This window comes from Pseudoduganella rivuli (assembly GCF_009674485.1).
GTDB classification, from domain to species: domain Bacteria; phylum Pseudomonadota; class Gammaproteobacteria; order Burkholderiales; family Burkholderiaceae_D; genus Rugamonas; species Rugamonas rivuli_B.
The window spans coordinates 1-115,343 of sequence record NZ_WKJJ01000021.1 but is presented as its reverse complement, the minus strand read 5'-3'; the positions used below and the strand labels follow the sequence as shown (position 1 = coordinate 115,343).

Genomic DNA, 115,343 nt, shown 5'->3' with positions numbered 1-115,343 from the left:
ATACTTGTCGTAACGGGCCGCCAGGTTACCTTCCAGGCTCTTCACGATAGGAATGTTCATCTCGGTGAACACGCCGGTCACCTTGCGGCTGCCGCTCACGCCTGGCACTTCGCCTGCGCCGCCCACTTCATCGCCGGAAGCCAGCGTTGGGGACGACACCTGGTCCAGTTTCTCTTTACGGTGCGAGAAACCAGCCGAGAAGCCCACGCCGCCTGCTGGCAGCTGGAAGATTTCTTTCGATGCCTTGAAGTCGAACTCGGTCGAGGTCGACGTACCACCGTTTTCGAAGCCGGTGATTTGCGCGCCCAGCAGCTTGGCCAGCGACGTGGCATCTTGCGAACCGAAGACGTTGATCTCGCCGGACGAAACCAGCGGGGTCAGCTTGGCGTACGAGAACTTGCCTGGACCGAACGAGATTTCCACCTGGTTCTTGCCGTAGGTAATGCCGGTGTCGTAATCCCAGCCTGCGATCTCGCCTTTGGCGCCGATCACGAAGCGGGTGTTTTTGGTATCGGTCAGGTCGGTACGGCCGCCGCCTGCAACGGTACGCCAGGTGCCGGAGATATTACCGGTCGGGGTGACGGCCATGTCGGACGCCAGCACGGTGTCGGCAGCCAGCACGGTGCCGTTAGGCATCTTGTAGCCCTTAGGCAGCGTCATGCCTTTTGGCAGCGTGATGGATTTTGGATAGAAGCGGCCCGTCGACGGGTACACCATGCTCTTGGTGTACGGCGCTGGCGAGTAAGTCGACTTCGAATGATCCTTGGTGTAGGCGGCTTCCGCGTACAGCTGGTGGTTGTCGTCGATGTTGAAGACAGCGCGGCTGACGAAGTTGTCATGCTTGGCTTCAGGGATCAGGTCGATGAATTTGACGTAGTCGGTACCGCAGCCGGTGACGCTGTTGGTGACCAGGGCGAATTCTTCATTTTTGCAGTCAACGTAGCGGTACGGGTTCACGCCCGTGTACTTGTTGCCCAAGGTATCGGTGAAGTTCAGGTTAGGCACGCCGTTACGTGGCGACGCCTTATTGATGCCCAGGTCGGGACGGTTGGCCGTGTTGGCGAACGCACGGTCCTTGGCGCGCAGGACGTCATCTTCCTCGTGGTTGTAGCTGAACAGGACGTTGAAGCGTTCCTTGTTCAGGTCACCGAAGCCGCCGGTGATGTTGTAGCTCTTCACCTGGCCGCCGCCCTGGTCCACCTTGGTGGCGTAGACGGTGGCTTCCAGACCCTTGTAGTCTTTTTTCAGGATGAAGTTGATCACGCCGGCCACAGCGTCAGCGCCGTACACGGCGGATGCGCCGTCACGCAGCACTTCGATGCGCTCGATGGCGGACAGTGGGATGGAATTCAGGTCGACTGGCTGGTTGCCGACAGCGTAGTTGGCCACGCGGCGGCCGTTCAGCAGCACCAGCGTGTATTTCGAACCCAGGGCGCGCAGGTTGGCGGTGGAAGCCACGCCGGAGGCGCCCACGTTGCCCGCGGCAACGGTACCGCCGAAGTTACCAGGGATCAGGTTCACCAGATCCTGTGCGCTGGTCGCGCCGGTACGGACGATATCTTCCTGGCGGATCACGGTCACAGGCAGTACGGTCTCGGAAGCGAGACGCTTGATCGACGAGCCCGTGATTTCCACGCGCTGGATCGCTTCACCCGCGTTTTGTGCCATTGCCGGGGTTGCCAGCATACCGGCAGCCACCAGCGTGCCCGAGAAGCTCAGGCGCACAGCACGCGATAAAACGGTTTCTTTCATCATTATCGTTATTCCTTGCTTTTATTTCTGGTTAATTACTTCCACCGTCTGAACAGAACCTGACTGGTCATCCCATGACCGCTGGCAGACACATCTATTCACCTCCCGTGGAGCAAGCCGTAGTGCGGTGCACGACGGCTTACTGCGTCTCCCGGCCAAACAGCCATTTTGTAACCGCAGCTGGGAAGGCGCTATGGAAACATGGGCAATGAAATGAAGTCAACGCAGGGGTGCGGCATTACAACAGAATGCCTGTTAAACAAGGTAAATAGTCGAAGAAACAAACCAATACAGAGATTTAAGTCAGAAAAAAGCAGAAATTCTGAACTTAATTCTGACATTTCATATTGTGAATTAGTACATTGATCAATAAAAAGAGTCAATAGCATCTTGATTCTTGCTTTTTTTATTGACACCAATTTACAAAATTATGATGTTTTTGTGACTACATTGACAAAATTTATGTAACCAAAAATGTTAATCAGGGTTTCACTTACAAATCTTTGATTTATCAGCAATAAATTGCACTTTGTTGGATACGCGAAACCAGTAGCTGCGAATTACCGTGTAACAAGTGGTGGATGTTATGATTGATCGTGTATGTTGCGTAGTAACAACGATCTGATACAGCAATAGGGGACTTAATAGCAAAAATGTAGTTCAAATGAGACGAAACCTGTCTTTCTGATACGTATAGGGGAAAGTACTTATTCCGACCGCCACACTCGTGCCGACAGGAAAAATTGCAAGCTTCACGCACCGCTGCAACTTCTTTATTTGGCGCAATATTCAGCACGCTTGGCCGGCACCCGCAACACCTGGTCGACGTAGTAAGCCAGTGCAGCCTCCGTGTACTTCGGATCCGGATGCATGGCAACGAACGCCGCGCCCTGCTGCATCCAGGTTGCCACGCAGCTTGCTGTGGCCTGGTTGCTGTCGGCGCACGCGGTGAATGCATCGAACGCCTGGCGGTAGCTGGAGAATGCGGCGTGGTCCATCGGCAAGCCGTGACCGGGCACCAGCGTCTGGAAATCCAGCTGGTCGATGTCGGCCAGCGCCCGGCGCCAGCCTTCCGCGCAGCCCGTATCGAAAAAGGGCAGCGGTATCACCACCAGGTCGCCAACAAATACGGTCTTGCTGGCCGGGTCGTGCACCCAGACATCGCCTTCGGTCGCCGCATGGCTGGCCAGGTGCAGTTGCAGCGTGCGCCCGCCCAGTTTGACCGGCATGGCTGCCCTGACCGGCTGGTCGGGAATCAGGTTGGCCGGATCGTTGATGGCGGCCAGGTACAGCCGCGTATCGGCCTTCTGCGGTTCCGGCACGGCCGGGTCGTCCAGCCGGGCCCTGGCCTGGTCGACATTCCGGGCGAGGAAGCCTTTCAGCGCACCCTCAACGGCCGTGCTGGCGTAGAGCCTGGCGCCCGGGTAGGCGGCGCGGATGCGCGCATTGCCCGTCGCGTGATCGAGGTGCCAATGCGTGTTGATGATGGCGGTAATCGGCTTGTTCTTCGCCTTCGCTACCGCGATGATCTTGTCCGTGTGTTCGGGATGGCGGCCGGTATCGATGACCAGCATGTCTTTGGGGCCTTCGAACATGATCGAATTCCCGTCCGGTTGCACGCCGGCTGGCACCTTGCCTTCAATAAAAGTGTAGGGGGCGGGCGCAGCCGCCGATCCCGCCAATCCCGCCACCAGCGCCGCTACGGCGATTGTTGCCATGACTGTCTCCTGGTTCAATAAAAAAAGCCGGTCAGCGAACTAACCGGCCTTTCAGGTCCTGAAATTAGACGATCAGAACTTGTAGGTCAGGCTGGGCCTTGAAGTAACGGCCGATCGTACCCGAAGCGTCCATCGGGTTGTAGCTCATGCCGCCGTAGGTCAGTGGATCCAGCTGCGCCACTTTGTCGAACAGGTTGGAGATCGAACCCGACAGCTGGGACGACTTGTTGATATTCTAGCGGGCCGACAGGTCCAGCGTGATGAACGACGCCAGGCGGCAGCCAAACGCTGCCAGGGTGCAGTCTGCGTGTTGGCGTAGCGGGTCGATGCGCCCGCGCCGAACGGGTTTTGCGGGTGGGGGGCTCCGATCGTTGTGATCGTGCCCGACAATGTCACGGTGGTTGGCGATACCACGGTCGGGGTTGTGTTGGTTGCGTTACTTTTTGGCCACAGGTGTGACGCGCGGGGCGCCATTACTGCATGATGGCGCCTCGGCAAAAGAAGGGGACTGGTAAGGGGATGGCTGCATATATTATCCGGCGCTTGTGGCAAATGGCGCCGACCATGCTGGGCGTGGTGTTGCTGGTGTTTATCCTGTTTAACTGGGTGGGCGGCGATCCCGCGTATATCCTGGCGGGCAAGATGGCCGATGCGGACGCCATCGCCAATATCCGCCGCCAGCTGGGCGTGGACCAGCCTTATTACATTCAGCTCGGCATCTTCCTGCGGCAAGTCGTCACCTTCGATTTCGGCTACAGCTGGGCCACGGGCGAAGCCGTGTCGTCCGTCATTGGCGCGCGGCTTGGGCCTTCGCTGACCGTGCTGCTGCCGTTGACGGTGCTGGAAACCCTGCTGGGCATTGCGCTGGCGCTGGCCGTGGCGTTCGTACGCGGCAGCCTGACGGAGCGCGCAGTCATGGTGGTGTGCACGGTGGCGATGTCGCTCAGCATCCTGGTCTACATCATCGTGTTCCAGTATGGGCTGGCGTACCGGCTGGGCCTGTTCCCGGTGCAGGGCTGGGGTAATGGCCTGGCCGAGAACCTGTTGCGCTATGCGGCGCTGCCCGTGCTGATCGGGCTGGCGGTGTCGATTGCGCCGACCTTGCGGCTGTACCGCAGCTTCGTGCTCGATGAAGTGCAGCAGGATTATGTGCGCACGGCGCGCGCCAAGGGTTTGCCGGAGCGGCGCGTGATGTGGGTGCACGTGCTGCGCAACGCCGCCATTCCCATCCTGACCCACGTGATGGCGGGCTTGCCGGCGCTGCTGATCGGTGCATTTCTGCTGGAGCGGTTTTTCGGCATCCCCGGCATCGGGCGTGAAGTGATCCTGGCGGTGGAACGCAGCGATTTCCCTGTCATCAAGGCGGTGACGGTGTGCGTGGCGGCGGCCACCATGGTCTTCAACCTGTTGGCGGATTTGCTGTACCAGGCGCTCGATCCGCGCGTGCGGCTGCAATGAGGGGGCTGCCGATGAATGCCTTATGGAGCATGGCGTGGCGCCGCCTGCGCGCGGACAAGGTGGCGATGGCGGCGCTGGCTGTCGTGGCGGGCTTTGTGGCAGTGGCGGCGCTGTCCGCCGCGGGTTTGCTGGCGGCCGGATGGGAAGACGAGGTGGCGGTCAGCTATGCGCCGCCATGGTTTGTTGCCGGCAGTGCGCCGGCGTCCGTGCAGGCGCCGCTACCCGCCGCCACCGTGCCGCCCAATGAATTCGATCCGCTGGCGGACGATATCGCGGCCTTGCGCAATGCGCGCGGTACGGCGGACGGCGACGGTGGCGCGCGCAAGGCCACGTTGCTGTTCGGCGCCGACAAGTGGGGCCACGACATTGTCGGCAAGACCGTCAAAGGGGCGCAAACCTCGGTGGTGGTGGGGCTGGCGGCAGCCATGCTGGCGGTCGCGCTGGGCACCGTGTGCGGCGCGCTGTCCGGCTTTTATGGCGGCGTGGTCGACGATGTCTTCAACTGGTTTTACAGCATATTCACGGCCATTCCGTCGGTGTTGATGATCCTTGCCGTGGCGGCGGTCTTGCAGGAAAAAGGCGTCGCCACCATCGTGCTGATCCTGGGCCTGACCGGGTGGACCGGGCCGTATCGCCTGATGCGCGCCGAATACCTGAAGCACAAGGCGCGCGATTACGTACTGGCGGCGCAAGCCATCGGCGCGTCCAACTGGCGGCGCATGTTCGTGCACATCTTCCCCAACGTCAGCCACGTGGCGCTGGTGCAGCTGGCGATCCTGGCGGTGGGTTTCATCAAGGCGGAAGTGATCCTGTCGTTCCTGGGTTTCGGCGTGCCGGTCGGCGCCGTCAGTTGGGGTTCGATGCTCAATGAAGCGCAGCAGGAACTGTTGCTGGGCAAGTGGTGGCAACTGGCGGCGGCCAGCGGCGCCATGGCCTTGCTGGTGACGGCGTTGTCGCTGCTGACGGATGCCATGCGCGATGCGCTCGATCCAAGAATGAGGCTGCAATGAGCGAGATATCGAAGGACCCGGCGCCGTTGCTGGAAGTGCGCGATTTAAAAGTGTCGTTCCGCGCCGGGCGGAATCCGCCGGTGCCGGCCGTCAAAGGCGTGTCGTTTGCCGTGCCGCGCAACCGCACGGTCGCGCTGGTGGGCGAGTCGGGCAGCGGCAAGTCCGTCACGGCGCTGGCGGCGATGGGCCTGCTGCCGCCGGAGTCCGCGCTGATCGGGGCCGGCGGCCGCATCCTGTTTGATGGCGCCGACGTGCTGACGCTGGGGGCAAGAGAGCGGCGCGCGCTGTGCGGCAAGGACATCGCGATGATTTTCCAGGAACCGATGTCGTCGCTCAATCCCGTGCTGACGGTGGGGACCCAGATCGCCGAAGTACTGGCGCGGCATTTGGGGATGAAGGGCAGGGCGGCGCGCGAACGCACGCTGGCGCTGCTGGACGAAGTGGGTATTCCCGAGCCAGGGCGCGGCATCGATGCGTATCCGCACCAGTTGTCCGGCGGCCAGCAACAGCGGGTGATGATTGCGATGGCGATCGCCTGCGCGCCGCGCCTGCTGATCGCGGACGAGCCCACGACGGCGCTCGACGTCACCGTGCAAAAACAAATCATGGCGTTGATCGCGCGCCTGCAAAAGGCGCACGGCATGGCGGTGCTGTTCATTACACACGACCTGGCGCTGGTGTCGGAGATTGCCGACGACATCATCGTCATGCGCGACGGCGAAGTGCGGGAAGCGGGACCGGCGCGCGACGTGCTGTCGCAGCCGCGCGACCCGTACACGCGGGCACTGCTGCAATGCCGGCCGCCGCTCGATGCCCGCCCGCTGCGCCTGCCCGTGATTGCGGAGGTGATGGCGGGCAAGGCGCCCGAGACGGCGCAGCGTCCTGCGCGCGTCATGGATGGCGACATCGTGCTGGCGGCCGAACGCGTCAGCAAGAGTTTTTATGTGGCGGAAGGCTGGTTCAAGCGGCGCGAGTTCCGCGCCGTCAGCGACGTGTCGTTTACGCTGGCGCGCGGCGCCACGCTGGGTGTGGTGGGCGAATCCGGCTGCGGCAAGAGCACCCTGGGTTTGACGTTGCTGCGGCTGCACCAGGCCAGCGGCGGCCGCGTGCTGGTCGACGGGCGCGACGTGCTGGCCTTGTCCGCCCGGGAGTTTCAGCCGTACCGCCGGCGCATGCAGATCGTGTTCCAGAATCCGTATGCGTCGCTGAATCCCCGCTTTACCGTGGCGCAGATTTTATTGGAACCGATGCAATTGCACGGTATCGGCGCCGATGACAGCGAGCGCATCCGGATGGCGCAAGCCTTGCTGGACAAGGTCGGGTTGCCGCGTACCGCGCTGCAGCGCTGGCCACACGAATTTTCCGGCGGCCAGCGGCAGCGCATCGCCATTGCCCGCTGCCTGGCGCTGCGGCCGGAAATCCTGATCTGCGACGAATCCGTATCGGCGCTGGACGTGTCGGTGCAGGCGCAAGTGCTGAACCTGTTGCTGGATTTACAGCAGGAATACGGGCTGTCTTACATCTTTATTTCACATGACTTGTCCGTGGTGCGCTACATGGCGGACCAGGTGATGGTGATGCGCCAGGGCGAAGTGGTGGAGCAGGGCGGCGTGGACGCGGTGTACGGCAATCCGCGGCACCCGTACACGCAGGCGCTGCTGGCGGCGGTTCCCCGTGGCGTCCCTGCCGGAACGCGGGATTTCATATAACATGGCGGAATCATGGCGAGCTTACTGACACTGTTGCGGGAATATGGCGTATTGATCGTGTTCGCCGTCGTCCTCATCGAACAGATGGGTTTACCGATCCCCGCCTTTCCCCTGCTGATCGTGGCGGGCGCACTGGTGGCCGGCAATGAGTTGCACTGGGCCGCCGTGCTGGGCGCCTCCCTGCTGGCCTGTTCCGTCAGCGATTTCTTCTGGTTCCGCGCGGGCCGCCGCTACGGCAAGCGCATCCTCAAGCTGTTGTGCCGCATTTCCCTGTCGCCCGATTACTGCGTCAGCCAGACGGAAGACAATTTCCGCCGCTGGGGCCCGAAATCGCTGCTGGTCGCCAAGTTCGTCCCCGGCTTCAATACCATCGCACCGCCGATGTCGGGTGCGATGGGCACCAGCTATATGCGCTTCCTGGGCTTTTCCGTGCCGGGCGGCTTGCTGTGGAGCGGCAGCGGCATCCTCATCGGTATCTACTTCAGCGCCAGTATCGAACAGGTGCTCGACACGCTGTCCACCATGGGCAGCACGGCGCTGGCCGTGCTGGGCACGTTGCTGGCGCTGTTCGTGCTCTACAAATACGTCGAACGCAAGCGCTTCCAGCAAGCCGTGCAAATGGAGCGCATCACGGTCGACGAACTGAAGCAACTGCTGCTCGACGGCCATGAACCCATTTTGGTCGACGCCCGCAGTGCCACCGCGCAATCGCTGGAACCGGCCGTGCCGGGCGCCGTGCTGGTCAATGGCGACCTGTCCAATGTCTTGCAGGCGCTGCCGAAAGACCGCCACATCATCGTTTATTGCAGTTGCCCCAACGATGTGACGGCCGCGCACGTGGCCAAGCAAATGTTTGCGCAGGGCTATGAATATGCGCGCCCGCTGCATGGCGGCCTCGATGCGTGGAACAACGCTTTTGCCCATGAATTGCGCCGTCCCCGCGACGGCGAAGCACCCGCGCATCCCCCCACGGCCGTCCCGCACGGCTGAACCCCGTCTTCCCCTGCCACCCGTAGTCAGCCGCACGCCGGAGCGTGCGGCTTCAACTCGTCCTGTCTATACCAATCACCCCTAAAATCGGTAGTCATACTACGTATTGATTATCGCAAAAGGTAACTTTTTTCACTTGTGCGATGTAAATTTGTACTAAAACTACAAAGAATGCTTGCGTGGGAAGTAAGAAAAACGTAAGCTTAAGCGTCACCTTTTTCCAGTACGATCATGACTTTCGAGCCTACTTCCTCCTTGCATGCTTCATTCCCGGGCGGTCCGCGCCTGTTGGCGGATGTCGGCGGTACGAATGCGCGCTTCGCGCTGGAAACGGCTCCGGGCCACATCGCGCACATCCACGTGCTGGCATGCGCCGCGTACGCCACTTTGGCGGACGCGCTGCGCGCTTACCTGGCGCTGCCGGATGTGGCGGCCGTGTCCGGTAGCGGCATCCGCCATGGCGCGATTGCCATTGCCAATCCCGTCAATGGCGATCTGGTGCGCATGACCAACCACCACTGGCAATTCTCGATCGAAGCGCTGCGGACGGAATGCGGCTTTGACGTGCTGGAAGTGGTCAACGATTTCACGGCGCTGGCCAGTTCGCTGCCGTTCCTGTCCGATACGCAAAAGCGCAAGGTTGGCGGCGGCGATGCGCAACCCGGCGCGCCGCTGGGCTTGATCGGCGCGGGAACCGGCCTGGGCGTGTCCGGCCTGATTCCCGGCAAGGATGGGCGCTGGACGCCGTTGCTCAGCGAGGGCGGCCATGTCAGCTTTTCGCCGGTCAATCCGCAGGAAGTGGCCATCCTCGAACATGCGTGGACGGAGTTCGAGCACGTGTCGGCCGAGCGGTTCATGTCCGGTGTCGGTATCGAGCTGATTTACCGTGGGTTGTGCGCCCACCGCGGCGTGCAGGCGGAATCCATCGCCGTGCCGGAAATCGTCAGCCGCGCGCTGGCCGACGAATGTGAACTGTGCACGGAAACCGTGGAAACCTTCTGTCGCATGCTGGGCACCGTGGCGGGCAACCTGGGCGTCACGCTGGGCGCGCTGGGCGGTATATATATAGGCGGCGGTATCGTGCCGCGCCTGGGCGAGCGCTTCGACGGTTCCGGCTTCCGCGCCCGCTTCGAACAAAAAGGGCGCTTTTCCGGCTACCTGTCCCGTATCCCGACCTACGTCATCACGGCGGAGTATCCAGCCTTTGTCGGCGTGGCCGCCATCCTGGCGGAGAAGCTTGCCTCAAAGTAAATTCAATACGGGAGTGTCGCCCGTCAGCCGTTTTATCAGGTACAATTGTGACTGTTGGATGAAACGGCTTTCCAGACACGCAACTCCGTCGCGGTAAAATCTGCCGGTTTTCGCCCGAAAACAAACATCTCCACTTGTAGTGCTCCTGCCCAGCGCGCTTAGTCCCGGGCTTTTCTTCTTGCATTTGTTTGCAACCAATATGGAAATAGCTGAGGCGAAGCAAGTCCTCGAAACCGCTTTGCTATGCGCGCAAGAGCCTTTGTCGGTGCATAGCCTGAAAAAGCTCTTTGTCGAAGTCGATAGCCAGGAGCGGCCGCAGGATGACGGCTTCAGCTCCGAGCAAATCAAAAGCATGCTGGCGGAGTTGCAGCAGGAGTGGATGGGCCGTGGCGTTGAGCTGGTGAGCCTGTCGAGCGGGTGGCGGTTCCAGAGCCGCCCGGAAATGAAGCAGTACCTGGATCGTCTGAATCCGGAAAAACCGCCGAAATACACGCGCGCCACCTTGGAAACGCTGGCGATCATCGCGTACCGGCAGCCTGTCACCCGGGGCGATATCGAAGAAATCCGCGGTGTGACCGTGAATTCGCAGACGATCAAGATGCTGGAAGACCGGGGCTGGATCGATGTGGTCGGCCACCGCGACGTGGTGGGACGCCCGGCGCTGCTGGGCACGACGAAGCAGTTTCTCGATGACCTGGGATTGAATACGCTGTCCCAGCTGCCTCCGTTGCAGCAAATTAGCGAACCGCAGGGTGGGCCGCCGGATATGGCGGCGCTGGAAGCAGCCCTGCAACAGAATTTTGAAAAGGCGGCACATGCCGCCTCACATGCTGGTACTGGCGGTGCAATGGCTGACGAGGTGGTGGCAACACCATCCGGCCAGGATGACAGCCAGGTTGTTCGCCTCGATGAGGCGCCGGCTCGCGCCGCAATGCTGGAAGCACCGGTTGACGCTGAGCCCAACCAAGAAATGAATAATGAACAACACTGATACCCAAGAGACTGTCGCCGGCGCCCCTGCCGCTGACGTGGCCGCCAAACCCAAGCGCCGCACCAAAGCTCAAATCGAAGCTGATAACGCTGCCGCGCTGGCGGCGGGCGAACAGCCCAAACCCAAACGCAAGAGCAAGGCTGCGGCCGCCGCCGAGTCTGGCGAAGCCGCCGCACCGGTGGTGGAAGCCGCCGGCGACGCTGCGCCGGCCAAGAAGCCGCGCGCCCGGACAGTGAAGAAAACCGTGGAGGCGGAAACGCCGGCCGCCGTGCAGGAAGCTGCGGCGCCAGCCGTGGAAGCCGCGCCGGCCGCCAAGGCGCCGCGTACCCGCAAAGCCAAGCCGGCCGCCGACGCTGCCGTCGTGGTGGAAGCGGCACATGCGCCTGCGGACGCGCCGGCGGAAGCCCCGGCCGCCGCAGCGGAAGACAAGCCGGCCCGCGACGGCCAGCGCCGTCCGCGCGGCCCGCGCCAGATGCGCGAACAGCGCGCCACCCGCGAAGTGCTGCATCCGAAACCGATCGCCGTGGCCGCCGCAGCCGTGGCGGAAGGCGCCACCAGCCTGCCGCCGGAAGGCGAAGCTGCCGCCGAAGGGCAGGAGCGCGGCCAGGGCCAGCGCCACAACAAGCGCGGCAAGGGTAAAGGCAAGGGCGCCAATGTCAGCAACGCGGGCAAGCCGCAGGGTACGCCGGGCGCCTTTGGCAACAAGATGAAGCGCAAGGGCAATGACGCCGACGCCGTGTTCTCGTACGTGACGTCGGAAGCCTTCGACAGCGACGAGGCGGGCAAGGGCCGCCAGCCGCAGAAAAACGTGCGCCGCGACCTGACGGCCGACGACGATGCGCCGAAGCTGCACAAGGTGCTGGCGGAAGCGGGCCTGGGTTCGCGCCGCGACATGGAAGAGCTGATCATTGCCGGCCGCGTGTCGGTCAATGGCGAGCCGGCCCACATCGGCCAGCGCATCCTGCCGACCGACGCCGTGCGCATCAACGGTAAGCTGATCCAGCGTAAAGTCAGCAAGCGCCCGCCGCGCGTGCTGGTGTACCACAAGCCGGCCGGCGAAATCGTCAGCCACGACGATCCGGATGGCCGTCCATCGGTGTTCGATCGCCTGCCGACCATGAAAGCCGGCAAATGGCTGGCCATCGGCCGCCTGGACTTCAACACCGAAGGCTTGCTGCTGTTCACCACGTCCGGCGACCTGGCCAACCGGCTGATGCACCCGCGCTATGGCATCGACCGTGAATACGCGGTGCGCACCCTGGGTACGCTGGAAGAAGGCATGCGCCAGAAATTGCTGTCCGGCGTCGAGCTGGAAGACGGCCTGGCGCAATTCTCGAAAATTGCCGATGGCGGCGGCGAAGGCATCAACAAGTGGTACCGCGTGGTGATCGGCGAGGGCCGTAACCGCGAAGTGCGCCGCATGTTCGAAGCCATCGGCCTGACCGTGTCGCGCCTGATCCGTACCCGCTATGGCGCCATGACGTTGCCGAGCGACTTGAAGCGCGGCCGCTGGGAAGAGCTGGAAGAAAACGCCGTGCGCGACCTGATGGCGGTGTATGGCGTCGAGAAAAAGCAGGGCGGCGAAGGCCAGCAAAAACGCGCGGGCGGTCCTGGTGTGCAGGGCGGCCAGCCGGTGCCGGCGCAGGGCCAGGGTCAAGGGCGCCAGCGCCGCGAGCGTGGTGACCGCGAGCGCGAGCCGAACGGCAACCGCATGGATGTCAGTAACAAGAATGCCGATCCATTCCCGCAGCAGCCGCGCGGCCAGCGCCGTGGCGGCGGCCAGCAGGGCGCCTACTTTGGCGCCGGTGGTGGCGGCTTGCCGGAATTCGGCCGTCCGAGCGGGCGCCCGCAAGGCGGCGGCCAGGGTGGTGGTCAAGGCGGTCAGGGCGGCCAGGGTCAAGGCAAGGGCAAGGGCAGCCGTCCGCGCCAACCGGATCCGCTGCAAACCACGTTCGGCTTTGCCGGCGCCGGTGCTGGACAGCAACGCCGTGGCGGCCAGCCGCGCGGCGGCGCCATGGACCATGGCATGCCGCGCCGTCGCAAAGGCTGAGTTTTAACGGGCGTTAAGCCCGCTGAACAGCCCGTATTTCGCGCCATTATGGCCGTAATTGAAGTGTTGTAAGCCGCGCCATTCCGGATTGCGGCATTGCAGCGCAATCAAGTTACGGTTATAATGGCCACCCAATGGAAAAGTTATTCGCAGAATGTGCAGTTACTGCGCGGTTGCCGAAGCTGCTTTCATCTGGGTTGGAAATACAAAAGATGGGCAATTGCCCATTTTTTTTTTGGTGAACGTTTTTAGCGGCCCAACGCACAGTCGGATCGGGCCGCAATCTGGAGAATTTCCTTGCAATTGCCGGAGTTAATTGAAACGACCGTTACCGGTCTGGGCTATGAGCTGGTTGATTTCGAACGGGCCGAGCGTGGATTGCTGCGCGTGTATATCGATTTCACGGCGGAAGATGCGGCGGAAAAAGGTCCGATCACTGTCGAAGATTGCGCGAAGGTCAGCCATCAGCTGAGCCACGTGCTGACGGTGGAAAACGTCAACTATGAACGGCTTGAAATTTCCTCGCCAGGCCTGGACCGGCCACTGCGCAAACTGTCCGACTTTGTCCGCTTTGCTGGATGCGAAGTCATCGTCAAGTTGAAGATTGCGTTGCCGGGCACTTCCAACCGGAAGTCGTACCAGGGCATTTTGCACGAGCCGAACGGCGACACGCTGGCGTTGGAGTTTGAAGGTAAAGAAGGGCCGGCGTTACTGGAGTTTACGCTGGCCGATATGGATAAGGCACGCTTGGTGCCGCAGGTGGATTTTAGGAGTCGCAAAGCATGAGTCGCGAAGTTTTGTTATTGGTTGACGCGCTTGCGCGTGAAAAGAACGTCGATAAAGACGTGGTCTTTGGCGCGCTGGAATTCGCGCTGGCGCAAGCCACGAAAAAGCGCTACGAGGGCGAAGTCGATATCCGCGTCTCGATCGATCGCGACAGCGGCGAATTCGAATCCTTCCGCCGCTGGCACGTGGTGCCGGACGAAGCCGGCCTGCAACTGCCTGACCAGGAAGTGCTGCTGTTCGAAGCAAAAGAACAGATCCCCGACATCGAAGTCGACGAATACATTGAAGAGCCGATCGAATCCGTGGAATTCGGCCGCCGCTTCGCGCAAGACACCAAGCAAGTGGTGCTGCAGCGCGTGCGCGACGCCGAGCGCGAACAGATCCTGGCCGACTTCCTGGAGCGCGGCGACGCGCTGGTGACCGGCACCATCAAGCGCATGGAGCGCGGTGACGCCATCGTTGAATCGGGCAAGATCGAAGCGCGCCTGCCGCGCGACCAGATGATCCCGAAGGAAAACCTGCGTATCGGCGACCGTGTACGCGCCTTCATCCTGCGTGTGGACCGCAATATGCGTGGCCCGCAGGTGATCCTGTCGCGCACCGCGCCGGACTTCATCATGAAGCTGTTCGAACTGGAAGTGCCGGAAATCGAACAGGGCATGCTGGAAATTAAATCGGCTGCACGTGACGCCGGCGTTCGCGCCAAGATCGCCGTGCACACCAACGACAAGCGTATCGACCCGATCGGCACCTGCGTCGGCATGCGCGGTTCGCGCGTGCAGGCCGTGACCGGTGAACTGGGCGGCGAGCGCGTCGACATCGTGCTGTGGTCCGAAGATCCGGCCCAGTTCGTGATTGGCGCCCTGGCGCCGGCGAACGTGTCGTCGATCATGGTTGACGAAGAAAAGCACGCGATGGACGTGGTGGTCGACGAAGAAAACCTGGCGATCGCGATCGGCCGTTCCGGCCAGAACGTGCGCCTGGCTTCCGAGCTGACCGGCTGGAAAATCAATATCATGACGGCTGAGGAATCGGCCGACAAAGCTGCCCAGGAAACCGCCGCTACCCGCGCGCTGTTCATGGAAAAGCTGGACGTCGACCAGGAAGTGGCCGACATCCTGGTGGAAGAAGGTTTCGCCAGCCTGGAGGAAATCGCGTACGTGCCGATCTCCGAAATGCTGGAAATCGAAGCGTTCGACGAAGACACCGTCAACGAACTGCGCACCCGCGCCCGCGACGCACTGGTGACGGAAGCCATCGCTTCGGAAGAAGGCCTGGAAGGCATGGAAGAAGCGTTGGTCGGCCTGGAAGGCATGGACCGCATCACCGCGGGCAAACTGGGCCTGGCCGGCATTAAGACGGTTGAAGCATTTTCCGCACTGGCTTACGACGAATTTGGCGCCATCCTGGCCCTGTCCGCCGACCGTGCCCGTGCATTGATAGCCAATGAATTTGAAGATGTGACCGACGACGAGATGAAGTTGGTTGACTCGAAGTACGACGACCGCGCCAAAGGCTTGCAAGCCAAGGCATGGGCGTTGGCCGAATCCGTAAAGGCTTAATTTGAGTATCTTTATCATCTCCGCGACACATAGAAAAGAGGACTGAATGGCGAGTAACAACGTAGCCCAATTTGCCACCGAACTGAAGATGCCTGCAGATTTGCTGCTGACGCAGCTGCGTTCTGCTGGCGTCGAAAAGAGTTCGACGTCAGATCCATTGTCGAAAGATGATAAGGACAAGTTGCTGGAACACCTGCGCCGTACCCACGGCGCAGCGGCTGAAACTGAAAAGAAAAAGATCACGCTGACCCGCAAGGAAACCACCGAGATCAAGCAAGCCGACTCTTCCGGCAAATCCCGCACCATCCAGGTTGCGGTGAAAAAAGTGCGCACCTTCGTGCAGCGCGACGACCCGGCGCCAACGCCGGCGCCCGCCGCCGCACCGACGATCGACGCCGCCGAACAGGCGCGCCGCGAAGAAGACGCGCGCCGTCAGCAAGAGCTGATCGCACGCCAGGAAGCGGAACTGAAAGAAAAGCAGGAACGCCTGGCCAAACTGGAATCGGAAAAAGCTGCGCAAGCGCAAGCCGCCGCCGAAGCCGAAGCCAAGCGCGTTGCCGACGAGCAGGCGCGCAAGGCTGCGGAAGCCAAAGCCGTTGCGGACAAGCAGGCTGCCGCCGCTGCCGCGAAGCCAGCTGAAAAGCAGGCTGACGCCGCTGCCGACGCGAAGAAAGCCGCTGCCGACGCTGCTGCCGAAGCCAAGAAAGCCGCTGCCGAAGCGGAAGCCAAGAAAGCCAATGAGCAGGCCGTCAAGGAAGCCGCCGAACGTGCTGCCGCCACCGAGCGCGCACGCCAGGCCGTGGCCGACGAAGTGGCCCAGATCAAGGCCATGATGAGCCAGCCGCGCCGTGTCATCAAAGCGCCGGAGCCGACCGCCGCACCAGTGGCGGCCAAGCCGAAGCTGGCCGAAGGCACGCTGCACAAGCCGGCCGACAAGAAACCGGCAGCCGGCGGCACCGCTGCCGCGCCTGCCGCTGCGGGCGACAAGGACAAGAAGGGCGACAAGAAATCCATCAAGTCGGCCAATGTGTCGTCGACCTGGCAGGATGACGCCAAGAAGCGCGGTGCACCGAGCGGCCAGAAAGGCCGTGGCGGCGCGAACGCCAATGCGGGTGGCCGTGACGGCTGGCGCAGTGGTGGCCGTGGCGGCCGCCGTGGCAATTCGCACGCGGATGACCGCGAATCGAACTTCCAGGCGCCGACCGAAGCCATCGTCAAGGACGTGCACGTGCCGGAAACGGTCACCGTGGCCGAACTGGCGCACAAGATGTCCGTGAAAGCGTCGGAAGTCATCAAACAGCTGATGAAGCTGGGCCAGATGTGCACCATCAACCAGGTGCTGGACCAGGAAACCGCGATGATCGTGGTGGAAGAGATGGGCCACAAAGCCTTCGCTGCCGCCGTCGACGATCCGGAAGCGATCCTGGCCGACCAGGGCGAGCACGCCCACTTCGACGCCACCCCGCGCGCACCGGTGGTGACCGTGATGGGTCACGTCGACCACGGTAAAACGTCGCTGCTGGACTACATCCGCCGCGCCAAAGTGGCATCGGGCGAAGCGGGCGGCATTACGCAGCACATCGGCGCATACCACGTCGAAACGCCGCGCGGCATCATTACCTTCTTGGATACCCCGGGCCACGAAGCGTTCACGGCAATGCGTGCACGCGGTGCGAAAGCCACCGACATCGTGATTCTGGTGGTGGCCGCCGACGACGGCGTGATGCCGCAGACGAAGGAAGCGATTTCGCACGCCAAGGCTGCAGGCGTACCGCTGGTGGTGGCGATCAACAAGATCGACAAACCGGGCGGCAACCTGGAGCGCGTGACGCAGGAACTGATCGCCGAAGGCGTGGTGCCTGAAGAATACGGTGGCGATTCGCCATTCGTCCCGGTGTCGGCGAAAACCGGCCAGGGTATCGATTCGCTGCTGGAAAACGTGCTGCTGCAAGCCGAGGTTCTGGAACTGAAAGCACCGGTCGAAGCGCCTGCGCGCGGCCTGGTGGTGGAAGCCCGCCTGGACAAAGGCCGTGGTCCTGTGGCCACCATCCTGGTGCAGTCCGGTACCCTGAAGCGCGGCGACGTCGTGCTGGCTGGTTCGTCGTATGGCCGTGTTCGCGCCATGCTGGACGAAAACGGCAAGTCGATCTCCGAAGCAGGTCCTTCGATCCCGGTGGAAATCCAGGGTCTGACGGAAGTGCCGGCCGCCGGTGAAGAAGCCATGGTGATGGCGGACGAGCGCAAAGCACGCGAAATCGGCCTGTTCCGCCAGGGTAAATTCCGCGACGTGAAGCTGGCAAAACAGCAAGCGGCGAAACTGGAAAACATGTTCGACCAGATGGCCGAAGGCGAAGTGAAGAACCTGCCGCTGATCGTCAAGACCGACGTGCAGGGTTCGCAGGAAGCGCTGGTCAGCTCGTTGCAGAAACTGTCGACTTCCGAAGTGCGCGTCCAGATCGTTCACGCAGCGGTCGGCGGCATCACGGAATCGGACGTCAACCTGGCGACCGCGTCGAAAGCGGTCATCATCGGCTTCAACGCCCGTGCCGATGCACAGGCGCGCAAGGTTGCCGAGACCAACGGCGTGGACATCCGCTACTACAACATCATCTACGACGCGATCGAAGAGGTGAAGGCAGCACTGTCCGGCATGCTGGCGCCAGAGAAACGCGAAACCGTCACCGGCCAGGTCGAAGTGCGCCAGGTTATCCTGGTGTCGAAAGTCGGCGCGATTGCCGGCTGCCTGGTCACCGATGGTGTGGTCAAGCGTACCTCGTCGGTCCGCCTGCTGCGCAACAACATCGTGGTGTGGACTGGCGAAATCGACTCGCTCAAGCGCTTCAAGGACGACGCGAAAGAAGTCCGCGCCGGTCTGGAATGCGGTCTGTCGCTGAAGAACTACAACGACATCCAGGTTGGCGACACCTTGGAAGTGTTCGAAGTGCAGGAAATCGCCCGTACGCTGTAATAGCGGAAGGCAGCAATACTGGCGGGTGCTTCCCCCCCTGCGCGCGGCGCGGGGAAGGAAGCACCCGTTTTTTCATATTGGTTTAATCATGGCAAAACATAGCAAAAACATCCCACAGCGTGGCGTGCGCGTGGCGGACCAGATCCAGAAGGATTTGTCCGAACTGATCGCCTTCGAACTGAAAGACCCGCGCGTGGGCATGATCACGTTGTCGGAAGTCCAGCTGACGCCCGATTATGCGCATGCGAAGATTTTCTTCACGACCTTGAAGGACGATAAAGAGTCCATCAAGAATACGCTGGCCGGCCTGACCGCCGCCGCCGGCTACCTGCGCAACCAGCTGGGCAAGCGCCTGCACATCCACACGCTGCCGCAACTGCACTTCGTGCACGACACGTCGACCATGCGCGGCATGGAAATGTCGGCGCTGATCGACAAGGCCAACGCCACCCGCGCCGCCGATTACGAAGAAGATGGCGGCGAAGGCAAAGAATGAATCAAGCGAAGGTAAAGCGCGTCCGCGACATCGTCGACGGCGTGCTGCTGCTGGACAAGCCGGTCGGCCTGTCCAGCAATGATGCGCTGATCAAAGCCAAGCGCGTACTCAATGCAAAGAAGGCGGGCCACACCGGCACGCTGGACCCGTTCGCGACGGGGCTGCTGCCGCTGTGCTTTGGCGAAGCCACCAAGTTTTCGCAGGATTTGCTGGAAGCGGACAAGACGTACCTGACCACCGTGCACCTGGGCCAGCGCACCGACACCGGCGACACGGAAGGGCAGGTCATCGAGACGCGCGACGTCGACGTGACGCCCGAACAGATCGAAGCCGTGCTGGCGCGATTCCGCGGCCCGATCAAGCAGGTGCCGCCGATGTATTCGGCATTGAAACGCGACGGCAAGCCGCTGTACGAATATGCGCGCGAAGGCATCACGCTGGAACGCGAAGCGCGCGACGTGACGATTCATCAACTGGAATTCGTGTCGTATGAAGCGCCGTTCCTGAAGCTGTCCGTCACGTGCAGCAAAGGCACGTATATCCGTGTGCTGGGCGAAGACATTGGCGCCGCGCTGGGATGCGGTGCGCATTTGAATGCGCTGCGCCGGATCCAGGTCGGCGACCTGGTGATGCAGGACGTGGTGACGCTGGAGCAGCTGGCCGCGCATGCCGAACCGCTGTCGCTGTTGTCGCCGGTCGATGCATTGCTGTCGTCGTTCCCGCCCGTGCAATTGACGGCGGAGCTGGCCAAGCGCTTCCTACAAGGGCAGCGGCTGCCGCTGGGCAAAGAGCCGGAAGCCGTGGTGCCGGCCGACCATATCGGCCGCGTGCGCGTGTATCACGCTGACAAGCTGCTGGGTACGGCCCAGTTGCAAAAGTTCGCGATCCTGGCGCCGGAACGCCTGATTGCCACCGCCACGAATTAAAAAGCCGGCAACTGCGGGGTAAAACCCCGCATTCAGACGGTTTTGCCGTCAATCTGCCCCTATCCGTTCAGAATGTCGCCCACTGTGTGCTATACTAGTGGGTTCCAGTCTCGCACATCCTGTGCGCACCGCAGTTTCTCTGTACTTACAACGACTATGTCTAATACTAAACGCGCTATCCGCAATATCGCCATCATCGCCCACGTTGACCACGGCAAGACCACCCTGGTCGACCAGCTGCTGCGTCAGTCCGGCACCTTCCGTGAAAACCAGCAAGTCGACACCCGCGTGATGGACTCGAACGACCTCGAGAAAGAGCGCGGTATTACGATTCTGTCGAAGAACTGCGCAGTGGAATACGAAGGCACCCACATCAACATCGTCGACACCCCGGGCCACGCCGACTTCGGCGGCGAAGTGGAGCGCGTGCTGTCGATGGTTGACTCGGTGCTGCTGCTGATCGATGCGCAGGAAGGCCCGATGCCACAGACCCGTTTCGTTACCCGTAAAGCGCTGGCCCTGGGCCTGAAGCCGATCGTGGTGGTGAACAAGATCGACCGTCCGGGCGCGCGCGCCGACTGGGCGATCAACCAGACCTTCGAACTGTTCGACAAGCTGGGCGCCAATGATGAACAGCTGGACTTCCCGATCGTGTACGCATCGGGCCTGAACGGCTACGCCGGCCTGGACGAATCCGTGCGCGGCGGCGACATGAAGCCACTGTTCGACGCCATCCTGCAACACGTTCCAGTCCGTGACGACAATCCGGATGGTCCGCTGCAGATGCAAATCACGTCGCTGGACTACTCGTCGTACGTCGGCAAGATCGGTATCGGCCGCGTGTCGCGTGGCCGCGTGAAGGCAGGCCAGGACGTGGTGTTCATGAACGGTCCTGATTCGACCCCGCAAAAAGGCCGCATCAACCAGGTGCTGAACTTCAAGGGCCTGGAGCGCGTGCTGGTGGACGAAGCCGTTGCCGGCGACATTATCCTGATCAACGGTATCGAAGATATCGGCATCGGTTCGACCGTGTGCGCACCGGAAGCCCCGGAAGCGCTGCCGATGCTGACCGTCGACGAGCCGACCCTGACCATGAACTTCATGGTCAACAACTCGCCACTGGCCGGCCGCGAAGGCAAGTTCGTGACCTCGCGCCAGCTGCGTGACCGCCTGGACAAGGAACTGAAAGCCAACGTGGCGCTGCGCGTTGCACCGACCGACGACGACACCGTGTTCGAAGTGTCGGGCCGCGGCGAACTGCACCTGACCATCCTGATTGAAAACATGCGCCGCGAAGGCTTCGAGCTGGCCGTATCGCGTCCGCGCGTGGTGTTCAAGATGGTCGACGGCGTGCGCCACGAGCCGTACGAGCAACTGAGCGTTGACGTGGAAGAAGTCAACCAGGGCGGCGTCATGGAAGAACTGGGCCGCCGCCGTGGCGACCTGCAAAACATGGAATCGGACGGCAAAGGCCGTGTGCGTCTGGAATACCGTATTCCTGCGCGTGGCCTGATCGGCTTCCAGGGTGAATTCATGACCCTGACCCGCGGCACCGGCCTGATGAGCCACGTGTTCGATGCCTACGCACCAGTCGACAACAGCAAGGGCGGCGAACTGGGCGGCCGTCGCAACGGCGTGCTGATTTCGCAGGACGACGGCGCCGCCGTTGCCTACGCGATCTGGAAACTGCAGGATCGCGGCCGTATGTTCGTGGTCCACAACGACCCGGTCTACGAAGGCATGATCATCGGTATCCACTCGCGCGACAACGACCTGGTGGTCAACCCGATCAAGGGCAAACAGCTGACCAACGTGCGTTCGTCGGGTACCGACGAAGCGGTGCGCCTGGTGCCGCCAATCCAGATGTCGCTGGAATACGCCGTGGAATTCATCGACGACGACGAACTGGTGGAAATCACCCCGAAATCGATCCGTCTGCGCAAGCGTTTCCTGAAAGAGCACGAGCGTAAGAAGGCCCAGCGCGAAGGCGCATAATCGCCCGGATCGTATCTCCGTAGGGCGGTTTCCGCCCAGGCGGAAGCCGCCATGCGTGCGTCGCCGCTGGCGCATACCGTACCGGCAAGCATGCAATGGCGGCTTTCGCTGCGCGAAAACCGCCCTACGCATTCCAAGCCCGTTGCCTCGAAAGAGACAACGGGCTTTTTTCCATTCCGGAGTCCCATCGCCGGGCGAATTGTGGTCTACTTAACGGGCACCCCCACTACCGGAGATTCGCAATGAGCAACCCGGCGTTTGGCCTGTTCGGACAGGCCGTGGAATACTGGACCGATGCCTGGCAGCGGTCCATTTTGATGATGGATGTGCTGTACCAGCGCGGCAATGAGCGCAACGCGCGTGAACACGAAACCGCGCCGCATGTCCTCACATTTGAATTCGATACCCTGATCGACGGCCGCACCCTGGAGCGGCCCTGCAATTACAGCCTGATGCGCATCGTGCCGCCGCCCGGCGTGGTCATCGATGAAACCAAGCGCCCGTTCATCGTGTTCGACCCCCGCGCCGGCCACGGCCCCGGCATTGCCGGCATGAAGCAGGACAGTGAAATCGGCGTGGTGCTGAAGGCCGGCAATCCCTGTTATTTCGTCGGCTTCCTGCCAGACCCGGAACCGGGCCAGACCATCGAAGACGTGTGTCGCGCCGAAGCGCGCTTTATCGAACACGTGGCGACCCTGCATCCGCAGGCGGAAGGCAAGCCGGCGCTGATCGCCAATTGCCAGGCCGGCTGGCAAATCATGATGACGGCGGCACTGCGCCCCGGCATCACGGGGCCGCTGTTGCTGGCCGGCGCGCCGCTGTCGTACTGGGCCGGTGTGCGCGGCAAGAATCCGCTGCGCTACCTCGGTGGCCTGTACGGCGGCACCTGGCTGACGTCGCTGGCGGGCGACCTGGGTAATGGCCACTTCGACGGCGCCCACCTGGTGTCCAATTTCGAGAGCATGAACCCGGCCAACACGTACTGGAAAAAAGCCTACAACGTGTACGCCAACGTCGACACGGAAGCGGAACGGTTCCTGGAGTTCGAGCGCTGGTGGGGCAACCCGGTGCTGCTCAACGCCCACGAAATGCAATTCATTGCCGACAACCTGTTCGTCGGCAACCGGCTGTCGAATGGCACCATCCACGACAGCGAAGGCCGCCGCATCGACTTGCGCAACATCAGCGCGCCCATCATCGTGTTTTGCTCGTGGGGTGACGACATCACGCCGCCGCAACAGGCGCTGGGCTGGCTGCTGGACTTGTACGAAGACGACGCCGCGCTGGTGGCGGCGGGACAAACCGTGATTTATTCGACGCACCAGTCGATCGGCCACCTGGGCATCTTCGTGTCGGCTTCCGTGGCCAACAAGGAACACGAGGAATTCACCCGTTCGATGGATTTGATCGACGTGCTGCCGCCCGGCCTGTATGAAGCCGTGTTCGTGGAAAAGAGCGACGACATGGCCAACCCGGACCTGGCCGATGGCCGCTACGTCATGCGCTTCGAACGGCGTGACGTGCGTTCGCTGGCGGCAATGGGCGGCAATGACGATGAAGACGAACGCCGTTTCGCCACCGTGGCGCGGCTGTCGGAAGTCACGCAGGGCCTGTACCGCACCTATGCCAGCCCGTACGTGAAAGCCATGGCCAGCGAACCGGTGGCCGAATGGCTGCGTTTCATGCATCCGTACCGGCTGCGCTATGAAACCTTCTCCGATAAAAATCCGCTGATGAACGGCATTCCCGCGCTGGCGGAAAAAGTGCGCGCCGAACGCCAGCCAGTGTCCGACGACAATCCTTTCGTGAAAATGCAGGAGCAGGTCTCGAACGGCATCGTCGCGATGCTGGACCAGTACCAGCACGTGCGCGACCAGTGGGTGGAAAACTTCTTCATGAACGTGTACGGCCAGCCGCTGCTGCAAACGCTGGTGGGTTTGCGCGCGGACTCGGGGAGTGTGCGGCGCCGCATCGGCCGCGATATCGCGCGTGAATCCGTGCTGGCCGCGCGCCGCACGGAACTGGCAGGGCAGATGTCGGCCGGCGGCGAGCCGCACGGCGTGATCCGCTCGCTGCTGTACGTGGCGCGCAGTCCGGAAATGCGCGCCGCCGACGAGCGCGCGTTTGCAGCGCTGCGCGAGGTGCGCCAGCGCATCCCCGCCAGCCGCCGCGTGTCGCTGGCCCGCTTCAAGGAAATCGTCCACGAGCAGAACATGATTTTGCAGCTGGATGAAGTCCGCGCCATGGTGGAAATGCCGAAGCTGATGCCGGCGGAGGCGGAAGAGCGCCAGCGCGTCTGGAACAGCATCCGCTCCATCATGACGGCCGCCGGCGAACTCAAAGGCGAAGCGGCGCGCCGCCTGGCCTACGTGGGCGAACTGCTGAACAGCCCGGCCACGGCGATCGCCATCGCGCCGCCCACGGCGCCCGACGCGGCGTTGCCGCACGTGACGCTGGAACTGAAAGCCGACCCGCTGGGCCCGATTCCCACGTCGGCTGCCGGTCTCGATCCGGACCCGGCGCCGTTCGTGCCGCCACAAGCGGCATCGCGGGCATCGGGCAAGCCGGGAGGCAAAGGCCGTGGCAAATCACCGAAGTAAAACCGGTAGGGCGGGTTTTACAAACCCGCCATTGCATGCGGACCGGCGCCGCATGCATGGCGGCTTCCGCTAACGCGGAAACCGCCCTACGGGGTTGCCGCCCACGGCATATCCGATCGAACATCTGCCTGTATAATACGCAGCCCGATTTTCGCCCCTCAACGCTTGCCAACATGACCATCCTGTCCGACCTCGCCGCCGCCGTTCCCGCCGCCAAACAAGTGAACGGCCGCCGCCTGTCCGTGGCGCCCATGATGGACTGGACTGACAGGCACTGCCGCGTGTTCCACCGCGAAATCACCAAGCACACGTGGCTGTACACGGAAATGGTCACCACCGGTGCGCTGGTCTATGGCGACGTCGAGCGCCACCTGCGCTTCAATGAGGAAGAACATCCCGTCGCCCTGCAACTGGGCGGCAGCGACCCGGCCGATCTCGCCACCAGCGCCAAGTTGGGCCAGCAGTGGGGCTACGATGAAATCAACCTCAATTGCGGCTGCCCGTCCGAGCGGGTGCAGAAAGGCGCGTTTGGCGCCTGCCTGATGGCGGAACCGCAACTGGTGGCCGATTGCGTGAAAGCCATGCGCGACGCGGTCACCATCGACGTGACCGTCAAGCACCGCATCGGCATCGACAAGACGGAAAGTTATGATTTCGTGCGTGACTTCGTCGGCACGGTGGCGGAAGCCGGCTGCCGCACGTTTATCGTGCATGCCAGGAATGCGATCTTGAAAGGCTTGTCGCCGAAGGAAAACCGGGAGATTCCGCCCCTGAAATATGACTTCGCATACAAACTGAAACAGGACTTTCCCGACTTCGAAATCCTGATTAACGGCGGAATTAAAACCGAAGCGGAAATCGACGAGCATTTGCAATATGTCGATGGCGTGATGCTGGGCCGCGAGGCATATCACAATCCATATATGATGGCCCGCTTCGACCAGCGTTATTACGGTTCCGATGCGCCCGTGAAGACCCGCGCCGACGTGCTGGCCGCCATGGTGCCGTATATTCAGGCGCAACTGGCGAAAGAAGGGGAGCGCGGTCTCAAGATGAACACCATCACGCGCCACATGCTGGGCCTGATGCAAGGCTTGCCGGGTGCAAAGCAGTTCCGCCAGACGCTGTCGGACTCGAAAAAGCTCGCCACCGGCGACGCCAATTTGTTACTGGAAGCCGCCGCGCGGTTGCCGGGATTCGCGTGAGATTGTCACAAGGACTGAATTAAATATCGGCGCAACAGGCGCCGATATTTCTTCTGTAACTTACCGCATTTTTTGCCGGTAAATCGCTAAATTCCCATGCAATGTTTGCGTTATCTTGCTTTCTCCGCAGAAAGTTGGGTTGCATATTTTTGAGGCAGTTTTTGCTTGCCCCAAGGAAAATTTTGCCACTATAATTTCAAATATACACACATAGTCACACTCTCCGCTGTGTATCCGCTGTGTATCTAGTGCGCTGAAAAACCACACATTGTCACAACCAAGAAGCGCAAGTTTTGCATTCGCAGTCATTGTTTGTTACTGTCGTATCTTGCGCGACAGCAACGGGACTTGGTGGATGACAATCATGCAAGATAGCTGCATTCCTGGGTATTTCTAATCAATCGTGTCACTTACAAAGAAGCCGAAATGAATTTTGCAAAAATGAAAGTGGGAACGCGCCTGGGCCTCGGGTTCGCGTTGGTGCTGGTATTCCTGATCGCGGTGACGCTGGTCGGGATTATTCGCATGGCACAGATTCAGGACCGTCTGGACCACGTCGTCAGCTTTAACAATGTAGTGACACGCCAGGTGATCGACATGCGCAACAATGTCGTCAGCCGCGGCGACCGCCTGCGCGTATTGACCCTGATGAGCGACTCCGGTGACATGGAACCGGAAATGAAGAAAATTAAGGAAGAAGCGGAAAAGTACGCTGCTTCCCAGAAGAAGCTGCAAGAACTGTTTGGCAAGGAAGGCACCAAGGAAGAGAAGGCCCTGCTGGCGCAAATCGTCGAACTGGAAGGCACCGCGATGCCGGCCATCGCCAAGGCTTCCGACCTGTGGATGAGCGACAAGGCTGAAGCCGCCACCAAGGTCATGATCAAGGAAATCCGTCCAGTCCAGAAAAAATGGATCGAGGCGCTGGACCAGCTGGCTGCGCTCGAAGACAAGCTCAACGAACAAGTGAAGAAGGATGCGGCTGAAGGCTTCGCCGGCGCGCGCACCTTCATGATCATCCTGGGCGGCCTGGCCACCCTGCTGGGCGTGGCCGCGGCACTGATCATCACCCGCGGCCTGCTGAAACAGCTGGGCGGCGAACCGGATTACACGGCCGCCATCGCCGGCCGCATCGCCGACGGCGACCTGTCGGTATCGATCGAAACCAACAGCACCGACAAGGACAGCCTGCTGGTGGAAATGAAAGACATGCGTAACAGCCTGGTGGGCATCGTCGGCCAGGTGCGCACCGGCACGGAAACCATCGGCACCGCGTCGCGTGAAATCGCCGCCGGCAATATCGACCTGTCGTCCCGTACTGAAATGCAGGCATCGGCGCTGGAGAAGACCGCGTCGGCCATGGAAGAACTGACGTCGACCGTGAAACAGAATGCCGACAACGCCCGCCAGGCCAACCAGCTGGCAGCCAATGCATCGGATGTGGCGCGCAAGGGCGGCGACGTAGTGTCGCAAGTTGTAGACACCATGAGCTCGATTAACGAGTCGGCCAACAAGATTGTGGATATCATCGGCGTTATCGACGGTATCGCATTCCAGACCAATATCCTGGCGCTGAATGCCGCGGTGGAAGCAGCCCGTGCAGGCGAACAGGGCCGTGGCTTCGCGGTGGTGGCATCGGAAGTGCGTTCGCTGGCACAGCGTTCCGCCGCCGCAGCCAAGGAAATCAAGACGCTGATCGGCGACTCGGTTGAGAAGGTGGAGCGCGGTTCGAAACTGGTGGGCCAGGCCGGCGTGACGATGGATGAAGTGGTTGATTCCGTGCGCCGCGTGACCGACATCATGGGCGAGATCGCCAGCGCAAGCCAGGAGCAGAGCGCCGGTATCGAGCAGGTGAACCAGTCGATCATCGAGATGGACAGCATGACCCAGCAAAATGCCGCGCTGGTGGAAGAAGCGGCAGCCGCTGCGCAAAGCTTGCAAGACCAGGCGTCGGAACTGGCGCGCGTGGTCAGCATCTTCAAGCTGGCGGAAGGCGAAGAGCGCAAGCTGGCATTGCCGGCCTCGACCGCAGTAGTGGCCAAGGCCAAACCACCGGTGGCGCGTCCGCCGGTGAAGAAAGTTGCCGCACCAGCCGCCAAGCCGGCTGCAAAAAAAGTCGCAGCAGCCACGACGGCTGCCGATGAATGGGAAGAGTTTTAAATAGCAGCACGGATGGCTGCTAGAGGCGCGGCCATCCATTCAAACCAAGAGAGAATTGTTGAACATGACCAAGTATTCGATCAGTTTCATCGCAGCAGCCGTTTTGAGCACGTCCGTTTTTGCAGCAGAAGTACCCGCCGTTTTCGATGCAAAGAACTGCAAGGCTGACTACCCCAAAGCCTCGCTGTTGAATGAAGAGCAGGGCGCAGTATCGATGTCGTTCCTGGTGTCTCCATCCGGCGAAGTGCTGGATTCGAAAGTCGACAAATCGAGTGGCTTCAAGAACCTGGACAAGGCAGCAGTAAAAGCGATCAGTGCTTGCAAATTCAAGCCGGGCACCAAGGATGGTGCAGTGGCGCAAACCTGGACCAAGGTCGACTACGTCTGGAAACTGTAATCCAGCGTACTCATCATCCAGCAGATCACACACGGGGAAATCAGATGTTCATGAATAAGCGTTGGTTAAGTGTTATCGCTACAATGCTCGCGACGAGCGCGGCGTTTGCTGCAGAAGTTCCTGCGAGCTTTGATGCCAAGAATTGCAAGGCCGAATATCCGAAAGCCTCGCTGATGAACGAAGAGCAGGGCACCGTCACCATGTCGTTCCAGGTGTCCGCCACGGGCGATGTGCTGGAGTCCAAAGTCGACAAGTCCAGTGGTTTCAAGAACCTGGACAAGGCCGCCATCAAGGCCATCAGCGCGTGCAAGTTCAAGCCGGGCACCAAGGACGGCAAGCCGGACACGACCTGGACCAAGGTCGACTACGCGTGGAAACTGGATTGATTTATTGCGACCGGCGTGCCTGCGCCGCTGCAACCGAACCGGCCCTCGTGGCCGGTTTTTTTTCGCCTGATTTACCGGGTGTAACAGCCCGTAAGAAATGCAGCAATCCGCCCTGGAATTTTCTATAGTGATAGATCCAAACCGGAGTCCTGACATGAAAACCCCGATCCAATCCCTCAGCGTCCTGGCTGCCGTTGCCGCAGCCGTTACCTTGTCCGGTTGCGCCGTTCCCGCCCGCCAGGGCTATGCGCGTGCCCAGCCAGTCAATCCCTATGAATGGCATACGGTGTCGGTGACGCCGGTTGCGCCGGGCAGCCGCACGATGCAAGGCGACAGCCGGCCGGTGGAATATACGACGGAAGAGTTCAGGCCGGCGCCAGCGCCGGCGCGCGTGGAATATACGACGGAAGCCTATCCCGTGTATGCGCCAGCGCCTGTCTATGCACCGGCGCCCGCGTATTACTATCCGCCGGTGACGATCGGGCTGGACTTCGTGTTCGGTAACTGGGGCCACCGCTATCGCGGCCGCCGTCATTGAAGGCAGGCGGGCTGAAGCGGAATTAATGCACGAAGAAGAACGATGCGTTGTGCAGCACTTCGGCTGAGCACAGCAGCCAGGTGGAAACGCCGGCCAACCCGACCAGCAGCGATCCGACAGTGATGGGGTTTATGCGAGTCATGGTGCGCTCCTGCAATTTGACGATGGTATGACATCATCTTAGGTGCGCACCCCGCTGACCGGGATCAGCGAAAAGTCATGGCGGTTGTAGGACTTTGCCTCGTTAAAACTTATCTTTCTTCCACGTGATGTGATCCGATGCCGGCGCGGTATCCAGCGCATTGGACACGGTCAGCCAGTGCACCAGCTTTTCCGGGTGCTTGATGGTGATGCCATTGCCTTCGATCAAGCCCACCAGTTCCAGTTGCTTGGCGTCGAGCTTGCCCTTCGAGACGGTCGGCGCACGCATCACCATGCGGTCATACGACTTGCGTACCTTGTTTTCCCATTTGTGCAGGCTGGAATCATCGAAGCGGTTGCCTTCGAAATAAATCGTCAGCGTGCCATCGGGATTGCCAAAGCCGACAATGCCGGACCCCATGCGGATCGTGGCGTTGGCCGCGAAATTGAACTCGGGGGAAGGGACGAAAATGCCGGCGCGGCCATCGATATCGGGGTGGCCGATGGGCGTTTCTTTGCTGTAGGTGGACAGCTGGGCCAGGATCTTCTCTTCGGCCGTCAGGGGTTTGTCATCGGACATGGTCAGCTCGAAAAATGATTACGCGATTGGGCATTGTATCGTCTATTCAATGCCTTAGGGCAATGCAAGACTGCGCAGTCACCATAATGTACAAAAAAAATGCCGTCCAGTGGACGGCATTCCGTGCGTTGCTTGTTGGGATGCATCTTTTGTTGGTTGCATCGCCCGGCAAAGCCATCGTAGTCCCTGCAGGCCACGTGGCGGGGCTCCCTGCCAGGAGCGTTATTCGGTACTTGGTATTAAAAAATTGCAACTAAAATTTCTTCTTGGTATGTAAAAAATCATACCACCAGCGCGCATGAAAGACAGCAAAAAACCGCGCAAACCACGTATTCATGCGCTTTGCGTTGTATTTCCGCACGCAGCGTCAGCCAGCCTTCGCCGGCGAAAAAGGTAATCTTTTCTATATTTAAATTGGCAAGTACGTGTATGATTCGGGGAATGTATTTATGGCAACACCCCGATGAGCAACGATTTAATCCCACCTCAGGCTGTGCGCCGGCTGGCCTTCCTGGACGGTGGCGGCGAGTGCGGCGAACGGCTGCGCGCATGCGACTGGCGCGCTTCCCGCATGGGGCCGCCAGAGCAATGGCCGCTAAGCCTGCAAATGGTGTTACGCACCATCCTCGCATCCAAATTCCCCATGGCGATCCATTGGGGCAGGGATTTGCTCACCTTTTATAACGACGCATTCGCCCATGTGTTGGGCAGCAAGCACCCGGGCCACCTGGGGCGCCCCGTGTTCGAGCTGTGGCGGGAAATGTGGGACCAGCTGGGGCCGATTTTCGAGCACGTCTTCACGGGTGAAACCTATTACGTGGAAAACGCCAGCTATGCGCCGGAGCGGGGCCATACGCAACGCGAAACGTACTTCACCCATTGCCACAGCCCGATCTGGGGCGACAGCGGCCAGGTCGAAGGCGTATTGCTGGTACTGACGGAATCCACGCGGGAGGTGCTGGCGGAGCGGGCTTTCGTTGCGCTGAACCGGCGCCAGGCTTTCCAGCTGGACATGGCGGACCGCTTGCGCGCGCAGGGCTCCGCGGAGGAAATCACCGCCGTGTCGACCGAATTGCTGGGCAAGTACCTGCGCGTGTCACGCGTGTATTACACGGAAATCCACCCGGCCAGCCACATGGCGTTCCTGCAGGGGATGTGGACCTCGCCCGAATACGGCGCACTGCCGCCGTTGCCGGCCAGCGTGCGGCTGGACGACCTGAGCCCGGAAATCATGGCGATCCTGGAAGCGGGCAAGCCCTTTGTGGTCGATGACATCAATACGGACCGCCGCACGGCGGCCAATGCCGCCGCTTACCAGGCGCTGGGGATTGCCGCCATTGTCGTGGTGCCGCTGATGCAGCAGGGCAGGGTGACGTGCGCGCTGCACCTGACCATGGCGTCGCCGCGCCTGTGGACGCGCGACGATATTTCGATGACGCAGGACGTGGTGCAGCGCACGTGGGAAGCGGCCGAGCGGGTGCGCGCCGTGGCGGCGCTGCACGCCGAGCATGACGCCAGCAAGCGCGCCCAGGCCGCGCTGCGCGACGCGGACAGCCGCAAGGATGAATTCCTCGCCATGCTGGCGCACGAACTGCGCAATCCGCTGGCGCCGATCGGCACGGCGGCGGAACTGCTGCGCCGCTTCCAGTTCGACGAAGCGACGGTCAAGCGCACCAGTGAAGTGATCTCCCGCCAGGTGCGCCACATGACGGGGCTGATCGACGACTTGCTGGACGTGTCGCGCGTGACGCGCGGCATGGTGGCTCTGAAAAAGGAAACGCTGGACTTCCGCCACGTGGTGTCGCACGCGGTGGAGCAGGTGCGGCCGCTGATGGAGGCGCGCCATCACCGTTTCAATGTGCATTTGCCGCCGGAGCCGGTCTACGTCTATGGCGACAACAAGCGGCTGGTGCAGGTGCTGGCCAACCTGCTCAACAATGCGGCCAAGTACACACCGGAAGACGGCTTTGTCGAATTGCGCGTCGGCGTGCGCGGCGAAAACCTGACGGTGACGGTGCGCGACAACGGTGTCGGCATGCGGCCGGAATTGCTGGCGCGCGCCTTTGAATTGTTTGCGCAGGACGAGCGCACGCTGGACCGGTCGCAGGGCGGCATGGGTCTCGGCCTGGCGCTGGTGCAGCGGCTGGCGGAAGCGCACCAGGGCAGCGTGGCGGCGCACAGCGACGGCATCGGCAAGGGCAGCACGTTCATCCTGCGCCTGCCGATGGCGCAGCCGGACCCCGGTAGCGATGTGCGCCCGAAACATGCCGGCGCCGAGCCGCCGGCCCGCAGCCTGAACCTGCTGGTAGTGGATGACAATGTCGATGCCGCCAGCACGCTGGGCATGGTGCTGGCCGACGCCGGCCACACGGTGCGGGTGGAAAACCATCCCTATGCCGGCATGGATGCGGCGCGCGCCATGCATCCGGACGTGTGCCTGCTCGACATCGGCTTGCCGGACATCGATGGCAACGAGCTGGCGCGCCGCCTGCGCGCGCGGCCGGAAACCGTCAACGCGGTGCTGGTGGCCATCACGGGCTATGGCCAGGAACGGGATCGCCAGGAAGCGTATTCGGCGGGTTTCGATTATCACTTCGTCAAGCCGGTCGACATGGAGCGGCTGTTTGCCGTGCTGGCGCGGGTGACGCCTCAGCCGCGTCCTTGATAAAAAAATCGCTGCAGCGGTTTGCACCGGTGCAGCGAGCAGCCCCATCAACTTGGCTTAAATCAATGGGTTCATTGTAGGCAATTCCTGTGGCCGCGCCGTCGATTCCATCAATCTTTTTCATTCACCGTGTTACGCTAGACACAAATTGCATAACAGGAGTCATGAATGTGGTGTCGGATTGGCATTGCATCAGCGGTATTTGCAGCATTGTGGTCGGTTTTACCCGCATGGGCAGGCAACGAGCCGCCCGCCACCGCGGTCGCGTCGGCGCCTGCGCGTTTCCGGCTGTGTTCGATGGATGTCGATTACCCGCCGTATGCGCGGGTCGATGGCACCGGTCACTTGCAATACCTGATGCAGCAAGCGGCGCGGGGGATGGGCCTGGAACTGGAGCGCCGTGTGGCCCCCAGGCGCCGCTGCGTGGAAGAGTTGAAGAACGGGCTGGTCGATGGCATGGTGGGCGCCTATTCCGCCGAGCGTGCCGAGTATGCCGTGTTCCCCATGGCGGGCGCCGGCCCGGATGAAAGGAAGGCGCTGGCCACGCCGCGCTATTTCCTGTACCGCCGCAAGGGGACGCAGGTCGACTGGGATGGGCAGCGTTTTTCAGGCATCGGCGATGGCCGCATCGGCGTCGAATCGGGCTTCGTGTTTATCACCGAGCGCTTGCAGCAGCTGGGTATTTCCTATGATGACGGCAGCAAGGCGCTGGAATCGAATGTCGCCAAACTGATGGCGGGCCGGCTCGATGGCGTGATCGCCATGGAAATCGAGGCGGACCAGCTGATCGCGTCGCGCTACGAGGGCAAGATCGAACGGGCGGGCAAGGCGTTTGAGCAGACGCCTCTGTACCTGATGCTGTCGCGCCAGTTTCACTCGCAATATGGCCGGTTCTCGGACCGCTACTGGCAGGCGCTGTACGAATACCGCAGCACGGCGGACTACCGCCAGTATCAGCAGGCGCGGCCTTAGCCAGTTTGTCAGGTCCAGTCCCAGACGATCACCTGCCACGGTGACCCTTCGTTGATTTCCCGGAATCCGACGCCCGCGTGCGCATTCATCGACCGTACGTTCTTGCGCGATACGTCGGTGGCGACGAAGTCGAAGTGCTCCCGCATTTCATCGCGCAGCTTGTGGTACAGCCCGCGGAATACACCCTGTCCCCGGTAACCGTCCGCCACGCACACCTGGCCCATGACGAAATATGTCGTTCCCGGCGCGCGCCACGCGTCGACCGCGCCGAACATGTCGCCGATCTCGGGGAAGTGTTCCTTCGCCTCCGGCAGCAGCACCAGCGTATAGCCGACCACCTTGTCGCCATCCCTGGCGATCACGTGCCGGTGCGGACCGCACACGGATTCCAGCAACGGCACCGTATAGACCAGCGACACAAAACCCTGCTCGTCCTGCCCCGGCGCCGCGCCGGGCAGGTTGCTGCGCTGGAGGGCGAGGATTTGTTCGAGGTCGGAGCGGGATTGGGCGGTGGTGTATATGAGTTGAGTTTCCATGATTTTCATCATATCGCATTGCTATCTGTCGCAATGCGCTGCGTGATGTGTTCATCGAGGATGAATTCCCCTAACTCATTTGAGGTGTACGCCAATGGCGTATATACTAGATCATGGAATTCATCGAAACTCCAACATTTACGCGGCTGGTCAATGAGTTGCTGACGGACGATGAATATGCCGGGCTTCAAAGCATCTTGATTGAAAATCCGGACCGGGGTGACATCATCCGCGGTGGTGGCGGTATCCGGAAACTGCGGTATGCATTGGCTGGGCGTGGCAAGAGTGGTGGTGTGCGCGCCATCTATTATTGGATCAGGGAAGATCACCAGATTTTTATGTTGCTGATCTATTCAAAATCGAAGAAGGATGACCTTACCGACAGGGAGCTTGCCATCCTGCGTGAGCTTGTGAAGGAGTTGTGAATGGACCAAACATTGTTTGAAGATCTGGTGCAGAGCCTGAAAGAGGCCAAGGCGATTGCGCGTGGTGAAGCGCCGGCGTCGCGCCGTTTTAATGCTGCGGCGCCGGACGTGAAGGCAGTAAGAGAGCAGATCGGTTTGTCTCAGATCGAGTTTGCCGGTTTGATGCAAGTGAGTGTGAAAACGCTGCAAAACTGGGAGCAGCATCGTCGGAATCCCACGGGGCCGGCAGCTGCATTGCTAAAGATCGTGTCCGCAGCACCGGACGTTGCGCTTAAAGCGCTACATGCGCGCTAATCTGTAAGCTCACCCCTGCTTCAGGGCATCAATCACGCTGGCGACTTTGGTGGTAATGACATCCACCGCCGGCCCGTTGGCGCCGTGCGGCAGGATGACGTCGGCGTGGCGTTTGGTCGGCTCGATGAATTGCTTGTACATCGGGCGCACGGTTTCCATGTATTGCCCGATCACGCTGTCCATGCTGCGGCCCCGTTCGGAAATATCGCGTTGCAGGCGGCGGATGAAGCGCACGTCCGATGCCGTGTCGACGAAGATCTTCAGCGACATCATGTCGCGCAGGGCGGGATCGAACAGGGCAAACAAGCCTTCGATGACAATCACCGGCGCGGGTTTGACGTGAATCGTGTCGGTCGAGCGGTTGTCGATGGTGAAGTCGTACACCGGCATCTCGATGGCCTGGCCGCTGCGCAGCGTGTGGACCTGTTCGATCAGCAGTGGCCAGTCAAAGGCGTCCGGGTGATCGTAATTGGCCTTGCGGCGCACGTCGGGCGCGAGGTGGGTCTGGTCCGCGTAATAGTCGTCCTGCATGACGACGGATACCACGTCGGCGCCAAAGGCGGCCAGCACTTGCTGCGTCACCGTGGATTTGCCACTGCCGCTGCCACCGGCGACACCGATCACGAAGGGGAATGAGGAAGTATTAGTCATAGTGGCATGAACCCGACAGTTCCGCTAAGCATGAAGTGTACGGGAAAATGAAAAGCCCAGCGCGAGGCTGGGCTTTAAAATTTTGGGGTGACTGATGGGGCTCGAACCCACGACAACAGGAATCGCAAGCCAAGCCTCAATCCTCAAAAAAAGCCTATTAATCAGTATCTTAACATAAAAACTTTCCAACGGGATAGGGGGATTTGCCATGCTAAAATGCGGTCTGTAGCGGGGCCGTTGGAAAATTTTCTCTTTATGCAAGGGAGGTGTTGTGGGCGTTTTTGATCTGTACTCGAAGAGGCAGCGGCGATTGAAAGGGGGTATTCCGGAGATCTATGCTTATGACGAAATTCCGCAACCATTACGCGTCCAGATTATCCATGTAATGCAGGATGCGCTAGGAACCCCCATTGACTATATTAAATTCCGCCGGGTCAGGGATGCCATCGATTTTATTGTTTCTACTTTACGTCGTGAATATGGCCTCTTCGAACTACTGCCGAAGAAAGGGCATCGGTCGCGTGATATTCCCACTGAGTTGTATGATTTTATATTAGACGAGACAAATCACGAGCGGGTGTTAGATGCAATTGAGATCTCCTTCCGGATAATCGATAAATTCACCCGGGAGGTTTATTATAAAAATGATAATTCGGCGAGTGAGAAAGCGGATGAAGCTTTAAACGAATTAAACGTCCGGTTCCGTGAGCATGCGATAGGATATCAATTTGAAGCTGGGTTAATAGTTCGGGTAGATTCGCAGTTGTTGCATTCTGAAGTCGTTCGTCCTGCTTTAGCCATCTTGCATGATGAGGCTTATGCCGGTGCCGAAGAGGAGTATCACGCTGCCTATGAGCACTATCGGCACGGGCATATGAAGGATGCCCTCATTTCCGCATTAAAAGCTTTGGAAAGCACCATAAAGGTTATTGCTAAAAAGCGGAATTGGGCTCTTCCGGAAAACGCTACAGCAACACCATTGGTAGGTCTTATGTTTGAGAAAAAATTGATCCCGGAATTTTGGGCGAAGCACTTCTCCGGCCTTCGCTCAATGCTTGAAAGTGGAGTTCCAACGGTAAGAAATAAGATGGGGGGGGCACGGTCAGGGTGCTGAAGTCACAGAGGTGCCTTCCCATATGGTTGCGTATGCATTGCATCAGACTGCTGCTGCGATTGTGTACTTGGCAAAAGCTGAAGTGGAGCTTGCTTAGTTTTGCCTTTCCTGCTCGACCATTTTGTATTACTCGGTTGCCTTTGCTAGTTTTTCTAAGCGCCGATCATACTGCCGTATGTTGATCCCCCATTCCGGAGCAAGGGACGCAAGGCATGAAAGATTCTTCAATACGAACACAGAGTTGTTCATGGACGCTATGCACACCAGCAGCCTTTATGCAAATACAGCCGCTGGACCTGTGGTGGGCCGACGGGTTGAATTTCCTGGTGCGGCCGCTGGCAGCGTATTAAGTGCTGCTGCTTTACAGCTTGGCCAGGCTATGTACGTGGTGGTCTTAAATCCAGCGTCAGCGGCTGGGATGCCGTTGTACTCCTGTACGATGCGGAAGACCGTGCCATCCTGTCCGGCGTATTGGCGTTCTAGTTCGTCGGCCGTGTGTCCGACAAGCGGGTGAAGTGTCAACGCCGGTTGAAAACTGACCCACCGGAGTGAATACAAGCTGGCTCTTAATCCGTTGATGATTTCGCGAAGCAGAAGTATGATCAAATTCCAGAAGTTCAGATGACATGGGCAGTCTTTTTAAACTGTACTGGTGTAGCGGCTCCTAACCAATTTATAAAGCTGTTGGCAGTCGTGAAGTTGTTTTACGAGACTTATGTGAAGTCGAAGCTGAGCTAGATAAGCTATTTAGCCATTGAACTCGTAAAATGGGTGACCGATATGCCATCTGTTATGCCATTTTCGCTTTCGGGTAAATACGTCAATCAGGTGGCTGAAAATATACGGTTTTCCCAATCATCCATTTAACCTAGTCACGCTAAGGGTGCGTCGATTTCTGCCGTGCGTTAGGGCTTATGACATCATCAAAATATTTGCAGCGTATCGTCGAAAGCTCAGTTAATGATATAAGGCTGATTGGCGAGTTTGCGCAGGAGATTCATCAGAATCTTGCTGAGAAATTACGTCCCATCCCAGAAACACAATCGTTCACGGCAGCTGAGATTGCGCAACTGAATTCCATCGGCGAGGCAGTCCTTTCTACCGCTACGAAAGCTAAAAGGAGAATTACTCGAAAGCCAGAAAAGGTCTTCGAACTCGATGTGTCCGACCGCGTTGCGGCGTTGATGTTGAAGTTTGCCATACCTGTGAAACAGCAGAGCTTTATGGCTGAAATGTCGTTGGTGTACGTAATTTCTAGACTGGAAGCCTTTCTGAAAGACTACGCGAGAGAGATGCTGCTTGCGCGTCCTGAAATGCTGCGGAGTAGTAACCAAATGTCCTGTGAAGAAGTTCTTTCCTACCGGTCAATGGCAGCGGTAAGGGAAGCACTTGCGAATCGGGAGGCAGATGGATTGGGACGTGGGAGCATAGATGATATCGCCGTATATTTTGAGAAAAAGGCGAATATTTCTTTATCGAACTTCGATGCATGGGAGGCTATTAGAGAGCACGTATATCGCCGTAACCTTGTCGTGCACAACCGAGGTTTCGTAAACGAGTTATACCGAAAGAAGACTAAAAGCACCAGTGCGAACGGCCAGCACCTAAGCACAACGATGGATTATGTCGTTGCGGCGGTTGAAAACATCAAAGGATTCATTCATTATGTGCACACCATTTCTCTGCGGCGTCTTCGACTCAATGAGTGTTAACAGATTTTTTGAAACCGGCATGAAGTGGCGAGGGTGGTTGGTCGCGCAAAGAATAATTTGCAAACCATCTTGAAATGACTTGACACGGCATCTGCTATTTGTCCATTGCGGTCCGAAGAACGTTCGTTGATGTCCGTATGCACAACCAGTCTGCCGGGATGTCCCGTGCCCCTACAGTCGATTCGGCGCTTCCGATTTCGAGGCGCAGTTTCGGCTGTAGGGCTCTAAGCGTCAATTCTATGCTCACCACTCTCTGTAAGGAATTCCGCAAGAAACGATTGTGTCACAGACCTTGCTGTTCGCGAGATAGGCGGTTAAAGACTCTAACGCCAACTCTGTATGCGGAGTTGGCCCTAGTAAGACCGAAGAGAACATATTCTGCATCTGTCCAATCGGACATTTGATGTAGGGAATTAACATGGATTTTCCTTCTCGGAAATTGCAAGGACTTAAGTCCGAGTACATTGGCGATATAAGGCGCCACTCCCGCTCTTCGGAAAATGCCTCATGTTTAACTAAGGCCATCACCTGATAAATTGTTGTTGCATGCTTCAAAAATACTGGTGTATAAGAATATTTATCAATAGTGTAACGGCCTCTTAAATCGGTGTGCTCGGTTCGGGCAGTTTCCCAGAGTTTTTCTAATAGATCAGAAAGTAACTGTTCCTGTTCTTTTTTTTGGTATAAACATCTCCCTAATCTAAATCCTGGACTTGTGGCGAGTCTTGAAAGTAATTCCCGACTAAAACCGATACTAACTCCTTTCCCATGAGGAGTGTAGCTTCGCCATTGACTCAAAATGCTCATTTGCTCAGATAGCGAAAAAATGAAAAGGTGGCCGCGCGTGTAATTGCGAACGTTGCTTAGCCATTTCCCGAATTGCCACATCAGCGCTTTTTTATCGCTATCTTGCTCGAACGCTAAAATGGGTTCGAGAAGGTGTTCAATAGCCTCGCAAGCTTGCAACATTTCTCGACTGTCATTCATGTAGTGCACATCACTAATCCATAGCTCTTTGTTTGAAATTATGCCGAGTAAGGATGAAAAACTCGTGTAATGGTAAAGGCAATCCTTTGGGGTATTCGTGAAATAACTGTCAAGCAAACGCATATCATTATCTCCATAAACCTGTGAGGTGTAACAGATAGTAGCAGCAAGAAACATATTTTGAGAATTTTCAACGCCGGAAGGTGGTATCCCGTCTCGATCAGCAGCATAGCGGGGGATACACAGCAGTTCGTTGATTGCCCGGCAAGTCCGGGCTTTTTTATTCAAGGGCCGACAGCGGGCCGCCAGAGCTATTGCGCGGCGCTGCTGGCCTGTGCGCAGACGTCTGCGCAAACAAATGCAATAGGACCGCTGGATGCTTGTCTCTGCGTCACGTCCCTGTAGCTTTCCTGCTTGTCGTACGTAGGTGCGTGACGGTAGAGGGTGCTGCCCGAAACACCTGCGCGCCCGGGTGAGGACCAACACTCAAGCAACGCCACGTATCAAGGAGTACGAATATGATGCATACACGTCGTTCACGTACAACTTCGGGAGGAGCTTGTTCTGCCATTCGTCGCTGCTTAAGAAGTTGAACCGGGCGCCCTCATGAGCGCATGCAACGGCGTGCTGGCCCGAGACTATGCTGGCGGCCGGCGCGTTGCTGGTTTGACGCGCCGCCGCGAATACGAGCGGCGCATGTGCTTGGGTGAACTCAATGCTTAGCCGGCTGGCCGATTGCGTTTAGCCCCCATAGGTACGGTGGCTAACTTGTGCGTCGATCGGGATAGTGTGTTCTGCATGGGCGCCATGCACGGTGGGCGTGAAGCTGGTCAATGGCACATCGACTACATCACTGCGCAGGCAACGCTAACAGTCGCGGTGGCGCGGACGCAGGTCAAAGTCGTCATCCAGTCCGAAATCAAGCATCGCGACCGTCTCAAAAAATCTATGTGAAAGGAGAAGAAATTTAAAGGCAAGTACTCGTACTTGTCACGGCTGATGGAGCTGGTCGAGCCTCGGATCCTTTGGATTGAGCAGTATCGTTTTGTTTTGACGAGGTTCGAGCGTAAGGTCAAGCAGGCGGGGCGAAGGTCGATTACACGCAATCTTGGCTTTGCATGACCCGCCCACCGGCAGAGGAATCGGCGACGAGCGAGGTCGCTGGAAATACGGGCGGCTGTCCCGATACTAATCCACACTGAAAATCTGCGCTAATTTAATTCCAGTCTACATCGCCTTCGGAAGTGCGCGGGAACGCTGCGTCAATTTTTTCGTGTATTAACTTTTCATCTCGGAAAATCCTGGAGGCTTCTAACCACTTCCCATCCTGGTATTTCATTCTTAAGCATTGCATGAAACTTCCGTTTCGCGCTGTGTAGAACACATTTAGTCTGATGGGCTTGTTTATGGAAACTGGTATTTTTACTTTCGGTGGAACTGCTTGCACATGTTCGGGAATAGATGATTCGATCTCATATGTGTTTTTCCCGCTTAGTATTTCGGAAAAAATTAGTGGCACTGGTCTATCGAATTCGTCGAGGTTTGCCAGCCGAGCGCTAATCTCAGTTAAAGGAAACTTGCCGTGATGGGTAAAAATCAGCATATCGATGTTTTCGGATGTTGACATGGAAAACTTAAGCTCACAGAAGCTATCTCCGCCAGTAGCGTATCCAATCAAATCGTTCGTTTTGTTCTCTAGCTTTTCGACCAAGTCGTTAATGCCGGTTCTGACATCCGTAATCCCCTTTTCGGTCTTGATCTGTTTTTTAACTCGATTCCATTGACTAAACGCCCATCCGATAGCAAAGAAATTTAGTAATCCATCTTTTAATATCTCCTTGTAAGTGGCGGCGCTTGATGAGTTCCAAAGGGTCCAAATGGTACTCAATATAAGAGGAAGGGCATACTCATTTAGTAATTGGATTAGGATTTGTATCCACAGAGGTTGCTTATGAAGGGAAGTTAGAATTTTCTTCATACGGTTTTCTCAAGATTTATGGGAGGCGAAGTCTTTCCGGAATTGCCTTCAACGGCGGCAGCAGAAGCTAAGGGAAATGAGTTTCCACCGCGCTGGAGGTTTCATTTGGCGCGTAACGAGGATGCTTCGCAGCCGAAGCGCAACCGCAACGCCATTGACCTTAAGCAAAAAAAAAGGCCGCACAAGGCGGCCATCTCTTCGCTACGTTTGGAAAATTTCCCAATGCGTTGGAAAATTTCACTTTGCGGAACAGATCAATCTCGCTAACTAATTGACCTGATTTGAAATTTTGGGGTGACTGATGGGGCTCGAACCCACGACAACAGGAATCACAATCCTGGACTCTACCAACTGAGCTACAGCCACCGCTGTTTTACTGCTTTACTGCTACTGTCTGTGCTGTGTTCTGCAAGACAGGACCGAATTATATAGGCGGATCCGGAACTTGCAAAGGGTAATCGCCACTTTTTTGTGAAAATTGCTTATTTGATTAAATTTTCAGCGGCTCCACGACAACATCGAGTTGCAGCAGCGAACGGAAGGCCGGCGCCAGCGCATCGACGCCGCCGGTGGTGTAACCGTGCAGCATGGGCGGGTGGCCGACACTGCCCGGGCGCTGCAAACCGCCGCCTTCCAGCAGCCGCGCCAGCTGGCGCGCCACCGCGTCGCCGGTGTCGATCAGTTTCACGTCATGGCCGCCGGCAGCAAGCACGGCGCGCTCGATGGCGGGCAGCACGAACGGGTAATGGGTGCAGCCCAAGACCAGCGTGTCGGCCCCTTGTTCCAGCAGCGGGGCGATGAAGCCGGTCAGCAGCGCATCGGTGGCGGCGCTATCCAATTCTCCCTGTTCGATCAGGTCGACCAGGCCGGGACACGGTTGCAGCAGGAATTGCGCACCGGTGCTTGCCGCGATCTGGTCGCGCAGTTGCAGCAGCTTTTCGCCTTGCAGCGTGCGCACGGTGGCCAGCACGCCGACCTTGCCGTTGCGCGTGGCGGCGGCGCCGGGCTTCAGGCCCGGTTCCACGCCGACCACCGGCAATTCAGGGTAGTGCGCGCGCACCGCCTTGATCGCGGCCACTGTCGCGGTATTGCAGGCGACTACCAGCGCCTTGACGCCTTTGCCCGTCAGATACGCGGCAATCGCCAGCGCGCGCTCCACCACGAACGCTTCCGTCTTGCCGCCATAGGGCGCGTGGCCGGAGTCGGCCAGGTAAATCAAGTGTTCCTGCGGCAGCTGGGCGCGGATATGGCGCAGCACGGACAAGCCGCCGACGCCGGAGTCGAAGACGCCGATCGGGGCGTCGGCCGGGGTGGGGAAAGGGGGATGAGAAGTCATTCCAGCAGTATATACGGCGCAAATAAATAAGGCGGATCGCAATGATCCGCCTCGGGCAGCAGGGTCTGACGTCAGCTTACTTGGCGACGACCGCCACGTTCAGCTGCTCGATCTTGGCCTGCCACTCTTTAGGACCGGTGTTGTGCACCGACGTGCCTTCCGAATCCACCGCCACGGTGACCGGCATGTCGACCACGTCGAACTCGTAGATCGCTTCCATGCCCAGGTCTTCGAAGCCGACCACCTTGGCCTGCTTGATCGCCTTCGACACCAGGTAAGCGGAGCCGCCGACCGCCATCAGGTATGCCGATTTATGCTTCTTGATCGACTCGATGGCGGCAGGGCCGCGTTCCGCTTTGCCGATCATGGAAATCAGGCCGGTTTTTTCCAGCATCATGTCGGTGAACTTGTCCATGCGGGTCGCGGTGGTCGGGCCGGCCGGGCCAACGACTTCGTCGCGCACCGGATCGACCGGGCCCACGTAGTAGATGACGCGGTTGGTGAAGTCCACCGGCAGCGATTCGCCCTTGGCCAGCATGTCCTGGATGCGCTTGTGCGCGGCGTCGCGGCCGGTCAGCATTTTGCCGTTCAGCAGCAGGGTCTGGCCGGGCTTCCACGATGCCACTTCTTCGCGGGTCAGCGTGTTGAGGTCGACGCGCTTGGATTTTTCGGTATCCGGCGCCCACGACACATCCGGCCAGTCGGACAGCTTCGGTGGTTCGATGTACGCAGGACCGGAACCATCCAGCACGAAGTGCGCGTGGCGGGTCGCGGCGCAGTTCGGGATCATGGCGACCGGCTTCGACGCCGCGTGGGTCGGGTACATGTTGATCTTCACGTCCAGCACGGTCGTCAGGCCGCCCAGGCCCTGCGCGCCGATGCCCAGTGCATTGATCTTGTCGCACAGTTCGATACGCAGTTCTTCGGTCTTGTTGCGGGGACCGCGCTGCTTCAGCTCGTACATGTCGATGTCTTCCATCAGCGACTCTTTGGCCATCAGCATGGCTTTTTCAGCGGAGCCGCCGATACCGATACCCAGCATGCCAGGCGGGCACCAGCCGGCGCCCATCAGCGGTACGGTTTTCAGGACCCAGTCCACCAGCGAGTCCGATGGGTTCAGCATGACGAACTTGGTCTTGTTCTCGGAGCCGCCGCCTTTGGCCGCGACGCTCACGTCGACCGTGTCGCCTTCCACCAGTTCCATGTGCACCACGGCCGGCGTGTTGTCCTTGGTGTTCTTGCGCTCGAAGTGCGGGTCGGCCACGATCGACGCGCGCAGCTTGTTGTCCGCGAAGTTGTAGGCGCGGCGCACGCCTTCGTTGATCGCGTCGGTGACGGTGCCGGTGAAGCCTTCAAAGCGCACACCCATGCCGATCTTCAGGAAGACGTTGACGATGCCGGTATCCTGGCAAATCGGACGCTTGCCTTCCGCGCACATGCGCGAGTTGGTCAGGATCTGTGCGATCGCATCCTTGGCGGCAGGGCTTTGCTCTACTTCGTAAGCGCGCGCCAGGTGCTGGATGTAGTCGGCCGGGTGGTAATAGCTGATGTACTGCAGCGCGGCGGCTACGGATTCGATCAGATCGTCTTGCTTGATGATGGTCATGGTGAACTCGCTAGAGATGGAAAAAATACGCGGTCAGTGGTGCTTTATTGTTATTGCCTGAGTTTTGGTCATCAGGTGATCCGTGTACGCGATCGCGATCGTGGACAACAGGAATACGATGTGAATGCCGGTCTGCGCGATGATGACAGGGGGCTCGTACGAGCCGGCATTGATAAACGTCTTTAACAGGTGGATCGACGAAATGCCGACGATCGCCATCGCCAGCTTGGTCTTCAGCACGGACGCATTCACGTGCGACAGCCACTCCGGCTGGTCCGGATGGCCTTCCAGCCGCATGCGCGACACGAAGGTTTCATAGCCGCCCACGATCACCATGATCAACAGGTTCGAGATCATGACCACGTCGATCAGCCCCAATACCACCAGCATGATGGTGGTCTCATTCAATTTGTCCGGCATCTTCGCGCCGGGCACCGCGACCGCCTGGAATATGTGCTGCAGCGCGGACTCGCTGCCCAGCGCCGCGCCAATCAAGTCCTTCAGTTCAACCCAGAAGTGGAAAACGTAGACGCACTGTGCAAGGATCAGCCCCAGGTACAACGGCAACTGCAGCCAGCGGGACATGAAGATGAACGCCGGTAGTGGCGCCAGTTTGATCGGTTGTTGGTTGGGACTACCAGGATCACGATCAGCCATTAAAACACGCTCCTTGCTGCAAAAAATCAATGCCGACATTCTACATGTGATTTTCCTGCTGCACCGCAACGCGGAGTTGCCGTAAAATTGTAGAAATGCTTATTTGAATACCAGCTTAATACCAGTTGGCTGGCTGCAGCTTGCCACTCGTAAGGCATCAGTAAGCGACTACATTTAAGGTGTAGTCAAACAATCATCACACGGAGACCAAGCATGACCTCGCAGACTACCGATCACCAAGGCCCACAAGAATCCCGCCTTTTCAACCCACCGGCATCGTTCGTGGCCAACGCCAGGATTTCCGGCATGGATGCGTATAACGCGCTGTGTGCCGAAGCCGAGCAGGATTTCGAAGGCTTCTGGGCCCGCCTGGCCCGCGAAAACGTCGACTGGAAAGTGCCGTTCACGCGCACGCTGAACGAAGACAACGCCCCGTTCTACAAATGGTTCGAAGACGGCAAGCTGAACGCGTCTTACAATTGCCTGGACCGCAACCTGCAAAACGGTAACGCCGACAAGACCGCCATCATCTTCGAAGCGGACGACGGCGCGGTGACCAGGGTCACTTACCAGCAACTGCATGAAAAAGTCTGCAAATTCGCCAACGGCCTGAAATCGCGCGGCATCAAGAAGGGCGACCGCGTGATTATTTACATGTCGATGTCGGTCGAAGGCGTGGCAGCGATGCAGGCTTGCGCGCGGATCGGCGCGACGCACTCGGTGGTGTTTGGCGGCTTCTCCGCCAAGTCGCTGCAGGAGCGCATCATCGACGCGGGCGCGGTGGCCGTCATCACCGGTGACGAGCAACTGCGCGGCGGCAAATTCCTGCCGCTGAAATCCATCGTCGACGACGCGCTGGCGCTGGGCGGCTGTGACAGCATCAAGGACGTGATCGTCTACAAGCGCACCGGCAACCCGATCGCCTTCAAGGAAGGGCGTGACATCTGGTTGAACGACCTGGTCGACCACCAGAGCGCCGAATGCGAACCGGAATGGGTGGAAGCGGAGCACCCGCTGTTCATCCTGTACACGTCCGGTTCCACCGGCACCCCGAAAGGCGTGCAGCACTCGACGGGCGGCTACCTGCTGTGGGCCAATCTGACGATGAAGTGGACCTTCGACATCAAGCCGGCCGACGTGTTCTGGTGCACCGCCGATATAGGCTGGGTCACGGGCCACACCTACATCGCCTACGGTCCGCTGTCGGTGGGCGCGACCCAGATTGTGTTCGAAGGCATTCCGACCTTCCCGCATGCGGGCCGCTTCTGGGAAACCATCGCCAAGCATAAAGTATCGATCTTCTACACGGCGCCGACCGCGATCCGTTCGCTGATCAAGGCATCGGACGCGGATGAGAAAGTGCATCCGAAGAGTTTCGACCTGTCGTCCTTGCGCCTGCTGGGTTCCGTCGGCGAGCCGATCAATCCGGAAGCATGGATGTGGTACTACAAGAACGTGGGCAAAGAACAGTGCCCGATCATCGACACCTTCTGGCAAACCGAAACGGGCGGCCACATGATCACGCCGCTGCCGGGCGCCACGCCAATGACGCCGGGTTCGTGCACGTTGCCGCTGCCTGGCATCATGACCGCCATCGTCGACGAAGCGGGTCACGACGTGCCGAACGGCCAGGGCGGCATCCTGGTGGTGAAACGTCCATGGCCATCGATGATCCGCACCATCTGGAACAACCCGGACCGCTTCAAGTCCAGCTACTTCCCGGATGAATTCGGCGGCAAATACTACCTGGCCGGCGACGGTGCGATCCGTCACAAGGACACCGGTTACTTCACGATTACCGGCCGGATCGACGACGTGCTGAACGTGTCGGGCCACCGCATGGGCACGATGGAAATCGAATCGGCGCTGGTGGCCAATCCGCTGGTGGCGGAAGCGGCCGTGGTGGGCAAGCCGGATGAAACCACGGGTGAGTCGATCTGCGCGTTCGTCGTGCTGAAACAAGCCCGTCCGACTGGCGACGATGCGAAAAAGCTGGCGCTGGAATTGCGCAACTGGGTGGCCAAGGAAATCGGCCCGATCGCGAAACCGAAGGAAATCCGCTTTGGCGACAACCTGCCGAAGACCCGTTCCGGCAAGATCATGCGCCGTTTGCTGCGCGTGCTGGCCAAGGGCGAGGCGATCACGCAAGACGTGTCGACCCTGGAAAATCCGGCGATTCTGGAGCAGTTGAAAGAAGCGTCGTAACCCCACTGGCATTGGCGGCGCCTAGCCGCCTTCCGTACACAAGCCCGGCCTGCGTCGGGCTTTTTTTTCGTCTGCGCACGAGCCGCTCTTGCAAGACGCAAGGCGGAATCCCCGTCAACCGCAACGGTCTGGCGGTTTGCGGCGGCATGTGCTCCGGCAGTGGGAGAATCGGCGTGCGGGTATGTCGATCAACGGGAGCTTGCCGGCAGCTCATCCAGTGTCCGCCCGCAATTCGCCGGTTTATTTACGAAAAAAGGGAGACTAGCAATGCCACTCCGTACAGATTGCAATGGCGTTACAGTGATGCTGGATGATTGGCCCGGTGGATCGTATAAAGCGATCGTCATCAATCGGGCCTACCGGAACAGCCAGTTTGCCGTGGTGGATATCCTGGGCACCCGGTCCGTCGTGTTCCAATGCTACTGGTGCAAGAAACTGATCGGCTCCGCAGGCGTGGAGGGGGACCATGTAGTCAAGCAGGAGCTGGGAAAAAGCGCTTCGTCTGAGCTGGCCGCTCTGTTTACAGAAGCGGAAACCGACCGTGCGGGCGAAGACCACTGGAACTTGGTGTTGTCCTGCTCGGAATGCAACGGTGGTTCCAGGAATAAGCACAAAATGATGCTGCGCAGTTCCTTTGCCAAGGATCGGGACAAACAGGGGCCGAAAGATCCACCCCCGTCGGGCGGCGGCAGCGCAATGGATGTGTCGACCTGAAGAACGTTTTCAACTGCCGCCGATCCGCCTGAGTCGCTCCAGCACTTCCCCCATCCGCCCCATCCCCTCCCGGATGGCCAGCCCATCGAAACAAGAAAACCCCAGCACCAGCCCCGGCGGGGCGGGGTGCTGCACGCGGTAAAACGACAGTGGCCGCGCCATGATGCCCTGTTGCCCCAGCGCGGCGGCGACCGCGCTGTCATCGGTTCCCGCCGGCAGCAATGCCGTGGCGTCCAGCCCGGTACTGACTGGCAGTACGTCCAGCATCCCGTCGCAGCGCGCTTTGCATGCGCGCTGGAATTCCTGCGCCCGGCTGCCGTACAGCAGGCGCATCTGCCGCAAGTGGCGGGCGAAGTGGCCGTCTTCGATGAAGGCCGACAGCACCGCCTGCTGGAACACCGGCACATGGCGGCAAGTCATCGACAGCGCGGAGGCGAAGGCATCGGTCCATCCATCCGGCACCACGAGATATGCCAGCCGCAGCGATGGAAACAGCAGCTTGCTGAACGATCCCATGTACAGTACCCGTCCGTTGCGGTCCAGGCTTTTCAGGGCGGGCAGCGGCATGCCGTCGAAGCGGAATTCGCCGTCGTAATCGTCTTCGATGATGGTGGCGTCGCAGGCGTCGGCCCACTCCAGCAAGGCCAGCCGGCGTTCGAGCGGCAACGTGCCGCTGAGTGGCGCCTGGTGCGTGGCCGTCACATAGGCCAGCCTGATGCCGGGTGCCACGGGCAAGGGCGGATCGGTGCGCAAGCCTTGCACGTCGACCGGCACGCCCTGCACCGATGCCCCCGCCTGCCGGAAGATGCGCTGCGCGCCGGGGTAGCCGGGATCTTCCAGCAGCACCGTATCGCCGGGATCGAGCAGCAGACGGGCGCACAGGTCGAGCGCCTGTTGCGAGCTGGAGAAAATGATGACCTGTTCCGCGTCGCAGGCAATGCGCTGGGAAAAGCGCAAATGTTCCGCGATGGCGTGGCGCAGCGGCGCATAGCCGGCGGCGTCGCTGTTGCCCATTTCGTGCACCAGCCTGGTCCGGCTGTAGCGGGTGGACAGCCGCCGCCACGTCGGCAGCGGGAATGCCGTCACGTCCGGCTGATTGGCGCGGAACGGTACCACCACGCCGTTATCCCGCAACGGAAAGGGACTGGCGGCAAGCAATCGGCCCTGTTGTGACAAGCGGGGCAGGGTGGCGCCGGCAGGAGCGGGCGCCGCCGGCTTCAATGGTGGCTTATTCGGCAATTTGGGCGACACCGTGGTGCCGCTCCCCGTCGCCCCCGCCAGGTAACCCTCGGCAATCAATTGTTCGTAGACCGCCAGCACCGTGCCACGGGAGATCTTGTGCTGGCGCGCAAAATCGCGGGTAGAGGGCAAGCGCTGCCCCGCGGCCAGCCGCCCCGACAGGATGGCTTCCCGCAATTCGCTGTACAACCAGCGTTGCAGCGTACTGCCCGGCGGACGCGCCCCCAGGGCGAATTCCAGTTCTTCCGCAAGTTTCACGACAAAGTGGCCTAATCAATTCTTCGCTAAATGGGTATATGCATCGTACCACGTCAGCTCTACGATACGTTCATCAACCACTGCACTGCGAAAGGAAATGAAATGAGCCAGCGATTCGACCCAAGCAAACTGATCCCTGAAGGCTACAAGGCCATGTATGGCGTGCATCTGAAAGTGCAGAATTCCGGCCTGAACGTGGGATTGCTGGAACTGGTGCGCCTGCGGGTATCGCAGATCAACGGTTGTGCGGCCTGCGTCGCCATGCACGTGCCGCTGGGGCGCGAACATGGCCTGAGCGAGCATCAGGTCAACCTGGCCGCCGTGTGGCGCGATGCGCCGGTCTTCAGCCCGCGCGAACGGGCGGCGCTGGCCTGGGCCGAAGCCGTGACGGTGCTGACGGGCCAGGACGTGCCGGACGCCGCCTATGCGCAAGTCAGCGCGGAGTTCACCGAGCAGGAAATCGCGCACCTGACCCTGGCGATCGGCGAAATCAACCTGTGGAACCGCCTGAACATCGCGTCCCGCACGCCACCGGCGCTGTCCTGAACGGGAACCGGCATGAGTACGTTGGAATTACTGTTGATCGAAGCCAGCCCGCGCAAGGCCAACGCCACCAGCAGCCAGCTGGGGCGGCGCCTGGCGGGCGCGCTGCAGGAGCAGTGCGGCAGCACCGTCGTGCTGACGGAGCGCCACCTGGGCGCGCAGCCTTTGCCGCCAATGTCGGCCGAATATGCGGAATCGCTGCTGCTGCCCTATGACGAAGCGCTGGACCGTTACGGCGAGCATTTGGAATTGTCCGATGAACTGGTCGCGGAACTGGAGCGGGCGGATATCGTCGTGATCGCATCGCCGGTGCACAACTTCACGGTCCCGGCCGCGCTGAAATTGTGGATCGACCTGGTGGTGCGCAATGGCGTGACGTTCAGAAACACGCCGGAAGGCAAAGTGGGCCTGCTGCGCGACCGGCCGGTGCTGGTGGCGGTGACGTCGGGCGGCGCCATGTTCCGCGATCCACCCAAGCAGCCGGACTTCTTCCGCCCGTACCTGAGCGCGGCGCTGGGCGTGGTGGGATTGCGCAACATCAGCTATGTGCAGGCTACGGGACTGGCGTTTGTCGACGAGCCGCTGGCGCAGGCCGCCAGCGCGGCCGATGCGTGGATCGCCGCGTCGCTGCAGGGCTTCCTGCAAAGCGTTTGAGATGGCCCCAACCGAACTCCGCCACGCCGACTCGGAAGCCGACCTGCGCGCGTGCTTCGACGTGATGCGCCAGTTGCGGCCCCGCCTGCAATCGGCGGACCACATGCTGGCGGCGCTGGCGCCGCAGCGCGCCCAGGGTTACCGCCTGCTGGCGTGCTGGCAGGGTAGCCGTCCGCTGGCGCTGGCCGGCTACCGCAAGCTGGACAACCTGATACACGGCAGTTTCCTGTACGTGGACGACCTGGTCACCGACAGCGGCGAGCGCGGCCGGCGCTACGGTGAACAGTTGCTGGCCGCGCTGCGGGAGATCGGCAAGGCACTCGGCTGCGGACAACTGGTGCTCGATACCGCCCTCAGCAACGAGGACGCGCAGCGGTTTTACCGGAGAGTAGGCATGGAGGCATGTGCGCTGCACTTCCGGCAGACGATGTGACAAAGTACGTATATCTACCTCCGATCTCGCGCTATATTGATCGGTGTCAAATAGTAAATGCTTCCATTATTACCATAAAGCATGCTAGTTGGCCCCGAGAAAATCCAAGACGCATCCAGGACGAAGGAGGTTATATGGCCCTGAAAAGCTATGGTGTGCTGAAAGGCCGCCCGGTCAATCGCCAGACCGGTTCCGGCAGCAATCCCCACTACCAGGTGCATGTGGTCGACAACACCACCGACTACCGCATCGCCGTCAACGTGAAATCCCAGCTGGCCCCATCGGACGTGGAATACCTGGTGGTGTCGCACTTCCAGCATCCGGTGCTGAACCAGTTGAAGGAACTCCAGCCGGGCTGGAAAAACCTGCCGCGCGAACCGGGCGGCATGGCGCTCGACTTCATCCGCAGCAACCTGTTCGACCCGCGCGAACTGGTGCCGCTGCCCGCCAACGTGGTCGGCCCCGACAACGACCTCAATGAAAAGATCGACCAGTACATCCAGCGCGCGATGGCCGATGAAGACGCCGCGCTGTATGCGTTTGGCGAACGCTGGGGGCCGGAACCGGGCCTGAAGGATAAAATCTTCGGTTTCCTGCCGGGGAACGGCGTGCATGACATCCACATGAACCAGGCCAATTCCGGCGATTTCAAAAAGGATGACGGCGTCTACCAGGATGGCGCACTGCTGCTGCATTTCCCCGCGCAAGACCAGTGGGTCGGCATCTTCCTGAAGTTCCAGTCGCAGGGCTGGCACAGCGACGACCAGACCGGCCATGTCATCAAGGTGCCGACCAGCGGCCCGCCGTCGGACGACAACATCCCGGACCACCCGTTCCCGCCGGGCGGCCAGCCATCGCCGAACATGCCTGACGGGGCCGTGCGCATCGTGGCCGCGCTGGTGAATGACACCAAGGCCAAAGAAGTGGAAACCGTGACCTTGCTGAATGTGACGTCGCGCACCGTGGACCTGACCAACTGGCGCCTGCTGGACCGCGACAAGAACGTCATGCAGCTGACCGGTTCGATTGCCGCCGGCGACACGCTGCGGGTGACCCTGAAGCCGCCGGTGATGTTGCCGAACAAGGGCGGGCTGATCACCTTGCTCAATGCCGACGGCTTGCGCGTCGACGGCGTCAACTACACCAAAGAGCAGGCCAGCAATCCCGGCTTCTCCGTGAAGTTCTAAGAAGAACTGACCAAGCGGAGGATGGCATGCGAGTGAAACAGAACAGCAGTGGCCTGCACGTGCATGCCATTCCGGGCAGCCACGTGGTGGTGTTCGGCTTCGACTGGCCGGAAGAACGGGCGGACGAGTTGCAGGGATTCGCCCTGCACCGCACCGACCACCGTACCGGCCGGGCGCAATGGGTGGAAGCGCAAAAGCGCTACCAGTCCACCGACCCCGGCACGGCAACGGGCGAACGGGTGTCGACGCGCCAGCACCCGGTGCAGGCCTTTCTGTGGGCCGACTACACCGTCAATCCCGGCCAGCGCTACACGTACCGCGTGGTGGCGCTGGGCGGCACGCCGGCCGCGCTGAGCGAGCTGGCCGACGTGACGCTGGATGTCGACACCATCGCGAAAACCAACAGCGGCCACCGGGTCCACTTCAACCGCGGCGCCATCGCCGCGCAGGAATATGCGCGCCGCTTCAAGAACAAGGCGCCGGAAGACGTGCCGAACCACGCGGCGTTCGACTGGCTCAGCCGCGGCTTGCTGGAATCGCTGCTGGCCTTTATCGGCGACGCGCGGGCCGGCGATGCGCTCCACGTCGCGATCTACGAAGCGCGCTACGCCAGGGTGCTGACGGCGCTGGCCGAGGCGCGCCAGCGCGGCGTGGCGGTGGACATCGTCTACGACGCCAAGGAAAACGGCAGAGGCGACGAAGAACCCTTCCCGCGCAACGACAACATCGACATGCTGGGCGGGGCGGGCTTGCTGGCGGGGGCGTTTGCGCGCACCAGTAACCCCAGCTATATCTCGCACAACAAGTTCATCGTGCTGTCGCGCGCGGGCAGCCCCGCCGCCGTGTGGACGGGTTCCACCAACTGGTCGGAAAACGGCTTCTTTGGCCAGCTCAATACCGGCCACGAAATCTGGCAACCGGCGGTGGCGGCGGCCTTTCTCGACTACTGGAGACTGTTGGCGGACGATCCCGCCGCGACGCAATTGCGGGAAGAAATCGCGGACGCCAATCCGCTGCCGGCCACCTGGGATGACACGCCGCCCGGCAACTGCGCATCGGTGTTCAGCCCGCGCGCCAGCCGCGAGGCGCTGGACCGTTATATCGGCGGCATCGCCGATGCCGACGCGGTGTTTGTCACGCTGGCTTTTTCCATCGATGACGCCCTCGGCGCCGCGCTGCAGGAAGAGTCGCCCGGCCTGCGCTACGTGCTGATGGATGGCATCAAGGGCACCAAGGCGCAGGTGGCGGCGCTGACGCAAACCGTCAGGGATATCCGCGCCACCGAAGCGGCCCGCGTGGCGGTGGGCGCCTACCTGCGCGGCAACGCGCTCGACCAGTTCCTGCTGGAGCGGCGCAACCCGATGGCGTCGCACGTGCAGTTCGTGCACACCAAGTTCATGCTGATCGACCCGCTGGGCGCGACACCGGTGGTGATCACGGGTTCGGCCAATTTCAGCGATGCGTCCAGCAAGAAGAACGATGAAAATATGGTGGTGATCGCGGGCGATGACGAGGTCGCGGATATTTACCTGGGCGAGTTCATGCGCTCGTACACGCACTATGCGTTCCGGGACGCGGTGGCGTCGACGCAGGGACAGCCATTCGTGCCGAAGCCGTTGAATGAAGACCGCACCTGGGCGGGGGACTATTACGGGGAGGGGTTCAGGAGCCGGCAGCGGCGGTATTTTGCGCATGCGGGTGAGTAATGGTCAGTGGCAGATTCGTCATTCCCGCGCAGGCGGGAATCCATAGAGCGCCGACAGGATAGCCTCAGTATGGATCCCCGCGTTCGCGGGGATGACGACGCAAATTGGGCTTGCTGAATTTAGTTGCGGTAGAATTGTTATCGATAACCATCAATATCTTTCGATAACAGGAGACCGCATGACCCCACGCCGCTTACCGGCTTTCGCCGCCGCCATCCTGGCCGCCGCGCTCAGCACGTCCACCACGTGCGCCACCGCCCAGCTGCCCAACACCATCCTGTTCGGCGCCGCGTATTACGACGAATACTCGCCGGTGGACCGCCTGGAGCAGGACGTGGCCATGATGCAGGCCGCGAACATCACCGTGGTGCGGATCGCGGAATCCACGTGGGGTACGCTGGAGCGGCAGGAAGGCGTGTTCGATTTCACGCACGTGGACCGCATGCTGGCCGCGATGCACAAGGCCGGCATCAAGGTCATTGTCGGCACGCCCACCTATGCGATCCCGACCTGGCTGGCGCGCGCGCATCCGGACGTGCTGGTGGAGCGCCCGAACGGCAAGGCCCCGTATGGGCCGCGCCAGAACATGGACATCACCAATCCCGAATACCGCAAAGCCGCCGAGCGGGTGATCGTGGCGCTGGTCGACCACGTCAAGGATCACCCGGCCGTGATCGGCTACCAGCTCGACAATGAAACCAAGGCCTACGACACCAGCGGCCCGAACGTGCAGGCCGCGTTCCAGCAATGGCTGCACAAGCGCTTCCCCGACCTGGACCAGCTGAACCACGCGTTCGGCCTGAATTACTGGAGCAACCGCATCAACCGCTGGGAAGATTTCCCGTCCGTGAACGGTTCCATCAACGCCAGCCTGTCGTCCGCTTTCGCGGAATTCCAGCGCGAACTGGTGACGGACTTCCTCGGCTGGCAGGCGGACCTGGTACGCAAGCATGCGCGCCAGGGGCAATTCGTCACACAGAATTTCGACCTGGACTGGAAAGACGCGTCCTACGGCGTGCAGCCGGTGGTCGACCACTTTGCCGCCGCCGCCAAGCTCGATATCGCCGGCGTCGACATTTACCATCCCGGCCAGGACAAGCTGACCGGCGCGGAAATCGCGTTCGGCGGCGACCTGACCCGCTCGATGAAAGGCAACCGCAATTACCTGCTGCTCGAGACGCAAGCCATGGGCTTCCCGCACTGGACGCCGTACCCGGGCCAGTTGCGCCTGCAGGCGTACAGCCATATCGCGTCGGGCGCCAACACGGTCGAGTACTGGCACTGGGGCACCACGGCCAACGCCATTGAAACCTACTGGCGCGGTTTGCTGGCGCAGGATTACCAGTCCAATCCCACCTATGAGGAAGCGAAGCAGATCGGCGCAGAACTGCGGCAACTGGGACCGAAGCTGGTGGATTTGCACAAGCAGAACCGGGTCGCGTTCTATGTCAGCAACCGCGCGCTGACCGGCTACAACGCGTTCAAACCGGCCGGCAACGCCGGCTACAACGACGTGCTGCGCCCTTTATACGACGCGCTGTACCGCATGAACGTGGAAGCCGATTTCGTCCATCCCGGCACGGAAGACTTGTCGCGCTACAAGCTGATCGTCGTGCCCGCGCTGTACGCCGCGTCGGACGCGGAAATCGCGAAGCTGAACGCGTTTGCCAAAGCCGGCGGCCATGTGCTCTACACGTTCAAGAGCGGCTTCTCGGACGAAAACGTGAAGGTGCGCTATGCCACGCAGCCGGGCGGCATCAGCGAAGCGGCCGGCGTGCGCTACACGCAATTCACCAACCCGGACCACGTGGCGCTGGCGGGCGATCCGTACAAGGTGGGCAAGGACGCGAACCAGGCGCGCTGGTGGATGGAATTGCTGACGCCGACCACGGCGCAGGTGGTGGCGCGCTACCAGCATCCGGTGTGGGGCAAGTATGCGGCGGTAACGCGCAATGCGTATGGGGCGGGGGAGGTGACGTATGTCGGGTTCATGCCGACCGATGCGCTGGCGGGGAAAATCCTCGAAGAGACGGTGAAACGAGCCGGGCTGTGGGGGCCGCAGCAGACGTTGCGGTATCCGCTGGTGGTGCGCAGCGGGGTATTGAACAACGGACGGGCGGTGCATTACCTGTTCAATTATTCGGCGGAGGCGGTGACGGCGCGGAATCCGTTTGGGGCGGGGGTGGATTTGTTGACGGGGCGGGGGATTGCGGCGGGGGCTGGGGTTGGGTTGGGGCCGTGGGGTGTGGTGGTGCTGGAGGATGGGAATAGGGCATGGGCCAGTGCGACGCGACCCGATGCCGATGAATGTGCAATGCGTCCACATTATGTTCATAATGATCGATCCGCAATGCGGTAGCGTCGTCGCAGAGGCAAGTTTGTGCTGAAGCTGTTGAATGAAGACCGAACCGGGCGGAGGCTATAACGGGGAGGGGGCAGGATTCCGTAGCTACGGTATTTTGCGTATGCGGGAATGAGGGGCGTGTCGCACAATTCGTTCCTGCGGAGAAGATTCCTGAGGCACATAGGCAGGGATAGTGTTAATGAGCCAGTGTGCCGTTCCCTCTTATTACGAAGTGTTTCATCTAAAATTGTTGTTTGAGTGGAAGCTTATCCGGGATTTAGTGGGGTATTAATTTCTTCCTCTATTGACAATGGATCGAAATTTCCAATTTTTATACTTGCATCTTCAAGCATCTTTAATTGCTTCCTAGGAAGCTTGCCGTACCAATTTTGCCCTGCAAAGTGATGGCGTTCAATATATCGTTCTCCCATGGCGGTGAGAAGTAAATATTCAAATCTTGTCAACTGCCCTTGTCGCTTCCCTTCTAATATTCTAGAAATCTGGTCTGCATCATATCCGCTTATGCAATTTTCTATCTGTTGAAAATTTTTAAATCCAAGTTTCTTTAAGAGACGTACTGTCCAGTCATATGAAAAATCAGACATGCGCCCGTCTGCCCCTAATTTTCTATTTAAATATGTCTTTAAAGCACTTGGAGTTATTTCAACCTCACTAAGTTTTCCAGTGTTTACAAGTGACTCGGCCCTAATGGTCAGTTCTTGGTCATCATCTTGTATGGCTTGGAATTCTCGGTCAGCTATTTCAAGTAGCCCTGCAAGAGCCATAAATCGCCTTCGAATATCAGTCGGTATTGTGGTGGATGACTTATATTGAATATCATGCTCAATCTCTGCCCAAGCATGTTGAAGTATTGTTCTTACCTGAATCTCTGTTATAGCTCCTGAAAATCGCTCATACTCCGACAACCCTGATCGAGTCGAGTTTAATTTTACTAGGTAGTGTACACTTTGATAGCCAAATTTTTCGTCTTCCAGCAAGTTCTTACTTTTATCTGAAAACTCAAGTATCTCGAACTCTTCTTTAAGAAGGGCGTCAATAAGTTCAATGGTTTTTGGGAAAAAAGTAATTATTCGTACTGCGGAAAGGTCTGTTATTTCCTTGAGCGGTTGGAGGTATTTAGGTTTTGATGGGTCGTGATCTGATGGAGTTATCGCTTTTTTGGCCAAACTTGTTGGAGATTTTGCTCGCCCTTCTACTGAATGTATTTGGATAGAGCGTTTTTTTATAGATTCTTCTATTATGCGTTTATTTGCAATGGTTAGTTCAGACCAGAAATTATAGACTTTTAAATAAGAAGTTATCGTACTCTGTTCATGCTGAAGGAAGTCGAATTTTTGTTGGTTACTATGATTTCCCGTGGTCATATTTTTCCTTGCTCTCTTAAATATTGCAATAAATATAATATTTAAATATATTTTTTATCAATTAATGCAATAATAATTTTTATGAGATTTATTTAATTTTTATTGCGATTTTAGCAAACTTCTTGGTATTATTTTTATTGGATTGTAGTTGAATTTAGGTGGTTTCATTTATCAAGTTGCTGCTGCTCGATTTGGTTTTTATATCGCAATATATCGGGAAAAATTAGATGGAGTCGGAGAGTTGTGATCGAGTTTTTCAAATATGTTATAGCGTGATAGGGATTTCAATATGGATTATATGGTTTAATGAGAAAGTATCGGCTAAGCAAATCTCCGGAGCTCCATAAAGAGAATGGGCTCGTCTTTACCCTCTAAGTGACAAGGTTAGTTCCGGCGCTTTGCCATCCCGCCAACAAATTGACTGGTCGCCGAAACTGCAAATAGGCCTCTGACCATGCTGCAATCCAAACTTGGCACTTTGCTCGACCTCTCCTGTGCTTAGCCCCCTGCAACCAATGTCAGGAGACTGAAAGCGAACATATTTATATAATTTTGGTTGAACGACTATGACTCTTCTTCCGAGTCTCAATCCAGTCGTCAGCCCACGAAGGGAGGTTTAGATATATCTGCTGTGTAGCATCACTAAGCGTGTAAAGATCATGAATGTTCGATAATCGCTCTCTAACAGATTCATCCCAGCAGTATGGCGGACGGGCTGAGTTCAAAAGCTCATTGCCTGTCAAAATGAGGATTGGGTTAAGAGGACGGTCATTTTTCCAATGTTTGCGACCAGCCTTTGCAAGCTTAATAAGGGCTGTAATTTCTTTCTTACTTAACGACGTTCTTAAAGTGCTGAAAACCAATATGCTGCCCGGAAACGAGCTTCCAAGGTATTGCATTCTTTTAAAGTCCTTTGTCTCAAATGACCCATAAGTCTTACACTCACCGAATAGTAATCCTTCCTTTTGCTCTCCATAAGATGATGTCCTCCAAAACATTGCCAAGTCCGCTTCCAAATCTGGTTTTCCAGGCGAACATGCAATAAAGCTTGGGACAGCTGTGCTGCTCATGAAGCTGAACATGCGACTACTCAGGGCATCCAGAGTGAGTAGAACGGAAAAAGCTCCATCAGCGTAGTTAGGCACACTAAACGGCCCTGCTGTTCTGTAATACCAACCATTGCCGGATTGCTCAATATTTCCAGCTGCTGCAAATGAGGTCAGACACTTGGGACACTCAAGTGTCTCGCGAAGTGATGACAAATCAAACCAACTGCTGCGTTGGCAATGTGGGCACTTTGTCTTCCAGCCAAGTTTAAATACGCCGCGTTCAACAAAATTATCGTAAGGAAACGACACACCCTTTGAACCGTTTAGTCGACTCTTTACCTCACCGACAGACAACTCACGCTCTGCGCCAAGTTTACCGCCAGAAGTAGGAGTTCCATTTCTATTAACAGAGCCACCATTCATGTGTTCTAGTAAACTCAAAATCGACCTGTTAGCCAAGAATAAAGGAACGCCGCTCAATCTTTTGTAAATTTGCTTAGCAAGAATCCCCGGCGACGATAACTCAGCGGTCCAACCGTGATCACTCAACCACGCGAAAAATATTGTCTCCGCTGCCAATATTTCCAAGGGTACACTCATCGAATCACTGACAACCTTTACCAAGCCATGACGACCAATACGCGAATCGCCACGCAAGTCAGCAATCGACGAGATTGCATTAATTAATTTATTTCCTTTTGCCTTTGGATAAACTTCCGCCAAGTATTCATCAGCACCATAGATGCGTAAGTCAAACTCGTTAACACATATCCCGTTACTACGATATAAAAGCGACTTTCCAAATTTAGGAATCAGGGGCCTGTGCCGTATATTTAGATTTGACGTACTAGTCAGATCGATCGTCTCACTACCAACACCATAATGATCAGTAACGCCACCGTCCTTGCTTCGCGCCCACTCGTCCCAAATTCTAGGATACCAATGCTGAAGTACGAAGTGACAACTCCGCACATCAGGCGACTGGCTAACACCGAAGTTGAGCGTTTTCGTAAACGCGCTCATCTCTTCCATCGTGGTATTTCTACTACGGATGAATGATGCTGTGTCGAAATTTTCTGGATCATGCGGCCACACTCGCCTCGCTGTCGCGAGGAAATCATAGACTGCAGTCGTAAACGAATTTTGATTAAGAAATTGTTTCGGAAGCGGAAGAACGTTCCGTCCAGTCGCCCGTAGGTTCCAGTAATCGACCACATCTTCAACAGCCGAAGCGTCCATAAAATAGATACAAGCCTCTCTTCCGAAGCGAAGACGATTATGAGTTTCAAGTGCCCAAGCTGAAATTCGCCTTGGAAAAAGAATGTTCTGCCCCGTCATTTCTTCAAAAGCTTCCGGCGAGGCAAGCGGACGCTCAATCTCTAATGCTTCACCGAAGTGACTATCTATAGCTTTGACAAGATGGGGCATATATTCGCCGTAGACGCTTGCCCAAAATAGTCCGAGCTTCCTTGGAAGCGAAGGAATGAGCATTTTAAGCTGGTAACGCGATTTGTATTTAAACTCCTCTTTGAAAATATCACCAAGCACATCTAAAACGCCAATACCTAGAGCAGGATCTTCTGCTGGCTGGTTCCGTTCTGTTGGCCAAACATAATCGGGTTTGACAATCTTTAACTGTGACTCAATGAGATAGCCTGGCACTTCGTTAGCGAACTGAACAAGAATATCTGGATCAAATGCGTCTAAGTAACCTTGCACAACATCTTTGGCTAACGGAGTCTTGATAGAGGGGGAGCGCCAACTCGCAGGCGTACGCTTATACATAGGAATGATGGGAAAGTACATGCCGCCCCATAGGCTAGATGCTAGCTGAATTGCGTCACGAACCTGTGAGACACTGCCTGGATCCACCAATAACGCAAGCTTAAGCGGTCGAACTTTGATGTTTAACGTACCTTGCATTCTGTTCCTTAATTTTTTAACTCTGACAGCTTTAGGGCTTGGCGGCAGCTATGGCCTGATCGCCCATCACTACCACGCTCAGCTTGCCCGCAGGGGATGGGGGGTATTCCGGCGTGCTGCCAATGCTGCCGGAACTGCCCCTGTAACCGCGTCTGTTGCCTCCTCACCCTTTCGAACCAGTAACCCGGAAACACATGTCGCATTCGTCCGCGTTCGCATTGCCTTAGAACCCAATTTGCGCTAGAACAAATGCTAGGGCGAGTCCGGTCTTTAAGAGTTATACCATGTTCACTTTATGAAATATGCCAGTGTCTGCTGTTGGCCGACTACGGTCAACGACCTAGCTGCTGATGCGGTTCCGATTCGAACGTCAGGCACTAAAGCAGCCTTGCCTTTTACTGGTCTAGCGGCCAATTTTAATGCCGCTAAGGCTTTAACAGCGGGATAATCTTTGTACGCTTGGAAGCGCGGCCGATAGTATTCATTCCAATAACTTGTGGCGCGATGCCCGAGACACTCGCAGTATTTTACGTTCTCCCTGAAGAAGTCTATATATTTTCGTTCGACCCCTTTAAGGAAATGCTCGTGGATAGGTAGGATAACTTCGATTACGTACTCACCAAGAAGTTGAACGACGAACGGTGTGGTCCATTTCTCCTCAACAACCAAAAGACGACGAAGGCATTGTTCGCGAATAAAACCATCATAGTGACGCGTTCCCAAACAGAGCGCAATCAGCGCGATGTCGTCCGAACTATTCATGTACGTCAAGAGCTGTTGCTTTTCGTAATACACACGGTAAGGAATACTCTGGATATCGCCAGCCAAGCGAACAGAAATCACGGCCTCCGATGGCGCGTGCATCTGGCCTCCTGCAAGCAGTTGGACAGTATTTTTTACACGCTCGGTCAATTCGGCAGGAAACGCATGAATTTCTGCAATCTCATTGCCACATTGCCGTACATAAGAAAAAATCATCGTGATCCCTGCGATTTTTAAGGTCCACCACTACAGCGGCTACTTATGGCCGACATCAGTCTCATGTGTTAATCGACTACGTTTAATTGAACTCGAAAACCATCCGGTAAATCGTTAAATTGCACTGCTAGGTTTCCTGATGCGCGAATAAGTTCAGACAGCGAAATAGTTCCGATATTACTTTCATCATATGGACCACCGAGTACTCCGGAATCTTCAGGCAATATTTTCTGTCGTTCGAAAGTTCACCAAACATTGATTTCGCTATCTCTACCATGCGACTCAGGCACCAATCCTGCAGAAATTCTTTGTCGTTCGACAGCACATCAAGCTGTGCCCGGCTGTTCGCAATGACCTGACGGTCAAGTTCCTCTGGGCAAATGCGCCAATAGAGGCCGTCAATGTCACGAACTATAAGGTTGCCAAAGTCATTTTGGCCGACGACCTCGTCTGGCACGAGGCCCGTCCATCCCCAAGCTGAGCGTATTTCTTCAATTAAAGTCAATTCGAATTCTCTTGGTATTTGTCAGCATGGCACCTGCTTACTTCTGGTAGAACCAGACCAACAGCAGCATATCATCTTGCTCAGGTGAAAAAATCACACATTCTCACCTAATGCCACGCATCAACTTGAACAGTGGCTTACTGGCAGAAAAATGAGCGTTCAGCCGACTCCACGGCTGGCGTCAATGCAGCGCTGCTGCCATTGGGCAATTTCCTCTGCGTCCCAAGCAATGGATTTGGGACCGATGGGAATTGGCGCTGGTAACACGCCTGCCTTCACTTTCCGCCAGATTGTGGTGCGAGACCATCCGGTGGCTTCGATCACCGCAGGCAAACGGAGGAATTTTCGGGTCGTGGTCATGATTGCTCCTGTAGTTCTAGAAAAGAAATTGGCAAGGAAAGTAGTGCTCGAAATGATCCATCACCTGCCTAAGTAAATTGAGGTTACCTGCTCGCGAAAATGTCCCATCTCCGTCGATAGCTTGAGCCGCGCCTTTTGATCGGCCTGCTTGTCGGCCTCAGTTAGCTGCTTCGACGTGCTCCCGCCGCTTGCCGGACACGGCCAGCCTGTCAATTCCGCGTAGCGCCGCTGCGCATACTCATGCCGCAAACCATGCACACCATGAATGCTAGCCTTATCGCACTGCGCTCGAAAAAGGTTCAACTGATCCCGATACCGCAACTCCGCCGGAATCAAGCTACCTTTCCCCGCCAGCGCCTTGGCCGCATCCAGCACGGCGCGTTGCTGTGCGGTCGTCACAGGCACCTCCCGATACTTACCTCCTTTGGTCCAGCTTTGCTGCAATCGCAAGAAGCTCCCGCCATCCGCCCACACTGGCTGGATCTTGATGCTTTCCTCCCGCCGTAATCCAAACGCCGCCTGCAACTGCAAGGACATCCGCGTATAGGGATCGGTCACCCGGGCTAGCATGTCGGCGTCCAGCACCTTGGCCTTCGAGACATTGGTGACAAACACCCGCTTGTCGATCCCGTACTCGGCGTTGGAGCACGCAATCACGTTCTCCTTGCCCACCTTCTCGGCCCGCCACCGTAAAGCGCTCATGCGGTTTTCAAGTGTCCCGGTGCTGACGCCGTCCTGCTTCCATTTATCGAGCAGCGCCGCCACATGTTTCGGTTTCAGGCTGTCCGCATTCAGATGCTGGAAGCCCCGTTGCGCCAGGTCGTTCGCGCATAGGGTCAATAAGCGCTCGCGGTCGGCCTGCGTGGCAAAGCTGCCGTCCCGGTTGCGTTGACAGAGCTGCTTGAGCTGGTGGTTCAAGTCGTGCATGGCAAAGTCCTCCTTCCGATCATTGGGGTTCAACAAACAAACTTCGATGCTGCGTGGTGTAAGCGTGTCCGGTAAGTGTTTCTGGCCGCCCGTACTGCCGCAGCAGGACAGGTTTGTATCAAGGCCTCGGGGCACCACCCCCGTGTATGCGGTTGCTGTTACTGCATGCCCGCGCCGCATGCGCGTCTGGCACCACTGCGCTTTCCCGGAGGGAACTGCCGCAGCAGGGACCAATCACCCAGGGCCATGGAGTGCACCTCGTGCACGTATCACAACAACTAACCAGCCCGAAGCGGGCGAAGGACTTCGCAAGGCTTGCTGGCGAAGTGGGGCGCTTGGCCCCGTCACTGACTACCATCACGCGGGAAAAAGCCGCTTGCCGCCTGCGCTGATGCCGCCTACAGAGCGTCGTTACTGGCAGCACGCCGCCAGTAACGACGCGCGTGCTCGCATCCATGACAACTGCTCTGGGTAACGCCGCTGTCACAGCGGATCGGAAGCGCCTGCGATGACGGCGTATGTGCTGCGAAGTGCTGGCGTCCGGCGACAACAATGCCGGAGGTGTAGGCCAGTCGCGCAGAACGCAACGCGGGGCTTTATGCGGCCCGCAAATCAAAGGACGTGCGGGCCAGTCGGTGCAAGGAACTGGTCCTTGCCATGTGGCGCCGCAAGGGCGCTGATTGGTGAAACGCGCCACTAGACTTCGATGGCTTTATCTCGTCGCTGGCCACGTTGCCGTGCAATCCAGCTTAATCGACTTACGCAAGCGCGTCTTAGCGCTCAACATGGATGTGGATGACGACCGCAACGCCTATGCCTCTGGGGCATAGGGACATGCTCGACGCATGCCCTCGTGGGAGCGATGCCCACATGTGAGGCCTTTATTCTAGGCTGGCGAGTGGCGTTTGCAAGCGCCGCGTATGGCGAAGTATCGTTTTGCGGTGCACGGAATCGAGGCGCTCATTCGCACCTCGGCAATTGCGCCAGCCATGCGTCGACGCTCCGCAAGACCTCATCCAGCGGAGGGGCAAAACCGTCGTCATCGTGCCATTGGACTATTTCTAAATCCATCGCCAAGGTTTCAATTGCTCTGATAAGCGGGTAGGGCATCGCCTCAAGTGCCTTCCCATTTCCACGAAGGGTTTCCGCGAGTGCCTTGGCGCTTGAATGTCCGGCGCGGGTGGCTGCCAGCGCGGATTCCATGCGCATGATTAGCGTACGATTCGACATCAGGGGCGATCGTCCATTTTCATTTGGCCGCTGGGGCGCCCCAGCCGTCGTAGTCGCCACCATATTTTTTTGCGAGCGTCGTAAACGCTATCGTAGTCGCCTGCATGTCGTCCACTTGCACCAGTTGAAGGCGCTGGACATGAACTTCCCAGGTTTTCTGCTTGGGTGGTACGCCGATTTGTTGGACCGCGAAACCGGCTGCCGCTAGCTCCGCTGCGATTGCTTTTGCGCTCGCCTCGGAAGGCATAACGAAAAAGTAGTCGACGCGATGATGTTTCGTGAAATCAGAACCGTTCTTGCGAAGCGACTCGATGACTTGTGCGTCTTGCGCCAGAGCTGGCGACTGAGCATTGGCAAGCAGGGTGGTCGCTGCCAGCACGCAGCCGATGATGAATTTGTTGAACATGGGTAGGGACGCCTTCCTCATACTGCCAATGAGTTACTTCTTCAGCGAAGCCGTTCAATGCATTGCAGTGCGCGCATCCCGGCGCGTGCAACTTGAGGATGGGGGTGCTCTGCGCATGCTGCGGCAATCGGAAACAGGTCAGCTGAAGGCCTCTTTTCAATCTCTCTTGCGACCGCTTCACCCAAGAAAAAATCGGGATCCAGCGCGAGCATTTTCAGTAGCGGAAGATCCTGTAAATCGAGTGAGGGGACAAGGGTTGTTACAAGATCGTTGTATTCGCCACGTAACAAGAGATCCTTTAAGAAATGGCTCAGTGACGCTTGGTCGGTCGTCAATGGGCTTAGGACTGGATGGATGTCCTCGACCGAGATTTCTTGGCTATCTGCCTCGCAAACGGCATTCAGAAAACTTTTGCTGTCCTTAAAAACTACTCGTGATTCGCCATCGTGGCAAAGGAAGTAAATACTGCCTGCCAATGGTCCGGCCGTGATTAGTAGGTGATGGTTGCTGGTGTTCTCCTCGTCGAGGATATAAGCGTGAAGTTCACTTATGGCCGGGTGGAATGCGAACATCTCGCTTTGTTCTAGAACTGCTGCACGGTCAAGTAACGTGCTGGGTCTGCAGCTTACTTTGCTGAGCTCATCGAAATATTCTTGCAGCATTTAATTTTCTTTTGCGCTGAGTGGCATTAACTAAGGGTAATTTATAGTTCATTTTGCAATACATGCCACGGCTTGGCAATGGATCATCAACTTAGTTGCTGTGGCTCCCTGCTTCGTTATCTTGTGGGAGTTCTCCATTGACCAGCTTTAATCTTGGCGTCAGCGGCGGCGCACCTTTTCCGCTGACGGCATCGATGTAGTCCGCCCAGTCCTGCACCATCCGGCGTCGCTCCGTAAGGAACTGCGCGCGGTCGTAGGCGCTAGCCACCTTGTTCTTCGGCGCATGTGCCAACTGCCGGTCCTTCACTTCATATCGACCATGAGTTTGCGGTCGTGAACCCATCACTGGATGGCGTAGCTGAATCTGCAAGCACAGGGTTTTCCGGCGATGCGCACATCGTTCGCGCCGTGCTCGTCGATCTCGCGCAGCGTGGCGATTACGTCGCGGTGCTTGATCTTATCGATATTGATGTGGCCGATGGGGATGATATCGGCTTGTATGTAACTGGGTAGCGCTTTTGCCGTTGTGACACGGCGTCGACTATGCCAGTAAAAACCTGAAGTGAGGTACAGCGCGCGCCCCCGGCGCGCGGCGCTGCTGGAAGTTCGCCGCGCAGCGGCAAACTTCCAGCAAATGGGCGATTCGGTCGCGTCCCGCGACCGCGCGTTCGCCTGCAGGCGAGACGCTTTCGAATCCCCCGCGCAAGGCCCGCAGGGGCCTTGCTTCTCTCCGCCATGAAACAAATGCAAAAAGGCCACCCGAGGGTGGCCTTTTTGCATTTGTATTCCTGGCGGAGAGAGGGGGATTCGAACCCCCGATAGGCTATTAACCTATACACGCTTTCCAGGCGTGCGACTTCAACCACTCATCCATCTCTCCTTCATCTCGCAGGCTCGCTGCAAGAGAGGCCGCATTGTAGCAAAGATTCCAAAAAGTACCAATATTTTTTTCCATGCGTCTGACGTGCAACAACGCGTTTATCACTCCCATACAGTGCGCAATTCGTGAAGGAGGGCAAGGCAAACCGGGCATGCCTGCACGGTATCCACACGACTAGCCTGTCAGAAATACAACAATCCAGAAATTTCCCTGTGTTAGCATCGTCACTCTACCCGCGCACACCGACAGTTGGTATCCATGCTCACCGAAGCGCATATCTCCACCGACAACCTGCGCGCCGACAAGCGCTTGGCGCTGGTGCGGGATACGGCGTTCAATCTGTTCAATCTCGAAGTCAAGCTGGGCGGCACGGAAGCTGCCGACGTGGCGGCCGACATCCGCGTTGCCCGGGGCCCGGTGGCCGGCGTGGTCGACGTGCATACGTCGTGGAGCGTGGTTGAGCGCACGCGGGCGCGGGCCAGCGCTGCGGGGGGCGACAATTTCCTGGTGTATCTGATCAAGCAGGGCGGCAGCTGGTTCCAGAATGGCAGCGGCGAGGAATTCGTCACGTCGGCCGGCGCGGTGGTGGTGGGCAGCCAGGATGCCGCCTATAAAGCCGCCGCCGCGCCGGGCCGCGACTGGCGGTTCAATGTGCTGAGCGTGCCGGGCCACTTGTTGTCGTTTGCCGGAGAACGGATCCGCCAGGGCGGTTTCCAGATGGTGCCGCCGCAGGCGCCGCTGAGCCAGTTGCTGACGTCGTATGTCGCCTCGCTGTGCGTGGAATTGCCGCGCCTTGACGTCGAGGCGACGGCGGCGGCGTTGCGGGCGCTGGACCAGCTGCTGGCCTCGTCCATGAACGGCAAGCGCCCGCCGGCCGAACAGCTGGCGCACGCGCTGTCGGACGAGCGGCGGCGCGCCGCGCTGCACTATATCCAGGCCAACCTGGAATCCGCCGCGCTGTCGCCGGCCGGCATTGCGCACAGTGTCGGCATTTCGCCGCGCCAACTGCACCGGTTGTTCGAGGAAGTCGGGCACAGTGTCGGCGTTGAGATCCGCCGCCTGCGCGTGGAGCGCGCGCAGCATCTGATCCATGGCAGTCCCGAGCGCACCATCACGGATATCGCGTTCGCCTGCGGCTTTGATTCGCTCGCGACCTTTTACCGCGCCTTCAAGGCTGAAGCGGGCATGACCGCGTCCGAATTCCGTACCGTGTCACCTCGCTGAGCTCAGCTGGCACGCATTGCAACCCCGGTCTGGCGCACGCTGCAATGCATGGCCGACAGGCGCATGGCACATTGCCCTGTAGCCAACCTTTATCCCCAAACGGAGAATTCCATGATGACGCGTGCAAAATTCGTACTTGGTTTGCTGTTGTGCTTGTCCATGTTCGGTACGCCAGGCGCTTACGCGCAGGACAAGCCGTATAAAGAGGGCACCGTGTGGCAAGTCACCTTCATTAAAGTCAAACCGGGCATGTTCGACGTCTACATGAATGACCTGCTGCCGAACCGCAGGAAGCTGTACGAAGAATCGCGCAAGCAGGGGTTGGTGATTTCGGAAAAAATGCTGACCGGCGATTCGTTCGGCAACGGCGACTTCAACATCATGCTGATGACCGAATTCAAGAATTACGCCGCCCTGGACGGGCTGTCGGATAAATACGATGCCCTGATGGCGAAGGTGGTGGGGGCAAAGGACGCGCAAGTGAAAGTCATGGTCAAGCGCACGGAAATGCGCGAGATTATCGGCGACAAGCTGATGCAGGAGATCCACTACAAGTAAGCCGACAAGCCGGCATCCCCATCTGGTCTTTTGCCCCCTGCCGCCCAGCCGGGGGGCAAGAGCCCCAACCCCGTCAGGGCGCCAGGATCGTTGCGCGCCGTTCCTCGGCGAAGCGCATCAAGTCGGGAAAGAATTGCTCGAATCCCTGCGCCAGCACCGCATAGTGCTGGCGCACGTCGGCCAGCCCTTCTCGCAACTGCGCGCCGTTGCGGCTGAGCCGCTGTGAAATCCGCTCAACCGCCTTTTCCACGCTGGCAAAATCGTCATACGCATTCAGCCAGTTCAACTCCACCATGTGCGGCGCCATGGCGCGCAGGCGGTCCGGCAGCAGGGGTTCGTGCTCGGCCAGCGCGGCATAAAAGCGGTCCAGCATGGCCTGGCGCGGTTCGTCGCACCAGCGATCCCATTGCAGGCTCAATACATGGTCGTAAAACACGTCCAGCACGATGCCGGCATAGCGCCGCCGGCCGTCCGGGAACAGTTGTGCCGAGGCTTTCACGGCGGGGTGGCTGTCCGTGTAACTGTCGATGTAGCGGTGCAGCTGGATTTCACGCGCGATGTCGATGGGGTAGCGGCCCGTGACGTCGGCTTTGACGAAGTCGCCCATGATGCCGCCCACCATGGCGGCGCCGCTGTGGCGGGCCAGGAACAGATGTGCGAGGTAATTCATGGCCGCCTGGTGCGCAGCGCCACCGGGTGGTCCGGACGCAGTTGCAGCAAGTCCCACAGGTTCCCGTACAAATCCTCGAACACGGCCACGGTGCCGTAATCCTCTTCCTTCGGTTCGCGGATGAAGTTGACGCCGTGGGCGCGCAGGCGTTCGTAATCGCGCCAGAAGTCGTCCGTGTTCAGGAACAGGAAGACCCGGCCGCCCGCCTGGTTGCCGACAAAGGGTTGCTGTTCCGGTTTCGATGCCTTGGCCAGCAGCAGCGTCGTGCCTGTGCCGCCGGGCGGGGCCACCACGACCCAGCGCTTGTCCTGCGCCGGCTGGTAGGTGTCGTCGAGCAGTTCAAAGCCCAGTTTGCCGACATAAAAATCGATGGCTTCATCGTAGTCGCGCACGACGAGCGCAATGTGGACGATGGCTTGCTGCATAAATCCTCCTGGCTGCTGGACTTGCCATTGTAGGCGTTCCGGGCGCGGCGTGTTTTGCCGCGGTTTGCTACGATGGCGCTCTCCCGATTCCATTAATAGAAAGGAACATCATGCGTATCGCCGCCATGTCCGATATCCACGGCAACCTGTGGGCGCTGGAAGCCGTCCTGGCCGATATTGCGCGGCGCGGGGCGGATGTGATTGTCAACCTGGGCGATATCGTGTCCGGCCCCTTGCTGCCTGGCGAGACGGCGGACCGCCTGATGGCGCTGGCGCTGCCGACCATTGCCGGCAACCATGAGCGGCAAGTGCTGACGCACGCGCCGGAGCGCATGGGGGCGTCCGATTTGTATGCGCACCAGCAGCTCACGCAGAAACAGCGCGAATGGCTGGCCGGGTTGCCTGCCACGCTGCGGCTCAATGCGGACGTGCAGATGGTGCACGGGACGCCGGGCAGCGATTTGATTTACTGGCTGGAGACGGTGACGGAACCGCAGGGCATGCGGCCCGCCACGCATGCGGAAGTGGTCGAGCGGGCGGCGGGGGCGGAGGCGCCGCTGGTGCTGTGCGGGCATACGCATGTGCCGCGCGCCGTGCAACTGGAGGACGGGCGGCTGATCGTCAATCCGGGCAGCGTGGGGTTGCAGGCGTATGACGATGACATGCCTTATCCGCACGTGGTGGAGAACGGGACGCCGCATGCGCGGTATGCGTTGCTGGAGAAGGGCGATGCGGGATGGCGGGTGGAGCTGGTGGCGGTGCCGTATGATTTTCGGGCGGCGGCGGAGCTGGCGGAGCGGAATGGGCGTCCGGATTGGGCGGTGGCTTTGCGGACGGGGCGGATGGGGTGAGGTGGTGGTGGTTTGCAGGCAGGGCGGCTTTGTAAAAGCCGCCCTACGGAGTGAGGCCGCCTCTTTCTGTGATGGGAGGGGCCTGCTGTTTATGCGGCGGTGATTTCTTCTCCTGCCAGGAAGCTGGCGATCAGCGGGTTCACCACGGCGGCGTGGGTGATCGGGGCCATGTGGCCGCCTTTGGTTTGCGCTGCGGTGGCGTTGGGCAGGGCGTCGGCCAGGCGGGCTGCCACGCGGCGGGTGGACAGGGGGCTGGCGGCGCCGGACAGGACCAGCGCGGGCATGTCCAGCTGCGCCATGTCGGCCAGGGATGCCGGTTCGTTCAGCAGTGCGTGGAAGTCCAGCTTGACCTTGGCGATCTGCGACGCGAAGCGCTGCTGCTGCGCTTCCGGCAGCGAATCGAACGCGCCGGCGCGGTTCCAGTAATCGATGAAGGTGCGGGTGCCATCCTGGTCGCTGGCGGCGTCGCGGATGCAGGCCACCACGTCTTCGATTTCCACGCGGGCTTCATCGCTTTCATCGAGCAGGTGGAATGCCACCGGCTCGAACACCGTCAGCGACAGCACGCGCCGGCGTTCCTGGCGCGCCAGGCGCAGCGCCGTGGCGCCGCCGTACGAGTGGCCGACAAGGTGGAACGGTTCGTCCGGCGCCAGTTGCAGCGAGATGGTGGCCATCACGGCGTCCACTTCGTGCGCCAGCGAAAAGCCGGGGCCGGCCGCTTCTTCCGGGAACGGCGATTTGCCATAGCCCAGCAAGTCGACCGCGATGAAACGGAAGCCGGATTGGTGTTGGTTGATCAGTTCGGACCACTGGCCCTTGGAACTCATGGAGCTGTGCAGCAAAACAACTGCGGGCAATGCGTTGGAAGTCATCTGTGGTGAAAATACGAACGGCGAATCCGCGATTATATGCGGCTTTCATGTGCAGGAGTATCATAAGCGAATTGACAATTGGTAGATTGTCTCTAGTGCCAATCAGGTAACAGGCGAGCAGGTTATGACATGCAGGCAACCCCGCACTTGCTGATGTTGAGCCTTCTGGTACAGCTGCTGGCAGCGGCAGGTTGTGGGGCGCAAGAGCGGATAGTTGCCACCTATCACGAACGTCCTCCCTATTTATCGCCCGGCGCCGATGGCGCCCCCACCGGGCTGACGGGCTCGCCCGCCACCCAGGCGTTCCGCCAGGCCGGTGTTTCCGTCACGTGGATGGTGGTGCCGACCAACCGCCAACTGGCCATGGTCAAGGATGGACAGCAGCAAAGCTGCGCCATCGGCTGGTTCCGCAATCCCGAGCGGGAACGCTTTGCCCGGTTCACGAAACCGATTTATCGGGACAAGGAGTGGGTCTTGCTGGCCAACGCCACCTATATCATCCCGGATGGCGCCACCCTGGAACAGCTATTGCAAAACCCGGCCACCCGCATTGTCGTCAAGGATAACTTTTCCTATGGCCAGGAAATCGACACCATGATTGCGCGCGGCAAGCCGCAAATTGCCGTCACGGCGGGCAGCGTGGAGCAGATGCTGCTGTCGATCGGCGCCGGCGCGGCGGACTTCATGTTCGTGTCCGAGGAAGAGGGACAATACCTGCTGTCCCGCAGCAACGGGCGCGGCGCCAGCCTGCGCCTGTTGCGGCCACGCGGCATGCCGCGCGGCGTGGAGCGTCACATCATGTGCGGCAAGGCGGTGCCCGATGGCGTGATCGAGCGGCTGAACAAGGCCATCACATTCCGCTGAAGGCGCCATGCAGTACTGTCGTGTTGTCTTGCGCGCCGATCACCACCACCGGACCGCCGTCGGAGATCACGAATTCCGTCAACTGGTCCAGCGACGTTTTCAACGTGGCGTCGTCCGTGACGTTGGTCATCCAGTATTTCGCGGCGAGGGGATTGGTGTTGAAATTCGCCACCAATTCAGGTGTTGACAGTGCCGACGTAAATTCCAGCGCACCCACGGTCTTGTTGCGCACCGTCGTTATATCGCTGCCGCCGGCGCCTTTCGCGAGGTATTGCGCCAGCGTGCCCAAGTCGACCTTCTGGTCGCGCAGTACGCCGGTCCAGTAGGTCAAGCCCGACACGTCGGCGGCGTGCCCGAACAGGTTCACGTATAGCGTATTGACGGCTTCCGCATCGCTGCTTTTTCCCTGCCATTCCGGCGTCGCCTTCAGTTCGGTCGCCAGCGCGGCGGCATCGCCTTTGGTCATCCATTTTTGCAGCTCGGCCGGTGAAGCCGGACGGTTCAGCATGGCCACGTAGACTTGTTCCACCGCCAGCTTGTCCAGCGCGGGTGGCGTGCCGTTGGCCAGGGAGATGGAATAACTGTCGCTCTGGCTGTAGGGATCGATGTCGCCCACGTCCTTGGCGGCGACGCGCTCGGCGATGGCCGTCGCCGTCCATTGCGGCAGCAGGGCGGCCGCCTTGTTTTGCGCCACCGCTTGCGGCAGCGTGTCGGCCAGGTCGTCCAGCATGGCGCGCACTTGCACCGTGCGCACCAGTGTCGGCCATGGATCGGTGGGGACGGTGACGGCGTGATCGTTGAACGGTTGGGCCAGCGGCACGGCCGTGCCCATGATTTGCTTGAAGGCGTCCAGCGTGGCGGTGCTGAGCGCCGCCAGCGATTTGGCGGCCGTGCCGTCCAGGACCGTGCCATCGGCCAGGCGCGGCAGCGTGGCGGCGGTGGTCAACACTTTCAGCAAGGTGGCGCCATTGTCCAGCGATGCGCTGCCTTTCAGTTCCGTCAGCACGCTGGCCATGCCTTCGTAGGCCGCTTTCATGGCCACGTCCAGCGACAGCTTGGGCGGCAAGTACGTCACGCCGCTGGCTGGCCAGCGCGCGCTCAGCAATTGCAGCGTGCGCGCCACCACTTCGGCAATGCCGTCGATTTCCGCATTGAAGGCAAAGACCGTCAGCGCTTCAGCGCGGGCGATGCTTTCCGCGTCCAGCACGGCGACCAGGTTGTCCGCGCCTGCGCTGAACTTCGAGCCGAAGGCCGTGGCCAGTGTGGCGTCCGCGGCATCGGCCGTGGCGCCCTGGCGCAGCAGCGCGTCGCGCAGCGTGGTCATGGCGCTGGCGTTGGCGCGCACCAGCGTGGTGGCGGGATAGCCGCCCGAATGCTGCTGCTCGAACGTCAGCGACAGCGTGCCGTTATGGGCGCGCTGGGTGGCCAGGTCGAAGCCGCCCGTCACCAGCACGTGCTTGTTCCACGTTGCCCCCGGCTGCGGGAAGTCCGACGATTGCGTCGACGCCAGAAGGAAGTGGCCGTTGGCGTCGGTCTTGGTCGACTGTTCGTTGGTATCGAGCACACCGTTGCCATTGGTGTCGATGAAGACCGTGGCGTCGCGCAGGAAGCCGACGCCTTGCGCCTGGCCGCTGACCATCATGGTGCTGGTGCCCGGGTGCGCCACTTGCTCGGCCAGCGCCGTGCGCGCGATTTGCAGCGAAGCCGTATCCGTCACCTGTTCCAGCCACATCGAAGTGATGGCGTTGAGGTCGCGGTCCGCCACGTAGGGCAGCAGGGTGGGAATGCTTTCAGTCAGCGACTGCGCCATCTGCACCTTGTTGGCCAGCACCACGGCGTCGCTGCCCCGTGCGCCGCGCATCAGCGACAGCGCCACGAAGTCCGGTTTCACGGCGCCTATGTCGAGCAGCCCGCTCCAGTACTCGGCGCCGCCCGCGTCGGCCGCGCGGCCAAACAGGTTGTGGTACATGGCCTGGACGATGTCCATGTTGCTCATGTTGGCGTAGCGCTGTTTGAATTCCGTGGCCAGCGCGAACGTGGCCGCGATGGTGTCCTGCGATGCGTCCACGCCGGTCCAGTAGCGCAAGCCATCCGGTTCGGCGGGGCGGTTGAAATAAGCGATGTACAGTTGCTGGACTTCGGTTGCGGTAGGTTTCATGGTCGTCACTCGAAAGTTGTGGCAGGTATCCCCGTCAGTGCAATGCCTGCGTCATGGAAGTGGGCGCCTTGCGGGCCGAAATCGACATGGGCTTCCTTGAACTGTGCGCCCATGTAGGGGTAGGACGTGGTGTCGTAACTCCACGTGAAGATGTCCTTGTTGGCCAGCCCGGTTTGCGCGTCGACGCCGCCCTGCACGAGGACGTCGACATGCAGCGGATCGACCGTTTGCTGGTAGGCCGCCGGCCCGATCCGGCCGGACAGCAGGTAAAAGCCGTTCAAGTCGGTGACGGCGCTGGCTTCGCCCTGTTCCGGGATGCCATTGTGGTTGGTGTCGACAAAAACCGTGGCGCCGGCGATCGCCCCGATGGCACGCACATGGCCGCTCAGCACCACGTTCGCACCGGGAACCGCCCCCATGGCCTTGAGCATGGAAGGCATCGCGACCTGGGCATTGGCCAGCGAGGCCGCATCCGATACATTGCCCAGCCACGCGCGCGCCGTGGCGAGGTCGGCGGGCATCAAGCCCGCGCGCAGCGAAACATCGGCGCCATTGGCAACCGCATCGCAGAACTGACTCATGGCATCCAGCTTGCTGGCAACCGCGACTTTGTCGCGCCCCTGCGCGCCTTCCAGCATGCTGGTCACGACGGAGCCGATCTGGATCGCGCCCTTGTCCAGCAGCCCGCTCCAGTACGCCACGCCGGCCGGTTCGCCATCGCGCGCGAACAGGTTGTAATAGACCTGCCGCACCACGCCGCTGTTGTCCATGCCGGCGAAGCGCTGCGTGTACTCGGAACTCTGGCTGAACGAGGCGGCAATCTCCGCCAGAGTGACGCCGCTGTGCTGCCAGTAGTCCAGGCCGGCCAGGTCGGCGGGGCGGCTGAAGTAGGCGAGGTACAGTTTCTGGATATCGTTGGTGCTGTGTGCCATGGGGATCGGATCGCATTAAAAGATGTGCAATCGTAGAAGAATGACAATAGGAAAAATGTGATTACGGTCACATTGTCATATTGGTAATCTCATGCAAGCCATGGCAGTGCTACGCGGGAATCCATACGCCGCGGGCAGGATTGGCTCAGTGCTGCAGCCAGCGCCGGAACGGTTCCAGGTCCATGCCCGGCTCCACGTACCACGCCTTGCGGGGCCAGTCGAATTTCGCGCCCAGCGCTTTGACTTGCTGCGCTTCGTGGATGGTCGCGCTCAGGTAATGGCGGGCGGGCGCCTTGCCGCGCGCATCGGCTTCGTTGCGGGCGATGGCCTGGTCCGCCGCCGCGCTGTTGGCGGCCAGCCGCAGGCGCGCCACGTACGGGCTGCGGCGCTCCGCGTCGTCTGGCGCCAGTAAGGTCAGGCGCATTTTCGCGCGCGTGGCCGCCACATAAAACAGGTTGTCTTCTTCGCGCGCATCGGCCAGCGCGGCCGGGAATTCGCCGGCTTCCAGGAACGGCAGGATCACGTGCTCGTATTCCTTGCCCTTGGCGTTGACGGCGTAATCGATGGTCACCACGTCTTTTTCGCGCTTGCGGCCCGCGAAGGCTTCGGCCGCGTTGAGTTCCTGCCAGAAGCCGGCCAGCGTGTGGCCCGACGCCTGGGCGGCGGCGATAAAGCCGGCGATGGATTTGGCCACCGCCTGCGCGTCGTGCGGGCGCACGAAGATGCGGCGCGCGGCCTGTTCCAGGTTCATCGTGTCGCACACTGCGCGCAGCGCTTCGTGCGCCGGGGAGTCAGGACCGAAGGTGGCGGCGCGTTCGATGGCGGCCTTGATCGGCCCGGCGCGGCCAATGTTGCTGCCATTATCCAGGTAGCGTTCATAAAAGCCGTCCAGCAATTGCGGGTGCTTGGCGATGTCGCGCTTGGCCTGTTCCAGCTGTTCGTGCGAGTGTTCCACTTCGCCGAACACCGCCAGCGCTTCAACGATGGCCATCCGCACATCCTGCGACTTCACGGCCGCCAGGTCTTTGAGGGCAATCGCCATCATGCCGCGCAAGAACAGGATTTCATCGCGCTGCAAATAACCGGCCATCGGCGGCGTGCGGTAGCCGATCTTTGCATGCATCAGCGCCTGTTCCACGGCGATGGCCTGGTGGCGGTCGCGCAGCAGCACGGTGCAGCCATCGATGGGATAACCGTCTTTTTTCCACGCCTTGATGGCGGCCACGATCTTGTCGCCGCAGGCTGCCGCATCGGCATAGTGCGCCTGGCGGATTTCCGTATGCAGCGGCAAGCCTGACTGCACGGTCTTGGACTTGAAGGCCGCCATGGCCAGCGCCAGGTGCGGGCCGTGGCGCCATGTGATGGTCAGCGGATATTGTTTGACGTTGCCAAAGTCGCGTGCAAAACGGCTTTCCATGAATTCGCCGCTGGCGCCCAGCTTCGAGTGGATCACCTGGTCCTTGTCGCCGGCGCCGACAAACCAGCAATCGGGCTGCGCCAGCAGCGCGGACAGGATGCGGTAACCCGCCTCATTCAAATCGTGCAATTCGTCACACACGACCACGCGGTAGCGGGGCAGGGAACCGGCCGCTTCCGGCGCCTGTTGCAGCAGCCTGGCCAGATCGTACGTCGCGTCGTACGGGCCGCGGAATTGCGCGCTGCCGTCGCTGTCGCTGCGCAGGGTTTCATATTCGATGGCGGCCAGGTAATCGGCCAGCGGCGTTTTCAGGATTTCCGCCGCTTCTTCCACGCCCACATATTCGACGTCCACGCTGTCGAGCAGCATGGTGGCCTTCAGCGCCAGTTGCGCATCGATGGCTTGCGACAGCGCGATGTTGTGGGTGCGGATGTCCAGGTATTCCACCTTGCCTAAATAGCGTTCGCCGACGCGGCTCAGCGCTTCCAGCAGCCATGGTTTCATGTCGCGCAGGTGGCGCAGCAGCGGGACGTCGCCGTTTTCCAGGTCCGCCAGCGTCTGTTGCGCGAAATCCTCGAACGTGGCCACGCGCACGGCGCTCGCCAGCCCGTACGGAATGCCGATGTCGAGCAGCCGCTGGCGCAGCACGTCGCGCGCTTCCGGCGTGAACGTCAACGCCAGCACCTGTTCCGGCGGCAGGCGCCGCGCCAGCGCTTCGCCGATGCGCAACGCCAGGGTGGTGGTCTTGGCCGCGCCCGCGTTGGCAGCCACCAGCGAGATACGGTTTTGCGCTTGCTGGATGGCGGCTTGTTCCTGGGTGGGGATCAGGCCCTGGGGGTGGAAGCGGGGGGCGGTGGTGTCGGTCATGCGGCGGTCAAGAGGATGCGGCGAAACACCTATTATCGCCCGTCCCCCTGTAAACCGTGCGGATTTCGTAGGGCGGTTTCCGCCGGGCGGAAGCCGCCATGCTTGCGTGGCCACAGTGGCTGGCAGTACCGGACTGCGCGCACGGCGGCTTCCGCTGCGCGGAAACCGCCCTACGGTTGCTGGCGTCCGTGGACGACAGTGGCGACGGTTTGCTCCGCCACTTCGCGCAGCACTTCAATAGCCACCACCGCGCCGGGCGACATGGTGCGGCCGAACAGTTGCACGATGCCCACGTCGGTGGACACGTCGGACAATCCTCGCACGTCCAGCATGGCCAGGCGGCCGTCGGCCAGCGCTTCCGTCACGGCGGCCTGCGTGGCCAGCAACACCAGGTCGCTGTTCACGGTCGCATGGACCAGCAGCGGAATCTGGTCGCACTGCAGCGCCACCGGCAGTGCCGCGTCCTGCGGGATGCCGAAAATCCTGTGCACCAGCGGCCGTACGCGCTCCGGCAAGGTGACGCTGGCCAGGCCGTAGTCCAGCAAATCGTCCAGCCGTAACGGGCGGTCCAGCAGCGGGTGGCCGGTGCGCACCAGCAGGGCGCCATGCTGGCGGAACAGCGGCGTGATGGTGATGTCGGGCGCCGGTTCGATGTCGCGCGTGTCGGCGATGAAAAATTCGAGCTGTTCGCCGCGCAATTGCGTCAGCAACTGGCGCCAGTTGTTGGTGGTGATCGAAATGCGCAGGCCCGGATGCCGTTCGCGCAGCAAGTCCGTCATGCGGGGCACCACACTGGCCATGGGGAACGGGCCCGCGCCAAACGCCACCGAGCCGCCGTCGCCGCTGCGCAGCAGCGCCATGTCGCGCTCCAGTCCCCGCATTTCATAGGCCAGCTTTTTCGCCCGCGCCAGGAACACGGCGCCCACGCTGGTGACGTTGACGTTGCGGTTGTCGCGGTCGAACAACAAGACGCCCAGTTCTTCTTCCAGGGTCTGGATGCTGCGGCTCAGCGCGGGCTGGCTCAGGTTCACCTTGTCGGCGGCCCGGGCAAAGCTTTTTTCCTCTGCGACGGCCAGTGCGTGGCGGATGCGCTTGAAATCCATAAGTGTCCTATTGATGCAAAAAATGGATCATACGGATAAATATAATGCAATTTACGCTGAAAAACACGCTCCCTATACTTTCCTGCAAGTACCGCAATCACATGACGGTACCTCAAAACAGGAAGGCCAGGAGAACATGGAACTGCAGGAATTCGACTACGTAGTGGTGGGGGGCGGCTCGGCCGGCGCAGCGCTGGCGGGACGCCTGTCTGAAGACGCGTCCGTGACGGTCTGCCTGCTGGAAGCGGGCGGCCCGGATAAAAGCGTATTTATCCACGCGCCGGCCGGCACGGTGGCCATGTTGCCACGTCCGCTCAACAATTATTGCTATCACACGGTACCGCAGCCCGGCCTGAATGGCCGCATCGGCTACCAGCCGCGCGGCAAGACGCTGGGCGGCAGCAGTTCCATCAACGCCATGCTGTACGTGCGGGGCCACCGCTGGGATTACGACCACTGGGCCGCGCTGGGTAATAAAGGCTGGTCGTACGACGAAGTGCTGCCCTTCTTCAAGCGCGCTGAAAACAATGAACAGTTCCACGACGCCTACCACGGCCAGGGTGGACCACTGAACGTCACCTATCCCCGTCACGGCAGCCCCGTCAACCAGATGTTCCTGGATGCCGCCGTCGCCTGCGGCCTGCCGCTGACGCCGGATTACAACGGCGCGCAGCAGGAAGGCGCGTTCCTGTACCAGGTGACGCACAAGAATGGCGAGCGTTGCAGCTCCGCCAAGGCTTACCTGACGCCCAACCTGCACCGTCCCAACCTGCGCATCGTCACGCACGCGGTGTCGTCGCGCATCCTGTTCGAAGGCCGCCGCGCGGTCGGCATCGCGTATTACGCGGGTGCGCAATTGCGCCAGGTGCGGGCGCGCCGCGAAGTGCTGCTGTCGGGCGGCGCGTTCGGCTCGCCGCAGTTGCTGATGGTGTCCGGTATCGGTCCCCGCGCGGAACTGGAAATGCAGGGTATCCCGGTGCTGCACGACCTGCCGGGAGTGGGCAAGAACCTGCAAGACCATATCGATTACGTGCAGAGCTGGCACGTGCCCAGCGACGACCGCACGTTCGGCCTGTCCGTGCGCGGCGTGACCCACATGGCGAAAGGCATGCTGGAATGGCGCCGCGAGCGCAGCGGCCCGGTCACGTCGACTTATGCGGAAGCAGGCGCCTTCATGAAATCTGAACCGGGCTTGCCGGCGCCGGACTTGCAACTGGTGTTTGCGCTGGCGCTGGTCGACGATCACGCCCGCAAGATCCACCGCGGCCACGGCTTCTCGTGCCACGTCGACGTACTCCGTCCGCACAGCCGCGGCGCGGTCGGGCTGGTCAGCCGCGACGTGCGCGATGCGCCCCGTATCGACCCGGCATTCCTGTCCGACGAGCGCGACGCCGCCCTGTTGCTGAAGGGCGCGAAGATGCAGCAGCGTATCTTCGAATCGCCGCAGTTCGACGCCATCCGTGGCGGCATGCTGTATCCGGTGCCGCCGGGCGACGACGCGGCGCTGATGCAGGATATCCGCAACCGCGCCGACACCCAGTATCACCCGGTCGGCACCTGCAAGATGGGTCCGAACAGCGACCCGCTGGCGGTGGTCGACGAGCGCCTGCGCGTACGCGGCATCGACGGCTTGCGCGTGGTGGACGCTTCCATCATGCCTACCCTTATCGGCGGCAATACCAATGCCCCGTCCATCATGATCGGCGAGAAGGCGGCACAGATGGTGCTGGCCGACGCCCGCGAAAACCAGGCGGCAGCAGCCGTCATCTGAGGAGAATTACATGAGCAAGATTTCGTACCGGCGCGGCGCGCTGGCGATGGCGGTCGCCCTGATGTCGGCCAATGTGCAGGCAGCCAACGCACCGCAGCCGGCCAGCAGCCACACGGCGCAAGCCAATAAAGCGTTCGGCGCGGCGCTGCCGCTGGCCGACCAGCAGGATTTCCAGGATGCGCAGCGCGGCCTGATCGCAACGTTGCCGGACCGCCTGATCAAGGCCGCGACGGGCGGCACCGCGTGGGATGGCGCGCGGTTCGATTTCATCAAGGGCGATGCGCCGGATTCCGTCAATCCCAGCCTGTGGCGCCAGGAAAAGCTGAACAACCAGCATGGCCTGTTCAAGGTGATGGATGGCCTGTACCAGGTGCGCGGCTACGACATTTCCAATATGTCCATCATCGCCGGTAAGGAAGGCTGGATCGTTGTCGATCCGCTGACGTCGGCCGAAGTGGCGCGCGCCACGATGGACTTCGTGCAGCAACAGCTGGGCAAGCGTCCCATCACCGCCGTGATCTTCACGCACGGCCACGTCGACCACTTCGGCGGCATCCGTGGCATCGTCGATGAGGCGGACATCAAGTCCGGCAAGGTGCGCGTGGTGGCGCCGGAAGGCTTCATGGAATCGGCCGTGGCGGAAAACGTTTTGGCCGGCAATGCCATGTCGCGCCGCGCGCAATACCAGTTCGGCATGTTCCTGCCATGGGGCGCGCAGGGCGCCGTGGGCACGGGCCTGGGCAAGACGGGTTCCAAGGGCAATATCGGCATGGTGGCGCCGAATGAAATCGTCTCGAAGACCGGCCAGCAATTGACGCTCGACGGCGTGCGCATGGTGTTCCAGATGGCGAACGGTTCGGAAGCGCCATCGGAATTCATGTTCTACCTGCCGGACATGAAGGCGCTGTGCTTTGCCGAAGTGCTCAACAACACGATGCACAACATTTATACGCTGCGCGGCGCGAAAGTGCGCGATGCATTGGGCTGGTCCAAGTACATCAATCAGTTGCTGGATGCGTACCCGGATGCGGAAGTGGGCTTCACCAGCCATAACTGGCCGGTATGGGGCAAGGAGCGCGTGCGGGGCCGTATCACCAACCAGCGCGACATGTACCGCTATATCCACGATGAGGCGCTGCGCCTGGCCAACAGCGGCGTCACGATGGAAGACCTGGCCAATGTCACGTATTACCCGAAGGCGCTGCGCAACGATTTTTCCACGCACGGCTATTACGGCACGCTGAGCCACAACCTGCGCGGCGTCTACAACTTTTACCTGGGCTTCTATGATGGCAACCCGGCCACGCTGAATCCGCTGCCGCGCGTCGACAGCGCCAGGCAGTACGTGGCGGCCATGGGCGGCGCCAATGCCGTGCTGGCGAAAATGAAGGAAGCACACGCCAAAGGCGACTACCGCTGGGCGGTGGAAATCGGCAACCACCTGGTGTTTGCGCAGCCGGACAACAAGGCGGCGCGCGAGCAGCAGGCGGCGGCGCTGGAACAGCTGGGCTACCAGGCGGAATCGGGCGTGTGGCGCAACGAATACCTGAGCGCCGCGCAGGAATTGCGCGCCGGCGTGGACAAGAAATTCGCGCTGAGCACCCACGGCGCCGACCTGGTGCGCGCCATGCCGATGGAAATGCTGTTCGATTACCTGGCCGTGCGCCTGAACCATGAAAAGGCCGACGGCCTGGCGCTGGGCATCAACGTGCGCTTCACGGATACCGGCGAACGCTATGCGCTGGAATTGTCGAACTCCGTGCTGCACAACACCCGCGACCGCGAATTGAAGCAGCCGAATGCGACGCTGGAAGTCACGCAGGCGGCCTTGCTCAAGCTGCTGTTGAAGCAAGCGACGATGCCGCAACTGGTGCAGGGCGGCGAACTGACATTGTCGGGCGATCCGCAGGCGCTGGGCGCGCTGTTCGGCAAGCTGGATCAGTTCGAGGCGCAATTCCCGATCGTCACCCCTTAAGGACCCACGATGAACATGAGAGAAACCGGTGCGACCCCGGAGGGGAACACGCACGCCGGCGTGGCGCAAATGGAGGCGGTATTCGCCGCCTTGCGCGCCGGTAGCGCCCAGGACCGCACGCCGCTGTACGCCACCCGCATGGACCGCCTGCGCCGCCTGCTGGCGCTGACCGTGCAACACCAGGACCGCATCTTGGCGGCGATCAGCGCGGATTTCGGCCACCGCTCCACGCATGAAATGCAACTGGCGGAAATCTTCACCACGATGTCGGCCATCCGCCACAACATGCGCCACCTGCGCAAATGGATGAAGCCACGCCGCGTGGCGACGCCGCTGCACATGCTGCCGGCCTCCAGCCGCCTGCTGCGCCAGCCGCTGGGCGTGGTGGGCATCATCGCGCCGTGGAATTACCCGTTCCACCTGGCGATAGGCCCGGCCGCCGCCGCGCTGGCGGCCGGCAACACGGTGCTGATCAAGCCCAGCGAACTGACGCCGCGCCTGTCGCAACTGATGAAAGAGCTGGTCGGGCAAACCTTTGCCGCCCATGAAATGGCGGTGGTGACGGGCGGCGCGGAAGTGGGCGCCGCGTTTTCCGAACTGCCGTTCGACCACCTGTTCTTCACCGGTTCCACGCAGGTGGGGCGCATCGTGGCGCAAGCCGCGGCGCGCAACCTGACGCCGGTCACCCTGGAACTGGGCGGCAAATCGCCCGCCATCGTGTCCGCCGACTGCGACCTGGACGTGGCGGCCCCGCGCATGGTGTTCGGCAAGCTGTTCAACGCTGGCCAGACCTGCGTGGCGCCCGACTATGCGCTGGTGCCGCGCCAGCGCGTGACGGAATTCGTGCAGGCGATGCAGCGCGCCGCGTGCGCCATGTATCCGACGGTGGCGGACAACCCCGACTACACGGCCATCGTATCGCAGCGCCACGCGGAGCGGCTGGAACGGCTGCTGGAAAACGCGCGCCAGATGGGCGCCACCGTGGCGCCGCTGACGGCGCTGGAAAAGGAAACCAGTGCGCACCGCAAGCTGCCACCGGCGCTGGTGCTGAACGTGAATGACGGCATGAGCATCATGCGCGAAGAAATCTTCGGGCCGCTGCTGCCGGTGGTGCCGTACGACACGCTCGATGAAGCGTTGGACTACGTGAACAAGGGCGACCGCCCGCTGGCGCTGTACTGGTTCGGCAAGTCCGGCGCGGAGCGCGAGCGCGTGCTCAACGAAACCATCGCGGGCGGCGTGACCATCAATGACGCGGTCTGGCACGTGGCGCAGGAAAACCTGCCGTTCGGCGGCGTCGGCGCCAGCGGCATGGGCAGCTACCACGGCGAACACGGCTTCCGCACGTTTTCCAAGGAAAAGCCGGTGTTCCTGCAAACCCGCTGGAACGCGTTCGGCATATTCCGCCCGCCGTATGGCCGCCTGTTCGACCGCGCCATCGGCGCACTGAAAACCCTGTTCTGAATTTAAAGATCTAAAAAAATCAAGGAGTACAACCATGCTGGGACTGATGCAAGACCAACCGCTGGTGGTGTCGCACGTGCTGCAACACGCCGAACGCAACCACCCGAATGCGGAAATCGTATCGCGCACCGTGGAAGGCCCGGTGCACCGCACCACCTATGGCGACGTGGCGCGCCGCGCACGCCGCCTGGCCAATGCCATGACGGCGCTGGGCATCAGGCCGGGAGACCGGGTCGGCACGCTGGCGTGGAATACCTACCGCCACATGGAAATCTATTTCGGCGTATCCGGCATGGGCGCCGTGCTGCACACGATTAACCCGCGCCTGTTCCCGGAACAGGTGGAATACATCGTCAACCACGCGCAAGACGAATACGTGTTCTTCGACATGACGTTCGCGCCGCTGATCGCGAAAGTCGCGCCGCTGCTGCCCAACGTCAAAGGCTTTATCGCGATGGCGGACCGCCTCACCATCAATGGCCTGCAAATTCCCCGCCTGATGTGCTACGAGGACTTGCTGGAAGGCGCCGGTGAAGAATACACGTGGCCGGAACTGGATGAACGCAGCGCCTGTTCGCTGTGCTACACGTCCGGCACCACGGGCAATCCGAAAGGCGTGCTGTATTCGCACCGCTCCACGGTGCTGCACTCGATGGCCATGTGCAGCGCCGACGGCGCGGCGCTGGCATCGAGCGATTCCGTCATGGTGGTGGTGCCGATGTTCCACGTGAACGCATGGGGCTTGCCTTATGCCGGCGCGATGTGCGGCGCCAAACTGGTGATGCCGGGACCGGCGCTGGATGGCGCCAGCGTCTACAACCTGTTGCGCAACGAGCAGGTGACGCTGGCGCTGGGCGTGCCGACCGTGTGGCTGATGCTGTTCCAGCATGTGGAAGTGATGGGCTTGAATCCGCGCTCCGAACTGGCGCTGCGCCGCGTGGCCATCGGCGGCTCCGCCGTGCCGCGCGCCATGGTGGAAACCTTCATGAACAAATTCGGCGCCAGCGTGCTGCACGCATGGGGCATGACGGAAATGTCGCCACTGGGCACCCTGTGCCGCCTGCTGCCCAAGCACGACAGGCTGGATGCGGAAGCGCAGATGCAGGTGCTGCTGAAGCAGGGCCGCGCGCCATACGGCGTCGAGCTGCGCATCACGGACCCGGAAGGCAACGTGCTGCCGCATGACGGCAAGGCGTCCGGCCTGCTGAAGGTCAGGGGACCGTGGATTCTCCGGCATTACTACGGCGCGGAAAACGAGCAACTGCTCGACAAGGATGGCTTCTTCGATACGGGCGACATCGCCAACATCGATGCCGACGGCTACCTGCAAATCACCGACCGCGCCAAGGACGTCATCAAGTCCGGCGGTGAATGGATTTCATCGATCGACCTGGAAAACGCGGCCATGGGCCACGCATCCGTGGCGGAAGCCGCCGTGATCGGCGTCGCCCATCCGAAGTGGCAGGAACGCCCGCTGCTGATCGTGGTGCGCAAGCCCGGAACGGAATTGTCCCGCAACGACATGCTGGCTTACCTGGACGGCAAGGTGGCGAAGTGGTGGATGCCGGATGACGTGGCCTTCGTCGAAGAGTTGCCGCACACGGCCACCGGCAAGGTGCAGAAACTCAAGTTGCGCGAACAGTTCAGGCATTACCGCCTGCCGCAAGCCGAGGCGGCTTAACGAAACCCGGCAAATAACGAAAAAACCACCACAGGAGAGCACATGAATCAGGAAGTACATATCCGCCCGCGTCCGCGCATCATGGCGGCAGCCTGCGCGGTAGCACTGGCGGCGCTGGCCACCCCGGCGCACGCCGATACCTTCACGCTGGACAACGGCGTCGAAGGCCGCTGGAACCTCAACCTGTCGCTGGGCCACAGCGTCCGTACGGCCAATGCCGACAAGAACCTGATCGCCAAGCCGCACGGTGGCACGGCAGGCAACGGCCAGGATGACGGCAACCTCAATTTCAAGAAAAACGACCCGATTTCGTCGGTGGCGAAAGCATCCGCCGAACTGGAACTGAAGCATGACAACCTCGGCCTGTTCGTGCGCGGCAATGCCTGGTATGACTATGTGACCAGCCACAAGGGCGTGGAGCACGGCAGCAACCTGAATGGCTATGTGCCGGGCGCCCGCCTGTCGGACGACGGTTTCGACAAGCTGTCCACCTTCAGCGGCGCGGCGATCGGCGACGCCTATGTGTTCGGCAATTTCGACCTGAGCGGCAATCCGCTGCAGGTGAAGGCCGGCCAGCAAGTGGTGAACTGGGGTGAAAGCCTGTTCATCCCGGGCCTGAACGCGATGGGCGCATTCGACCTGACGGCCGCCCGCCGTCCGGGCGCGCAAGTGAAGGAAATCCTGCGTCCGCTGCCGCAACTGGTGGCCAACCTGGGCCTGGGCAATGGATTGTCGGTGGAAGCGTTTTACCAGTTCAAGTGGAAGCGCACGGTGCTCGATGGTTGCGGTACGTACTGGTCCATTGCCGATTCGCTGAATTGCCCGACCGGTGTCGTGGTATTCGGCGATTCCGTCGGCGACGACCGCACGCAGTACAACGGCTTGCCATTGCTGGGCAAATTGCCCGCGCCGCTGCTGGCCTCCGTCGGCCTGACCCCGACGTCGCCGATCAACTTCCGCCTCGGCCGTGCACCGGAAACCACGCCGAAGAACAGCGGCCAGTTCGGCCTGTCGTCGCACTACTTCTCGGATGAACTGGGCACGGACTTCGGCGTCTACTTCACCAACTACCATGCGCGTATCCCTGCGCTGATGGTGGTGAAGTCGAAGTCGGAATTGCCGTCCGTATTCTCGGGTGCGATCGCTGAACTGGCGGCGAAGTTGCCGCCGGCGGCAGCCGCGTCGCTGGGTGTGCTGGGCAAAATTGGCGCGGGCCGCATGGCGTGGAACTACGACATTGAAAACATCAAGGCGTTCGGCGTATCCGCGTCGACCACGGTGGGCGGCTTCTCGCTGTTCGGTGAACTGGTGCACACCCGTGACATTCCCGTGCAAATCAACGTGCCAGACCTGTTGATCGGCTCCATGCTGGGCCTGGGCCCGCAAGGCTGGATGGCGAAAGCAACGCGCGACCCGTCGGTGGCCGATGGCGCCCAGGTCGGCGGCTATGACCGCAAGAACAAGACGCAGTTGCAAGCGTCGTTCATCAAACAAATCCCGCAAATCCTGGAAGCGGACGCACTGAACATCATCGGCGAAGTGGGTGTGCAACAGTGGAGCGGCATCGGTAATGCGTACAACAGCACGCGCTATGGCCGTGGCTTCCTGTTCGGTTTCGGCGATTACACGGGCGTGCCATCGTGCGCGGGCCTGAACGCGAATGCCGGCTATTGCAGCACGGATGGCTATGCGACGAAGTCCGCCTGGGGCTACCGCGTGCAGGCCGAACTGACGTACCCGAACGCGTTCGCCGGCGTCACGCTGAAGCCGCGTTTGTTCCTGTCGCATGACGTCAACGGTATCTCGGCGGACAACACGTTCCTGAAAAACCGCCGCAGCGCCGCCATTGGCCTGCGCGCCGATTACATGAGCCGCTACTACGCGGACTTTACGTACACCCGCTACAACCATCACGCCAAATTTGACCAATTCCACGACCGCGACTATGCATCGCTGGTGGTTGGCGCGAACTTCTGAGGAGACCTGACATGAGCAAGATTCAAACGCTGTTGAAAGCCGTGGCGTTCGCCGCGGTGACTTCCGGTGCGGCGCAAGCCGCCATGAGCCCTGCCGACGTGGAACGCCTGGGCAAGGACTTGACGCCGGTCGGCGCGGAAAAAGCCGGCAACAAGGATGGCTCGATCCCGTCGTGGGAAGGCGGCATCACCAAGGCGCCGGCCGGCTTCGACCCGAAAGCCGGCTATGCCGACCCGCTGGGCGACGACAAGCCGCAGTACACCATCACGTCGGCCAACATGGCGCAATACAAGGACAAGCTGGCTCCTGGCCAGATGGAAATGCTGAAGCGTTATCCGAGCTACAAGATCAACGTCTACAAGAGCTACCGCACGGCGGCGCTGCCATCCTCGATGTATGACGCCATCAAGGCTGAAGCAGGCAAGGCGGAACTGGCGTCCGGCGGTTCGGGTGTGCAGAACATCCAGAAGTCGTCGGTGCCATTCCCGCAGCCGAAATCCGGCGTGGAAGCGATCTGGAACCACGTGATGCGCTACCGTGGCGGCAGCGTACAGCGCTTCTCGACCGAATTCCCGGTGCAGGCCAACGGCGCCTTCACTCCCGTCACGCGCAGCGAAACCATCGCCTTCGCGCACGCCATGCCGAAGCCGGAAGCCAACCGCCTGCTGTACTACACCGGCGCCATCACCGGTCCCGCCAGCATGGCCGGCGAAGCGATCATGGTGATCGACCCTTTGGACCAGGTGAAGGAATCGCGCCTGGCATGGTCGTACAACCCGGGCCAGCGCCGTGTGCTGCGCGCACCGGACATCGCGTATGACTCGCCGGGCCAGGGTGCGGATGGCTTGCGCACCACCGACGATTACGACGGCTTCAACGGCGCGCCGGACCGCTACGACTGGAAACTCGTGGGCAAGAAGGAAATGATCGTTTCGTACAACAACTACAAGATCACCAGCAAGAGCCTGAAGTACGCGGACATCGTGCGTCCGGGCCACGTCAACCAGGACCTGGTGCGCTATGAACCGCACCGCGTGTGGGTGGTGGAAGCGACCTTGAAGGGCGGCAAGCGCCACGTGTACGGCAAGCGCGTGTTCTACATCGATGAAGACACGTGGCAAGTGGCGCACGCCGACGCGTACGACGGCCGTGGCGAATTGTGGCGCGTGCATGAAATCGGCGCGATCCAGTATTACGACGCACCGACCCCGTATTTCGCGTACGAGGCGCAATACGACTTGCAGGCGCGCCGCTACCTGTTGACGGGCCTGTCGAACCAGGAAAAGCCGATCAAGTTCGGCCTGAAACTGGAACCGTCCTACTTCACGCCGGACAACCTGCGCCGCATGAGTAACTAATTCATTGCCGGGCTGACGAGCACTAACACTGCACTGCAGTGTCTCCTTTGCGCTCCCTCTCAGGTCCCGGGGGGAGCGTTTTTTTTAGGGCATGGGCAAGGCAGTAAGCGAATACAGCGGGCGCGAATCCGTAGGGCGGTTTGGCGGCACGCCAAGCCGCCATGCGTGCAGCCCGGCAGCGCCGGCATTGGCGGCAAGCCTGCGGCTTACCGCCCTACGCATTTGAGGTTCCCGGCAGGGGCGAGCTTTATCAGGAAATGAACATGAATAAGACAACATATTGGGCGGCAGCGCTCGGACTGGCCATCGCCGCGCTGTGCGCGCAGGCCGCCGAGCCGCTGGACACCCCCGCGCGCATCTCGGCGCGCGCACAGAAGTCGCTGCTGACCGGCGTGGCGCTGGCGGGCAAGCGGCTGGTGGCAGTGGGGGAGCGCGGCATTGCCGTGTACTCGGATGACAATGGCAACAACTGGACACAGGCCAAGGTACCCGTGTCCGTGATGCTGACGGCGCTGCAATTCGTCACACCGGCCAAAGGCTGGGCCGTGGGCCACGATGGCGCGGTCCTCAGCACCGACGATGGCGGCGCCACGTGGAAACGCCGCTTCGACGGCATGCAAGCCAACAAACTGATGCTGGAAGGCGCGCGGCGCGCGGCCGAAGCGGCGCGCGCCGCGGCCGGCAACGCGACGTCCGGCCCTGCGGCCGATGCGCTGAGCGCGGCGGAAAACGCCCTGGGCGATATCGAGGCGGCCGCGAAGTTCGGCCCGTCGCGCCCCCTGCTGGCCGTGTGGTTCCGCAATGAGCAGGAAGGCTTTGTGGCCGGCGCTTACGGGCAATTGTTCCGCACCGTTGACGGCGGCAATACGTGGGAATCGCTGGCCACCCGCACGGGCAATACGGACAGCCTGCATTACAACGCGATTGCCGCAGGTCCCGCCAATGCGCTGATGCTGGCGGGCGAGGGCGGCAAAGTCTACCGCTCGGCCGATGGCGGCGCGACGTGGAAAGTATCGGACACCGGTTACAAGGGCCACCTGTACGGCGTGCTGGCGGCAGGCGATGCGCTGGTTGCCTACGGCTTCGGCGGCAACGCTTTCCGCAGCACGGACAACGGCGCCACGTGGCAGCCATTGCCGCGCGTGGTGCAGCGCAGCCTGATCGGCGGTGCGGCGCTGCCGGACGGCAGCCTGCTGCTGGCCGCGCAGGACGGACGCCTGTTGCGCAGCACGGACCAGGGCAAGACATTCGCCATCGCGCAAACGCAGGGCGGCGAACCCGTCGCGGGGATGGCGCTGCTGGACGGCGGCAAGGCCGCGCTGGCCGGCGCCGGCGGCGTGCGCATGGTAAGCACCGGAGGACAATAATGAAAAACACTCACCACGAACACCAGAAATTCGGCGCGGTCGAGCGCTTCCTGGAACCCAGGCTGTTCAAGCACCGGCTGGCCGTGCTGCTGTTCTTCATCGCCGCCTCCATCCTGATGGGCTGGCAGGCGTCGCAACTGAAGCCGGATGCCAGCTTTGCCAAGATGGTGCCGGCGTACCACCCGTACATTGCGAATTACTTCAAGTACGAAAACGAATTGCGCCCGCTGGGCAACAACATCCGTATCGCGGTGGAAGCGCAGAACGGCGATATCTACAGCAAAGAATATCTGGACACGCTGAAGAAAATCACGGATGAAGTGTTTTACATTCCGGGCGTGGACCGCGGCAACCTGAAGTCGCTGTGGACGCCGAATGTGCTGTGGATGGAAGTCACGGAAGGCGGCATGAACGCGGGTCAGATCATTCCGCAAGGCTTCGACGGCTCGCCGGACAAGATCGCGGAAGTGCGCACCAATGTGCAGCGCTCGGGCCGTATCGGTTCGCTGGTGGCGGCCGACGGCAAGTCCACCATCGTGCACGTGCCGCTGCTGGAAACGGATCCGGAATCGGGACAGAAGCTCGACTACGGCCTGTTCTCCGAACGGCTGGAAAGCCTGGTGCGCAATAAATACGAGAGCCAGGGCGTGAAGATCCACATGGTGGGTTTTGCCAAGGTGGTGGGCGACCTGATTCATGGCGCAAAAGCCATTGCGCTGTTCTTCGCCATTACCATCGTGCTGACGGTGGTGGTGCTGCTGTGGTACTCGCGCTGCTGGCGTTCCACTGCCGTGACGGTGGTGTGCTGCGGCCTGGCCGTCGTGTGGCAACTGGGCGTGGTGCGCATGCTGGGCTTTGGCCTCGATCCGTATTCGATCCTGGTGCCATTCCTGACTTTTGCGATTGGCGTATCGCACGCGGTCCAGAACATCAACACCATGGCGTCGGCCAAGCTGAGTGGCGCGACCAACATGGAAACGGCGCGCCTGACGTTCCGCCAGCTGTTCATTCCCGGCACCATCGCGCTGCTGTGTGATGCCGTGGGCTTTTCGACCTTGCTGGTGATTAAGATCGGCGTGATCCAGGAACTGGCGATTTCCGCCAGCGTGGGCGTGGCCGTGATTGTCGCCACCAAGATGTTCCTGTTGCCGGTGCTGATGTCGTACGTGGGTGTGTCCGATGCGTGCCTGCGCCACCAGGCGAAGAAAGCGAAGAGCAAGCACACGGTGATGCGTTTCATCGCGCGCTTCGCGGAACCGAAATTCGCGAAATTCGCGGTGCTGGCGGCGCTGGCGATTTACGGCACGGCCTATGTGATGAGCCGCGACCTGAAAATCGGCGACCTCGATCCGGGCGCGCCGGAGTTGCGCGCGGATTCGCGCTACAACCGCGACAACGCATTCATCGCGTCGCATTACTCGACCAGCCCGGACGTGTTTGTCGTCATGGTGAAAACCCCGGCCGGCGAATGCGGCAGCTATCCGGTGGCGGAAGCCGTCGACCGCTTCCAGTGGGAGATGGAAAACGTGCAGGGCGTGGAATCGACGCAATCGCTGTTTACCGTGATGAAGAAAGTGATCGCCAACGTCAATGGCGGCGACTTGCGCTGGCAGGCGCTGTCGCGCAACCGCTTCGTGACCAATTCCGCGCAGCGTACCGTGCCGTCCGAGTTCTATAACAACGATTGCTCGATGACGCCCGTGCTGGTGTTCCTGGCCGACCACAAGGCCGACACGCTGACCCGCGTGGTGAAATCGGCGGAAGCCTTTGCGCAGGCCAACAACACGGAAACCGTGCAGTTCATCCTGGCGGCCGGCAACTCGGGCATCGAAGCGGCCACCAACATCGTCATCAAGCAGGCGGAAATCACCATGCTGTTCCTCGTGTATGCGATCGTGGCGGCGCTGGTGTTCTGGGAATTCCGTTGCTGGCGCGTGACCTTGTGCATCATGCTGCCGCTGTACATCACGTCGGCGCTGTGCGAAGCCATCATGGCCAAGCTGGGCTTGGGCGTGAAGGTGGCAACCCTGCCGGTGATTGCACTGGGCATCGGCATCGGCGTCGATTACGGCATTTATATCTACAACCGCCTGCAGCACTTCCTCGACGAAGGCTTGCCGCTGAAGGAGGCGTACTTCGAAACCCTGAAGACGACGGGCGTTGCCGTGGCGCTGACCGGTGTCACCCTGGCGCTGGGCGTGTTGACGTGGCTGTGGTCCGACATCAAGTTCCAGGCCGACATGGGCTTGCTGCTGGTGTTCATGTTCCTGTGGAATATGGTGGGCGCCATTGTCATGATCCCCGCGCTGGCGTGCCTGTTGTTGCCTGCCCGTGTCAGGCAGGCCGGCAGGGTGCCTGAAGCAGCCTGACTTTTGAGGAGTCACCATGCGTCTGCTCGATTTGAAAATCCGGGGCCGGTTGGCGATCGGCTATGGCGGTATCGTCTTCTTCCTCATTGTGCTGTCCGCAGGCGGCATGGGTTCGATGCTGGCGGCGCGCGGCAAGACCTTTGATGCGCTGGACTTGCACGAGGCAAAGCTGGCGCAATTGCGCGCCGAGCGTGACAGCCTGCTGCAAACGGGTTCCGCCACGCCGGCGCAACTGGCGGCGTTGTCGTCGCTGATTCGCGCGGAAGCGGCCGCGCGCAGCGATGTGCTGGAAAAAAGCGAATCCGATACGCGCAGCCGCCAGAAAGTCCTGTATGGCGTGCTGGCGTTGCTGGCGCTGGGGATTGCCGCCTTCAGCCGCATGGTGACGCGCAGTATCACCACGCCACTGGCCAGGTTGCAGCGGGTGGCGCACGGCATTGCCGGCGGCCAGTTGGGACGGCAAGTTGCCGCCGGCGGCAAGGATGAAATCGGCGACGTGATGCGCGCCATGCGGGCCATGGATGGCGCGCTGACGGGCATGGTGTCCAGCGTGACGGGATCTGCCGGCTCGATCGCATCGTCCGCCCGTGAGCTGGCGGCGGCCAATGCGGATTTGTCGGGCCGGACGGAAAGCCAGGCCGGTTCGCTGGCACAGACGGCGGCCACCCTGGCGGAATTGACGGAAGCCGTGGGGCGCAATGCGCGGCACGCGCAATCGGCCCATGCCATGGTGCGCAAGGCGGCGGGCGCCGTGCAACAGGGCAGCGCGGACGTGCTGCGCGCGGTGGAGGCGATGCAGGCGATCCGGGACGGTTCGCGCGCAGTGGCCGATGTGACCAGCGTCATCGATACGATCGCATTCCAGACCAATTTACTGGCGTTGAACGCCGCCGTGGAAGCGGCCCGCGCGGGCGAGGAGGGGCGCGGTTTTGCCGTGGTGGCGGGTGAAGTCCGGTCGCTGGCGCAGCGCGCGGCAGCCGCCGCGCGGGAAATCCGCGAACTGGTCGACGCGTCCGAACAGGAGACTGACGCCGGCGTGCAACTGGTGAGCCAGGCCGGCGACGCCATGCGCGATGTGGCCGCTGAAGTGGCGCGCATCAGCGCATTGATGCAGGATATCGCGGAAGAAAACCAGGAACAGAGCCGGCGCATCGCCACCGTCAATGGCGCGGTGGAACAGATGGACGACACCACGCAGCGCAACGCGGCGCTGGTGGAGCAGGCTGCGGCGGCAGCTGCCAGCATGCATGAACAGTCCGATGCGCTGCTGGCGGCGGCGCGCCGGTTTACCGTGGCGGAGGCGGTATGAACGTGCGTAATATCCTTGTGGGTTACCGGCTGGGCGCCAGCTTTGCCATGCTGATCCTGGTGTTGCTGGCGGTGCTGATGATGGTGACGGGTTATGGCAACGTGGTGCGGCGGGATTTCCGCGTGGCGGCCGATGATGCCTTTACGCGCGCGGACCTGGCCGACATCATGGTGGCGGCGGAGCTGGAGCGGATGCACCGGCCGGACGGCGCGCGGCAAGCCGCGCAGCGTTACGGCGACGCGCTCGATAAATTAATGGCAATGCCGCCGCAGTCCCAGGTCAAGGCGCAGGCGCTGCTGGCGCAGCTCGCCGCCGCGCAGGAATCGTCCGGCCGCGTGGCGTTGCTGCGCAATTACGTTGCGTCGCAGGTGCAGGCGGAAAAGGATGCCCGCGCCGTGTGGGTCAGCGTCTGGGGCAAGGTGGTATCGGGCGTGGTGGCTTATGCGGTGATCATGACAGGCGTTGCGCTGCTGTTGCTGGAACTGGCGCGGCGCGGCATCGTGGGCCCGCTGGGGCAGGCGGCGCAGGTGACGCAGCGCATCGCCGAGGGCCAGCTGGGATTACCAGTACCAGTGCATGGCCGGGACGAACTGGGTCAATTGCAGCAAGCCATCGGGACGATGAGTGCGGCCCTGGCCGATACCGTGACGCAGGTGCGCACGTCGGCTGAAACTATGCGCGTGGCCACCAGTGAAATTGCGGCAGGCAATGCGGACCTGGCGCTGCGCACGTCCGGCCAGGCGGCCGCGCTGGACGACACGGCGTCGGCCATGCGGCAACTGGCGGATGCCGCGCAACGCAACGCCGCCCATGCGCAGGAAGCGGACCGGCTGGTGCAGGCAATGTCCGCCCTGGCGCGGCGCAGCGGCGACGTGGTGGGGCAGGTGGTACAGCGGATGGATGCGATCAGGGCCAGCGCGGCGCGGGTGGCCGACATCACCGGCGTGATCGACGGCATTGCATTCCAGACCGGCATCCTGGCGCTCAATGCCGCCGTGGAAGCGGCCCGCGCGGGTGAGCGGGGACGGGGCTTTGCCGTGGTCGCGCAGGAAGTACGTGCGCTGGCGCAGCGCTCATCGCAAGCGGCGCTGGACATCAAGCGCCTGATCGGTACGGCGGCGGCCGACGTGGCGACGGGGGCGCAACTGGTGGCGTCGGCCGGCGCCACGATGGTTGCCGTGGTGGATGCGGTGGACGGGGCGGCCGGCCTGATGACGGAAATGGCGCGCGAAGGGGCGCGCCAGCAGCAAGGTATTGCGGGTGTGCATGAAGCGATCACCCAAATGGATGGGATGACGCAGCAAAACGCCGCCATGGTGGAGCAGGCGGCAGCCGCCGCGCAAGCCACGCTGGAACAGGCCGAAGCGCTGGAGCAGGCGGTGGCGGGGTTCCGCGTCGTTGCATAGTGTGACCGTTGGTAGTGCATGGGTGCATAATGTCTGTATGCCTCCCTCGCACAAACCCGCTGCAACCAGCATGGTGTGGTTGCCTCAAGCCGATGGCGCGCCGCCGCGCGCCACGCGTGTCCATGGGCGGGAAACCGTGGTGGCAGCGTTGGCGGGTGAACTGGCGCTGCGCCGTATCGTGACCGTGACGGGAACGGGCGGCATCGGCAAGACCACGGTGGCGCTGGCTGTGGCGGAACACATGCACAAGCAATGGCGGCAAGGCGTGGTCTACGTCGACCTGGCGCCGCTGGCCGACGGCGGCAAGCTGGCCGCCACGCTGGCGGCGGCGCTGGTCATGGAGCGGCCGGCCCAAAGAACCATGGATGACATTGTGGAAGCATTGCGTAGCCACCACATGTTGCTGGTGCTCGACAGCTGCGAGCGGGTGCTCGATGACGTGGCCGATATGGCCGATGTGCTGCTGGAGCGTGCGCAGGGCATGCGCCTGCTGGCCACCAGCCGCGAACCGCTGGGATTGCCGGGGGAATCAGTGGTGCAAGTGCCGCCGCTGGCCGTGCCGCCGGATGCTGTTTCCTGCGCCGAGCAAGCCATGGGCTGGCCCGCTGTTCGGCTGTTTGCCGACCGCATGGGGCGCGTACCGACAGACGATGAAGCGGCCGATATCGCCGGCATTTGCCGCCGTCTCGACGGCATTCCGCTGGCGCTGGAACTGGCGGCGGCCAATGCCGGCGTGCTGGGCGTGCGGGCGCTGGCGCGCCGCCTTGGCGATGGCTTGCACTGGCAGGGCGGCCAGAGCGGCCGGCACCGCACCATGGAAGCGGCGCTGGACTGGAGTTATGCGCTGCTGGGCGAACAGGAGCGGCAATTGCTGCAACGGCTGTCGCTGCTGCGGCGCGGGTTTTCCCTGGATGAAGCGCTGCACCTGGGCGCGGACAACCTGGCAGCCTGGCCGGATACGCTCGATGCGTTCGAAGGGTTGCTACGCAAGTCGATGCTGGCCACGATCAGCGACACGGATGCGCGCCGCTATCGCTTGCTGGAGACCACGCGGGGATATGCCGCGGCGCGGCTGGCCGAGAGTAATGATTACCGGCGGGTGGTGGCGCGGTACGAGGCGATGTAGGCCGCCGGCTTCCATGCATTCCCGAGACGCTGGCATGGCGGCTTCCGCTGCGCGGAAACCGCCCTACGGGTTCAGCAGCGCGGCCCAGGCGGGGATGGCGGCCTGCCAGAATCCTTCGATACTCCCTGCCCGCACGTCCAGCCCCAGGAAACGCGCGGCGGGGATCAGCGCCGAGGCCACCAGCGCCTCCGCATCGCCTCCCGTATCGAACGCCTGCGCGCCCGTCTGCTTCGACAGCTTTTCCCCATCCGGATTCGCCACCACCGGCACGTGCAGGTATTCGGGATGGGGCAACCCCAGCACGTCTTGCAGGAATAACTGGCGCGGCGTGGAATCGAGCAGGTCGGCGCCGCGCACCACGTCGGTGATGCCCTGCTGCGCATCGTCGACGACGACGGCCAGCTGGTATGCCCAGAAACCGTCGGCGCGGCGGATCACGAAGTCGCCCACGTCGGCAGCCAGGTGCTGGCAGTTGACGCCAACCCATCGGTCGTCGAAGCAGTACACGTCATCGGGGGCGTCGGGCACGCGCAAGCGCATGGCGCGCGCCGTCTTGCCGGGCGCGAGGCCCGCGCGGCAGGTGCCCGGGTATACCAGGCCGGCGCCGCTTTGCCCCAGCCGCAATTGCGAGTCCGCGATTTCCTTGCGCGAGCACGAGCACGGGTATGCGGCGCCGTTGGCCAGCAACTGTTCCAGCGCCGCCTCGTATAAATGCGTGCGCCGCGTCTGCCACGTCACGTCGCCATCCCACAGCATGCCGCAGCGCTGCAGCGACGCCAGGATGTGCTGGTCGACACCCGCCACATTGCGGTCGCGGTCCAGGTCTTCCACCCGCACCAGCCACGTGCCGTGGTGCGCCCGGGCATCCAGGTAGCTGGCCATGGCTGCCACCAGGGAACCGAGGTGCAGCGGACCGGTGGGGGAGGGGGCGAAGCGGCCGATGTAAGGGGCGCTGCGGGATGGGCGGACGGACTTCATTGCGGAAGTATCCCCGAGGCGGGCGGCCATCGTCAACATGGCTCATGTTGCAGCGCGCAACGGCCGCCCGGCATTCTTCGCATACAATTCCCGCCGGCGGCGCCGGGCGATCCCCTGCCGCACCGATTCCATCAGACCTCCACGAGACACCATGCAGAAAAAGTTCACCACCCTTGCCGCGACCATCCTGGCCACCAGCCTGGCGTTCGCATTCCCGGCACAGGCGGCCGGCGCCGCCGCCACGGCCAAACTGTTCACCGTGCAGGAGGCGCCGCTGCGCGCACACCTGGCGTTCCTGTCCAGCGATTTGCTGGAAGGCCGTGGTACGGGCCAGCGTGGCGGCGACCTGACTGTCGCCTACCTGGAAAACCAGGCGCTGGCGGCGGGCCTGAAGCCGGTAGCCGGCAACAGCTTCCGCCAGGCCGTGCACATCGCGGGCGTGAAATCGCTGCCGCAGGACAGCACGCTGCGCCTGGAAGCGAATGGCGCGCCATTGCCGGCGGCATTCGGCAAGGACTGGGTGTGGGCTCCCGGCGATGCGCAGGCGGCGCACAGCATCGACGCGCCGCTGGTGTTCGTCGGCTACGGCGTCACGGCGTCGGAAGAGGGCTGGGACGACTATAAGGGCATGGACGTCAGGGGCAAGGTGCTGGTCATGCTGGTCAACGATCCGCAGCCGACTGCCGAACAGCCGAACCGCTTCGGCGGCAAATCGCTGACGTATTACGGCCGCTGGACCTATAAATTCGAGGAAGCGGCGCGCCGGGGCGCCGTGGGCGTGCTGCTGATCCATACCACGCCGTCGGCATCGTATGGCTGGAGCGTGATCCAGAACAGCTGGGATGGCGTGGAACGCTTCCAGCTGGCACAGGGAGAACTTGGAACGGCCTTGCAAGGCTGGGTGACGGAAGACATGGCGCGCACGCTGTTCAAGGCGGGCGGCCAGGACCTCGACGCGCTGCGCGCGCAGGCCGAGCGCAAGGATTTCCAGCCGGTGGCGCTGCAGGCCAAAGTGGGCGGCGACATGAAGGCAGCCGTGCGCAAGGTGGACCAGTTCAATGTGGCCGGTATCGTGCCGGGCACGGACCCGAAACTGAAACAGGAAGTGGTGATTTACAGCGCGCACTGGGACCACCTGGGCATGCAGGCGACGGGAGCCAATGCGGGCGCCGACACGATTTTCAACGGCGCCGTCGATAACGCGTCCGGCAGCGCCGCGCTGCTGGCCATGGCGCAGGAAGCCGTGCGCCGTCCAGCGAAGCGCAGCCAGATGTTCCTGTGGGTGGCGGCGGAAGAGCAGGGATTGTTGGGCAGCGCGGCCTATGCCAGTGCGCCACTGTGGCCGCTGGATAAAACCGCCGCCAACCTGAATCTGGACAGCCTGAATTTTGCCGGCGTCACGCGCGACATCGGCACGGCGGGCAGCGAACGCACGGAACTGGGCGGCATGGCGCAGGCGACGGCGAAAGCCATGAACATGCGCATTGCAGACGCCAAGCCGGACCTGGCGGGCGGCTACTTCCGCAGCGACCATTTCAGCTTCGCGAAAGTCGGCGTGCCGGCGTTTTCCATCGAGCGGGGGCGCGATTACCTGGGCGACCAGGCGGCCGCCAAGGCGAAAAACGATGCGTATTCGAAGCGCTACCACCAGGTCAGCGACGAATATGACCCCAGCTGGGACCTGGGCGGCATGACGCAGCAGGCTGCCTTTACGCTGAACCTGGGCCAGGCGGTGGCGAATGCACCGAAGATGCCGCAGTGGAAAGCGGGCGATGCATTCGGCAAGGTACGCGCCGCGAAATAAACTGCGGTATGCTGTGCGGTTTGTTTGCCTTGTCGAGATTTCATGCAATATAACCGCTACCTGCTGGCGGCAGCCGCCGCCAGCGGCACTGTCGCTTTTCTGCACCTGCTGTGCCTCGTGTTTGGCGCGTCCTGGTACCGCTTCCTGGGCGCCGGCGAACGCTTCGCGCAACTGGCGGCGGCGGGCAATTTCGTTCCGGTCGCGATCACCGTGGGCATTGCCGCGCTGTTGTCGTTATGGTCGGCCTATGCGCTGGCCGGCGCCGGGGTGATCCGCAAGCTGCCGTATACGCGGCTGGTCCTGTGCCTGATTGCCGCGTTTTACTGCTTCCGGGGCTTGGCGTTTCCTTCGCTGATATTCTTCTTTCCGGAAAACAGTTCGCTGTTCTGGATGGTCAGTTCGTCCCTGTCCTTCGGGATCGGCATGTTGCACGTGCTGGGGTTGAAGCAGATGTGGTGGAAGCTGTAGTAGCGGGCGGATGGTGCGCCGGCGGCAACTGTGATGGTTGCTGCTACTGGCTTGCTGGCGCGGCGGCTCGGCGTGCCGCCGAACCGCCCTACGGTGCCACGGCTTATTTGCGGAACGCCAGCGAAATCACGGTGCCCGTCAAATCGATGCCCTTGATGGAAATGCTGCCAAAGCTCGGTCCTTCGGAGCCGCGCACGCGGATATTGGCGAAGCTGATTTCGCCGATCGACGTTGGCAGCGCCAGCGTCAGCGTGCCGTCCTTGGCCAGTGTGGCCGTGGTCTTGGTCGGGTCGTAGACGACGTTTTTCATCGTCACGTCCGAGTCCAGGAAGCCCAGCACCGGGTTCAGCACCTTGGCCATGTCGCCGATCACGTCGACGCCCTTGTCCTTCATCTGCTTTTGCACGTGCTGTACCAGTTCATCGTGCAAGCCCTGCGCCGACGTGGCGCCCATTTCTTCTTCCGACATCGGCTGCATGCCGGCGAATGGCGTGGCCGCCGGCGGCGTGGCAATGGCGGCGGCGCCCACGGCGGGTGCGCCGTCGCCGGACGCCTGGCCGCTGTCGCTGCGCAGCACGACGGGCGCCGTGACGGCAACGGCCGGCACGGCGGCGGCCGCATAGGTTTCCAGCGGCGCCACCAGCGCCGTCACGATGGCTGCGGCAAGACGCAAGTGCCGCTGCTTGCGCAGGGCATCCTGAACGTGCTGCTGCGTCACCAGGTTCCATTCGGCGAAAATGTCACCGAGGCGCTGGCCCGTGGTGCGCTGCAGCTCGATGGCTCGCGCCAGCTGTTCTTCCGAAATCAGCTTTTGCTTCACCAGCAGCTGACCGAGCAGCGCCTTGTTCTGGTCTTGCTTGAACCAACTCATACTGAATCCCCCTGTTTAAGCGGATTTGCGCGACGGCGCATGGTTGACGATATCGGACGGCGTCATGCCGAACCAGCGTTTGCACGCCCGATAGAACGCGCTGGGCTCGGAAAAGCCCAGCTGGAAACTCAGCATCTTCAGCGACAACTCGCCCGTGGACAGCGACTGGCGCGCCAGCTCGCGGCGGGTTTCATCGACCAGCGTGGTAAAGCTGGTGCCTTCCTCCGCCAGCCGGCGCTGCAACGTGCGCTCGCTCATCATCAGGTGCGCGGCCACGTCTTCGCGGTGCGGTGGGCCTTTCGGCAGCATGGCGGCCAGCATGCCCTGCACGCGCGCCGCCACCGATGGCGGCTGCGCATGGGCCAGTCCGGCCAGCACGCCGGTCCCATTGTTGCGGTAGTCCGGCAGCGCCGCCACCAGGTCGGTATCGGCGAATTCCATCACGTTGTGCGGACGGCCAAAGTGTACCGGGCAACCAAAGGTTGCTTCATAAAAGTCCGAGTTCGCCGGTTTGGGGAACGCATATTCGACCAGCACGGGTGACGCATCGTCGCGGCCCGCGGCGCAGCGCAGGCTGCGCAATAGCACGCACCAGACGAAATCGTAGCGTTGCTGCGGCACGTCGCGTTGCGCGCCGGGCAGCACCAGGCCCACGCGGGTGTGGCCGTGGCACCGTTCGATGGAGCTTTGCACGGTGGGCGAGACCAGCATGATGTGGCCCATGACGCCCAGCCAGCCGAGGCGGTGCGGCGTCGAAATCTTCAGGCCGATCAGCGGGTCGCCGGAATGGTCGACCAGCAATTCCCACAAATGCGACAGCTTGTCCGACAAAGTCAGTGCGTCGCAAGCCAGGCCGTCGCCTTCATCGAGGCCGGCCATCTTGAACAGGGCGTCCGCCGCGACGCCGGAGTGGGTAAGGCGCGACTTCACGCCGCGCACCAGGTGCAAGGCAGATGAGTAGGTCATGCCATCACCCCCGCTCATGGCGTGACGGCTGCGCGCAGGCGCATACCGATGCGCTGTTTCAAGTCTTGCAGCTTGGGATTGATGACGGGGCCGGAATCCGTGGCCACCGCTTCACCCAGGCTTTTCTGCAGTTCCGGCAGCAGCGCTTCAAATTTTTGCTTTACCGGCGATTCCAGTATCGCGATCATTTGTTTCAGTTCGTCTTCGGAGAAGCGTTCCGCCAGCAGCGGCGCGACTTTGGCCGGGATCAGCTTCAGCGCGCTGTTGCGCACGGTGGGCGTGGTCTCTTCCATGAATTTGCGGGCTTCATTGACGATGTCCGTCATGGCCGCGTCGCGCTTGGCATCGGTCGCCCGGCCTTGCAGCACGACCTTGGCTTGCGCGACCGCGTCGCTGACCGGCGCTTGCAGCATCGACAGGCCGACGCTTTCCATGTGCCACAATGTCAGGATCTTATCGATCAGCACTTGTTTGGCGGGCGGAATGGCGCCCGCCACGGCGGCCGGCGCCGCGGCTGCGCCAGCCGTGGCCGGCGTGGTTGCGGCGGTGGCCGCGCAGGCGGTCCCGCACAGGGCCATCACGATGAGGGTGTTACGTAATGCGTGCATGGTGTGGTCTCCTTAGAACTTTTTGCTGAAGTTGAATCCGACGTAGCGGACCTTGATGTCACCCGCCACGTCCATACCGGCGTAGGGGTTGTAAATAATGTTGTTGAAGTTGTAGCAGTTCATATTGCAGCTGCCGTTGGCCGGGGTATTGAATTTCCCTGCCAGATAAGACGCCGTCAGGCTGACTTCCGTGCCGCTGGCGAAGCGGTAGCTGGCGCCAAGGCCCCACAGTTTGGTGTCGGGTAGCGGTGCAATCAGGTCGATCTTGTCGTTCGGGATGGAACTCTTGCGCGGTTCCAGGCCGAAGCGCAAGGTCAGTTTGTCGGTCGGGAACAGCTGGATGCCATAACCGAAATTCAACAGGCTCTTGTAGCCGCGCGGGATTTTCAGCTTGGTCGAATCCGGGATGCCGTACAGGCGCGCCACTTCCAGCAGCTTGATGCTCTGGTCGAATTCAAACGTCAGCGCATCCCATTCGCCCCAGGTGGCGTAGCTGGCGTCGACGTTGAATTGCACGTAGCGGATCGGCTTGAACTTGATGCCGACCTGCACGTGGGTGGGGAAGGGAATCGTGGCCGTCATGTTGCCATGCTGGAGTTCCGGAATCGACGACGGGAAGCCCAGCACCGCGCCGGCGATCGGTCCCAGCAGGCCGCTGTTCAAGCCTTTGACGAAATTGCGCAACATCGGGTCGACCTGAAACGCATAGGTGCCCGAGTAGCGCGTCTTGGCGCCGCCCTGGTACACCGCGCCGATGGCGAACCATGGTTTCGGTTCCCACAGCACGCCCAGGTTCAGCGTGGGGTCGAACGGCGCCGTCAGTTGCAGCTGCATGTTGGCGGCCTTCTTGAACGGACTGACCATCCCTTCCTTGCCGCCGCCGCACAGGCCGAAGCCGAACGTATCGAGGATGTTGCCGCCGCTTTCGGGACACCAGCCTTGCTGCAACTTGCCGAACACGCCCAGCAATTCATTGGGCATGCGCATGTCGGTATTGACGACGAACGCCGCGTGCGCAATCGGCACCGAGACGCCGAAGCGCAGCGTGTCGGAATACTGGTAGCCGACCGACGGCGACGCGTAGACCAGGCGCTGGATCTGGATTTGCCGGCCATCGAAGCGGCCCGGATCGTTGGGATCCTTGGTGCGGTCGACACTCATCGCTTGCGCCATGTACGTGCCGGTGGCGAACGTGAACGGCGATCCTTCCTTGTGCCAGACGAAGCCCAGGTTGGGGATGATCACGCCAGGCAGGCGCCAGCCCGGCTTGCCGTAGCCGGGCACATACATGCCCTGGCGCACCGGCCCGGTGGACGTATTATTCAGAGGGTCTTCGGTCCAGCCGCCGATGTCGAAATCCGGACCCTGCTTGAAACTGGCGTGGGTGCGGATCGACGCGCCAAACGCGGAATGGTATTCGCGGTCTTCCTTGATGCGGGCCAGCCCGGCCGGATTGAAGTGGATGGCATCCACGCCGGGCGGATCGGCCGTCACGGCATTGCCCAGCGCCATGGCGATGGAACTGGTGGTCAGGTTTTCCATCAGCGCGGCCTGCGCCGGCACAGGGCAGGCGCAGACCCAAGCCAATGCCACGGCCAGCGGCAGCGAGCGGATGACGGGATGGCGCGCCATATCAGAAGGCCAGCGGGATGTTCATGCCGAGGCTCATGTTCGGCGAATCCGCCGTCACGCCCAGCCCGACCGAAATATTGACCGTGGTTTTCGGCGATACGCGGTAGCCAAGGCCGAAGTTCAGCATGCCGGACGTCTGCACCGACGTTTTCGCGTTCAGGCCGTCGGCAAAGCGCAGCTTGGAGCCGGCCGAGATGGATTCCTGGAACGACATCGTGGTGGTAATGCCATACGACAGCGCGTACGCAAAGCCCATGCCGAAGCCCACGTTCATGCCGGGCGCAACACGGGTCAGGATGCGCGTGCCGGTCACCTGATATAAATGCTTGGCCGGCAGGGCGCCGCCGACGCTGATGGAGCCGAACAGCGCGACCGGGTCGACGATGCGGTTGATATTCAAGCCACCGGTGAACGACGTCACGCCGCTGCCCGTGGCCTGGCCGCTGCCGGAGACGATCTTGAACGGGCTGCGGCCGGTCGGCAGGCGCACGTTGCCGGTTACCGTGTAGTTGGCGCTGTCGCGGCGCGACTCGGTCGGCTGCCAGCGCGCGCCCAGGCCGATGTCGCCGACGGAATTGGAAATGCCGCTGTGGCCCTTGACGGTGGCGTAGCGGGAAATCGCGGGCAGCGTCACGTTGCCGGTCAGGTTGTTCAGGATGCCGTAGTCGGCCGAGATGGTGTTGGTGACCGTATGCGAGCTGACGTTTTCAATTTCGAACAGGGTCAGGCCGGCGGCGCCGATGTCGGTGACGATTTTTTCCTGCCCAATATAGGCATAGTTCAAGTCGTAGGTGACTTGTACCTGGCCGCGCTTGATCATGCTGTATTGCTTGTCGACTGCCGTCAGCGTCTGTTTCAGCAGTGAGCTCTGGTCACCTTCGCCTTCTTTCTTGGCCAGCGCATCGCGCGCATCGGCCGCCGTCGGTTGGCTCGATTGCGCCAGTACCGGTACGGCAGGCAACAGGAGGGCAGCGGCGCACCATGCGCGCAGGGTGGGGTACTTCATGGTCGTTCCTTATTGACGGTGCATCCAGGTGCCGGCAACGCCCGAATTCACGGCGCGCTCCAGCAGCAGGGTGCTGTTATTGATGCCGCCAAGGCGGCCACGGTTGGTGATGCGGTCCATGTCGACCACGCCCAGTTCCCTGTCGGTCAGGGCCAGCTGCGCAATCGCGGGCCGGTCTTTTGGCGCGGTCAGGATGAACAGCGTGTTTTTGTCCCACCAGCGGGCAAATTCCTCGACGGAGAACACAATGTTGCCGGCCGACGGGTCGGCAATGAACACCACGCCGTCGCGGATGCCGCGCAAGATGACGAAATGCTTGAAGCCGGCGTAATCGATCGGCACGATGGCCGGTTCGGTCAAGGTCATCAAGTCCTTGATCTCGGCGCGGAAGCCGGCGCTGGTGACGCCCAGCGACGCCACGTAGCGCTTCATGTCCAGCAGCGAAAAGCCGCGGCGCTCGATGATCTTGTCCTTTTCACCCTTGTCCAGCATGCCTTCCATGGCGGCCTGTTCGTCGACCATGATGCCCAGGTGGTAATTCAGGATGGTGACCAGCGCGGCCGAGCCGCAGCTGTAGTCGTACGCCTGGTGCACGATGTTGCGGTACTTGAGTTTCGAGTACGGTTCCATCGTCACCGGTTGGGTATAGGCGCCGTTATTGGCCAGCATCGTCTGCGGCATTTCGAACTGGTCTTGCGGCCGGTCCAGCGGTTCCTTGCGTTCGACCACACCGGCGCCGCCGATGGAGGCGGCAAGTATGCCCAACAGTAGCATCAGCATGGCAGATCCTCGAAGGAAAATGCCGGGGCGTGCGACGACGTCAGTGTCGGCAGTGTGCGGCAGTGCGTGGCGGGGTAGGAAGGGGCTGCGCGATGCACGCTCCCCTGGAGCGTCAGGCGCCCCAAATTCACTTGCTTCATGTTCCCATGTCTCCAGTACGAACGGTCGTGCTATTTGTGCACGTACCGTTGTTTGTCTTTTTTGTAATTGGATTAAGCCATGCTTTGCGCCAGGTCAGCATCAAAAAAATTAGATCCGGACCTCTAACGTGCAACCGTCAAATGCATGCTATCGCAGGCCACAACCCCGCAACATCACTGCCACTCTGGGTGTCTCGCCCGGTCAAGCGGTTGGCTTTGCCGGTCATCGCACAGCGGTGGACTGTTGCAGATTGGCGCCCCTATCATGAATTTAAGTTGCTACCGAAGCAATGATTTTCCGCCAACGCACTTGCAGTAAAAGCAAGGCCTGGCAACGGGAACGCCACTACTACAACCACATGGAGATACACCGCATGAAACTGATCAAAACCGCCGCCGCTTTCGCTCTGTCGACCCTGGCTTTCGCAGCTTCCGCAATGACCCCGATCCAGGACGCGGACCTGTCCGCCGTGAGCGGCCAGGACGGTGTGTCGATCGCCGCCAACCTGAACGTGAACATCGGTTCGTTCACCTACACCGACACGGACAAGGCTGATCCGACGACCGGCTTCGGTGGTGGTTCGGTGGCCTTCAACGGCATCAAAGTGACCGGCCTGATCGCCGCAACCCTGGACATCGTCAACGCCAAGCAGTTCGGCGCTGAAATGACCGCCCTGGGCGTGAACGTCCCAAGCGCCGTGGCTGCCAAATTCCACGACGGCACCAGCGACGTGGTGAAAATCGCGATCCCGCAAGTGCAGACCACCAGCCTGCTGAACATGTCGGTTGACTCGATCAAGATGGGCAACAGCGCCGCATCGTTCGGCTCGTTCGCGATGAAAGACATCGACCTGCGCGGCACCGCCGTCTACATCTGGGCGCATTGATCTGCCATTCGGCACGGCTCCTCAGGCACGTTGCTTGGCCTTCAAAGTCAGCATGCAACGATGGACCGGCCCCGATGCAGAAACGTATGATAGTTTTAATTAATATTAAATAAATATTAAGACGAAGCGCCAGGCTGGCACGGCCTTACCGGGCATATTATTCAGCTGTGGCGCCGAAGTTTGCAGTGCCTTGCAAGACCCCGCAGTGCTTGAATTTTGATAATTAATTTCACAACCAAACTGGAGATACCAAGCATGAAACTGATCAAAACCGCCGCCGCTTTCGCTCTGTCGACCCTGGCTTTCGCAGCTTCCGCAATGACCCCGATCCAGGACGCAGATCTGTCCGCCGTGAGCGGCCAGGACGGTGTGTCGATCGCCGCCAACCTGAACGTGAACATCGGTTCGTTCACCTACACCGACACGGACGCAGCTGACCCAACCACCGGCTTCGGTGGTGGTTCGGTGGCCTTCAACGGCATCAAAGTGACCGGCCTGATCGCCGCTACCCTGGACATCGTCAACGCCAAGCAGTTCGGCGCTGAAATGACCGCCCTGGGCGTGAACGTCCCAAGCGCCGTGGCTGCCAAATTCCACGACGGCACCAGCGACGTGGTGAAAATCGCGATCCCGCAAGTGCAGACCACCAGCCTGCTGAACATGTCGGTTGACTCGATCAAAATGGGCAACAGCACCGCATCGTACGGCTCGTTCGCGATGAAAGACATCGACCTGCGCGGCACCTCGGTCTACATCTGGGCTCACTAATCAAGGTTGGCCGGCGCCCGGCGACGGGCGCCTGTTTTAAATCTTCGCGGGCGCGCCGCTTCGCAGTGCGCCCGCCCCATCCGCAGGATATCCCATGCTCACGATCAAACAGGCGCCCCGCGCCTTGGCCTTGTTCGCCTGTACTTTCTGCATCGCCGGTCTGATGAATCCCGCCCGGGCGCAAATGCGGCCCATGAGCGAAGAAGACATGTCGGAGGTGCACGGCAAGGGCCTGATCGAATTGAGCAACACCAGCTATGGCGGTTATGATTTCAGCCGCGCCGCGCTCGATGCGGACATCACGCTGAGCGCAAACTTGCGCTATACCCGGCTGGGCGAATACACGGTGACCGGCCGCAATGGCCTGGGCGCCGACATTGACATGCCGCTGCTGCAATTTGGCCGCAGCGATGGCACCGACGCGCAGCGCCTGGTGCATATTTCCAATCCCTACATCGAATTCGTGTACAAGAGCGCTTCCGGCGGCTCGCCGCGCGAAGTGATCGGCATGCGCCTGGGCTTCGACGCCATCAGCGGCGACATCGGCCTCAAGCTCAATACCTTGTCCGGCTCCATGCGCGTGACCAGCACGTCGGTGGATGGCGCCACCATTGCGATGGATACGCGCACCGACCTGGCGGGCGGCGGCAAGCGCTGGGATGGCGCCTGCACTGCGCCGTGCCTGCCGATGTCGCAAGTGGGCGGCGTGACGGCCGGCGATGCGTCCGGCCCCAGCCGCGACTTCTGGATTTCCCTGTTGAAAACCGGCGTGCAATTCGCGCCCGGCGCCAATGGCCAGGCGCCCGACATGGCGCAAGCCGGCGTCTGGATGAACTGGCGCGACAAGCTGACGGCGCTGACCACCAACGGCGTGACGCCGCCGAATTTGCCGAAGGTGCGCTGATGAACGCCGGCTATAGCAAACACAGTGCAACACCAAACGGCGTGCCTGCCCGGCGCGTGAGCCTGGTGCAGCACCGCGCCGCGTTGCGCGCGGTGGCGGCGCGCGCCGCCGTGCGTGCACGCTGGCGCGGCGCCACGCCGTTGCTGCTGGCGCTGGCCGCCGCGTTGATCGCCGGCCCCGCGCTGGCCATGCAACCGCTGGCCGACAACGACCTGGCGGCGGTGCGCGGGCGCGATGGCGTCAGCTTCGATTTGAATGGCTTCGCCATGAGCGGCGATGCGCGCGTGACCTATACCGCGCCCAGCGGCGCCAGTATTTACAAGGGCAACCTGTCGGCGTCGCGCAGCGATTCCAGCGACGCCTTTTCCGACCCGTACCGGATCGATATCGTGCCTGGCGCGGCCGGCATGGCCGACGTGATGCAGCTGGCGTTTCCCGCCAACGGCACGGGCGAACAGCGCTGGCAATTCGCCTATGACTGGGGCGTGCAAGCCAATGGCATCGCCAGCGACAATGGCGCCGTGGTGATCAACGACATGGTGTTCCGTGGCGGCGGCCTGCAATTCTCCACGCCGCAAAGCGGCGACGGCATCGCGTGGGGCGCCGCGCTGCGCGTCGATATTGGCCAACTGGCGTACCGGCCGCTGAACCGCGGTGACGCGATGGGCCAGATGGCCTTCAGCAATATCCAGCTGGGCGCGGTTGACGCCAACGGCAACTTCACGGGCGAAGCGTGGCAACTGGCGCACGTGGCGTCGCAGCCAGGCATCCTCAATGCGCTCAACGACGACAGCGGCCCGCGCCTGCACATCGGCATCGACTGGCCCGACAGCCGCAATGGCACGGGCGCGGCGCCGGCGGGCGGGCTGGCGATCGGCAATATCTCGTTCAGCAATCCGTCGGGCAGCAGCGTGGACCTGGGTTCGTCGCGCATCGGCTCGATCCAGATCCAGTACCTCGACATCAAATTCCGGCGCTGACATGAAACAGACCTTGCTGCCAATACTGTTGTTGATGTCGTGCGCGGCCCGCGCCGGCGACATGAAACCGCTGGACGACGAGGCGCTGGGCCAGGTATCGGCGCGCGATGGCGTCAGCATCGCGGCCCACATCGTCATCAACGATCCCACGCTGGTCGGCGCGGTGGCCGACAGCCGCATGTCGATGGGCTTTGGCGGCGATGGCGCTTACCGTTACGTCGTGCTGAAAAACGTGCGCGGCGTGGTGGACATGGCCGGCGTGCATATCGACGCGGCGAAAAAGCCGGACGGCACGGATTACGTGGCGGTGACGTTGCCGGGCTACCTGAAATTCACCAACCTGGGCTTTGAATCGCTCAGCGTGCAAAGCGATCCGCTGGCGCCTGTCACCAGCAGCATGGGCAGCGTCAACATCAATGGCACTTTGAACATGCAGGGGCAGTTCCGTATCTGGGCGCATTGATTCGCGCACTTTCCATCATCGATATGGCAGGCATGCCGGCGGCCCGACGGGAATTCAGGGAATCCCGTAAAATCGGTGCCTGTCATGAAACCATGCTTCGCTTCCGTATTCCCGCTGACGATATCGCTGCTGATGGCCGCTGTGGCGCCGCACGCACGCGCGGCGGAGCGTGATGCCGACACGCCGGCGCCCGCGCTTGCGCCGACGACCGTACCAATCGCCGCACCACCAACCGCACAAGTACCCGCACCCGCACCGCCGCCGCAGCGGCTGGTGGTGCTGGTCGATACCGGTTCCCATATGCCGCTGGCCGAGATCACCGGCGGTGCGCTGACCGGCGGCTTGCACCGCGACGTGGGCGCGGCCATTGCGGAGCGGCTGGGCCGCACGCCGCAGTTCAAGGTGTGGCCGCGCAAGCGTATCGGCGCCGCGCTGGAGCAGGGCGAGGGCGATGTGCTGTGCATGTACATGCCGGAATGGCTGCCGGGGCAACTGCACTGGAGCGTGCCATTTGTCCCGATGACGGAAGTGGTGATCAGCCGGCGCGATGCGCCCCGTCCCTTGGCGCTGGCGGACCTGGCAAACCAGCAGATCGGCACCGTGCTGGGCTACGTGTATCCGGAACTGGAACATGCGCTGGGGACGCGGTTCGTGCGCGCCGATACGGCCTCGGGCTTGAACAGCTTGCGCAAGCTGGAGTTGGGCCGGGTGCGCCACGCGGAAACCACGACATTGTTCGTCGATTATTTCATGAAACAGGGCGGCAAACTCGACATCCACCCGCCGCTGGTTGTGAAGACTTACCGCACGCTGTGCGCCGTGTCGCCGCGCGGCAGTGTGGCAGTGGATGACGTGAATCGCGCCGTCGGGCTATTGCTGCACGATGGCGGACTGGCCAGGATACTGGCGTCTTATAAATAAACAGGGGACACATGCTGAAAAAACGTACGCTCGCCGCCGTGCTGCTCGCGGCCTTATCCGCCACATTACCCGCTCTGTCGCCCGCCATGGAGGCCGCGCCGCTGAGCGCACCCGCCACGGCGGCGGCGCGTCATGCGCTCGATACGTATCCGGACCAGGTGAAGGCCAGCCTGGCCAGGATGGTGAGTTTCAATACCGTGGCCGACCCTGCCGTGCCGGCCGAGAAAAATCCCCAGCACCAGGGGTTCAAGCAATTCCTCAAGGAAGAAGCGGAGCGCCTGGGTTTCGATTACCGCGACCATGGCATGGTGGTGGTGATCGGTTATGGTGCGTCGGAAGACCGGGTCGGCATCATCACGCACGGCGACGTGCAGCCGGTCAATCCGGCCAAGTGGGCAAAATCGCCGTTCGAACTGGATGCCACGTCGGAGCCGGGCCGCCTGGTGGCGCGGGGCGCGGAAGATGACAAGGGACCGATCGCCACGGCGCTGTATGCAATGAAAGCCATCAAGGACCAGAAAGTGCCGCTGCGCCGCCGGCTGGAACTGTACGTGTACATGGCGGAAGAATCGGACTGGGCGCCGCTGGAAGCGTTCCTGAAAGACCACAATCCGCCGCAACTGAATATCACGCTCGATGCGGAATACCCGGTGGTGACGGCGGAAAAGGGCTGGGGCCTGGTGGCGGTGACGATCCCCGCCATGCCGGCAAAAAATGCCGGCAAAGAGCCGGAAGTGCGTGAATTCTCGGGCGGCTATTTCGCCAGCCAGATCCCGGAAGACGCCAGCGCCGTGATCGGCAACGCCACGCGCGCGCTGGAAGCGCAAATCAAGAAGCGCGGCGCGGCGCAAAAGGGCATGCGCTACCAGACCACGTGGCAGGGCAAGGATTTGAAGGTGACGGCGCTGGGCTTGTCGGCCCACTCGTCCAAGCCGGAAGAAGGCGTCAATGCCATCGCCATGCTGGCCGATGCGCTGAAGGTCCGGCCATGGCGCACCACGTCGGCCGGCGCGATGGTCGATTTCATCAATGACATGGTCGGCACCGGCATCGTTGGTGAACGGTTTGGCAAGGTCGCGTACCGCGACGCCTTCATGGGGCCGATGACGGTGGCGCCCACCGTGCTGGCGCAAAAGGTGGGCAGCATGGAATTGACCATCAATTTGCGCCGTCCGCGCGGCAAGGGCAAGGCTGAGCTGACGGCGCAATTCCAGCAAGCGTTCGACCAGTGGAAGCGGCTGCATGCGCCGCAAGCCCGCATCCGCATGGAGATCGGCGAACCCTGGGTACAGACCGACGCGCCGCAAGTGCCGTTGCTGCTGGACGTGTTTTCCCATTACACGGGGATTGCCCGTGCGCGGCCGGTCTCGATTGGCGGCGGCACCAATTCGCGCCTGTTTCCGAAAGCCGTGGCGTTCGGACCGGCCATGCCGGGTGTGGCGTACACGGGCCATTCCGAGCATGAATTCATTACACAACAGCAGTTGCTGCTGAATTTGCAGATGTATACGGCTGCGCTGGTCGAACTGGCAAGGTAATGCCGGCCTGATATCGAAACGGGGCGTCCCAGGCGGACGCCCCGTTGTTTTTCGTTTCCCCGTGTTTTAATTTGTTCCCACTCGGCAAAATAAGTCTTACTATCAACTCTGATGGATCAAGACGGCCCCCGCGCCCGCCCGCCTTTCCTTTTCCCTCATTGTTGAGAACTCCATGTTTGCCGGTTGACGGCAGGGAGAACTGTATGCGTCGCACTTTATTGGCAATCTGCTCACTGCTGGTGGCGGTTTGCCGTCCGGGAACTGCTATGGACATGAGCATTAATACGCACGTTGAACGTGCGGCCGCCGCCACCGACGCGGCGACTGAAATTGACCCGCCACGGCGGGGCGCGTTGTACCGGGTGCGACAGGATGGCAAGACCAGTTACCTGTTCGGCACGGTACACGTGGGCAAGCAAGCGTTTTATCCATTGGAACCGCAAGTGACGAAAGCGCTGGCGGAATCCACGTCGCTGGTGCTGGAACTCGATATCCGCGCCGATGCGGCGTTCCAGAAAGCGCTGGGCCGCTATGCACGCTATGCGCCGGGCGATTCGGTGCGCAATCACGTGTCCGCTGAAACGCTGGCCAAGCTGGAATTTGCGCTGGGCAAGGCAGGGATGTCGCTGGCCAGCATGGAAAACTACAAGCCGTGGCTGCTGGCCAATGTGCTGGTGGGCTCGGAAATCGAACGGCAAGGCTACCGGCGCAGCAATGGCGTCGAGCAATACCTGCTGCATACGGCCGAACAGCAAAGCAAACCGCTGCGGGAGCTGGAGTCGGCGGATTACCAGTTGAGCCTGTTCGACACGCTGGATGACGCGCAGCAGGAAGCGTATTTGCAGGAAAACCTGGCGGAACTGGCCAGCGGTGTGTCGCTGACAAAAACCGCGAACTTGCTCGACGCGTGGAGCCGTGCGGATGCGCGCGGCATCCAGGCGTCATGGAAAACGCTGACCAGCGGTGAAACCGTGTCGGCCGCGTTCATGGAGCGCACGCTGCTGGGCAAGCGCAACCCGGAAATGGCGACCTCCATCGAAGCCATCATGCAAAAAGACCAGGTCGCGTTTGTCGGCGTGGGCTTGCTGCACCTGGTTGGCGACAACAGTTTGCCGCAATTGCTGCGCGCGCGCGGCTACCAGGTGGAGCAACTGTATTAAGCGTTATTCGCGCTGTACGCTGCCATCGCGGTAGCGTACGCGGTCTCCCGCCTTATAAGTGGGGATGCTGTCCACCACGACCACTTGCGTGGTGCCGTCGTCGGCCCGCATCGTGATGCGGTACACCTTGTCGTTTGGCGACCCTTCATTCGTCAGGACGCCGCCCGCAGCGGCGGCGCCTGCCATCCCGACGCCCATTGCCGCCGCATCCTGACGCAGGATGGGATCGACTGCCACCACGACGCCGCTCCAGTTGTGCGCGGTGGTCGTGGCTGACTTGGCCGGGGCCGAATCCATTGCGGTCGCGGATGACGGCATCGACGTTGGGTCATCCTGTTTGGCGGTTTTGTGGTCGCTGGAAGCGCAGGCGGCCAGGCTGGCCACCATGGCGGCCATGGCAAGTACAGATGTTTTCATGTCCATCTCCCTGTAATGAGCGAAGGCTCGTTTAGGTTGGATCAGGCCATGATGCCATTCGTTCCATCAGCAGCGAGCACGATTGAGGCAGGTCAAACAGTCGGCGTGAATGAAAAGCAATAATTGCATGTCAGAAATCAATAGGGAATGACTATGCCGATTTGCTCCACTGAAACTGTCATCAACGAATTGATCTTTGCGGTCTATGGCGCGCAGCCGGATGCCCGCCAGCGTCACGTATTGCGCCAGGCACTGCACGGCCTGGTGCGGCAGGCGCGTGCCGAACAATTGCAGGAAATGCGGCGGGACGTGTGGCGCGCGTCCGGCATGGCGTGGCTGGCGCCGGACGGTTCAGGCGACTTTGTGGCGCTTCCACATACCCCACATGACGGCGGCAGCCACGATGGCTGACGTCACGTCGACCAGCCAGTCCCCTACCGCGCCATGGCGGTAGGGCAGGAAACTTTGAATCACTTCATCCACCGCGCCCATCGCCGCCACCGTCAGCACGGCTTTCACGGCGCGCGCCTTCAGGCTCCCGCTGCCACCGGTAAATAACAGGAACGTAATGCCCGCGTACGCGCAGGAATGCAGGATCAGGCCGGACGCGACCTGGCCGATATCCTGCCGCGCGCCGGGGATCGAGCCAAGAATCAGGATCAGGCTGTACAGGGTCAGGGCAGTACGGTAGCGCAGGTTCGCATGCGCAGGCGTGAGGACGATTTGATGGAGCAGATTCAGCATGGCCGCAACGATAGCACAGGCAGCAAAAAAAACGCCCGCTGGTGAAAGCGGGCGGAAGGTCTTGAGCATGAATTCGGTCGGTGCGCCGTTCAGCGCACCTTACTGCTTCCACACATATCGGTTGTGTGTGAAGCAGATGTAGCAAGTCTACGGATTCTATGTGACGGCGCCATGACATTAATCAAGAGTCCAAATAAAAAAGCGCTGTCTGCAAATTTCGTGGAACTCTGCTTTTCGTTCCCGGTCCAAGCAATATCATCCCGGGACTGGAGGCAGATCATGGAAACGCAGGCATTCGCATCGCTGTTGGCGCAACTGGCGTTACTGACTTCACGGCAATGCGCCCAGTTGCAGGTGCGGCTGGGGCAGGCCGACGCCAGGCAGCATGTGGGCAGGCTACTGGATCAGGCGGCGCAGGAAAAACTGTGCTGTCCACGCTGCGCCGGCACCCGCTGGTACCGGCACGGCCGCGAAAGCGGCCTGCAGCGCTACCGCTGCCGCACGTGTGGTAAAACCTTCAATACGCTGACCGGCACGCCGCTGGCCCGGCTCCACTATAAGGAACGCTGGCTGGCCTACCTCGACGGCATGCTGGCGTCGCACTCGCTGCGCCATGCCGCCAGCCGCCTCGGCGTGCACCGCAATACCACGTTTCGCTGGCGCCACCGCTTCCTGGCGCTGCCCCGCACCGACCGCGCACCGCTGCTGCATGGCATTGCCGAGGCCGACGAAATGTTCTTGCTGGAATCGCAGAAAGGATCGCGCCACCTGGACCGGCCGCCGCGCCGCCGGGGCGGGCACGCACGCCGGCGCGGCATTTCACATGAGCAGGTGTGCATCCTGGTGGCGCGCGACCGCAATGGCCGCACGCTCGACTTCGTCACCGGGCGCGGCGCGCTCACCCGCACCGCCCTGCATCAGTGCCTGCGGCCGGCGCTCGATCCCGACATCCTGCTGGTGACCGATGCCAACGCGGCCTACCGCGCCTTTGCCCGGGAAGCCGGCATCAGCCATGAAGCGGTCAACCTGCGCGCCGGTGTGCGCACGCGTGGCGCGCTGCACGTGCAAAACGTGAATGCCTACCACAGCCGTTTCCGCGCCTGGCTGCACCGTTTCCACGGCGTCGCCACGCGTTACCTGCCGAACTATCTGGGCTGGCGCTGCATCCTTGATGCACATCGTATCGATACCGCGGAATGTCTGCTTAAAGCGGCAGTTGGACACTTTCCACGCTTTGCGGTGACATAGCCTAAAAAAAAGGTTCTTCACGGATTGCCGGGAAACGCTGCTTTGATCTTCAGGAAGAAGAATTCCGAGTCGCGATAGCCATAGGCCATCCGTTTCATTACCTTTATCTTGTTGTTGATGCCCTCGAGC

Annotated in this window: 103 protein-coding genes and 2 tRNA genes (1 of these 105 running past the window's edge); 64 read left to right on the top strand and 41 right to left on the bottom strand. The window is 60.9% G+C overall.

The window, feature by feature from the left end; all coding sequences use genetic code 11:
- Positions 1–1,755, bottom strand: the 5' portion of a protein-coding gene (locus tag GJ700_RS28035) for a TonB-dependent receptor plug domain-containing protein (RefSeq protein WP_154380240.1). The gene continues 1,083 nt to the left of window position 1, outside the view; the window shows 1,755 of its 2,838 coding nt (coding positions 1–1,755); the start codon lies at positions 1,753–1,755; its stop codon lies off the left edge, out of view.
- 770 nt (positions 1,756–2,525) lie between these two features.
- Positions 2,526–3,470, bottom strand: coding sequence for an MBL fold metallo-hydrolase (locus GJ700_RS28030; protein ID WP_154380238.1), 945 nt, complete (start codon positions 3,468–3,470; stop codon positions 2,526–2,528).
- 519 nt (positions 3,471–3,989) lie between these two features.
- On the opposite strand from GJ700_RS28030, the gene GJ700_RS28025 reads away from it, so the two are divergent.
- The 19 genes from GJ700_RS28025 (at position 3,990) to GJ700_RS27940 (ending at position 28,945) form a co-directional block, all read left to right on the top strand.
- Complete coding sequence (locus GJ700_RS28025) at positions 3,990–4,928, top strand: ABC transporter permease (RefSeq protein WP_154380236.1); 939 nt, start codon at positions 3,990–3,992, stop codon at positions 4,926–4,928.
- Between the two features lie 11 nt (positions 4,929–4,939).
- A complete protein-coding gene (locus GJ700_RS28020; protein WP_229507296.1) occupies positions 4,940–5,938 on the top strand; it encodes an ABC transporter permease in 999 nt (332 codons plus the stop codon).
- A complete protein-coding gene (locus GJ700_RS35680) occupies positions 5,935–7,647 on the top strand; it encodes an ABC transporter ATP-binding protein (protein WP_229507295.1) in 1,713 nt (570 codons plus the stop codon). The genes GJ700_RS28020 and GJ700_RS35680 overlap by 4 nt, the downstream gene beginning before the upstream one ends.
- 12 nt (positions 7,648–7,659) lie before the next feature.
- A complete protein-coding gene (locus tag GJ700_RS35675) occupies positions 7,660–8,637 on the top strand; it encodes a VTT domain-containing protein (RefSeq protein WP_229507294.1) in 978 nt (325 codons plus the stop codon).
- Positions 8,638–8,868: 231 nt separating this feature from the next.
- Entirely contained in the window at positions 8,869–9,888 is a 1,020-nt protein-coding gene (locus GJ700_RS28010) for a glucokinase (RefSeq protein WP_154380232.1), read from the top strand.
- Positions 9,889–10,087: 199 nt separating this feature from the next.
- Positions 10,088–10,879, top strand: coding sequence for an SMC-Scp complex subunit ScpB (scpB, locus tag GJ700_RS28005; RefSeq protein ID WP_154380230.1), 792 nt, complete (start codon positions 10,088–10,090; stop codon positions 10,877–10,879).
- Positions 10,866–12,929, top strand: coding sequence for a pseudouridine synthase (locus tag GJ700_RS28000; protein WP_154380228.1), 2,064 nt, complete (start codon positions 10,866–10,868; stop codon positions 12,927–12,929). The genes scpB and GJ700_RS28000 overlap by 14 nt, the downstream gene beginning before the upstream one ends.
- Before the next feature lie 297 nt (positions 12,930–13,226).
- Positions 13,227–13,715, top strand: coding sequence for a ribosome maturation factor RimP (gene rimP, locus GJ700_RS27995; RefSeq protein WP_154380226.1), 489 nt, complete (start codon positions 13,227–13,229; stop codon positions 13,713–13,715).
- Entirely contained in the window at positions 13,712–15,277 is a 1,566-nt protein-coding gene (gene nusA, locus GJ700_RS27990; RefSeq protein WP_154380224.1) for a transcription termination factor NusA, read from the top strand. The genes rimP and nusA overlap by 4 nt, the downstream gene beginning before the upstream one ends.
- 46 nt (positions 15,278–15,323) lie before the next feature.
- Positions 15,324–18,245 (top strand): translation initiation factor IF-2, encoded by a 2,922-nt coding sequence (gene infB, locus GJ700_RS27985; RefSeq protein ID WP_154380222.1) that lies wholly within the window; start codon positions 15,324–15,326, stop codon positions 18,243–18,245.
- Positions 18,246–18,333: 88 nt separating this feature from the next.
- Positions 18,334–18,741 carry a 30S ribosome-binding factor RbfA gene (gene rbfA, locus GJ700_RS27980; protein WP_154380220.1) on the top strand — a complete coding sequence of 136 codons (408 nt, stop codon included), beginning with the start codon at positions 18,334–18,336 and terminating at the stop codon, positions 18,739–18,741.
- A complete protein-coding gene (truB, locus tag GJ700_RS27975) occupies positions 18,738–19,667 on the top strand; it encodes a tRNA pseudouridine(55) synthase TruB (RefSeq protein ID WP_154380218.1) in 930 nt (309 codons plus the stop codon). The genes rbfA and truB overlap by 4 nt, the downstream gene beginning before the upstream one ends.
- Positions 19,668–19,823: 156 nt before the next feature.
- A complete protein-coding gene (gene typA / locus GJ700_RS27970; RefSeq protein ID WP_154380216.1) occupies positions 19,824–21,662 on the top strand; it encodes a translational GTPase TypA in 1,839 nt (612 codons plus the stop codon).
- 242 nt (positions 21,663–21,904) lie between these two features.
- Positions 21,905–24,262, top strand: a complete 2,358-nt coding sequence (locus GJ700_RS27965; RefSeq protein WP_154380214.1) for a DUF3141 domain-containing protein — start codon at positions 21,905–21,907, stop codon at positions 24,260–24,262.
- A 173-nt stretch (positions 24,263–24,435) separates the two neighbouring features.
- A complete protein-coding gene (dusA, locus tag GJ700_RS27960) occupies positions 24,436–25,467 on the top strand; it encodes a tRNA dihydrouridine(20/20a) synthase DusA (RefSeq protein ID WP_154380212.1) in 1,032 nt (343 codons plus the stop codon).
- A gap of 426 nt (positions 25,468–25,893) precedes the next feature.
- On the top strand, positions 25,894–27,624 hold the full coding sequence (locus GJ700_RS27955; RefSeq protein WP_229507293.1) for a methyl-accepting chemotaxis protein: 1,731 nt from the start codon (positions 25,894–25,896) through the stop codon (positions 27,622–27,624).
- Positions 27,625–27,688: 64 nt separating this feature from the next.
- Positions 27,689–28,021: an energy transducer TonB gene (locus tag GJ700_RS27950; protein WP_154380273.1), complete on the top strand. Its 333-nt coding sequence runs from the start codon at positions 27,689–27,691 to the stop codon at positions 28,019–28,021.
- 50 nt (positions 28,022–28,071) lie between these two features.
- The gene (locus tag GJ700_RS27945) at positions 28,072–28,407 is read left to right on the top strand and encodes an energy transducer TonB (RefSeq protein ID WP_154380210.1); all 336 of its coding nucleotides are present in this window, start codon (positions 28,072–28,074) and stop codon (positions 28,405–28,407) included.
- 154 nt (positions 28,408–28,561) lie between these two features.
- Complete coding sequence (locus GJ700_RS27940; RefSeq protein WP_154380208.1) at positions 28,562–28,945, top strand: hypothetical protein; 384 nt, start codon at positions 28,562–28,564, stop codon at positions 28,943–28,945.
- Positions 28,946–29,189: 244 nt separating this feature from the next.
- On the opposite strand, the gene GJ700_RS27935 is transcribed toward GJ700_RS27940, so the two are convergent.
- Positions 29,190–29,666, bottom strand: coding sequence for a hypothetical protein (locus tag GJ700_RS27935; protein WP_154380206.1), 477 nt, complete (start codon positions 29,664–29,666; stop codon positions 29,190–29,192).
- Between the two features lie 463 nt (positions 29,667–30,129).
- Here GJ700_RS27935 and GJ700_RS27930 point away from each other — a divergent pair, with 463 nt between their 5' ends.
- Both GJ700_RS27930 and GJ700_RS27925 read left to right on the top strand, forming a co-directional pair.
- On the top strand, positions 30,130–32,331 hold the full coding sequence (locus GJ700_RS27930; RefSeq protein WP_154380204.1) for a hybrid sensor histidine kinase/response regulator: 2,202 nt from the start codon (positions 30,130–30,132) through the stop codon (positions 32,329–32,331).
- Between the two features lie 168 nt (positions 32,332–32,499).
- Positions 32,500–33,303, top strand: a complete 804-nt coding sequence (locus tag GJ700_RS27925; protein ID WP_154380202.1) for a substrate-binding periplasmic protein — start codon at positions 32,500–32,502, stop codon at positions 33,301–33,303.
- A gap of 8 nt (positions 33,304–33,311) precedes the next feature.
- On the opposite strand, the gene GJ700_RS27920 is transcribed toward GJ700_RS27925, so the two are convergent.
- Positions 33,312–33,839 (bottom strand): GNAT family N-acetyltransferase, encoded by a 528-nt coding sequence (locus GJ700_RS27920; protein WP_195764033.1) that lies wholly within the window; start codon positions 33,837–33,839, stop codon positions 33,312–33,314.
- Between the two features lie 113 nt (positions 33,840–33,952).
- Between GJ700_RS27920 and GJ700_RS27915 the strand changes: the two genes are divergently transcribed.
- Both GJ700_RS27915 and nadS read left to right on the top strand, forming a co-directional pair.
- On the top strand, positions 33,953–34,264 hold the full coding sequence (locus GJ700_RS27915; protein WP_154380198.1) for a type II toxin-antitoxin system RelE/ParE family toxin: 312 nt from the start codon (positions 33,953–33,955) through the stop codon (positions 34,262–34,264).
- The gene (gene nadS, locus GJ700_RS27910; protein ID WP_154380197.1) at positions 34,265–34,558 is read left to right on the top strand and encodes a NadS family protein; all 294 of its coding nucleotides are present in this window, start codon (positions 34,265–34,267) and stop codon (positions 34,556–34,558) included.
- 9 nt (positions 34,559–34,567) lie between these two features.
- Here the strand turns inward: nadS and udk are convergent, their stop codons facing one another.
- Positions 34,568–35,209, bottom strand: a complete 642-nt coding sequence (gene udk, locus GJ700_RS27905; RefSeq protein WP_154380195.1) for a uridine kinase — start codon at positions 35,207–35,209, stop codon at positions 34,568–34,570.
- 271 nt (positions 35,210–35,480) lie between these two features.
- On the opposite strand from udk, the gene GJ700_RS27900 reads away from it, so the two are divergent.
- The 3 genes from GJ700_RS27900 (at position 35,481) to GJ700_RS27895 (ending at position 38,035) form a co-directional block, all read left to right on the top strand.
- Entirely contained in the window at positions 35,481–36,323 is an 843-nt protein-coding gene (locus tag GJ700_RS27900; protein ID WP_195764032.1) for an abortive infection family protein, read from the top strand.
- Between the two features lie 22 nt (positions 36,324–36,345).
- Positions 36,346–36,420 carry a hypothetical protein gene (locus GJ700_RS36310; protein ID WP_371868166.1) on the top strand — a complete coding sequence of 25 codons (75 nt, stop codon included), beginning with the start codon at positions 36,346–36,348 and terminating at the stop codon, positions 36,418–36,420.
- A gap of 835 nt (positions 36,421–37,255) precedes the next feature.
- Positions 37,256–38,035, top strand: coding sequence for a hypothetical protein (locus GJ700_RS27895; protein WP_154380193.1), 780 nt, complete (start codon positions 37,256–37,258; stop codon positions 38,033–38,035).
- A gap of 243 nt (positions 38,036–38,278) precedes the next feature.
- On the opposite strand, the gene GJ700_RS27890 is transcribed toward GJ700_RS27895, so the two are convergent.
- The gene (locus GJ700_RS27890) at positions 38,279–39,310 is read right to left on the bottom strand and encodes a DUF2971 domain-containing protein (RefSeq protein ID WP_154380192.1); all 1,032 of its coding nucleotides are present in this window, start codon (positions 39,308–39,310) and stop codon (positions 38,279–38,281) included.
- Positions 39,311–39,449: 139 nt separating this feature from the next.
- Between GJ700_RS27890 and GJ700_RS36305 the strand changes: the two genes are divergently transcribed.
- A complete protein-coding gene (locus GJ700_RS36305) occupies positions 39,450–39,632 on the top strand; it encodes a glycoside hydrolase family protein (RefSeq protein ID WP_371868163.1) in 183 nt (60 codons plus the stop codon).
- Between the two features lie 188 nt (positions 39,633–39,820).
- Complete coding sequence (locus GJ700_RS27885; RefSeq protein ID WP_154380190.1) at positions 39,821–39,976, top strand: hypothetical protein; 156 nt, start codon at positions 39,821–39,823, stop codon at positions 39,974–39,976.
- 262 nt (positions 39,977–40,238) lie between these two features.
- On the opposite strand, the gene GJ700_RS27880 is transcribed toward GJ700_RS27885, so the two are convergent.
- Positions 40,239–41,000 carry a hypothetical protein gene (locus GJ700_RS27880; RefSeq protein WP_154380188.1) on the bottom strand — a complete coding sequence of 254 codons (762 nt, stop codon included), beginning with the start codon at positions 40,998–41,000 and terminating at the stop codon, positions 40,239–40,241.
- An 18-nt stretch (positions 41,001–41,018) separates the two neighbouring features.
- Here GJ700_RS27880 and GJ700_RS27875 point away from each other — a divergent pair, with 18 nt between their 5' ends.
- Complete coding sequence (locus tag GJ700_RS27875; protein ID WP_154380186.1) at positions 41,019–41,267, top strand: hypothetical protein; 249 nt, start codon at positions 41,019–41,021, stop codon at positions 41,265–41,267.
- A gap of 23 nt (positions 41,268–41,290) precedes the next feature.
- On the opposite strand, the gene GJ700_RS27870 is transcribed toward GJ700_RS27875, so the two are convergent.
- The 4 genes from GJ700_RS27870 to GJ700_RS27855 all read right to left on the bottom strand — a co-directional run bounded on the left by GJ700_RS27870 (position 41,291) and on the right by GJ700_RS27855 (position 44,527).
- A tRNA-His gene (locus GJ700_RS27870) sits at positions 41,291–41,366 on the bottom strand.
- A 124-nt stretch (positions 41,367–41,490) separates the two neighbouring features.
- Complete coding sequence (murI, locus tag GJ700_RS27865) at positions 41,491–42,336, bottom strand: glutamate racemase (RefSeq protein ID WP_154380184.1); 846 nt, start codon at positions 42,334–42,336, stop codon at positions 41,491–41,493.
- Positions 42,337–42,412: 76 nt separating this feature from the next.
- Positions 42,413–43,942, bottom strand: coding sequence for a fumarate hydratase (locus GJ700_RS27860; protein WP_154380182.1), 1,530 nt, complete (start codon positions 43,940–43,942; stop codon positions 42,413–42,415).
- A 33-nt stretch (positions 43,943–43,975) separates the two neighbouring features.
- Positions 43,976–44,527, bottom strand: coding sequence for a YqhA family protein (locus GJ700_RS27855; RefSeq protein WP_229507292.1), 552 nt, complete (start codon positions 44,525–44,527; stop codon positions 43,976–43,978).
- A 285-nt stretch (positions 44,528–44,812) separates the two neighbouring features.
- Here GJ700_RS27855 and acs point away from each other — a divergent pair, with 285 nt between their 5' ends.
- Both acs and GJ700_RS27845 read left to right on the top strand, forming a co-directional pair.
- Positions 44,813–46,804: an acetate--CoA ligase gene (acs, locus tag GJ700_RS27850; protein ID WP_154380178.1), complete on the top strand. Its 1,992-nt coding sequence runs from the start codon at positions 44,813–44,815 to the stop codon at positions 46,802–46,804.
- Between the two features lie 267 nt (positions 46,805–47,071).
- The gene (locus tag GJ700_RS27845) at positions 47,072–47,518 is read left to right on the top strand and encodes an HNH endonuclease (RefSeq protein WP_154380176.1); all 447 of its coding nucleotides are present in this window, start codon (positions 47,072–47,074) and stop codon (positions 47,516–47,518) included.
- 9 nt (positions 47,519–47,527) lie between these two features.
- Here the strand turns inward: GJ700_RS27845 and pdxR are convergent, their stop codons facing one another.
- Entirely contained in the window at positions 47,528–49,015 is a 1,488-nt protein-coding gene (pdxR, locus tag GJ700_RS27840) for a MocR-like pyridoxine biosynthesis transcription factor PdxR (protein ID WP_371868161.1), read from the bottom strand.
- A gap of 102 nt (positions 49,016–49,117) precedes the next feature.
- Here pdxR and GJ700_RS27835 point away from each other — a divergent pair, with 102 nt between their 5' ends.
- The 6 genes from GJ700_RS27835 to GJ700_RS27810 all read left to right on the top strand — a co-directional run bounded on the left by GJ700_RS27835 (position 49,118) and on the right by GJ700_RS27810 (position 55,897).
- Complete coding sequence (locus GJ700_RS27835) at positions 49,118–49,561, top strand: carboxymuconolactone decarboxylase family protein (RefSeq protein WP_154380174.1); 444 nt, start codon at positions 49,118–49,120, stop codon at positions 49,559–49,561.
- Positions 49,562–49,573: 12 nt separating this feature from the next.
- Positions 49,574–50,212, top strand: a complete 639-nt coding sequence (locus tag GJ700_RS27830) for an FMN-dependent NADH-azoreductase (protein WP_154380172.1) — start codon at positions 49,574–49,576, stop codon at positions 50,210–50,212.
- 1 nt (position 50,213) lies between these two features.
- Positions 50,214–50,645 (top strand): GNAT family N-acetyltransferase, encoded by a 432-nt coding sequence (locus GJ700_RS27825; RefSeq protein ID WP_154380170.1) that lies wholly within the window; start codon positions 50,214–50,216, stop codon positions 50,643–50,645.
- A 134-nt stretch (positions 50,646–50,779) separates the two neighbouring features.
- On the top strand, positions 50,780–51,832 hold the full coding sequence (locus GJ700_RS27820) for a DUF2278 family protein (RefSeq protein WP_154380168.1): 1,053 nt from the start codon (positions 50,780–50,782) through the stop codon (positions 51,830–51,832).
- Positions 51,833–51,858: 26 nt separating this feature from the next.
- Entirely contained in the window at positions 51,859–53,538 is a 1,680-nt protein-coding gene (locus tag GJ700_RS27815; protein ID WP_154380166.1) for a phospholipase D-like domain-containing protein, read from the top strand.
- Positions 53,539–53,716: 178 nt separating this feature from the next.
- Positions 53,717–55,897, top strand: coding sequence for a beta-galactosidase (locus GJ700_RS27810; protein WP_154380164.1), 2,181 nt, complete (start codon positions 53,717–53,719; stop codon positions 55,895–55,897).
- A 251-nt stretch (positions 55,898–56,148) separates the two neighbouring features.
- Here the strand turns inward: GJ700_RS27810 and GJ700_RS27805 are convergent, their stop codons facing one another.
- From GJ700_RS27805 to GJ700_RS27750, 12 genes are all read right to left on the bottom strand, one after another.
- Positions 56,149–57,267 (bottom strand): GTP pyrophosphokinase, encoded by a 1,119-nt coding sequence (locus GJ700_RS27805; RefSeq protein ID WP_154380162.1) that lies wholly within the window; start codon positions 57,265–57,267, stop codon positions 56,149–56,151.
- Positions 57,268–57,809: 542 nt separating this feature from the next.
- Positions 57,810–60,239, bottom strand: a complete 2,430-nt coding sequence (locus GJ700_RS27800; RefSeq protein ID WP_154380160.1) for a hypothetical protein — start codon at positions 60,237–60,239, stop codon at positions 57,810–57,812.
- Between the two features lie 288 nt (positions 60,240–60,527).
- A complete protein-coding gene (locus tag GJ700_RS27795) occupies positions 60,528–61,217 on the bottom strand; it encodes a hypothetical protein (RefSeq protein ID WP_154380158.1) in 690 nt (229 codons plus the stop codon).
- A 127-nt stretch (positions 61,218–61,344) separates the two neighbouring features.
- Positions 61,345–61,722: a DUF1851 domain-containing protein gene (locus GJ700_RS27790; protein WP_229507291.1), complete on the bottom strand. Its 378-nt coding sequence runs from the start codon at positions 61,720–61,722 to the stop codon at positions 61,345–61,347.
- Positions 61,723–61,881: 159 nt separating this feature from the next.
- On the bottom strand, positions 61,882–62,082 hold the full coding sequence (locus tag GJ700_RS27785; RefSeq protein ID WP_154380156.1) for a helix-turn-helix transcriptional regulator: 201 nt from the start codon (positions 62,080–62,082) through the stop codon (positions 61,882–61,884).
- Positions 62,083–62,142: 60 nt separating this feature from the next.
- On the bottom strand, positions 62,143–63,009 hold the full coding sequence (locus GJ700_RS27780; RefSeq protein WP_154380154.1) for a phage integrase N-terminal domain-containing protein: 867 nt from the start codon (positions 63,007–63,009) through the stop codon (positions 62,143–62,145).
- A gap of 960 nt (positions 63,010–63,969) precedes the next feature.
- Positions 63,970–64,239 carry a hypothetical protein gene (locus tag GJ700_RS27775; protein ID WP_154380152.1) on the bottom strand — a complete coding sequence of 90 codons (270 nt, stop codon included), beginning with the start codon at positions 64,237–64,239 and terminating at the stop codon, positions 63,970–63,972.
- A 19-nt stretch (positions 64,240–64,258) separates the two neighbouring features.
- The gene (locus GJ700_RS27770) at positions 64,259–64,645 is read right to left on the bottom strand and encodes a ribonuclease E inhibitor RraB (protein WP_195764031.1); all 387 of its coding nucleotides are present in this window, start codon (positions 64,643–64,645) and stop codon (positions 64,259–64,261) included.
- Positions 64,646–64,686: 41 nt separating this feature from the next.
- Positions 64,687–65,307 (bottom strand): hypothetical protein, encoded by a 621-nt coding sequence (locus tag GJ700_RS27765; RefSeq protein WP_154380148.1) that lies wholly within the window; start codon positions 65,305–65,307, stop codon positions 64,687–64,689.
- A gap of 91 nt (positions 65,308–65,398) precedes the next feature.
- Positions 65,399–65,614, bottom strand: a complete 216-nt coding sequence (locus GJ700_RS27760) for a hypothetical protein (protein ID WP_229507290.1) — start codon at positions 65,612–65,614, stop codon at positions 65,399–65,401.
- Positions 65,615–65,649: 35 nt separating this feature from the next.
- Complete coding sequence (locus GJ700_RS27755; RefSeq protein WP_154380146.1) at positions 65,650–66,087, bottom strand: hypothetical protein; 438 nt, start codon at positions 66,085–66,087, stop codon at positions 65,650–65,652.
- A 9-nt stretch (positions 66,088–66,096) separates the two neighbouring features.
- Positions 66,097–66,187, bottom strand: a tRNA-Ser gene (locus GJ700_RS27750).
- Between the two features lie 258 nt (positions 66,188–66,445).
- Between GJ700_RS27750 and GJ700_RS27745 the strand changes: the two genes are divergently transcribed.
- Together GJ700_RS27745 and GJ700_RS27740 are read left to right on the top strand one after the other, a co-directional pair.
- Positions 66,446–67,411, top strand: coding sequence for a helix-turn-helix domain-containing protein (locus GJ700_RS27745; RefSeq protein WP_154380144.1), 966 nt, complete (start codon positions 66,446–66,448; stop codon positions 67,409–67,411).
- Between the two features lie 111 nt (positions 67,412–67,522).
- The gene (locus GJ700_RS27740) at positions 67,523–67,969 is read left to right on the top strand and encodes a hypothetical protein (RefSeq protein WP_154380142.1); all 447 of its coding nucleotides are present in this window, start codon (positions 67,523–67,525) and stop codon (positions 67,967–67,969) included.
- Positions 67,970–68,042: 73 nt separating this feature from the next.
- Here the strand turns inward: GJ700_RS27740 and GJ700_RS27735 are convergent, their stop codons facing one another.
- On the bottom strand, positions 68,043–68,639 hold the full coding sequence (locus GJ700_RS27735; RefSeq protein ID WP_154380140.1) for an acyl carrier protein phosphodiesterase: 597 nt from the start codon (positions 68,637–68,639) through the stop codon (positions 68,043–68,045).
- Positions 68,636–69,064 (bottom strand): VOC family protein, encoded by a 429-nt coding sequence (locus GJ700_RS27730; RefSeq protein ID WP_154380138.1) that lies wholly within the window; start codon positions 69,062–69,064, stop codon positions 68,636–68,638. The genes GJ700_RS27735 and GJ700_RS27730 overlap by 4 nt, the downstream gene beginning before the upstream one ends.
- Before the next feature lie 110 nt (positions 69,065–69,174).
- Between GJ700_RS27730 and GJ700_RS27725 the strand changes: the two genes are divergently transcribed.
- The gene (locus tag GJ700_RS27725) at positions 69,175–69,915 is read left to right on the top strand and encodes a metallophosphoesterase family protein (protein WP_154380137.1); all 741 of its coding nucleotides are present in this window, start codon (positions 69,175–69,177) and stop codon (positions 69,913–69,915) included.
- 89 nt (positions 69,916–70,004) lie between these two features.
- Here GJ700_RS27725 and GJ700_RS27720 read toward each other — a convergent pair whose 3' ends face one another.
- Positions 70,005–70,787 (bottom strand): alpha/beta fold hydrolase, encoded by a 783-nt coding sequence (locus GJ700_RS27720; protein ID WP_154380135.1) that lies wholly within the window; start codon positions 70,785–70,787, stop codon positions 70,005–70,007.
- Between the two features lie 129 nt (positions 70,788–70,916).
- Here GJ700_RS27720 and GJ700_RS27715 point away from each other — a divergent pair, with 129 nt between their 5' ends.
- Positions 70,917–71,651 carry a substrate-binding periplasmic protein gene (locus tag GJ700_RS27715; RefSeq protein WP_154380133.1) on the top strand — a complete coding sequence of 245 codons (735 nt, stop codon included), beginning with the start codon at positions 70,917–70,919 and terminating at the stop codon, positions 71,649–71,651.
- Here GJ700_RS27715 and GJ700_RS27710 read toward each other — a convergent pair.
- The 4 genes from GJ700_RS27710 to GJ700_RS27695 all read right to left on the bottom strand — a co-directional run bounded on the left by GJ700_RS27710 (position 71,638) and on the right by GJ700_RS27695 (position 78,128).
- Positions 71,638–73,809, bottom strand: a complete 2,172-nt coding sequence (locus GJ700_RS27710; RefSeq protein ID WP_154380131.1) for a DUF4214 domain-containing protein — start codon at positions 73,807–73,809, stop codon at positions 71,638–71,640. The two genes, GJ700_RS27715 and GJ700_RS27710, sit on opposite strands and share 14 nt — an antisense overlap.
- A gap of 5 nt (positions 73,810–73,814) precedes the next feature.
- Positions 73,815–74,741, bottom strand: a complete 927-nt coding sequence (locus GJ700_RS27705) for a DUF4214 domain-containing protein (protein ID WP_154380129.1) — start codon at positions 74,739–74,741, stop codon at positions 73,815–73,817.
- A gap of 145 nt (positions 74,742–74,886) precedes the next feature.
- Positions 74,887–77,025 (bottom strand): ATP-dependent helicase, encoded by a 2,139-nt coding sequence (locus tag GJ700_RS27700; protein WP_154380127.1) that lies wholly within the window; start codon positions 77,023–77,025, stop codon positions 74,887–74,889.
- A gap of 170 nt (positions 77,026–77,195) precedes the next feature.
- Positions 77,196–78,128 carry a LysR family transcriptional regulator gene (locus GJ700_RS27695; protein ID WP_154380125.1) on the bottom strand — a complete coding sequence of 311 codons (933 nt, stop codon included), beginning with the start codon at positions 78,126–78,128 and terminating at the stop codon, positions 77,196–77,198.
- 136 nt (positions 78,129–78,264) lie between these two features.
- Between GJ700_RS27695 and GJ700_RS27690 the strand changes: the two genes are divergently transcribed.
- From GJ700_RS27690 to GJ700_RS27640, 11 genes are all read left to right on the top strand, one after another.
- Positions 78,265–79,899, top strand: coding sequence for a GMC family oxidoreductase (locus tag GJ700_RS27690; protein WP_154380123.1), 1,635 nt, complete (start codon positions 78,265–78,267; stop codon positions 79,897–79,899).
- Between the two features lie 10 nt (positions 79,900–79,909).
- On the top strand, positions 79,910–81,874 hold the full coding sequence (locus tag GJ700_RS27685) for an alkyl/aryl-sulfatase (protein ID WP_154380121.1): 1,965 nt from the start codon (positions 79,910–79,912) through the stop codon (positions 81,872–81,874).
- A 15-nt stretch (positions 81,875–81,889) separates the two neighbouring features.
- Positions 81,890–83,338, top strand: a complete 1,449-nt coding sequence (locus tag GJ700_RS27680) for a coniferyl aldehyde dehydrogenase (RefSeq protein ID WP_154380269.1) — start codon at positions 81,890–81,892, stop codon at positions 83,336–83,338.
- A gap of 34 nt (positions 83,339–83,372) precedes the next feature.
- Entirely contained in the window at positions 83,373–85,019 is a 1,647-nt protein-coding gene (locus GJ700_RS27675; protein WP_154380119.1) for a 3-(methylthio)propionyl-CoA ligase, read from the top strand.
- A gap of 42 nt (positions 85,020–85,061) precedes the next feature.
- Positions 85,062–86,996, top strand: coding sequence for a DUF1302 domain-containing protein (locus GJ700_RS27670; protein ID WP_154380117.1), 1,935 nt, complete (start codon positions 85,062–85,064; stop codon positions 86,994–86,996).
- An 11-nt stretch (positions 86,997–87,007) separates the two neighbouring features.
- Positions 87,008–88,354, top strand: a complete 1,347-nt coding sequence (locus tag GJ700_RS27665; RefSeq protein ID WP_154380115.1) for a DUF1329 domain-containing protein — start codon at positions 87,008–87,010, stop codon at positions 88,352–88,354.
- Positions 88,355–88,617: 263 nt separating this feature from the next.
- Positions 88,618–89,721, top strand: coding sequence for a WD40/YVTN/BNR-like repeat-containing protein (locus tag GJ700_RS27660; RefSeq protein WP_154380113.1), 1,104 nt, complete (start codon positions 88,618–88,620; stop codon positions 89,719–89,721).
- On the top strand, positions 89,721–92,090 hold the full coding sequence (locus GJ700_RS27655; protein ID WP_154380112.1) for an efflux RND transporter permease subunit: 2,370 nt from the start codon (positions 89,721–89,723) through the stop codon (positions 92,088–92,090). Before GJ700_RS27660 ends, GJ700_RS27655 begins: the two co-directional genes overlap by 1 nt.
- Before the next feature lie 16 nt (positions 92,091–92,106).
- Complete coding sequence (locus GJ700_RS27650; RefSeq protein WP_154380110.1) at positions 92,107–93,399, top strand: methyl-accepting chemotaxis protein; 1,293 nt, start codon at positions 92,107–92,109, stop codon at positions 93,397–93,399.
- Entirely contained in the window at positions 93,396–94,805 is a 1,410-nt protein-coding gene (locus GJ700_RS27645) for a methyl-accepting chemotaxis protein (RefSeq protein ID WP_154380108.1), read from the top strand. The genes GJ700_RS27650 and GJ700_RS27645 overlap by 4 nt, the downstream gene beginning before the upstream one ends.
- Before the next feature lie 70 nt (positions 94,806–94,875).
- Positions 94,876–95,931, top strand: coding sequence for an ATP-binding protein (locus tag GJ700_RS27640; protein WP_195764030.1), 1,056 nt, complete (start codon positions 94,876–94,878; stop codon positions 95,929–95,931).
- Between the two features lie 63 nt (positions 95,932–95,994).
- On the opposite strand, the gene gluQRS is transcribed toward GJ700_RS27640, so the two are convergent.
- Entirely contained in the window at positions 95,995–96,909 is a 915-nt protein-coding gene (gene gluQRS, locus GJ700_RS27635) for a tRNA glutamyl-Q(34) synthetase GluQRS (RefSeq protein WP_154380104.1), read from the bottom strand.
- Between the two features lie 151 nt (positions 96,910–97,060).
- Between gluQRS and GJ700_RS27630 the strand changes: the two genes are divergently transcribed.
- Positions 97,061–98,713, top strand: coding sequence for a M28 family peptidase (locus GJ700_RS27630; RefSeq protein WP_154380102.1), 1,653 nt, complete (start codon positions 97,061–97,063; stop codon positions 98,711–98,713).
- A 42-nt stretch (positions 98,714–98,755) separates the two neighbouring features.
- The gene (locus GJ700_RS27625) at positions 98,756–99,181 is read left to right on the top strand and encodes a hypothetical protein (RefSeq protein ID WP_154380100.1); all 426 of its coding nucleotides are present in this window, start codon (positions 98,756–98,758) and stop codon (positions 99,179–99,181) included.
- A gap of 103 nt (positions 99,182–99,284) precedes the next feature.
- On the opposite strand, the gene GJ700_RS27620 is transcribed toward GJ700_RS27625, so the two are convergent.
- From GJ700_RS27620 to GJ700_RS27595, 6 genes are read right to left on the bottom strand one after another with little or no spacing between them, the layout of a single operon-like run.
- Positions 99,285–100,052 carry a cyclic di-GMP-binding domain-containing protein, MshE-related gene (locus GJ700_RS27620; RefSeq protein ID WP_154380098.1) on the bottom strand — a complete coding sequence of 256 codons (768 nt, stop codon included), beginning with the start codon at positions 100,050–100,052 and terminating at the stop codon, positions 99,285–99,287.
- 15 nt (positions 100,053–100,067) lie between these two features.
- Positions 100,068–101,018, bottom strand: coding sequence for an AraC family transcriptional regulator (locus GJ700_RS27615; RefSeq protein WP_154380096.1), 951 nt, complete (start codon positions 101,016–101,018; stop codon positions 100,068–100,070).
- Positions 101,019–101,032: 14 nt separating this feature from the next.
- Positions 101,033–101,626, bottom strand: coding sequence for a DUF2059 domain-containing protein (locus GJ700_RS27610; RefSeq protein WP_229507287.1), 594 nt, complete (start codon positions 101,624–101,626; stop codon positions 101,033–101,035).
- A 12-nt stretch (positions 101,627–101,638) separates the two neighbouring features.
- Positions 101,639–103,258 carry an OmpP1/FadL family transporter gene (locus tag GJ700_RS27605; RefSeq protein WP_154380094.1) on the bottom strand — a complete coding sequence of 540 codons (1,620 nt, stop codon included), beginning with the start codon at positions 103,256–103,258 and terminating at the stop codon, positions 101,639–101,641.
- Between the two features lies 1 nt (position 103,259).
- Complete coding sequence (locus GJ700_RS27600) at positions 103,260–104,264, bottom strand: DUF2059 domain-containing protein (RefSeq protein WP_154380092.1); 1,005 nt, start codon at positions 104,262–104,264, stop codon at positions 103,260–103,262.
- A gap of 9 nt (positions 104,265–104,273) precedes the next feature.
- Positions 104,274–105,044, bottom strand: coding sequence for a C39 family peptidase (locus tag GJ700_RS27595; RefSeq protein WP_154380090.1), 771 nt, complete (start codon positions 105,042–105,044; stop codon positions 104,274–104,276).
- A 514-nt stretch (positions 105,045–105,558) separates the two neighbouring features.
- On the opposite strand from GJ700_RS27595, the gene GJ700_RS27590 reads away from it, so the two are divergent.
- The 8 genes from GJ700_RS27590 to GJ700_RS27555 all read left to right on the top strand — a co-directional run bounded on the left by GJ700_RS27590 (position 105,559) and on the right by GJ700_RS27555 (position 112,805).
- Positions 105,559–106,071, top strand: coding sequence for a DUF6160 family protein (locus tag GJ700_RS27590; RefSeq protein ID WP_154380088.1), 513 nt, complete (start codon positions 105,559–105,561; stop codon positions 106,069–106,071).
- A gap of 255 nt (positions 106,072–106,326) precedes the next feature.
- Positions 106,327–106,839 (top strand): DUF6160 family protein, encoded by a 513-nt coding sequence (locus GJ700_RS27585; protein WP_154380086.1) that lies wholly within the window; start codon positions 106,327–106,329, stop codon positions 106,837–106,839.
- A 94-nt stretch (positions 106,840–106,933) separates the two neighbouring features.
- Complete coding sequence (locus GJ700_RS27580; protein WP_154380084.1) at positions 106,934–107,743, top strand: hypothetical protein; 810 nt, start codon at positions 106,934–106,936, stop codon at positions 107,741–107,743.
- Positions 107,743–108,723 carry a DUF6160 family protein gene (locus GJ700_RS27575; RefSeq protein ID WP_229507286.1) on the top strand — a complete coding sequence of 327 codons (981 nt, stop codon included), beginning with the start codon at positions 107,743–107,745 and terminating at the stop codon, positions 108,721–108,723. Before GJ700_RS27580 ends, GJ700_RS27575 begins: the two co-directional genes overlap by 1 nt.
- 1 nt (position 108,724) lies before the next feature.
- Positions 108,725–109,186, top strand: a complete 462-nt coding sequence (locus tag GJ700_RS27570) for a DUF6160 family protein (protein WP_154380082.1) — start codon at positions 108,725–108,727, stop codon at positions 109,184–109,186.
- 84 nt (positions 109,187–109,270) lie between these two features.
- Positions 109,271–110,107: a substrate-binding periplasmic protein gene (locus GJ700_RS27565; protein WP_154380080.1), complete on the top strand. Its 837-nt coding sequence runs from the start codon at positions 109,271–109,273 to the stop codon at positions 110,105–110,107.
- 11 nt (positions 110,108–110,118) lie between these two features.
- Positions 110,119–111,645 carry a dipeptidase gene (locus GJ700_RS27560; protein ID WP_154380078.1) on the top strand — a complete coding sequence of 509 codons (1,527 nt, stop codon included), beginning with the start codon at positions 110,119–110,121 and terminating at the stop codon, positions 111,643–111,645.
- A 272-nt stretch (positions 111,646–111,917) separates the two neighbouring features.
- Positions 111,918–112,805, top strand: coding sequence for a TraB/GumN family protein (locus tag GJ700_RS27555; RefSeq protein WP_229507285.1), 888 nt, complete (start codon positions 111,918–111,920; stop codon positions 112,803–112,805).
- A 3-nt stretch (positions 112,806–112,808) separates the two neighbouring features.
- On the opposite strand, the gene GJ700_RS27550 is transcribed toward GJ700_RS27555, so the two are convergent.
- Positions 112,809–113,222 (bottom strand): hypothetical protein, encoded by a 414-nt coding sequence (locus GJ700_RS27550; protein WP_154380075.1) that lies wholly within the window; start codon positions 113,220–113,222, stop codon positions 112,809–112,811.
- A gap of 153 nt (positions 113,223–113,375) precedes the next feature.
- Here GJ700_RS27550 and GJ700_RS27545 point away from each other — a divergent pair, with 153 nt between their 5' ends.
- On the top strand, positions 113,376–113,633 hold the full coding sequence (locus GJ700_RS27545) for a hypothetical protein (protein ID WP_154380073.1): 258 nt from the start codon (positions 113,376–113,378) through the stop codon (positions 113,631–113,633).
- Here GJ700_RS27545 and GJ700_RS27540 read toward each other — a convergent pair.
- Positions 113,574–113,966, bottom strand: a complete 393-nt coding sequence (locus GJ700_RS27540) for a VanZ family protein (RefSeq protein WP_195764029.1) — start codon at positions 113,964–113,966, stop codon at positions 113,574–113,576. The two genes, GJ700_RS27545 and GJ700_RS27540, sit on opposite strands and share 60 nt — an antisense overlap.
- A 279-nt stretch (positions 113,967–114,245) precedes the next feature.
- Between GJ700_RS27540 and GJ700_RS27535 the strand changes: the two genes are divergently transcribed.
- The gene (locus GJ700_RS27535; protein ID WP_154380071.1) at positions 114,246–115,214 is read left to right on the top strand and encodes an IS1595 family transposase; all 969 of its coding nucleotides are present in this window, start codon (positions 114,246–114,248) and stop codon (positions 115,212–115,214) included.
- Between the two features lie 17 nt (positions 115,215–115,231).
- Here the strand turns inward: GJ700_RS27535 and GJ700_RS27530 are convergent.
- A partial coding sequence (locus GJ700_RS27530; protein ID WP_154379529.1) for a transposase occupies positions 115,232–115,343 on the bottom strand: 112 nt, incomplete at its 5' end.

Excerpts from the sequence above, each read along its gene's own strand:
- GJ700_RS27565 (WP_154380080.1), top strand. The coding sequence starts at position 109,271 with ATGAAACCATGCTTCGCTTCCGTATTCCCGCTGACGATATCGCTGCTG.
- GJ700_RS35675 (WP_229507294.1), top strand. The coding sequence starts at position 7,660 with ATGGCGAGCTTACTGACACTGTTGCGGGAATATGGCGTATTGATCGTG.
- GJ700_RS27560 (WP_154380078.1), top strand. The coding sequence starts at position 110,119 with ATGCTGAAAAAACGTACGCTCGCCGCCGTGCTGCTCGCGGCCTTATCC.
- GJ700_RS27820 (WP_154380168.1), top strand. The coding sequence starts at position 50,780 with ATGGCCCTGAAAAGCTATGGTGTGCTGAAAGGCCGCCCGGTCAATCGC.
- scpB (WP_154380230.1), top strand. The coding sequence starts at position 10,088 with ATGGAAATAGCTGAGGCGAAGCAAGTCCTCGAAACCGCTTTGCTATGC.
- GJ700_RS27605 (WP_154380094.1), bottom strand. The coding sequence starts at position 103,258 with ATGGCGCGCCATCCCGTCATCCGCTCGCTGCCGCTGGCCGTGGCATTG.
- GJ700_RS27690 (WP_154380123.1), top strand. The coding sequence starts at position 78,265 with ATGGAACTGCAGGAATTCGACTACGTAGTGGTGGGGGGCGGCTCGGCC.
- GJ700_RS27785 (WP_154380156.1), bottom strand. The coding sequence starts at position 62,082 with ATGACCACGACCCGAAAATTCCTCCGTTTGCCTGCGGTGATCGAAGCC.
- GJ700_RS27855 (WP_229507292.1), bottom strand. The coding sequence starts at position 44,527 with ATGTCCCGCTGGCTGCAGTTGCCGTTGTACCTGGGGCTGATCCTTGCA.
- GJ700_RS27705 (WP_154380129.1), bottom strand. The coding sequence starts at position 74,741 with ATGGCACACAGCACCAACGATATCCAGAAACTGTACCTCGCCTACTTC.
- GJ700_RS27965 (WP_154380214.1), top strand. The coding sequence starts at position 21,905 with ATGAGCAACCCGGCGTTTGGCCTGTTCGGACAGGCCGTGGAATACTGG.
- GJ700_RS27535 (WP_154380071.1), top strand. The coding sequence starts at position 114,246 with ATGGAAACGCAGGCATTCGCATCGCTGTTGGCGCAACTGGCGTTACTG.
- GJ700_RS27600 (WP_154380092.1), bottom strand. The coding sequence starts at position 104,264 with ATGAAGTACCCCACCCTGCGCGCATGGTGCGCCGCTGCCCTCCTGTTG.
- GJ700_RS27540 (WP_195764029.1), bottom strand. The coding sequence starts at position 113,966 with ATGCTGAATCTGCTCCATCAAATCGTCCTCACGCCTGCGCATGCGAAC.
- GJ700_RS27695 (WP_154380125.1), bottom strand. The coding sequence starts at position 78,128 with ATGGATTTCAAGCGCATCCGCCACGCACTGGCCGTCGCAGAGGAAAAA.
- GJ700_RS27555 (WP_229507285.1), top strand. The coding sequence starts at position 111,918 with ATGAGCATTAATACGCACGTTGAACGTGCGGCCGCCGCCACCGACGCG.
- GJ700_RS27685 (WP_154380121.1), top strand. The coding sequence starts at position 79,910 with ATGAGCAAGATTTCGTACCGGCGCGGCGCGCTGGCGATGGCGGTCGCC.
- GJ700_RS27620 (WP_154380098.1), bottom strand. The coding sequence starts at position 100,052 with ATGAGTTGGTTCAAGCAAGACCAGAACAAGGCGCTGCTCGGTCAGCTG.
- GJ700_RS27815 (WP_154380166.1), top strand. The coding sequence starts at position 51,859 with ATGCGAGTGAAACAGAACAGCAGTGGCCTGCACGTGCATGCCATTCCG.
- GJ700_RS27945 (WP_154380210.1), top strand. The coding sequence starts at position 28,072 with ATGAATAAGCGTTGGTTAAGTGTTATCGCTACAATGCTCGCGACGAGC.
- nusA (WP_154380224.1), top strand. The coding sequence starts at position 13,712 with ATGAGTCGCGAAGTTTTGTTATTGGTTGACGCGCTTGCGCGTGAAAAG.
- GJ700_RS27950 (WP_154380273.1), top strand. The coding sequence starts at position 27,689 with ATGACCAAGTATTCGATCAGTTTCATCGCAGCAGCCGTTTTGAGCACG.
- GJ700_RS27875 (WP_154380186.1), top strand. The coding sequence starts at position 41,019 with ATGGGAGGCGAAGTCTTTCCGGAATTGCCTTCAACGGCGGCAGCAGAA.
- GJ700_RS27645 (WP_154380108.1), top strand. The coding sequence starts at position 93,396 with ATGAACGTGCGTAATATCCTTGTGGGTTACCGGCTGGGCGCCAGCTTT.
- GJ700_RS27710 (WP_154380131.1), bottom strand. The coding sequence starts at position 73,809 with ATGAAACCTACCGCAACCGAAGTCCAGCAACTGTACATCGCTTATTTC.
- GJ700_RS28030 (WP_154380238.1), bottom strand. The coding sequence starts at position 3,470 with ATGGCAACAATCGCCGTAGCGGCGCTGGTGGCGGGATTGGCGGGATCG.
- GJ700_RS27650 (WP_154380110.1), top strand. The coding sequence starts at position 92,107 with ATGCGTCTGCTCGATTTGAAAATCCGGGGCCGGTTGGCGATCGGCTAT.
- GJ700_RS27640 (WP_195764030.1), top strand. The coding sequence starts at position 94,876 with ATGGTGTGGTTGCCTCAAGCCGATGGCGCGCCGCCGCGCGCCACGCGT.
- udk (WP_154380195.1), bottom strand. The coding sequence starts at position 35,209 with ATGACTAATACTTCCTCATTCCCCTTCGTGATCGGTGTCGCCGGTGGC.
- GJ700_RS27655 (WP_154380112.1), top strand. The coding sequence starts at position 89,721 with ATGAAAAACACTCACCACGAACACCAGAAATTCGGCGCGGTCGAGCGC.
- GJ700_RS28025 (WP_154380236.1), top strand. The coding sequence starts at position 3,990 with ATGGCTGCATATATTATCCGGCGCTTGTGGCAAATGGCGCCGACCATG.
- GJ700_RS27730 (WP_154380138.1), bottom strand. The coding sequence starts at position 69,064 with ATGCAGCAAGCCATCGTCCACATTGCGCTCGTCGTGCGCGACTACGAT.
- acs (WP_154380178.1), top strand. The coding sequence starts at position 44,813 with ATGACCTCGCAGACTACCGATCACCAAGGCCCACAAGAATCCCGCCTT.
- GJ700_RS27625 (WP_154380100.1), top strand. The coding sequence starts at position 98,756 with ATGCAATATAACCGCTACCTGCTGGCGGCAGCCGCCGCCAGCGGCACT.
- GJ700_RS27860 (WP_154380182.1), bottom strand. The coding sequence starts at position 43,942 with ATGACCATCATCAAGCAAGACGATCTGATCGAATCCGTAGCCGCCGCG.
- GJ700_RS27700 (WP_154380127.1), bottom strand. The coding sequence starts at position 77,025 with ATGACCGACACCACCGCCCCCCGCTTCCACCCCCAGGGCCTGATCCCC.
- gluQRS (WP_154380104.1), bottom strand. The coding sequence starts at position 96,909 with ATGAAGTCCGTCCGCCCATCCCGCAGCGCCCCTTACATCGGCCGCTTC.
- GJ700_RS28010 (WP_154380232.1), top strand. The coding sequence starts at position 8,869 with ATGACTTTCGAGCCTACTTCCTCCTTGCATGCTTCATTCCCGGGCGGT.
- GJ700_RS27725 (WP_154380137.1), top strand. The coding sequence starts at position 69,175 with ATGCGTATCGCCGCCATGTCCGATATCCACGGCAACCTGTGGGCGCTG.
- GJ700_RS27735 (WP_154380140.1), bottom strand. The coding sequence starts at position 68,639 with ATGAATTACCTCGCACATCTGTTCCTGGCCCGCCACAGCGGCGCCGCC.
- GJ700_RS27830 (WP_154380172.1), top strand. The coding sequence starts at position 49,574 with ATGAGTACGTTGGAATTACTGTTGATCGAAGCCAGCCCGCGCAAGGCC.
- GJ700_RS27610 (WP_229507287.1), bottom strand. The coding sequence starts at position 101,626 with ATGCACGCATTACGTAACACCCTCATCGTGATGGCCCTGTGCGGGACC.
- nadS (WP_154380197.1), top strand. The coding sequence starts at position 34,265 with ATGGACCAAACATTGTTTGAAGATCTGGTGCAGAGCCTGAAAGAGGCC.
- GJ700_RS27825 (WP_154380170.1), top strand. The coding sequence starts at position 50,214 with ATGGCCCCAACCGAACTCCGCCACGCCGACTCGGAAGCCGACCTGCGC.
- GJ700_RS35680 (WP_229507295.1), top strand. The coding sequence starts at position 5,935 with ATGAGCGAGATATCGAAGGACCCGGCGCCGTTGCTGGAAGTGCGCGAT.
- GJ700_RS27680 (WP_154380269.1), top strand. The coding sequence starts at position 81,890 with ATGAGAGAAACCGGTGCGACCCCGGAGGGGAACACGCACGCCGGCGTG.
- GJ700_RS27585 (WP_154380086.1), top strand. The coding sequence starts at position 106,327 with ATGAAACTGATCAAAACCGCCGCCGCTTTCGCTCTGTCGACCCTGGCT.
- GJ700_RS27845 (WP_154380176.1), top strand. The coding sequence starts at position 47,072 with ATGCCACTCCGTACAGATTGCAATGGCGTTACAGTGATGCTGGATGAT.
- dusA (WP_154380212.1), top strand. The coding sequence starts at position 24,436 with ATGACCATCCTGTCCGACCTCGCCGCCGCCGTTCCCGCCGCCAAACAA.
- GJ700_RS27835 (WP_154380174.1), top strand. The coding sequence starts at position 49,118 with ATGAGCCAGCGATTCGACCCAAGCAAACTGATCCCTGAAGGCTACAAG.
- truB (WP_154380218.1), top strand. The coding sequence starts at position 18,738 with ATGAATCAAGCGAAGGTAAAGCGCGTCCGCGACATCGTCGACGGCGTG.
- GJ700_RS27925 (WP_154380202.1), top strand. The coding sequence starts at position 32,500 with ATGTGGTGTCGGATTGGCATTGCATCAGCGGTATTTGCAGCATTGTGG.
- GJ700_RS27795 (WP_154380158.1), bottom strand. The coding sequence starts at position 61,217 with ATGATTTTTTCTTATGTACGGCAATGTGGCAATGAGATTGCAGAAATT.
- GJ700_RS27880 (WP_154380188.1), bottom strand. The coding sequence starts at position 41,000 with ATGAAGAAAATTCTAACTTCCCTTCATAAGCAACCTCTGTGGATACAA.
- GJ700_RS27915 (WP_154380198.1), top strand. The coding sequence starts at position 33,953 with ATGGAATTCATCGAAACTCCAACATTTACGCGGCTGGTCAATGAGTTG.
- GJ700_RS27595 (WP_154380090.1), bottom strand. The coding sequence starts at position 105,044 with ATGCTGATGCTACTGTTGGGCATACTTGCCGCCTCCATCGGCGGCGCC.
- typA (WP_154380216.1), top strand. The coding sequence starts at position 19,824 with ATGTCTAATACTAAACGCGCTATCCGCAATATCGCCATCATCGCCCAC.
- GJ700_RS27550 (WP_154380075.1), bottom strand. The coding sequence starts at position 113,222 with ATGAAAACATCTGTACTTGCCATGGCCGCCATGGTGGCCAGCCTGGCC.
- rbfA (WP_154380220.1), top strand. The coding sequence starts at position 18,334 with ATGGCAAAACATAGCAAAAACATCCCACAGCGTGGCGTGCGCGTGGCG.
- GJ700_RS27770 (WP_195764031.1), bottom strand. The coding sequence starts at position 64,645 with ATGTTCAACAAATTCATCATCGGCTGCGTGCTGGCAGCGACCACCCTG.
- GJ700_RS27630 (WP_154380102.1), top strand. The coding sequence starts at position 97,061 with ATGCAGAAAAAGTTCACCACCCTTGCCGCGACCATCCTGGCCACCAGC.
- GJ700_RS28020 (WP_229507296.1), top strand. The coding sequence starts at position 4,940 with ATGAATGCCTTATGGAGCATGGCGTGGCGCCGCCTGCGCGCGGACAAG.
- GJ700_RS27670 (WP_154380117.1), top strand. The coding sequence starts at position 85,062 with ATGAATCAGGAAGTACATATCCGCCCGCGTCCGCGCATCATGGCGGCA.
- GJ700_RS27755 (WP_154380146.1), bottom strand. The coding sequence starts at position 66,087 with ATGCAAAAAGGCCACCCTCGGGTGGCCTTTTTGCATTTGTTTCATGGC.
- GJ700_RS27590 (WP_154380088.1), top strand. The coding sequence starts at position 105,559 with ATGAAACTGATCAAAACCGCCGCCGCTTTCGCTCTGTCGACCCTGGCT.
- GJ700_RS27715 (WP_154380133.1), top strand. The coding sequence starts at position 70,917 with ATGCAGGCAACCCCGCACTTGCTGATGTTGAGCCTTCTGGTACAGCTG.
- GJ700_RS27765 (WP_154380148.1), bottom strand. The coding sequence starts at position 65,307 with ATGCTGCAAGAATATTTCGATGAGCTCAGCAAAGTAAGCTGCAGACCC.
- GJ700_RS27660 (WP_154380113.1), top strand. The coding sequence starts at position 88,618 with ATGAATAAGACAACATATTGGGCGGCAGCGCTCGGACTGGCCATCGCC.
- GJ700_RS27580 (WP_154380084.1), top strand. The coding sequence starts at position 106,934 with ATGCTCACGATCAAACAGGCGCCCCGCGCCTTGGCCTTGTTCGCCTGT.
- GJ700_RS27935 (WP_154380206.1), bottom strand. The coding sequence starts at position 29,666 with ATGTCCGATGACAAACCCCTGACGGCCGAAGAGAAGATCCTGGCCCAG.
- murI (WP_154380184.1), bottom strand. The coding sequence starts at position 42,336 with ATGACTTCTCATCCCCCTTTCCCCACCCCGGCCGACGCCCCGATCGGC.
- GJ700_RS27780 (WP_154380154.1), bottom strand. The coding sequence starts at position 63,009 with ATGCACGACTTGAACCACCAGCTCAAGCAGCTCTGTCAACGCAACCGG.
- infB (WP_154380222.1), top strand. The coding sequence starts at position 15,324 with ATGGCGAGTAACAACGTAGCCCAATTTGCCACCGAACTGAAGATGCCT.
- GJ700_RS27665 (WP_154380115.1), top strand. The coding sequence starts at position 87,008 with ATGAGCAAGATTCAAACGCTGTTGAAAGCCGTGGCGTTCGCCGCGGTG.
- GJ700_RS27720 (WP_154380135.1), bottom strand. The coding sequence starts at position 70,787 with ATGACTTCCAACGCATTGCCCGCAGTTGTTTTGCTGCACAGCTCCATG.
- GJ700_RS27740 (WP_154380142.1), top strand. The coding sequence starts at position 67,523 with ATGATGACGCGTGCAAAATTCGTACTTGGTTTGCTGTTGTGCTTGTCC.
- GJ700_RS27575 (WP_229507286.1), top strand. The coding sequence starts at position 107,743 with ATGAACGCCGGCTATAGCAAACACAGTGCAACACCAAACGGCGTGCCT.
- GJ700_RS27940 (WP_154380208.1), top strand. The coding sequence starts at position 28,562 with ATGAAAACCCCGATCCAATCCCTCAGCGTCCTGGCTGCCGTTGCCGCA.
- GJ700_RS27570 (WP_154380082.1), top strand. The coding sequence starts at position 108,725 with ATGAAACAGACCTTGCTGCCAATACTGTTGTTGATGTCGTGCGCGGCC.
- GJ700_RS27955 (WP_229507293.1), top strand. The coding sequence starts at position 25,894 with ATGAATTTTGCAAAAATGAAAGTGGGAACGCGCCTGGGCCTCGGGTTC.
- GJ700_RS28000 (WP_154380228.1), top strand. The coding sequence starts at position 10,866 with ATGAACAACACTGATACCCAAGAGACTGTCGCCGGCGCCCCTGCCGCT.
- GJ700_RS27810 (WP_154380164.1), top strand. The coding sequence starts at position 53,717 with ATGACCCCACGCCGCTTACCGGCTTTCGCCGCCGCCATCCTGGCCGCC.
- GJ700_RS27920 (WP_195764033.1), bottom strand. The coding sequence starts at position 33,839 with ATGGAAACTCAACTCATATACACCACCGCCCAATCCCGCTCCGACCTC.
- GJ700_RS27745 (WP_154380144.1), top strand. The coding sequence starts at position 66,446 with ATGCTCACCGAAGCGCATATCTCCACCGACAACCTGCGCGCCGACAAG.
- GJ700_RS27545 (WP_154380073.1), top strand. The coding sequence starts at position 113,376 with ATGCCGATTTGCTCCACTGAAACTGTCATCAACGAATTGATCTTTGCG.
- GJ700_RS27675 (WP_154380119.1), top strand. The coding sequence starts at position 83,373 with ATGCTGGGACTGATGCAAGACCAACCGCTGGTGGTGTCGCACGTGCTG.
- GJ700_RS27615 (WP_154380096.1), bottom strand. The coding sequence starts at position 101,018 with ATGACCTACTCATCTGCCTTGCACCTGGTGCGCGGCGTGAAGTCGCGC.
- GJ700_RS27775 (WP_154380152.1), bottom strand. The coding sequence starts at position 64,239 with ATGTCGAATCGTACGCTAATCATGCGCATGGAATCCGCGCTGGCAGCC.
- GJ700_RS27930 (WP_154380204.1), top strand. The coding sequence starts at position 30,130 with ATGAGCAACGATTTAATCCCACCTCAGGCTGTGCGCCGGCTGGCCTTC.
- GJ700_RS27800 (WP_154380160.1), bottom strand. The coding sequence starts at position 60,239 with ATGCAAGGTACGTTAAACATCAAAGTTCGACCGCTTAAGCTTGCGTTA.
- GJ700_RS27805 (WP_154380162.1), bottom strand. The coding sequence starts at position 57,267 with ATGACCACGGGAAATCATAGTAACCAACAAAAATTCGACTTCCTTCAG.
- GJ700_RS27885 (WP_154380190.1), top strand. The coding sequence starts at position 39,821 with ATGGGCGCCATGCACGGTGGGCGTGAAGCTGGTCAATGGCACATCGAC.